Raw genomic sequence first — 86,123 nt, 5'->3', positions numbered from 1 at the left:
GGCATGCCACCCCGGAGCACGACGCCGGACGTTCAACCCACCCGGCAGCACCCCGGTGCGGCCCAACGCGGAGTTCTTACACTCCTCCATGACACCCCAGATGTGCAGCACCCCCGCCCGGACCTCCTCCTCCGGGCGCATCACGGTCTCATTGGCCATCATCACCTCAGAGACAGCCCGGCCGGTGCTGCGGCAGTGCTCCATGAGCTCGGCCGCCGTGGTGAAGGGGTGGGGGACCTCCGCCTCGGTGGACTCCACGGCATCACCCAGGGAGGCCTCCTCAGCCTCGGCGGCGGTGAGCACGAACCCGCCGCCGATGGAGAAATAGGTCTGCTCGGCCAAGACGCCGCCGTCGTCGTCGAGGGCTGTGATGGCCATTCCGTTGCTGTGCTGCGGCAGGAAGGTCAGGGGCCTCAGCACCAGGTCCTCGGTACGCAGCGTGATGTCACGACGTCGCCCCAGCTGCTCAGCCACACGGACCGTGCCTGTGGCCCGCATATCGGCTAACCGCTCCTCGACCTGCTCGGGAAGGATCTCCTCAGCATCCCAACCCTCCAGGCCCAGCAGCACGGCGTCGAACGTGCCGTGGCCCTGCCCCGTAGCGGCCAGAGATCCATAGAGATCCACCCGGACCTCCGCCAGAGGATCACCTTCCGCTGCCTCCAGGTGGTCGGTCAGCTCCTCGACCACGAAACGCCGCGCAGCCCGCATCGGCCCCACAGTATGGGAAGACGACGGACCGATCCCGACACTGAACAGATCAAAGACACTGATGGCCATGGCAGGTCACCTCTCCCTGCGGTAGAAGGGCAGCTGGACGACCTCGAAAGGCTGCCCCTTGCCGCGCACGTCGATGTCGAGCCGCGTGCCGGGCTCGCTGAACTCCACGTCCACATAGGCCATGGCGATCGGGTGGCCCAGGGTGGGGCTGGGCTGACCGGAGGTCACCTCGCCGACCGGCTGGCCGGCGCGATCTCCCGCGGTGGCGAGCACCGGGTGGCCGCCGCGTCCGGCCCGGCGGCCCAGGCCCGTCAGTCCGACGAGCCGCTGGCCGGTGGTCTTCCCGCGACCCTCCTCCTTGGCCTGCTCCAGAGCGGCGCGGCCCACGAAGTCCTCCTCCTTGGAGAGCGCGACCACCGGCAGCCCGGCCTCGAAGCTGGTCCGCTCGGTGGAGAGCTCGTTGCCGTAGAGCGGCATGCCGGCCTCCAGGCGCAGCGAGTCACGGCAGGCCAGCCCGCAGGGGGTCAGCCCGAAGTCCTCGCCGCCGCTGAGCAGGGCCCGCCACAGGGCACCGGCCTTGTCATCGCGCAGGAACATCTCGAAGCCGTCCTCACCGGTGTAGCCGGTGCGGGCCAGCAGGATCTCCTCCCCACCGATGGTGACGGTGTCCGCCGCGTAGTAGGGCAGGTTCTCCACGATCGTGGTCTCGTCCATGCGCACCAGGGAGGACACGATGTTCTGGGCCTGGGGCCCCTGGACGGCGATGAGGCTGATCGCCTCGGACTCATCCCAGACCTCGACGTCGAAGCCGGCGGCACGCTCCTCCATCGCAGCGAAGACCGTCTCCCGGTTCGAGGCGTTGGGGACGATGAGGTACTCGTCCTCGGTGATGCGGTAGCCGATCAGATCGTCGAGGATTCCGCCGTCCTCTCGGCAGATCAGCGAGTACTTGGCCTTGCCGATGCGGACCTTCGCGAAGTTCCCCACCAGGGCCGTGTTGAGGTAGGCGGCGGCGTCGGGGCCCGCCACCCTGATCTCGCCCATGTGGGAGAGGTCGAAGAGACCGGCGGACTGGCGCACCGCGTGGTGCTCGGTGAGTTCGGAGGTGTACTTCAGCGGCATGCGCCAGCCGCCGAAGTCGGTGAAGCTGGCGCCCAGTGCCTCGTGTTCGGCGGCCAGAGCCGTGTCGCGCAGGTCCGGGGCCGTCGACGTCGTCGTCTGGCCCGGCTGTGAGGTGGTCTCGGTCATGGGAGCTCTCCTGATCAGTTCATCGTCTCTTCCTTGCGGATCGCCGCTGGATGCAGAGACGATCCGCAACGAGAAGACGATCTGTGCGGGTACGGAGCGTGTACGGGGACGGGGACTGGGTGCTCAGCGGATCTCGAAGGCCTCCGGCGGCGGGCAGCTGCACACCAGGTTGCGGTCTCCGTGGGCGCCGTCGATGCGGCTCACCGGCGGGAAGTACTTGTCCTGCAGCACTCCGGAGACCGGGAAGGCGCCCTGTTGCCGGGAGTAGGCGCGGTCCCACTCATCCGAGGCGACGACGGCGGCCGGGTGGGGTGCGTGCCGCAACGGTGAGTCCGCAGCCTCCAGCTCGCCATCGATGACCTGCTGGATCTCGGCCCGCACGGCGATCATCGCCTCGACGAACCGGTCGATCTCAGCCAGATCCTCAGACTCGGTGGGCTCGACCATCAGGGTCCCGTTGACGGGGAAGGCCAGTGTCGGCGCGTGGAAGCCGTAGTCGATGAGCCGCTTGCAGACATCCTCAGCCGTGATGCCGGAGAGCTTGGTGAGCTCGCGCAGGTCCAGGATGCACTCATGGGCCACCAGCCCGCCCTCGCCCGTGTAGAGGGTGGGGAAATGCTCCGACAGTCGCCGAGCGATGTAGTTGGCGCCCAGCAGCGCGTGAGCGGTGGCGCTGGTCAGGCCCTCGGCCCCCATCATCGCCAGGTAGGCCCAGGAGATGGGCAGCACCCCGGCCGAGCCGTAGGGGGTGGACGTCACCGGAGCACCCCCACGGGAGACGGCGTCGGTGCCCGCGCCGTTCTCCCCCGCGCCGCCCACTGCGGTGCTGGGCAGGAAGGGCTTCAGGTGTTCGGCCACGGCCACCGGTCCGACGCCGGGGCCACCGCCCCCATGGGGGATGCAGAAGGTCTTGTGCAGGTTCAGGTGGCTGACGTCACCGCCGAACTCACCCGGCTGGGCCAGACCCACCAGCGCGTTGAGGTTGGCGCCGTCCACGTACACCTGGCCTCCCGCCTCATGGACGATGCGGCAGACCTCCCGGACCTCGGCCTCGTAGACGCCATGGGTGGAGGGGTAGGTGAGCATGATCGCGGCGATCCGGTCCGGATACTGGGCGGTCTTGGCCTGCAGGTCCGCCATCTCGATGGTGCCGTCCTCGGCAGTGGCGACCACAGCGACCTGCAGGCCGGCCAGCACGGCCGACGAGGCGTTGGTGCCGTGGGCGGAGGCCGGAATCAGACAGATGTCCCGGTCGGCGTCGCCATTGGCCAGGTGATACTGGTGGATGGCCAGCAGCCCGGCGTACTCCCCCTGGGAGCCGGCATTGGGCTGGATGGAGACGGCCGCATAGCCGGTCACCGCCGTCAGCTTCGCCTCGAGGTCCTCGATGAGCGCCCGCCAGCCGGCGGCCTGCTCGGCCGGCGCGTACGGGTGGATGCCGGCGAACTCCGGCCAGGAGATGGCCTCCATCTCCGTGGCGGCGTTGAGCTTCATGGTGCACGAGCCCAGCGGGATCATGGTGCGGTCCAGGGCCAGATCCCGATCGGCGAGCTTTCGCAGATACCGCATCATCTGGGTCTCGGAGCGGACCTCGTGGAAGATCGGATGGGTCATGAACTCGCTGGTGCGGCGCAGGGACTCGGGGAAGGCCGTGCGATCGTCCCCCGAGTCAGCCGCAGAGCCGGCCGGCGTGCCTTCCGAGGCTTCAATCGGGGCACCGAAGGCCCGCAGCACCGCGTCCACGTGCTCGGCGGTGGTGGTCTCGTCCACGCTGATGCCCACGGTGGTCTCGTCCACCCGGCGCAGGTTGATCCCGGCCTCCTCGGCGGCGAACAGGATGTGCTCGGCCTCGGCGTCGAGGTCCAGCCGCACCTGGACGGTGTCGAAGAAGGACTCGCTGACCAGTCGACGTCGGCCGGCCTTCAGCCCGGCGGCCAGGGCGCACGCGTGGCCGTGAACACGTTCAGCGATGCGCGTGAGGCCCTCCGGGCCGTGGTAGACGCCGTACATGGAGGCGGCCACGGCCAGCAGCGCCTGGGCGGTGCAGATGTTGGAGGTGGCCTTCTCGCGGCGGATGTGCTGCTCGCGGGTCTGCAGAGCGAGCCGGTAGGCGGGGCGGCCCTCGGCGTCATGGGAGACCCCCACCAGACGCCCGGGAAGCTGCCGCTGCAGCCCTGAGCGCACCGCCATGTAGGCGGCGTGCGGTCCGCCGAAGAACAGCGGCACCCCGAAGCGCTGGGAGCTGCCCACCGCGATGTCCGCACCCTGTTCCCCCGGCGGGGTGATCAGCGTCAGGGACAGCAGGTCGGCGGCGACGGTGACCATCGCTCCACGCTCTTTGGCCTCGCTGATCAGTGCCGAGTGGTCGACGACGGCGCCGGAGTCCCCCGGCTGCTGCAGCACCACGCCGCACAGCTCACCCTCCGGCAGACCCTCGGTGGCGAGGTCGACGAGCTGCACGTCGATCCCGACGGCCTTCGCGCGACCCGCGACGACCTGGCGGGTCTGCGGGAAGATGTCGGCATCGAGCACTACGGTGCCCTGGGCCTTCTTCTTGTTGGCGCGGCGCATGAGCAGGATCGCCTCGGCCACCGCAGAGGCCTCGTCCAGCAGTGAGGCGTTGGCGATGTCCAGTCCGGTGAGGTCGGCGACCATGGTCTGGAAGTTCAGCAGCGCCTCCAGCCGGCCCTGGGAGATCTCCGGCTGGTACGGCGTGTACGCGGTGTACCAGGCGGGGTTCTCGAGCACGTTGCGCAGGATCACCTGCGGGGTGTGCGTACCGGAGAAGCCCTGCCCGATCATCTGCGTCATCACGGTGTTGCGGCGGGCATAGCCGCGCAGCGCCTCCAGGGCCTCCGCCTCAGAGAGCGCGGCGGGCAGATCCAGGGGCGCGGACTGCCGGATGGAGCCGGGGACGGCGGCGTCGACCAGCTCGGCCAGCGAATCGTGACCCAGAGCTGCCAGCATGGTGGCCGCCGCCTCGGAGGTGGGGCCGATGTGCCGGGAGGCGAAGCCGGCGGGCACGGAGAAGGCGGGCTGGGCGTCGTCGTCGGTGGTGGGACCGAAGGTGCTGCTGGAGGTGCTGCTCGTCATCGGGGAGGGTTCCTTCCGGAGCGCAGAGGGGGTGGACGTGTTCGTGTCCCTCCCCGAGCTCTGTAGGGAACCTGAGAGTTTGACCCGGCATCAGGCGAGATGTCGCCGTCGAGGAGGCCGGGCTTGCACCGTGGGTGAGGACACCGACGTCACGGGCCACACATGCGGCCTGTCAGCGGGTCCTGCTTTCCAGAGTCGCCACCCCTGCACGGTACGGGTGCCTGAGAGATTCCTGGGGAGGATGTTGCTCCTTCGGCGCCGGTGCTCGCACCCGCCTCTCGGCGACGCGCTCCGGGCTCTCCCATGCAGGGGGCATGGCGTATTCAGTTGACCTGTGGCCCATCTTACCCGCCTCACGCCGAGTGAATCACTCTCCGCTGTCCTCAGCGACAGTGCCACCAGCACGCCGAGCAGGCCCCTTCCGGCCCCAGAGCGCCCAGAGCCCCCAGTCGAGGTGGGCGGAAGGTCGGGGAGGGCGTCCGCTCAGCTCAGACGCCCTGCCCCTGCCGCTCCTGCTTCGCGACCATCCGGGCATCCAGGATCACCAGCACCGTGACCACCGCGAACCCGGCCGCCGCCAGCCCGAGGATCGGCAGAAGGTCGCCGGAGGCCTCGAGCAGCCCGCGGTCCTCGTCCTGCCAAGGCCACAGGGTGCGCAGCGCCCCGAGCATCACTCCGGCCAGGACCACCATGGTGATCCTGTGGCGGTGCTCCAGCAGCCACTGCAGCAGCTTCACCAGGACGATCACCCCGAGCACCATCCCCGCGGCGAAGAGCGCAAGGTAGCCCAGGTCCCGCTCCTCCACCGCGCGCAGCGTCGGCTCGTAGAGCCCGAAGGTCAGCAGCAGGAAGGAGCCCGAGAGACCAGGCAGCAGCAGCGCGGAGACGGCGACGGCGGCGGCGGGGACGATGGTCGCCGGAGTCGCCTCCACGACGGTGGGCGGCACGGAGACCAGCCAGAAGGTGGCCCCTGCGGCCACCAGTCCGGCGGCCAGGTGACGCCAGCTCAGCGCACGCAGGCTCCAGGTGCGTCCCGATCCGGTCCCTGGGGCACCGGGGACGTGCAGGGCCATGCGCAGCGGCACGGCGATGGAGGCCAGCACCATGCCGAAGAACGCGGCACGAGTGGCCTCCGGGTGGTTCTCCACCGCGTCGGCCATGGGGCCGGCGATGGTGAACACGGCCAGCGCCATGCCGATCAGCACCGGGATCACCAGTTTCCAGCGCACTGCGGTGAGGTGATGGCGCATGCCGACCAGCCGCTCGGGCCCGGTGATCAGCCTGCGGCCCGCCGAGACGACATGCGAGGCGGAGTCGATCAACTGGGTGTAAATCCCGACGACGAGCGCGACGGTGCCGCCCGAGACTCCGGGAACGGTCTCCACCGTGCCGATGAGCGCGCCGCGCACGAGGTCTCCGACCACGGTGGTGCGGCGCTGCTCGGGGGTGCCGGCGACGTCGGAACCCTCGGCAGTGGGCTGACCTGCAGAGGTGTGCTCAGAGGACTCTCCGGCGGGAGATGAGATGGGCATAGCGAACTCGACTTTCACGCCTTACACTGTGGATCCCGGGCCTGTCAGACAGGTCACGCGATACGGATCACACCACCCTGAGGCGTTCCTGGCCAGAGAACTGCTGGCCTGGGGCTCCCTGGGATGCGCCGCGACAGCGGACTGCCCGTCACGCCCGGTGCGGACGGCGAGCCCAGTCTACGTCGTCGACCCGGCGTCTCCCTGCGAGGAAGACCACCTGCGCACCGACCCACGGCGGCGGTGCTAGAACCACCCGTGACACGGGAGGAAGAGGACACGACGATGAGTCCCCAGTCCATCGGGTTCGCGATCGTGCTGCTGGCGGCGATCATGCTGCTCGGCAAGTACCTTCGCGTGAAGGTCCCGTTCATCCAGAAGCTCCTGCTTCCCAGCTGCATCATCGCCGGGTTCCTCGGACTGATCCTCGGCCCGGAGGTCATCGGGAGGCTCGCGGAGCCGCTGGGCATCGAGTGGCTGGGCGATGGCGGGATGTTCACCGCGGACATCTTCGACGTCTGGGGCGAGATGCCCGGCCTGCTGATCTCGGTGGTCTTCGCCACACTCTTCCTCGGTTCCCGGATCCCCTCTCCCAAGCGCGTCGCCAAGCTTGCCGGCCCGCAGCTGTCGATCGGTGTGGCCTACGGCTCCGGCCAGTATGTGGTCGGGCTCCTCCTCGCCCTGTTGGTGCTCGCCCCGCTGTTCGGCATCGACCCGATGATGGGGGCGCTGATCGAGATCGCCTTCGAGGGCGGTCACGGCACCGCCGGCGGCATGCGGCCGGCGTTCGAGGACATGGGCATCCCGGAGGCCGCGGACCTCGCCCTGGCGATGGCCACCGTCGGCCTGGTCTCGGCGATCGTCATCGGCGTCGCAGTGGTGAACTGGGGTGTGCGCACGGGTCGCACCCGTGTGCTGAAGAAGGTCTCGGAGCAGTCCACCGCCGAGCTGCGCGGCCTCTACTCCGATGACGAGACCGTCTACGCCGGTCGCATGACGGCCCGCCCCGGCTCCATCGAGCCGCTGACCCTGCACGTCGCCGTCGTCGGCCTCGCCGTGATCATCGGCTGGCTGCTGCTGGAGGGGATCGTATGGATCGAGGACGCCCTGTGGGGCCAGCCCGACTCGCTGTGGACCGCTCCCGGGGAGGAGGGGACCACCCTGCTGGGCTACGTACCGCTGTTCCCGCTGGCCATGATCGGTGGAGTGATCATCCAGGTGGTGCTCGACCGCACCGGCAACACCAGCCTGCTGGACCACGAGATGATGAAGCGCATCCAGGGGCTCGCCCTGGACATCCTGATCGTCGCCGCGCTCGCCACGATCTCGCTGACGGTGATCGCCGAGTTCTGGCAGACCTTCTTGATCCTCTCCGTGGCAGGGGTCGCGTTCTGCACCTTCATGCTGCTCTACTTCACCCCGCGGATCGTCCCGGAGTTCTGGCTGGAGCGCGGCATCGCCGACTTCGGCCAGTCCATGGGCGTGACCGCCACCGGTCTGGCGCTGTTGCGGGTGGCCGATCCGGATGACGAGTCCCCCGCGCTGGAGGCCTTCGGCTACAAGCAGCTGGCCTTCGAGCCATTCTTCGGCGGAGGGCTGATCACGGCGATCTCCATCCCTGTCATGTATGCCACGGGCAGCGTCTACATCGTGCTGATCCCCATGGCGGTGCTGTTCATCGTGGCGATCTCCGCCGGCATGATCTACCACCGCGGCGTCCGGGCGGGACGGTGGACGGACCCCGCGGCCGAGATGGGTCCGGCGAAGAGCTGAACCGAGGCTGTCGGCGGTACCGCCAGACGTCGACACCGTTCCTCCGCACCGACTGCATGAACCCTTGACATCAGCTGACACAAGCTGAACAGTGATGACTTGGCACACATCGTGCCAAGTCATCACGTATTAGTCGTCCATTCCGGGCGACGCAAGCGCAAGGGAGATCCACACACGTCATGAGACGCGCAGTCATGATGATCCTGGCCGTCGCCGCTCTTCTCGGGCTGACCGCACCTGCCGCCCACGCCGACACGGGGTTCACCCGTGGACCCGACCCCACAGACTCCTCCATCGAACAGACCCGCAGCAGCTACAGCGTCGGGGAGCGCAGCATCTCACGGTTCAGCGCCGACGGCTTCCGCGGCGGCACGATGCACTACCCGACCGGCACTGACGAGACCTTCGGCGTCGTGGCCATCTCCCCCGGCTACACCGCCGGCGAATCCTCGATCTCCTGGCTGGGGCCCCGATTGGCCTCCTTCGGCTTCGTGGCAGTCACCTTCGACACCAACTCCCGCTATGACCAGCCGCGCCAGCGCGCCACCCAGCTTGAGGCTGACCCCGATTCCCGGACAGGTGGTTGGTTGGTCAGGCTGCCAGCGTGAGCTGGCGTCGTTCGTACTCTAGCGGGCTGAGGTAGCCGATGCTGGAGTGCCGACGGCGGGCGTTGTACCAGCCGTCGATCCAGGTGTAGGCGCCGCGGCGGGCGTCGTCGATGGTCGCGAAGACATGCCGGTGGTAGTACTCGTTCTTGAACGTCGACCAGAACGATTCCGCGGCCGCGTTGTCCCAGCAGACCCCGGTCCGGCCCATCGACCGGAGCACGCCGAGCTCGGTCGCGGCCTTTGCGAGCTGAGCGCTGGTGTACTGGGTGCCCCTGTCGGCGTGGAAGATGACCTTGCGGGGTCGGAGACCGCGCAGCGCGACGGCCTGCCGGAGCGCGTCCTCGACGAGATCGGTGTGCAGGCTGTCGCCGACCGTGCGCCCGAGGACCCGGCGGCTGTTGCCGTCCCTCACGACACACAGGTACGCCCATCCCTCACCGGTGCGCAGGTAGGTGATGTCGCTGAACCAGGCCACGTCTCGCTCGCCCTGGTCGAACTCCCGCTCCACGAGGTCGGGAACCGGGAACGGGTCCTCGCCGCGGACCGTGGTCGGCGGATGCCAGGTAGCCGGGCTGATCCCCGTGATTCCGTCCGCTTGCATGAGTTTCGCGACTGTCTTCCGGGACACGACCACCCCGGAATCCTTCAGATCAGCGTGGATCCTGGGCGCCCCGTAGGTGCCGTCGGACGCGGCGTGGAACGCGCGGATCTGCACGGTCAGCTCCGCCGCCCGCTGCTGCCGTGGCGACGGATCCGCGGCCACTCGCGCCCGCCACTCGAAGAACCGACGTCGGTCCACACCCAGCAGCTGGCACATCCGGACGATCGTCAACGTGTTCCCCGGATCCGCCTTCTCCGCCTCGATCACCGCGAACCGTTCCTCGGGTTCTGCTTCGAAGCGAAGAAGGCCGCCGCTTTTCCCAGGAACTCATTGTCCATCCGCAGCTCCTGGTTCTCGCGGCGCAGTCGCTCCAGCTCCGCCCGCTCGTCCAGCTCCAGCGGCGCGTCCGCGTCACCACCCGCGCGGTCGCGCTCTTGCTGCACCCACCGGCCCAGCAACTGCGCGCCGACACCGATCTCGTCTGCGACAGCAGCGATCGTGCGCCCTGTGTCGATGACCAGCCTCGCGGCCTCACGCCGATACTCCGGTGTATACGTCTTCCTCTTCCTCGTGCCCATCACGGACATCCTTCCCGACAGGCTCGCGAACACGCAGAACCCGCCTGGTCAGTGTCCGAGAATCGGGGGCAACCTCACCGGATCTACGCCTCCGAACAGACTCGCCGGAACGCGGTGGGCGTGTGGATCAATCATTACAACTACCATCGACCGCATACCGCCTGTGGTGAGATGCCGCCAGCCTCACTGGTCCCGGCCCGTGTCAACAACGTCACGCCCTCTTACAACTAGGACAGGGAGAGGAAGAGCTTCTCCAGCTCTTCGACTGTTAGTCCGTCCTCTGTTTCCGCTGCACGTTCTGGGTCGGTGATGCAGAACTCCATGGCTGAGGAGACCACACTGAAACCGGCGCGGTCCAGGGCGGTGGAGACTGCGGCAAGCTGGGTAACCACATCTCGGCACCCGCCTCCGGATTCGACCGCCCTAATCACTGAGTCCAGCTGACCGCGAGCTCGTTTGAGCCGGTTGACGATGCGCCGCTGGGTCTCTGGGTCGGCTTCTCGCATCATGGCCTCTCTGTCGCTAAGACTGTCTAGGGCTAAAGTTCTACACGCTGGCGCGGCTTAGAACCAGTGAGGGCCGGTCGCAGCGCGTGCGCTGTGCTGACGCTCACCGCTCTCTCCTTGCCCCCGGCGCAGGTCTCGTCGTCGCGCCCGGGCCTCTTCGACCGCGCTGGCAGAATTGTTTGCTCCAGTCTCTGGCGCGACATCAGGGTCGTTCGGAGGCGCGGTGCAGGGGTCTGTCTCCTCCGCTGCTGTGGCCCGACGTGTTGCTCTCTATCTGCGGACCATAAGGATCACCAGCAGCAGGGCTACCACTGTGGACACACCAATCCCGTAGGCCAGCGGCAGCTCTTGGAAGAACACAACGATTCCCATTGCCAGCACGAGGCACCCGAAGGCCTTCTTCAGTGCTCTATCCGGGATGTACTTCACCAACGCGGATCCGATTAGCGCTCCGGCCACGGTAATACCAGTGATGGTCAGCACTGGCACCCAGTCAATGCTCACCGACGTGAGATACCCGGCGAGACCTGTGAAGGACTTCATCGAGATGATCAGCAGGGAGGTGCCCACCGCGGCGGGCATCGAGAGCCCGCCCAGCAGCACCAGCGCCGGGACCACCAGGAATCCGCCGCCGGCGCCGACCATGCCGGTCACCAGCCCGACCAAGAGGCCTTCGAGGATGATTTTGCCCAGGGGCAGCTTCTTCTTCAGCCCACCAGCTTCCTTGGTGCGGCGGTCCAGGATCATTGCCAGCGCGGTAGCGACCATCATGACCCCGAACGCCACCATCAGGACGACACTCGGCAGTTGGCTGCCTAAGAGTCCGCCGCTGAAGGCACCGGCCATAGCGGAGGCGCCGAAGATGAACCCGGTGCGCCACTGCACGTTAGCCCGCTTGGCGTGAGGGATCACGCTGACCGCGGAGGTGATTCCGATGATGAACATCGACGCGGCAATGGCCTCATGCGCGGGGAAACCCGCCACGTAAGTCAGCAGCGGGACCGCGAGGATGGTGCCCCCGCCGCCAAGCAAACCCAGTGAGAGTCCGATCCCGACGGCGAGGATCATCGCCAGGATGAGCCCACTGCTCATCTCCGCGACCGCACCGCAGATGTCTGTGGTGCCTGAACCTGGGCGGAGCGCGGGATCTCGGCGAGTAGCTTCTCCACGGTTGGATCAGCCTCGACCTTGTTCCACGGCATCTTCTTCAGCGCCGCCGCCATCGCGCAGGAATCGGTCAGCGCGGAGAAGGTCAGCCCGGCCCCGATCGCCCCGGCCAGATAGCCGACCTTCGGGGAGATCAGCTTGCCACCCAGGAACCCGGCGAGCACTAGTGAACCGGCGACCATCCTGACCTGACGGTCCATGGCCCAGCGCTGCTGACCACGGTAGGTGTGCTGCCTGTGCTGGGCCTCCATGGCGACGACGCCGCCCTCGAGCACCCGCGCCGTCTCCACTCCTGCAGCGCACAAGTGCTGCAGGGCCTGGTTCGCGCGATTGCCGGTCTGGCAGATCAGCACGATCTCGCCGGTGAACTGCTCGGCCAGGGTCTCCTTGTTCTTCCGCAACAAGTCCAGCGGGGCGTTGTGCGATCCGGGGACTCGCAGGGATTCATGCTCCGCGGGGGTGCGCACATCAACCAGCAGCGGGGTGTCCTGTGAGCGGATCTTCTCGGCGAGCTCAGTGGGGCTCATTGGGCCAGAAGGTGCCGTAGTAGTGGTGCTCATCAGCGAGGGTGTCCTTTCAAAGACGTCGCAACGACCCCGTCTCGGGGTCGATATGGAGGGGCTCAGCCGGGGTTCTCAGCGGCAGGTCGTTCACACGCCCATCAGTGGATCAGTTGGACTGCTTCCACTCTTCCCAGCCGGCGTAGCTGCCGACGAGTTCGCGGATGTCGTGGCCTTCCCGACGCAGCGCGCTGGCGGCCACCGAGTTCCGGACCCCGGACTGGCAGTAGGTCACGATCGGGCCCGAGCTCGGAAGCTGGTCCTGGTGCCACAGCACCCGACCGGCGCTGAGCTGTTTGGATCCCGGAACGTGGCCCGCGGCGTGCTCGGACTTATTGCGCACATCCAACAGCAGCGCGGGCTCGAAGTCTTCAAGCTCCGCGGGGGTGATGGTGGCTGGTTGGGTCTGTGGCAGATCAGCCAGGCTGATCGTGTAGCCCTTGACCGAATCGATGCCGACTCGCATCAAATGGTTGCGCATGTCCTGGGCCTGGTCATGATCCGCGGCCAGCAGGATCAACGGCTTGGACTCGGTCTCTGGGTCATAGGCCCAGGCGCCGAAGCTGGCGAACTTGCCCCTTGCGGGGATGTTCAGCGCACTGACCACAGTGCCCTTCTTGACCTCGTCATTGGTGCGGGTGTCGACGAAGATTGCCCGGTCCTCCTCTAGAGAGCTGCGCACCTGATCCGAGGTCAACGCCTGAAGTGGGCTCAGCGGGCCCAACACGGCGGGGCCGTCCTTGTTCTCGCGCTTCATCCGACTGAAGTAGGCGTGGGCGTCGGGCTGAGCGTCGAGCAGCTCATCGATGAAGCCCTGCTCGTCGTCGGCGGCCAGGTGCTTGGACCACCACGCATTCGCCCGCTCATAGCCGACCGTGGTGGCCGGCAGCGCGCCCAGTGCCTTGCCGCAGGCGCTGCCCGCGCCGTGCCCGGGGTAGACCAGGATGTGATCAGGCAGAGTGAGGAACTCGTTCTTCAAGCTCGCGAAGAGCTGCTTGGCTCCTTCGAACCGGGTGTCCTCTCCCCCGGCGGCTTCATCGAGCAGGTCAGGACGGCCGAGGTCTCCTGCGAAGATGAAATCCCCGGAGATCATGTAGCCGGGATCGTCGCTAAAGGCACCGTCAGTGACCAGGAAGACCAGGTGCTCAGGGGTATGACCGGGGGCATGCCGGGCCTCCACACGGATGTTGCCGAGCGTGATCACGTCTCCATGCTGCAGCCGAATCGCCTCGAACCCGTACTGCCAGTCTTCGCCGCCTTCTCCGGAGATGAAAGCTTCAGCCTCTGCCGCAGCTGCGAGTTCGCGGGTGCCGGAGAGGTAGTCGGCGTGGATGTGAGTCTCGGCGACCTTGGTGATGCGCATGCCGTGGTTGGCAGCCAGGTCGAAATACTCCCCGACGTCACGGCGGGCGTCGATAACCATACCCTCCTTGGTGGCCTGGCAGCCGATGAAGTAGCTGGCCTGGGCGAGGTCCTCGTCGTAGATCCGCTCCAAAAGCATGCGATCGCTCCTCATTCTCGAAAAAGTTTCGGCGTACCCCTGCGGGTACTCACCCCATCATGCCAAATACCCCTGGGGGTATACAACCTTCATGAGGGATCTATGGCAGCGCCTCAGCTGGCGAGCACCGCACCAACCAGCCGGATGATCGCACCCCGGTCAGGGAAGATCCCGACCACATCAGTGCGCCGGCGGATCTCCTTGCTCAGCCACTCAAGGGGGTTGTTAGACCAGATCTTGGCCCACAGCCGCTTCGGGAACCCAGTGAAGGCCAGAGCCTCCTCCCGGGCGCCCCCGAGGAGACCAGGCGGACCCCGGTAAGTCCGCGAGCCACGAGATCGCGGAAGAATCCTAGCCAGGCAACCCCGCCCTCTGCCGAGGTCGCCTGGATACTGAGGCTTCCGTATACCACTCGGCCGGACGCTACTCGCCGAACCATGTGAGGCTGACCCCGATTCCCGGACAGGTGGTTGGTTGGTCAGGCTGCCAGCGTGAGCTGGCGTCGTTCGTACTCTAGCGGGCTGAGGTAGCCGATGCTGGAGTGCCGACGGCGGGCGTTGTACCAGCCGTCGATCCAGGTGTAGGCGCCGCGGCGGGCGTCGTCGATGGTCGCGAAGACATGCCGGTGGTAGTACTCGTTCTTGAACGTCGACCAGAACGATTCCGCGGCCGCGTTGTCCCAGCAGACCCCGGTCCGGCCCATCGACCGGAGCACGCCGAGCTCGGTCGCGGCCTTTGCGAGCTGAGCGCTGGTGTACTGGGTGCCCCTGTCGGCGTGGAAGATGACCTTGCGGGGTCGGAGACCGCGCAGCGCGACGGCCTGCCGGAGCGCGTCCTCGACGAGATCGGTGTGCAGGCTGTCGCCGACCGTGCGCCCGAGGACCCGGCGGCTGTTGCCGTCCCTCACGACACACAGGTACGCCCATCCCTCACCGGTGCGCAGGTAGGTGATGTCGCTGAACCAGGCCACGTCTCGCTCGCCCTGGTCGAACTCCCGCTCCACGAGGTCGGGAACCGGGAACGGGTCCTCGCCGCGGACCGTGGTCGGCGGATGCCAGGTAGCCGGGCTGATCCCCGTGATTCCGTCCGCTTGCATGAGTTTCGCGACTGTCTTCCGGGACACGACCACCCCGGAATCCTTCAGATCAGCGTGGATCCTGGGCGCCCCGTAGGTGCCGTCGGACGCGGCGTGGAACGCGCGGATCTGCACGGTCAGCTCCGCCGCCCGCTGCTGCCGTGGCGACGGATCCGCGGCCACTCGCGCCCGCCACTCGAAGAACCGACGTCGGTCCACACCCAGCAGCTGGCACATCCGGACGATCGTCAACGTGTTCCCCGGATCCGCCTTCTCCGCCTCGATCACCGCGAACCGTTCCTCGGGTTCTGCTTCGAAGCGAAGAAGGCCGCCGCTTTTCCCAGGAACTCATTGTCCATCCGCAGCTCCTGGTTCTCGCGGCGCAGTCGCTCCAGCTCCGCCCGCTCGTCCAGCTCCAGCGGCGCGTCCGCGTCACCACCCGCGCGGTCGCGCTCTTGCTGCACCCACCGGCCCAGCAACTGCGCGCCGACACCGATCTCGTCTGCGACAGCAGCGATCGTGCGCCCTGTGTCGATGACCAGCCTCGCGGCCTCACGCCGATACTCCGGTGTATACGTCTTCCTCTTCCTCGTGCCCATCACGGACATCCTTCCCGACAGGCTCGCGAACACGCAGAACCCGCCTGGTCAGTGTCCGAGAATCGGGGGAGGCAACCTCAGCTGTGAGCGCGCTGGACCACGCCATCGACGACGACGTCGTCGGCCCTCTCATCGATGAGCATCGCCAGGCCGTGATGGGGCATTCGATGGGCGGTGGCGGGGCCCTGCAGGCCGCCGAGGACAGGGACGAGATCCAGGCCGTGGTGCCGCTGACTCCGTGGAATGCGAAGAAGAACTGGGGCTCCGTGGACGCCCCCACCCTGATCATCGGCGCCGAGGACGACCGCACCGCCCCGGTGCGCAGCCACTCCATCCCGTTCTACGAGTCCCTGGCCAACGCCGAGCAGCGGGCCTACCTGGAGCTGCGCGGAGCCAGCCACTTCGCCCCGAACATTCCCAACACGACCATCGCGAAATACAGCATCGCCTGGCTGAAGCGACACCTGGACGACGACGTGCGCTACGAGCAGTTCCTGGACCCCGGCCCGGACACCGGATGGCGCACCGGCATCTCGGACTGGCGCATCAGCTGACACCGCCGGGCCCCGACCCGGCCACCTCACCGCCGTGAGGCAGACGACCCCTCCGTCTGGCGCCCACCCAGGCCGCCAGACTGAGGGGTCTCCTGCGTCCATACGAGGCCGAACCTCGACAGAATGTATCTGCAAGCGCTTCCATTAATCCTTGCGATCTGGATCACATTCACGCTATCTTCGATCAGGAGACGTCGACTCGACGCGGTCGCCGATGCTACGGCGACGACGCCTCTCATCCGATTCCCGGCGGACTGAGATGCCATCACCTTGGAGACAGCACTGATGACGACGACACAGAGTACGGCGGAGCCTGTGCCGCACTCACCTTGGAAGCGCTTGCGGAAACATGCGATGCGGACAGCAGGGGCTCTCGGACTGGCCGGTGCCATGCTGGCACCCGCTACCATGCCTGCGGCCACCGCCTTCGACGGCGGGCCCCCGGCCTCCGACAAGGCGGCCGATCACGCCGGCGCCCGCGGCGCGGAGAACGCCTCGCAGAACTCCGCCCACCACACCGACCGGCTCCCGGAGCTCCGCACCGCGGCGCAGAGCGCGGAGGGGACGAAGGACACCACCGCCGTGCTGTTCCAGTGGACCTGGAACAGCATCGCCCGCGAATGCCGCGAGACGCTCGGCCCGGCCGGTTACGGCTATGTGCAGACCTCACCGGCCCAGGAGCACATCCACGGTGAGCCGTGGTGGACCCACTATCAGCCGGTGAGCTACCAGATCGAATCTCGCCTGGGTACCCGCGACGAGTTCGCGGACATGGTCTCCACCTGCAACGACGCCGGCGTGAAGGTCATCGCCGACGTCGTCATCAACCACATGACGGGACAGGACGAGGGCGTGGGTTGGGCCGGCAGCGAGTTCACCCACACGAACTATCCCGGCACCTACTCCCCCGACGACTTCCACAACCACGGCTGCGAGGTGGAGGACTACACCGACCGCTGGCAGGTCCAGGAATGCGACCTGCTCGGACTGGCAGACCTGAAGACAAGCTCCGACTACGTCCAGTCGCGGATCGCCGAGCACCTCGAGGACCTCATCGACCTGGGCGTCGAGGGCTTCCGCATCGATGCGGTCAAGCACATCTCCGCCGACGACCTCACCGGCATCCTGGACCGCGTGGACCTGACCGACATCTACGTGGTGTCCGAGGTCATCCGCGGCGGCGGCGAACCCATCCAGCCCGAGGAGTACCAGCACCTGGGCGACGTCCACGAATTCACCTGGGGCCGGAAGCTCAAAGAGGCCTTCGACGGCGGCGACATCCACTGGCTGCTCTCCGGCGAGGGCATCGGTGAGACCTGGGAAGGCTTCATCGCCGACGAGCACGCCGGCACCTTCGTGGACAACCACGACACCGAACGCAACGGCGAGACCCTGAGCTACAAGGACGGGGACGCCTACCGCCTGGCCCAGGCCTTCACACTGGCCTGGCCGTACGGCATGCCCGCGGTGCACTCCGGCTACTCGTTCAGCGACTACGACGCCGGCCCCGTGCAGCATGAGGACGGTCGGATCCGCGACGCCGTCTGCGGCGAGGAGAACTGGACGTGCCTCCACGCCCAAACCGAGGTGGCCAACATGGTCGGGTTCCGCAACGCCGTCGGGGACGCCCCGGTGACCGACACGTGGACCAACGACTCCCACGCCCTGGCCTTCGGCCGTGGCGACCAGGGCTTCCTGGTGGCCAACCGCGGACCGAACAGTGTGCAGCACACCTGGCAGACCTCCCTGCCGGCCGGCGAATACTGCAACGTCTACACCGGCTCCGCCACGTCCGAGGGTTGCTCCGGGGAAACCGTGACCGTGGCGGCCGACGGCACCTTCAGCGCCCACGTGGGCCCGGACTCCGCCGTGGCTCTGCACGTGGGCGCCACCCCGGCCAGCGGCGACGGAGACGGCGACGGTGACGGATCGACGCCGCCGGAGGAGCGCGAGCTGTCCCTGTTCTACGCCACCGACTGGGAGACCCCGCACGTCCACTACCAGGTGGGCGACGGCGAGTGGACCGAGGCTCCGGGCGAGGCCCTGACGGAGGTCTGCGAAGGCTGGGCCCACACCGAGATCGACCTCGGCACGGCCCGGACCATCACCGCGGCATTCAACGACGGCGGCGACGCCTGGGACAACAACGCCGGTGAGAACTACACGATCGGCTCCGGCGTCATCCAGGTCTCGAACAGCCAGCTGGCCGAGGGCGACCCCTGCGAGGCCCAACCCGCCCCGGGCGAGGGCCCCGACCTGACCGTGTACTACGAGACCGGCTGGGAGAACCCGCGCATTCACTACCAGGAAGGCGACGGCGGCTGGACGGACGTTCCGGGTGTGGCAATGGCCGAGGCCTGTGTGGGCTGGTTCCGGGCGGACATCCAGCTCGACGACGCGGACGGCATCACCGCGGCCTTCAACGACGGCGCCGGCACCTGGGACAACAACGACCATCAGGACTACAGCATCGCCGCCGGCGAGCAGCAAGTGTCAGGAGGCGAGGTCACTGCAGGCAACCCCTGTTGAGAAACGGCCCGGTCTGAGCTGAGCCTCGGACCGGAGCACCAGACCTCACGCGTGCCGAGTCTTTCGGCCGCGTGAGCCGGGAGCGGGCGGCGTCGGGAGCCCCGGCGCCGCCCTGCCCATGCCTGGGGACCGGACCATCCAGTGGCCGACGGTGTCGACCTCCGGCTCCCCGGCACACTCTCGCTAGAGTGAACGCGTGACGCTTTTCGTGAACGCCCGAGTGATCTCCTCAGCCCGCATCGGTCAGGTCCGCGGCGACGCCGTGCTGGTCCGCGGCGAACGCGTGGCCGCCGTCGGACAGGCCACACGACTGCATCCCGATCTCGCCGCCGGCGAGGAGGTCATCGACCTGCAGGGCGCGGTGGTGCTGCCCGGATTCGTGGATGCCCACGTCCACACCGGCCTCTACGCACGAGGGCTGTTCTCAGCCGACCTGCGGGACTGCACCTCCCTGGAGACTGCCCTCCAGCGGGTCGCGACCCACCTGCGGGACCGGGTGGAGGCCGCCAAGGCCGAGGGCGCCTGGCCGCAACAGCCACAGTGGATCTTCGGACAGGCCTGGGACCACAACATCTGGGAGGTCCCCCTGGTGCCGAACCGCCGAGCGCTCGACGCCGTCACCGGCGCCTTCCCCACCGCTCTGCACTCCACCGATGCCCACACCTGGTGGGTCAACTCCGCCGCCCTGGAAACCCTGGGGCTGGACGCCTCCACGCCGGACCCGGTGGGCGGAAGCTTCGACCGCGACAGCACCGGGCAGCTCACCGGCATCCTGCGGGAGTCCGCGGGGCGAGCGGTCGACCAGATCCTGGCCTCAGGCGCCGCCGGCGACCTCACCGCTCAGCTGGAACACGCCCAGCGGCAGCTCTGGGCCCAGGGGCTGGTCGGTGTGCACGACTTCGACGGCGAGGACGTCCGCGCCGGATTCGCCGCCCTGCACGAGACGGGGCGGTTGAGGATGCGGGTCACCAAGGCGATCCTCGCCCCCGAGCTGGATGTGGCACTGGCCGAAGGACGCTTCACCGGCTCCGGCGACGCCTGGCTGCGCACCGGGCCGGTGAAAATCTTCTCCGACGGAGCCCTGGGATCCCACACGTGCCTGATGCATGAGCCGCTGGCAGGCTCCGGGCACGGGCACGGGGTTGCGGTGACCGAGGAGGCCGGACTGCGCGATCTCCTAGTCCGGTCCGCGAGCGCCGGACTGGCCGTGGCCACCCACGCGATCGGCGACCGCGCCAATGAGCTGGTCCTGGACGCCTACCAGTGGCTGGCGGACCAGGTGAGCTCCGGCGTCGTGCCGTCGTCTCCGCTGGTGCACCGAGTCGAGCACGCCCAGCATCTCGCCGTGGAGGACGTGCGACGTTTCGCGGCTCTGGGCGTGGTGCCGTCGATGCAGCCGCTGCATGCCACCGCGGACTTCGAGCTGGCCGAGCGCCTCATGGGTGATCGGCCGATGGCCTCCTACGCCTGGCGATCGCTGATCGACGCCGGGGCCACGCTCGCCTTCGGCTCGGACGCGCCGGTGGAGCCGCCGTCGCCGCTGGGCGGGATCCACGCGGCGGTCACCCGCCAACGGCCGGACGGCAGGCCCGACGGCGGCTGGCAGCCCCAGGAGCGCCTCAGCGTGGGTGAGGCGATCGTCGGCTTCACCACCGGAGCCGCACATGCCGCGGGAATGGGGCATCTGAGCGGGGAGATCCGCCCCGGAATGTTCGCCGACTTCACCGTGCTGCGGGAAGACCCGTACGCCGTCACACCCTCCGACCTCCCGAACATCCCGGTGGCCGGGGTGATCACCGGAGGCCGCGTGCGCCACTGGGTGTGAGGCCTCTCAGACGATGTTGCCTCCGCGGTTCGGGCCCTTCTGACGTCGGATCACGACTCAGAAGGGCTCAAACCGCGGAGACAACGCAGTATGGGCAGGGCTCAGTCCTGCTCCTCGGCGAACGTGCCGTCGTTCTCCCCGCGGAAGAAGTCCCGGCCGTAGATGACCAGGCACAGCAGGATCCCGACACCGAGACCCCAGGCCGCACCGAGCAGGGCCAGCGCCCCGGCCGTCACTCCGGCGATCCCCAGATCCCGCTGGCTCCGAGCCTCCATGATGCCGATCCGAACGCTGACGAATGCCTGGATGAGCAGCGTCAGAGCCATCGCGACACCGAGCACCGGCTCCACCAGAGTGACGATGGGCAGCAGGAGCAGGCCCGTATTGGTGCCCCAGCGGAAGGACCCCGCGCCCCCGTAGAGGGACTTCATGGCCTTCTTGCCCTCTTTGTACCGCTCGGTGATGACCACGAGCATCGCCGACCAGGAGGGCCCGCACATCGCCACGTCCGGGCCGATGACCCCCATGATCGCGTTGCGTGCCCCGAAGATCATGTGCGAACGGTTCGGGTTGTACGCCACGTTCTCATCGGGGCGAGCCTTGTTGGCCTGCTTGAGCACGGAGTTCGCCTGGAGGGTGTCGCCGAAGACCACGATGTAGGTGGCAAGGACCGTCGGAATCGCGGTCACGAACATCATCAGCGGCGGCAGGCCCAGCCCGAAGACCGTGTACTCGCGCCACAGGGTCACGAAGTCGGGCTGCACGATGCCCCACTCGATCTCGGACCAGCGGGCCTCCCCCGCCAACGGCGCGATGATGACCGCCACCAGGATGGCCGGCAGCACACCCAGCTTGCCGATCTGCATGGCGAGTCGACTGCGCTCCCGCCAGGCCGGGAACTGCCGCGAGAACAGCAGGAAGAACGCCAGCCCGATGGCGAGGGTGATGGTCACCGGGAACTGGTTGAACTGGCCCTCCTCGCCGAAGACGGTCTGCACCGCGGCGATGCCGGCGCCCATGAGCACACCGGCCTTGATGGCGGGCGGAATGGCGCGCACCACGCGTTTGGCCAGCCCCGTCACCCCAAGCAGGATCGAGAAGACGCCCAGCAGGATCTGGAAGGAGATCAGCGCGTGGACGCGTTCGGGTCCTTCAGGGAACGTCATGCAGTAGGCCATCACCAGAGGGATCGCCGGTGTGATCCACCCGGGGACCACAGGATCTCCGAGGAGGTGGTGGGTGAGGTAGAGGAAGCCGTTCAGCAGGATCACCGCGAGCGCCACTTCGAAGGGCATCCCCAGCAGAGTGATCATCATCGGGATGGCCGCCAGGTCCACGGCGCACATGAGCAGGCCCTGGGTGTAGTCGGGCCATTCGAGCCGGTAGTGGACGAAGGGCAGCCGGATTTCGAAGGGGCCGGCCTTCCAATGGGGCGAGGAGGGGGCGCCGTCGCCCGGCTCTCCCGGAGAGTCCCCGAGGTTCTGGATCGTCTGAGCCATGGTCATGCTTCCTGTCGGTGGAGGTGGGCGAGATGGTCAGGGCGTCAGGACGCCGTGAGGGGTCCGGCGTCGAACTCGATGATCTGCCGCACGTCGCGGCCGTCCTCGAGGTCGTCCATCGCCTGGTTGACGTCCTCGAGCCGGATGCGTGAGGTGATGAGCCTGTCCACCGGAAGCCGCCCCTCGCGCCAGAGCTGCTCATAGTGGGGGATGTCCCGACTCGGCACCGAGGAGCCCAGGTAGGAGCCGATCACCGTGCGAGCTTCCGCGGTGATGCGCAGCGGGGAGATCGTGGCGGTCGCGGTCGGTGCCGGCAGACCTGCGGTGACGGTGCGCCCGCCCGGGGCGGTGGCGGCGAAGGCGGCCTCGAAGGCCCGCGGGTTGCCGGCGCATTCAATGACGTGATGGGCGGTGATCCCCTGATCGGTGATCTGCTGCGGAGTCCAGGCCTCATGAGCGCCGAGGTCCGTGGCCATGGCCAGCTTGTCGTCGGCGGTGTCCACCCCGATGACGCGCGGGCAGCCCTCGGCCAATGCGGTGATCAGCGCGGCCATCCCGACGCCGCCGAGCCCGACGATCATCACGCTCTCCTGGGGCCCGGGGCGGGCGGCGTTGAGCAGAGCGCCGCCGCCGGTGAGCACGGCGCACCCGAGGACGGCGGCCACATGGGGCGGGACATCGTCGCCGACCGGGACCACGCTGGCCCGGTCGACCACCGCGTGAGTGGCGAAGCCGGAGACCCCGAGATGATGGTGCACGGTGCCACCCCCACGGTGCAGGCGGCGGTGGCCATGCAGCAGCTCTCCGGCGTTGTTGGCCGCGGAGCCGCGGGAGCAGGGCAGCCGGCCGCCGGCGGCGCAGTTCTCACACGCCTCACAGCGGGGCAGGAAGGTCATCACCACGCGCTGGCCGCAGGTGAGATCGTCGACGTCGGCTCCTACGGCCTCGACGATGCCGGCCGCCTCGTGGCCGAGCAGCATCGGGACCGGACGCTCCCGGTGACCATTGACCACGGAGAGGTCCGAATGGCAGACGCCGGCGGCCTCCATCCTGACCAGGATCTCGGTGGGGCCGGGATCCTCCAGGGTGAGCTCGCTGATCGTCAGCGGAGCAGTGGAGGCATAGGGGCGGGGGCGGCCGATCTCTTCGAGGACGGCACCTCTGATCTTCACAGGGCATCTCCAGGGGCGGTGCGGGCGGGTGCAGGTGGTGGTGGGCCGACGGTGCGGGGCCGGCGCTGGGCGTGTGCGCGGATGTGGCCTCCGCCACGTCGTCTTCTGAACGATCACATCAGCTGCACGACAGATCAGCCACAGCCATGGTGGAGGGTTCTGCACCTATAATGTGTCCATGACGGACACAGACGCGGCGCGGGAGCCTGCCCGCCGGAGCCCCACAGAGCACAGCTCTCCGCCGCACATCTCGCCGGGGCACGGGCGGGAGGCCCTGCTCCGTGCGCTGCTGGACACCGCCGCAGAGCTCTCCAGCCTGCAGGACGTGGAGTCGGTGCTGCAGTCCATCGTGCGGCGGACCCGGCACCTGCTGCGCTCCGACATGGCCTACATCAGTCTCAACGATCATCCCTCCGGGGAGACCTACATCCGGCAGTCCGACGGCGTCGCCACCACCGAGTACCGGACGCTGAGAATGCCCATCGGCTACGGGATCCTGGGCCGGGTGGCCACCGGCGTCGCTCCCTACCAGACCACCGACTATCTGCGCGACGAGTCGATCCCGCACCTGGACTCCATCGATGAGATCGTCGCCGGCGAGGGCGTGCTGACGATCATGGGGGTCCCGCTGCTGATCGGCGGGCGGGTCATCGGCGCCCTCATGGTGGCAGAGCGCGCCTCCCGGGTGTTCAGCCCCGAGGAGATCGACACCGCCGACTCGCTGGGCAAGCACGCCGCCGTCGCCCTGGACAACGCGGAACGCTACACCCGGGCACTGCGGGACGCGGAGCTGCTGAGCCGTCAGCACGAGCGGAGCCAGGAGGAGCTGGTCTCCCGCACCCAGGTCATGGAGTTCGACGCCGACCTCCTCGACGAGATCCTGCGCTCCCCCACCGACGACGGTGTCCTCACTCTGACTGCCCGGGCCCTCGGAGCTCCCGTGGCGCTGCTGTCCGCCTCCGGGGAGCAGATCGCCGTGGCTCCCGAGGACGCCGGCCCGCTGCTCCGCCGGCCGCCGCGTCTCGCCCGGCTGGAGGAGGCCGTCGGCACCCGACGCGCGCTGCACCAGGACGGTGAGGCCGACCGCCGTGACGGCGAGGACGAGGAGCTCGACGTCACCGTGGTGGCGGTGCGCTCCGGTGAGGAGGCGATGGGCTTCCTGGCCACGCGGGCGGCGGAGGACCCGGCCAGTCGGCAGCTGCTCGACCATGCCGCGCTCCACATGGCCCTGGCCCTGCAGTTCGTCCGCGCCCAGGAGGACGCGCAGCATCGGCAGCAGCTCGACGTCATCGAGGAGCTGCTCACCGCCCGGCCCATCTCCGAGCACCGGCTCGCGCAGCGGCTCCGGCGCTGGCAGCTGGGAGTCCACGACCCGGCGTGGGTCGCGGTGCTCGTCCCGGACAAGGACGCCGACGCCGTCCTGCGCCGGCTGATCCGTGGCCTGCCCGGCACCCGTCTGGCGGCGCCGCTCGGCGACCAGCTGTGCGTGATCTTCGACGAGCAGCGCTGGGTCGAGGCCGCGCTGAGCCGGATCTCCGAGCAGGGGCTGACGGTGCGCGGCACCTGGTCCGGGCCGATGTCCTCGGTGCGGGCGCTCCCGCGTCACCACAGGATCGCCCAGATGGCGCTGGCGGCGATGCGCCTGGGCGGCCGGGAGGGGCTGGTGGATGCCGACGCCGTCGGGCTCGTGGGCGCCGTCGTCCATGCCGCCGAGCAGTCCGACGCCCGGGGCGAACCGATCGACCTGACCGTGCCGATCTCCCCGCTGGTGGCCCATGACGCCCAGCGCGGGACCGAGCTGACCCGCACGGCGGCCACCTACTTCGAGACCGACCGACGCATCGATCGGACCGCCGAGGCTCTGTTCCTGCACCGCAGCACGGTCAAACAGCGGCTCCAGTCGATCCGCCGGGTGCTCGGGGAAGGCTGGGATCGTGCCCCGCGCCACCTGGACGTGCATCTGGCCCTGCGGGCCTGGAGCCTCGCCCACTCCCCAGAGGACTGACTGGACTGACTCCCCACCGAGACATCGCCTCCGGTGAGAGATTGAAAATCGGAGGCAACACCTCAGCGGCGTTCAGATCGCGCGGGAGTAGTCCTCCTTGAGCGTCTGCAGGTGGAACCAAGTCTCCATGCCCGTCACCCCGGCGAGACCCTTGAGGTCGTCGAGCCGGGCGAAGACATCGGCAGGCACGGAGGATGCCAGCGTCGCGATCAGGTCGAAGGGGCCCACGCTGAACGCGGCGAACTCCGTCTCCGGGTAGCCCATCAGACGCTGCGCCACCGACTGGTCATCGCCGCCCAGGTGGAGTCCGACGCCGACCTTCACCCGGCGCGCCTGGGCGCTGTGGGTGACCACGGCGCTGATCCGCAGGATGCGGTCCTCGAGCATCCGCCGCACCCGGCTGCGCACTGCCGTGGGCGAGAGCCGCACCTGCCGGGCGAGATCCCGGTAGCTGGTGCGGCCGTCGTGGCGCAGCAGCTCCACGAGCTCGCTGTCGATCTGGTCGATCCGTCCGCCCCCGCCATAGTCAGAGATGAAGGAGCCGCGCAGGACATCGGTGTAGACGGCAGTGCGCAGCCGCGCGACCTCGGGAAAGGCCCGCACGTGGGCCAGCACCTCGAAGAGCGCGGCATGGTCGGCGGCCCGCACCTCCACCACCAGGTCCTGCGAGCCGGAGATTGCCGAGACCAGAGGGATGTCATCACGGGCACGCAGCTCCTCGATCACCGCGCCGAGCTCACCGCTGCCGGTGATGGCCACATGGGCCAGGCAGCTCTCCCCCAGGAAGGCCGGATCCGCCGCGGCCACGATCCGCACCGCCCCGGAGTCCAGCAGCTCCCGCACCCGCGCCGACACCACAGCGCGCGGGGCCCCGAGCCGCTCAGCCAGGGCCTGATAGCTGGCCCGCCCGTCCTCCTGCAGCGCAGCGATGAGCTCATCGTCGATCGACGTCGCCATGCCGTCTCCCCTCCTGCGTTCCGGATCCCGCCCGAGAAACCATCCCCTGCCAGCGAAAGCTGACAGAAACAAAGCATATAGCCGCACTTGAGTCTCATACGGTGCACGCTGGCGACGATGAGTGGACAGAACTGAATCAGATGCAGCGTGAGACAATTCTTCCAGCCTTGCCCTGTGACGTCCATCTCAGTAGATTCACCTCACACTCCTCTGCCCCGCGCCGCCCACCCTCTGCGGGGTCAGACCCGCTCGATACCCTGATCACGGCCGCCCGTGAGGCTCACACCTGAACCTGCTCGAGACCAAGGATCCGCCCATGACGATGTCGACCCCGCTGCACGACGAGTCCTACGCCGCCGAACGTCCCGCCGACGCTCCGCCTCTGACGATGCTCAGCCCGGACTTCCCGTTCAGCTACGACCACTACCTGGCCAGCGCCGCCGGCCTCGGGCAGATCCCCCAGCAGGCCCACGGCACCGAGGTGGCCGTGGTGGGAGCCGGGCTGGCCGGCGTCGTCGCGGCGTATGAGCTGATGAAGATGGGCCTGAAGCCGGTGATCTATGAGGCTGCCGGGATCGGTGGCCGGCTGAAGTCCCAGTCCTTCGACGGCGCCCCCGACGTCGTTGTGGACCTCGGCGGGATGCGCTTCCCCACCACCGGCCGCGCCTTCTACCACTATGTGGACCTGCTGGACCTGGAGACCCGTGCCTTCCCGAACCCGCTCTCCCCCGTGACCCCCTCGACCGTCATCGATCTGGCCCACGAGCCCGAGCCGACCTACGCCGAGACCGAGGCCGAGCTGCCGCAGCTCTATCGCGACGTCGCCGAGGCCTGGAAGAAGGCCCTGCGCGACGAGGCCGAGCTCGACGCCGTCCAGGATGCCATCCGTCACCGTGACGCCGCCGAGCTCAAGCGCCTCTGGAACGAGCTGGTGTCCCGCTTCGACGATGAGTCCTTCTACGGCTTCGTCGCCGGCTCCGAGGCGTTCAAGGCGTTGAGCTGGAAGCACATCGAGACCTTCGGCCAAGTGGGCTTCGGCTCCGGCGGCTGGGACACCGACTTCCCCAACTCCGTGCTCGAGGTCCTGCGCGTCGTCTTCACCGACGCCGACGACGACCATCGCGGCATCGTCGGCGGGGCCCAGCGGCTCCCCGAATCGCTGTGGCGCCACGCACCGGAGGACATCGTCCACTGGCCGCAGGGCACGTCCCTGGAGTCGCTGCACAGCGGCGCGCCCCGCGGCGCGGTCATCGGCATCCACCGCGGCGAGGACGACTCCCTGCCCGCCGGCGGGGTCACCATCGCCGAGAAGTGGGGACGCACCGTCACCTACCCGGCCGCCGTGGTCACCTGCCAGTCCTGGCTGCTCTCGGCCCGTATCGACACCGATGAGGAGCTGTTCGACCCGGAGATGTGGAACGCCATCGAGAAGAGCCACTACATGCTCTCCTCGAAGACCTTCGTCATGGTCGACCGCCCGTTCTGGCGCGACATCGACCCCGAGACCGGTCGCCCGGTGATGTCCATGACGCTGACCGACCGCCTCCCCCGGGCCACCTACCTGCTGGACGAAGGGCCGGGCAGGCCTGCGGCGATCCTGCTTTCCTACACCTGGAACGACGACGCCCTGAAATGGCTGCCGCTGGACGCCGACGAGCGCACCCGGCTCATGCTGCACTCGCTGCACAAGATCTACCCGAACCTGGACATCGGATCCCACATCATCGGCCAGCCGATCACCGTCTCCTGGGAGGCGGACCCCAACTTCATGGGCGCCTTCAAGAACAACCTCCCGGGCCACTACCGGTACCAGGAGAGGCTCTTCAACCACTTCGTCCAGAAGGACCTGCCCGAGCACCAGCGCGGCGTCTTCCTCGCCGGCGACGACATCTCCTTCACCGCAGGCTGGGCGGATGGCGCCGTCACCACCGCGCTCAACGCCGTCTGGGGCGTGATGGACCATCTGGGCGGAACCACCGCGGCCCAGAACCCCGGCCCGGGAGACGTCTGGGACGAGCTCAAGCCCATCTCTCTGGACTGAACCCTCCCCACCACCCTCCTGCCTGCACCGGGCAGCCTGCTCCTCCTGCCTCCCCCGCCCGAAAGGACACCATGACACCTCAGGACTCCACCAAGAACACCCCTGTCGGCCCCCGTGACAGTTCCAAGACCCCGCGCTATGCGGGACGCGCCACCTACGCCCTGCTGCCTGAGCTCCACGAAGTGGGCCACGCCGACATCGCCGTGGCCGGGGTACCCTTCGACACCGGTGTCAGCTACCGGCCCGGCGCCCGATTCGGCCCCTCCCACGTCCGCGAGGCCTCGCGGCTGCTGCGCCCGTACAACCCGGCTCAGGACATCTCCCCGTTCGAGGTCCAGCAGGTCGCCGACGCCGGTGACCTGGTCGCCAACCCGTTCAACCTGGACGAGGCCGTCCAGCAGGTCGCCGACGGTGCCCGCGATCTGCTCACCCGCGCAGACCGGCTGGTCGTCATCGGCGGCGACCACACCATCGCCTACCCGCTGCTGCGCACGATGGCGGAGAAGCACGGCCCGGTAGCCGTGCTCCACGCCGATGCCCACCTGGACACCTGGGACACCTACTTCGGTGCCCCGGTCACCCACGGCACTCCCTTCCGCCGCGCGTCCGAGGACGGCTACATCGACCTGACCGCCAGCGCCCACCTGGGCATCCGCGGCCCGCTCTACGGCAAGAAGGACCTCGACGACGACGCCCGCCTGGGCTTCGAGATCACCACCACCGACTTCATCGAGGAGCACGGGGTGCCCGCCGCCGTCGAGCGGCTGCGTGCCCGGCTCGGCGACCGCCCGGTGTACATCTCCATCGACATCGACGTCCTCGACCCGGCCCATGCCCCCGGCACCGGCACCCCGGAGGCCGGCGGCATGACCTCCCGCGAGCTGCTGCGGATCATCCGCGCGCTCTCGGACCTGAACATCGTCGGCGCCGACGTCGTCGAAGTGGCCCCCGCCTATGACCACGCCCAGCTGACCGCGGTCGCGGCCAGCCACGTGGTCTACGAGCTGATCTCCGCGATGGGCCGGTCCAAGAACCTCCAGCTCGAGAACACCCAGCTCGAGAACACCCAGCGAGACTGATCCCATGAACCTCTACCGCCGCCTGGACCAGCACCTCGAGACGCACTCCGAGACCGGCCACCCGGTCACCGGTCACCTCTCCGGCCGCCGGATCTTCATGATCTGGCTGGCCGCCAACCTGGTGGTCACCACCATGCTGACCGGCACCCTGTTCGTGCCGGGCATCGGCTACGGGGCGGCGGTCACCGCGATCCTGATCGGCACGCTGGTCGGCGCGGCGGTGCTGACCGCCGTCGGCGCCATCGGCACCCGCACCGGACTGGCCACCATGGCGCTGACCCGGGGGCCGTTCGGGCTGCGCGGATCCATGCTGACGGTGGCCGCCAACGTCGTGGTGCTCATGGGATGGAGCTGGGTGCAGGCCATGCTGGCCGGCATCACGGTGGACCATCTGGTCTCAGGCTTCACCGGCTGGTCCAACCCGGTGCTGTGGTCGGTGGTCTGCGAGATCATCGTGGTCTCCCTGGCGATCTTCGGGCATTCCGGGATCGCCAAGGTGGAGCCGTGGCTCGCGGTCTTCATCCTGGCCGTGATGGGCTACGTCTTCTACCTCGCGCTCTCTGCCTACTCGGTGACGGACTTCCAGTCGCTGCCCGAGGACCCCGGGGCCGAGATGACCTCGATCACCGCCCTGGACATCGTCATCGCCACGGCGATCTCCTGGACGGTGCTCTCGGCGGACTTCAACCGCTTCGCCCGCACTCCGCGGGCCGGCGTCGTCGGCTCCGGTCTGGGCTACACCACCTCCACCGTGCTGGCGATGCTGCTGGGGCTCACCGGGATCTCCTACCTGATCGCCTCCGGCAGCTCGCCGGAGGCCTTCGATCCAGTGGCCTTCGTGGAGGGCTTCGGCACACCGGTGGCCGTCGTGATCTTCTTCTCCGTGATGGCCACCAACACCATGGCCGTCTACGGCATGACCACCTCGGCGGTGGGCTTCCGCGCCGGGCGTCGGTTCCGTTTCCTGCCCACGGCACTGGTGCTGGGCGGCATCTCGGTGCTGGGGTCGACCTGGCTCGCCCTGCTGGACCAGTTCACCGACTTCCTGGTGATGATCAGCGCGTTCTTCATCCCGGTCTTCGCCATCCTGCTGATCGACTACTATGTGCTGCGCCGTGCCCGCTACACCCGGGACATCCTGGAGGCTTCCGGCGGTGACTACTGGTACCGCCACGGAGCGAACTGGCGCGCGTTCGTCGTCTGGGTCGCCGGTGCGGCGTCCATCTACTGCTGGACCTACGTCTGGCCGCTGGCCGTCGGAGCGAGCATCCCGGCGTTCCTGCTCAGCGCCGCCGCATATCTGGCGCTCTCCTGGCACACTCGGACACCGCCCCTGCCCACCTCAGACTCCCCCGCTCTGCTGTCCACCACAAGGTGAGGACCCGACCATGACCCAGACATCCACTCAGCGCGCCGTCCCCTGGTTCCTGATCCCCTCTCTGCTGGGGCTCATGATCTTCGTCGTGCCCGTCCCGGACGGCGAGGGCTCGATCACCATCCCGGTGGCCTTCCTCGCCGGCGCCGCGCAGGACGGACTGGCCGGGGCTCTCCCCTGGCTGACAGTGGGTCTGATGGCGGTCTCAGTCGTCGGGACCCTCGCCTACCGGACCTTCCCGGAGACGTGGAAGGAGCGCCACCTCGTGCGGGCGCTGTTCTCGACCACCCCGGTCTGGTTCGGCCTGCGTGTGCTCGGCCTGGTGTTCGGACTGATGACGGTGCTCCAGCTCGGCCCGGAGTGGCTCTGGGGCGAGGACACCGGGGACCTGATCTTCGGCCTCGCCGCCGTCATGGTCACCGTGTTCTTCTTCGCCGGGTTCCTGCTGCCGCTGCTGCTGAACTTCGGCCTGCTGGAGTTCGCCGGGGTGCTGCTCAACAAGGTGATGCGCCCGCTGTTCACCGTCCCCGGACGCTCCTCGATCGACAGCCTCGCCTCCTGGCTGGGTGACGCCACCATCGGTGTGCTGATGACCAACCAGCAGTATGTGCAGGGCTACTACACCAAGCGTGAGGCGGCGGTGCTGGGCACCACGTTCAACGTGGTCTCGCTGACGTTCACGATCGTGATCATGGGCTACCTGAGCCTGCAGCACATGTTCGCGCCCTTCTACGCCACCATTGTGGTCGCCGGGCTCGCGGCGGCGATGATTATGCCGCGCATCCCGCCGCTCTCCCGGTTCAGCGACAGCTACGCCGACTGGGTCCCGGCCCAGGGCACCGAGGCGCAGGACCACGCCGCGCACGACGCCGACGCCGCCGGAGCCGGAGCTGCCGTCGGCGGGCGGGCCCATGTCCTGCGCCGGGCATGGGACAGCGCCCTGGAGCGCTCATCCACGGCGCGGATCGGCGACATCGGCCGCCGTGGTGCCTCCAACGTGCTGGAGATGTGGGTCGGCATCATCCCCATCATCATGGCCGTGGGCACGGTGGCGGTCCTGATCGCCGAGCACACCCCGCTGTTCTCCTGGCTGGGCGCGCCCTTCGTGCCGGTCCTGGAGCTGCTGGGCGTCCCGGAGGCCGCCGCCGCCTCGGAGACGCTGTTCATCGGCTTCGCCGACATGCTGCTGCCGGCGGTGATCGGTGCGGGCATCGAGGCGGAGATGACCCGGTTCATCATCGGCTGCCTCTCCGTCACCCAGCTGATCTTCATGTCCGAGGTGGGCGGGCTGCTGCTGGCCTCGAAGATCCCGGTCCGTCTCCACCACCTGGTGATGATCTTCCTGCTGCGCACGCTCATCACCCTGCCGATCATCATCGGCCTGGCGCACCTGTTCTACTGATCGTCCCGGCTGCCGAGCCAGAGCCCCGACGACGCCCCGGCCGCCTGCAGCGGCTGGGGCGTAGTCGCCCGCACCGTCCGAGATCCGCACCGCCCCACTGGGGACCATCCGACCAGTGAGAACCAGCCGCCCAGTGAGAACAAGCCACCCCCAAGAAGAACGAGGCCCCATGAACCGTCCGCCGAGCCTGCACGACGTCGTCACCGCCCACCGCCGCCTGCGCGGCCGGGTGCGCACCACGGCGGTGGAGTCCTCCCCCACGCTCTCCGCGGAGTCCGGCGCCGAGGTGCTCCTCAAATGGGAGAACCAGCAGGTCACCGGCTCATTCAAGGCCCGCGGGGCGCTGAACACCGTGGACTCGCTGACAGCGGCCGAACGCTCCCGCGGCGTCGTCACCGCGTCCTCGGGCAATCATGCCCAGGGGCTGAGCTGGGCGGCCGCCGCCCAGGGGGTCCCGGCCACGATCGTGGTGCCGGAGACAACCCCGGAGACCAAGAAGGCGGGCGCGCGGACGCTCGGAGCGGAGCTGATCGTCCACGGCTCCTCCTACGACGACGCCGAGGCGCACGCCTGGGCGCTCGCGGAGGAGTGCGGTGCGGTCTACGTGCATTCCTATGACGATCCGCGCATCATCGCCGGGCAGGGCACGGTGGCGCTGGAGGCGCTGCTGGAGCACCCGGACCTGGAGGCGATCGTGGTGCCCGTCGGAGGCGGCGGGCTGATCTCCGGGATCGCTGTGGCGGCCAAGGCCATCAGCCCGGGGATCCGGATCATCGGAGTCCAACCCGAGGTCTCAGCGAAGTTCGGGGCCAGCTTCGCCGCCGGGCACCGCGTGGACGTCCCCTATCGATCCTCCTGGGCGGACGGGCTGCCGGGAGACATCGGAGAGCTGAATCTGCAGGTCGTGCTGGAGCACGTGGACGACTTCGTGGCGGTCTCGGAGAACAGCATCGCTGAGGCCGTCGCCTGGCTCGCCCAGCACCACCGGCAGATGATCGAGGGATCCGGGGCGGTCGGCGTCGCCGCCTTCCAAGAGGGTCTGCTGGAGGATCTGCGCGGGAAGAAGGTCCTGACCGTCGCCACCGGAGGCAACATCGACGCCGACCGGTTCGCGGCGTTCCTGCAGGGCTGACCCCTGCGCTCCTGAGGCACTGCCCCTGCGCTGAGTTGGTCTGGAGTTGTGGGTACTCGAGTCGATCGAATCGAGTACCCACAACTCCAGACCAACTCACCACACCCTCAGGGTATCCAGGCGCCCACGCGGACCGTGCAGTCAGGGCGGACCTCCGACGAACCTCCAGGACCCGCAGGCTCGGCCGGCAGGTTCAGGGGGTGTCCCCCGACGGTGCTGCGGTCGTGCCGGACGGCACCGCCCCCGGAGGTGCCCCCAGCCCGGCGGCGGCTTCGCGCATCGCCTTCTCCGCCATCTCCACGGTGATGAGGCTGTTCCCGGCTACGATGTGAAGACCATAGGCATCCTCCAGCGCCACGAGATTCATGGCCAGGGTCTCGATGCTTGTCCGTGGCGCGAAGTCCCCGGACGCTGCCCCTCGCTGAAGGATCGAGGTATAGGTGGCGAGCTGGCGCCGGTACAGCGCCTCCACGAGCTCATCGTGCACCTGTGAGGTGCCCGCCAGGACGTCGAATTCGTAGAGCAGCCGCATCAGCGCGTCTTCAGGCCCATCCGGCAGCCCGGTGCGGATCGCGACGGCCAGCTGCTCCGCCGACGAGTCCACACCCCGGACGAGTGTGTCTCGCCGCTCCCCAAGTCGCTCGATCCCTGCCCGGTGCGCTTCGACGAGCAGAGACTCCAGGTCTTCGTAGTAATAGAGCACAGCGCCCCTGGTCAGCCCCGCCTGCTCCGCGACATCGGTCATCGACAGGGCCCGCAGTCCTTTGCGTCCGACGGTGTCGATCGTCGCGGCGATGAGGTCCTGTCTGCGCTGCGTCTGGTTTCTGGGACGGGCCATTCATTGACAGTACCGCATGACGCATGTCACTCTTCATCCAATTATTTGACGCCACCGTCAAAGAATTGGATCGCCACCTGAAGGGACCACCATGCTCGACCTGCTGTTGACCGACGCGCGAGTCCGCACTTTCGCCCAAGACCTTCCCTGGGCTCAGGCGGTGGGCATCACCGGGGACCGCATCACCTACATCGGGAACTCGCAGGATGCCCCCGCCGCCCACCACGTGCACCGCGCCGACGGGGCCCTGATCACCCCTGGCCTCATCGACAGCCACAATCACCTGCTGCTCGGCTTCGACCCGGACGCCGTCAGCCTGGAAGGGGCGGAGACCCTCGACGAGGTACGGCGCCGGATCCACGGGCTGGCAGTCTCACGGCCGGACCTGGACTGGATCTGCGCCGAGAACGCGGTGTACTCGGTGGTCGCCGGCCGACGTCCCCGTGCGGACGACTTGGCAGGCCTCACCGACCGCCCCGTCTTCGTCACCACCTACGATCAACATTCGGTCTGGCTCAATGACGTCGCGCTGCGCGCACTCGGCATCGACGACGGCGCGGAGCTCGCCTGGGGCGTGCCCGAACGTGACACCGACGGTGCACCCACGGGTTGGATCACCGACTTCTACACCAGTGCGATGACCACCGCCGGGCTCGCAGCCCTGCAGCGTGACATCCCGATGTACTCCCCCGAGCGCCGCTATCGCAAGCTCCTGGGCAGCCTGGAGATGGCCACTCGGTCCGGCATCACCACTGTGGTGGAGCCCCAGGTGCCGTTGGCAGAGCAGGCACTGCTGCTGCGCGCCGAGTCCGAAGGGCGTCTGTCCTCTCGAGTCATCGGCGCGCTGTTCCATCCGATCGACGCCGACGCCGCATTCCGCCGAGAGCTGCGGGAGGCCGCCGACGTCGTCCCGGCCTCAGACAGGTTGCGCTTCGGCCCGGTGAAACTCTACGCCGATGACGTCATCGAACCGCACACCGCATGGATGCTGGAGGACTACGCGAACCGTCCCGGTCATCGAGGGCATCCCTCGGCCCCGTTGGGCGAGCTGACCCGGATCATCACCGAACTGGACAGGCTCGGATTCCAGACCCACACCCACGCGACCGGTGACGGCGGCGTACGTCTGGCTCTGGATGCGATCGAACAGGCCCAGCGGACCAACGGAACCGTCGACCGTCGCCACGGGATCGTGCACGTCGAATGCCTCGCCCCTGCTGACCTTCCGCGCTTCTCCGCCCTGGGAGTCACTGCGGCCATGCAGCCACGGCACACCTCCCCGGACCTGATCCGCGGGACATGGATGGACAACGTGGGCGAAGAGCGCTGGGGCCGGGCGTGGCGGATCCGATCGCTCATGGAGTCTGGAGCGCATGTGGCCTTGTCCAGCGACTGGCAGGTCGGCGAGATGGATCCGCTGGTCGGGATCTACTCAGCCCTGACTCGGGCCAGCCTGGACGGTGCGGACACCTGGACTCCGGTCGAACGGATCGGCCTCGACGCGGCCCTGCAGGGGTACACCGCCGAAGGGGCGTGGGCCTGGCATGCCGAAGAGCAGCTGGGAGTCCTTCGACTCGGGGCCCGAGCTGACCTCGTCGTCTGGTCGGACGACCTCTACCGGCACACCGAAGAGCCTGCGGCGCTGCTGGAGCAGCACGCCGCCCTGACCATCGTGGGAGGTGAGATCGTCCACGACGCCGCCGCGACCAGCGCAACGCCTGCGGACCCCGCCCCGATGGGTGCTTGCTCAGCCCATTGATCCCTGCCATGACTCGCACCCCACACCTTCACCCGAGGGAGACACCACGTCATGCCGCACGACCCCACCCCGGAACCACCGGCAACCACCTCCGAACCACTCGAGCCGGGCACCGGACCGCCGACGCTGACCACCCCGGCGTCCGTTGCTGAGGATGCCCGAGTCCACCAAGCAACCCCACCGCTGCGCAGAACGCTGCGCCTGCGGCATATCGTGTTCGTCGGCCTCGCCTACATGGCCCCCATGGCTGTCTTCGACATGTTCGGCATCGTGGCCTTCGCAACCGACGGTCGCGTACCCCTGGCGTACCTCATCACGATGGCGGCGATGCTGATCACCGCCCTGAGCTATGCGCGCATGTGCCGACTCCACCCCAGCGCCGGATCGGCCTATACCTACGCCCGACGCACTCTGAACCCTTCCGTAGGCTTCCTGGTCGGCTGGTCCGCGACACTGGGATACCTGCTGCTTCCCATGCTGAATGCGCTGCTGGCGGCGATCTACATGTCTGCGGTCCTTCCGAGGGTGCCCTCCTGGATCTGGGTGCTGTCCACCATCGCGGTGTGCACACTGTTCAACCTCCTGGGAGTGCACCTGGCGGCCCGGGCCAACCTGCTGCTCGTCCTGGTGCAGATCGTGGCGGCCGGAGCCTTCATCGTGTTCGCCGTGCGGAACATCGTCACAGCGGGCAGTGGAAACGAACTGTCCATGACACCGTTCTCACCCAGTGACGTGCCAACCGCCGCCCTGATCAGCGGAGCCTCGCTGCTGGCACTCTCCTTCCTCGGCTTTGATGCCGTCACCACCATGTCTGAAGAGGCGGTCCACCCGCGACGAGACATCCCTCGGGCCATCCTCATCATTGTCATCGGCGCGGGGATCTTCTTCATCGTCACGACGTACCTGATGCAGGTGATCTTCCCCGACGTCTCGCAGGTCGACGACATCGTCAGCGCCTCTCCGGAGATCGCCCGACACATCGGCGGTGCGGCGTTCCAGGCGCTCTTCGTGGCCGGCTACATGTTCGCCGTCCTCGGCTGTGGTCTGACACAGCAGATGACGGCAGCCCGTCTGCTGTTCGCGATGGGCCGGGACGGCATGATTCCGCGGGGCATGTTCGGTCGCCTCTCGCCCACCACTCAGGTTCCGGTGATGAACATCCTCTTCATCGCGATTCTGGCCTGCTCTGCGCTGTTACTCGATCTGGAGGCCGCTGCCTCGCTGATCAACTTCGGTGCATTCATCGCCTTCGCCGCCGTGAACGCCTCGGTCATCGCGGCCTATCTCCGGATCGTCCGGCCCACCGGCAACGGCAGCGCCTTCGGCTGGGTCGCGCTGCCGAGCATAGGGCTGCTCATCAACGTCGCCCTGTGGTTCAGCCTCGAACCCAGCGCCAAGATCGTCGGGGGTATCTGGGTGGCCGTCGGATTCGCCTATCTGCTCTGGACTACGCGGATGTTCCGCCGGGATCCCATCGAACTCGCCGACCCCGACATGACGTGACGCGAGTCGCGCAGGACCCGTCGGCTACTGGTCTGCGACTCGACCGCGGGCGGCGTCGCCAACGTCACGAGTGTCCGTAGCTCTCCAGACCAACTCGCCACACCGTCAGAATATCCAGGCGCCCACTCAGACGTCGGCCCCGTGGCTCTCCGACACGAGGAGAGCCACGGGGCCGACGTCTCACGCCCTGGCGCAGGGTCAGGATGCGTCCGCCCGCACCGTAGTGCCGACGTCGATCTGGGCCCGCTCCGCCGCGAGCTGGTCCAGGGCCTCCTGTTCGGAGACCTGGGACCGGGGAGTGATCAGACTGACCAGCACGCAGGCCGCCGTGGCCACGGCGAGGGAGGGGAACACCGGGCTGCCCCAGAACTCGCTCCAGGTGGCGTTGGCCTGCACGATGAGGGACGTGGCGGAGCCGGCCACGATCGCCGCCATTCCACCCTGCCAGGTGGAACGGGACCAGAACCGCCCCAGCACGGAGGCCACGAAGAGTCCGGCGAGGATCGTCGAGATCATCGTGGTGATGTACCCGATGACCGTGTCGGCGATCAACGCTCCGGCCAGCGCCAGGACCAGGACACAGACCAGGGAGACCCGTGAGTACAGGACCATCTTCTCCTTCTTCGGCATCCGACCGGTGACCATCTGGACGACGTCGCGCAGCAGGATCGTCACAGCCGTCACCGCATCGGAGTCCCCGGAGGACATGGTCGCCGAGAGCCCCGCCACCAGCAGGAACGCTCCCACCGCCAGGGGGAAGACCTCCGTGGCGAGGTAGGGGAACGCCATGTCAGGTGATGCCAGATCCGGGTTCAGGCTGTAGGCAGCCATGCCGACGAGCGCGGGCATCACAGCGAAGGCCGCGAACAGCCCCGCCACCCAGAGGAAGCTGCGTCGCACCACCTGGGTGTTCCTCGCCGAGTAGATGCGTTGCCGGAAGGAGGGAGTGGCGAGCACGCCCACGGCGATGACGGCCGCGAAGGACACAGCCGGCAGCGTTCCCATGGCCTCCTCGCCAGAGGCGGCGTCCAGGCCGGAGAATCCGCCCAACGTCACGACGGCCAGCACCGCCAGTCCGGTGAAGCCCAGAAAGAGCAGGGTCCCCTGGATGGCGTCGGTGATCACCACGGCGAGGTAACCTCCGACCACGGTGTAGATCCCGAAGCCGAGGGCCACAATGACCTTGGCCAGGTCGATGTCGATTCCCGTGAGGTAGGTCAGGTAGATGGATCCGCCCATGATGTGAGCACCCAGCCACCCCACGCTGGCCAGCAGGAGGACCACGGCGACGAGGCCCTTCACCTTCCGGTCCGCCCCGTAGTAGAAGCTGACCTCCTCGGAGTAGGTCATGAAGCCGTGCTTCCGAACCCCGGCGAAGAGCAGCATCAGGAGTAGCACGCCGGTGGCTCCGCCGATGCCGTAGAGGGCCCCGGCCCACCCGTTCTCATAGCCAAAGCCGACGGCGCCCAGACTGGAGCCGGTCCCCACCAAGGTGGCCAGCGTGGTCGCCAGCAGCAGCGGCGTGGTCAGGTTCCGCCCGGCCAGCAGGAAGTCCTCACCCGTCTTGGTCCTCCGGGCTATCAGGATCCCGACGACCAGCATGAGGATGACGAATCCGATGAAGACACCCAGATAGACAGGGTGTGGTGTGACGTCCACTGCCGGTCACCCCCCGGAGCCTGAGAGGGGCGAATACAGCACCGCATCCACCTCGATCTCGAATCCGGGAAGATCCGCCTGCAGCGTGGTGCGGGCCACCTGCCCCTCCCCGAAGTACTGCGGGAATAGCTCGTTCATGCCGGCGAAGTTGCCCAGATCCAGCAGGTAGACACCCACACGGACGGCCTGATCGAGACTGGCGTCAGCGGAGGCGGCGATGGCGGCCAGGTGGTCGAAGGTGACCTTGGCCTGGGTGGCGAAGCCGCCGTCGACCAGGGTTCCGTCGGGCCGGTGCGGTGTGGCCCCGGAGAGGAACACGAAGTCGCCGGCGCGCACGGCATGCGCATACGGGCCTCCCGGACGGCAGGCCTCAGGGGTCATGATCGGCTTCTTGGTCATAATGTCGTCCTTTCAGTGGTGACGGTGAACATGCTCTGGTGAGTCTTCGGGTGGGATGTGGGTGTTCAGAAGTGGGTCCGGGCGGAGGCGTCCCAACGCAGCCGACCCGGCTCCACGGCGGTGACGAGCGGCAGCTCCCTCCATTTGTCGGCGATCGTGCAGGGGTGGGACTGCCCGAATTCGATGACGTCTCCGATCTCGAGTTCCTGGTCGGCGTGTTCGAGGTAGCCGTGCTGGTCGTTGGTGTCCACGAGCTCCGCCTGGGTGAACTCTTCGATGCGCCCGTCGGCCCGGTGGATCCGCTGCGGTCGGGGCAGGGAGATGTCATAGGCCAGGTCCCGTTTGCCGGCGTCGAGGATCGCGAGTCCCTGTTCCGGCGTGGAGAGCACCCGTGCCCAGAGGGTGGCTGCCGGACGCAGCTGCGGCCCGGAGCCGCGCAGTCGAGCCGGAGTCAGCCGACCGTAGTGCCCATGGTCATGGAGCAGGTATGAGCCAGGACGGAGGATCACCCGTCCCCCATCGACGGAGTCTGCGGCCGGTCTGAGCAGCTCGGCCACCAGGTCGAAGTAGAGTCCGCCGCCGGCGGTGAGCACGGGGTGATCCACCTCGATCCTGTCCTCATGCTCCTCGAACAGACGAGCCATGCGTCGGAGGTAGGACCGGACCTCCTCGATACGCTCCGGAGGCAGCACTCCTTCGAAGCCGGAGAACCCGGCGAAGGCCAGCGCCTCAGCACCAGTGAGCGCCTCCACGATCTCGCCGACGTCGCCGTCCTGGCGGACACCGGCCCGCTTTCCCTCGATGCCGACCTCCACGCACACCTGGACGCGGCGGCGAGTACGCCCCAGAGCGCTCTGCATCCGCTCGACAGCCCGCACTGAGTCTGCCCAGCACATGATCTCGGGCCCGTCCTCCGCCAGGACCCCCCGAAGCCAGGACAGCCCGGGCGGGGTGAGGAACTCGTTGGCGATCACCACCAGGGGCGCACCCGCCTCCACGGCCACACGTGCCTGCGAGAAATTCGCCACGGTGATGCCCACGGCGCCAGCGGCCAGCTGTGCTCGCCAGAGGGCCGGCGTCATCGTCGTCTTGCCGTGAGGTGCCAGCTGCACGCCCTGCTCGGCCGTCCATTCAGCCATCTGTTCGATGTTGGAGACGACCGTCTCGGTGTCCACGGTGAGCATCGGCGTCGGGAGCTCGTCTCTGATGTTCAGGGCCTGGCCGGGGCCGATGCCGCCCAGGGAGGATTTGGAGAGCGGGCCCGGCGCCTCGCGTTCCGCCAGGACGGCGGCTCGTATCGGGTGGGTGTCGTGCTGGTTCATCGTGTGTCTCCTCACGTGTGGCGGCCTACTGGCCTGTGGTGCGCCCTGACGGCAGCGACGTGGCCACAGGACCGGTCCGATGCAGCTGCCCCGAGCCGGAGCCTGGAGCGTCCGGCGTTCCCGGTGGCCGCGGCCAGACCGGCCGACCTCCGAGCAGCACCGCATCGAGTCCGTGCGTCTCCCGGCGGGGGTTCTGGTAGTCGGCCCGGTCCGTGTAGGTGCTCGGGTCGATGATCTGCAGGTCCGCCGGTGCCCCGGGGACGATCGACCCGCCGGGCACGCCGAACCGCGCCCGCGGGGCGGAGCTCATCCTCCTCACGACCTCTTCGGCGGGCAGCAGCCCGTCCTGCCACGCATACGTGCTCAGCGCGCGGGGGAAGGTGCCGAAGAGCCGCGGGTGCACGTAGCCCTCCTCTCGGGGAAGACCATCGGATCCGAGGAAGGCGTGGGGCCAGCAGAGCACCTCCCGCATCCCCTGCGGGTCGGAATGGTGGACGATGATGGTGAGCACTCCGTCCTGCGAGAGCACGAGATCGGCCAGTGCCTCGGCGGGGTCCTGACCGCGTTCAGCTGCGATGTCCACCAACGCACGACCATCGAACGCACGGGTTTCGGGATGGCTGAACCCGGCGAGCAGGATCGCATCCGGCCCCACCGAGGTGAACTGATTCTCCAACGGGCCGTCCCACGGCCTGCGCACCTCGTCCAGCGCCCGGGCTCGGGCGTCCGGATCGGTCAAGACCTGAAGAAGCGAGTCTGTGCCGCGTCGGGTCGTCCAGCTGGGGAACAGCGTGGAGGCGGTGGTGCTGCCGGCGGTGTAGGGGTAGACGTCTGCGGTGACATCGATCCCCTCCGCGCGGGCGGCCTCGAGACGGTCGATGATCTGAGGCATCGTGCCGAAATTGGCGGCACCGGTGACCTTGAGGTGGCTCACGTGCAGGGCACATCCGGCGTCTCGGCCCAGGGCCAGGAACTCGTCCAAGGAGCTCTCCAACCGGCCACCTTCGTTCCTGATGTGAGCGACGAGGACCTTGTCCCGGCGGGCCACCACCTGAGCGAGTGCAAGGAGCTCCTCACGTTCCGCCGCGCTCCCTGGGGCATACATCAGCCCCAATGACAGGCCCACCGCGCCGGCGCTGAGCGCCTCGTCGAGATGGGCGGCCATCTCGCGGAGCTGGGCCGCATCAGCCGGCTTCTGCTCCATGCCCATCACGCCGGCCCGCAGCGGAGCGTGCGGGACCAGCGCGATGACGTCGAGTGCCGGGGCGGAACGTTCCACCGCGTCGAGGTAGTCGGTGAAGCGGGGAAACACCTCCTCCGGGAAAGGGCCCAACACAGGGGTGGCGTAGTCCTCCAGGCCTCCCCCGGCGACGGAGGGCGCGCATCCGTGGCCGCAGTTGCCCACGATGGTGGTCGTCACACCTTGGGAGAGCTTCGGGTCGAGCGCCCGGGGGCGGAAGAGGGCGGCGTCGTCATGGGAGTGGACGTCCACGAACCCGGGGAGCAGGAGGCGGCCCGCAGCGTCGAGCAGCGTCTCGCCTTCCACGGAGGACAGGTCGGCGCCGACTTCTTCCACGCGTCCGCCGACGATACGGACATCGGCGCGACGGCGGCGGCGCCCGGTGCCGTCGAGAAGATCCCCGCCCCGGATGAGCTGTCGGTCGTGCATCATCGCCTCCCGTGCTGTCGTCGGCCGCCCATGTGTCCTGGGCAACACTCTGCCGGGATCGACCATAACCCATGGTTTACCGAGAATCTATACACTTGATGTAACTTTTACATGTGAACGCGAGGTCGCGACTCTGACCACGGGGTACCCTACGGAACACACACCCCTGCGGCAGCGCACAACCGGGAGGAAGACTGTGAGTGATGTGACGGCAGATTCGCCGCGGTTCGAGAGCATCCAGGAGCTCCATGCGGTGCTGGCCCCGGTGATGAAGGCCGTCGCCGTCACCATCGGGGAGCACTGCGAGGTGGTCCTTCATGATCTGAGTCGCCGCGATATGGACCAGACCATCCACGCCATCGAGAACGGCCACGTCAGCGGCAGGCCAGTCGGCGGCCCCTCCACGGACCGCGGCCTGACGCTCCTCAAGGATGAGAAGGCCGACCATGATGCCTTCGGCTACCGCGGCCGCACGGCCGACGGCCGCGAACTGCACTGCTCCTCGGTGTACTACCGGAATCGCGTCGGCTCAGTGATCGGGGCTCTGTGCATCAATGTGGACCTCACCGCATTGGAGAACGTCCGCTCGATCATCTCCTCCCTCCTGCCCGCTCAGAAGGATGAGCCCGAGGAGATCGTCGGCCCCAGCATCGACGCCGTCCTCGACGGGATGCTGGAGTCGGCCATCGCCGAGATCGGCAAGCCCCCGCCGGTCATGGTCAAGGAGGACCGGATCGCCGTGCTGCGCAGGCTTGAAGCGCGCGGAGCATTCCATATCAAACGCGCCGTGGACCGGGTCTCCCAACGTCTGGGCATCTCCAAGGTCACGGCCTACAGCTACCTGGACACCATCCGCAACTCCTGAGTCGCCTGGCAGACTCCACGGCGGCCACATCGGCCCCGGACGCCTCTGACCGGAAGAAGGCACGACATGACGACGACACCCTCTCCTGTGCTGTGCGTCGGCGAGACGATGGCTCTTGTCACCCCCAGCAGCACCGGACGGCTGCGGACGGCCGCCGCGTTCACCCTCGACGTCGGCGGGGCCGAGTCCAATGTGGCCGCCCACCTCGCTGCGCTCGGACGACGCAGCGTCTGGTTCAGCCGACTCGGAGACGACGAGCTCGGTCGGCGGGTCTCGGATACGCTCACCTCTCGCGGCGTGGATCTCACCCCGGTGATCTACGACCCGGAGGCCCCCACCGGCGTCTACTTCAAAGACCCAGGCCACGGCGTCCTCTACCACCGCAGAGGATCTGCCGCGTCCCGGCTCTCCACCGCCGACGCCGACGCCCTGGACCTGAGCGCATACGGGCTGGTGCATCTCTCAGGGATCACACCCGCACTGTCCGCGGCAGCGGCGGCCTTCATCGACCGGCTGATGGCGCGCGCCCGGGAGGCCCACCTCCCCGTCAGCTTCGATGTGAACTTCCGTGCCCCGCTCTGGCCGCGCGAGGAGGCCGCTCCGGCCCTCCTGGCTCTGGCTCGGCGGGCCGACGTCGTCTTCGTGGGCCGCGACGAGGCGGAGCTGCTCTGGGGAACGAGCACGGCCGAAGCCGTCCGTGACCTCCTGGACGGCACGCCCACCCTGGTGATCAAGGACGGTGACGTCGGCGCCACCGAATTCACCGGCGCTCAGCACATCTTCGAGCCTGCCATCCCGACCGAGGTCGTCGAAGTGGTGGGAGCAGGTGATGCCTTCGCCGCCGGGTATCTCGCGGCGTTGCTCGACGGCGGCGACTCCTCCGGCCGGCTCACGGCCGGACACCACCGCGCCGCGCTGACACTGCAGACGACCACTGACTTCATGGACGAAGGAGCATCCGCATGACCTCGAAATCCCCCGTGGTGGAGAACACCTGGTTCGACCACGCCTTCGGCTCCGCCCCCGTCATGGCCATCCTCCGCGGCATGGGGGTGGAGCGCTCGATGGAGCTCGCCACCACGGCCTGGGACCTCGGCATCGACTCCGTGGAGCTGCCCCTCCAGACCGACGAGGACCTTCTGGCCTTGCGCGAGGTCTCCCGTCTGGCCGCTCAACGGGGCAGGTCTGTGGGCGCCGGCACCATCGTGCGCGAGGAACAGATCCCCGCCGCCAAGGAGGCCGGTGCGGAGTATCTGGTCTCCCCCGGCTATGACGCACGGCTCGTCCGCGTCGCAGCGCAGGAGTCGTTGCCCTTCCTCCCGGGCATCACCACTCCCACCGAGCTGCAGGCCGCGACCACACTCGGGCTGACCTGGGTGAAGGCCTTCCCCGCGCAGTGGCTGGGGACCTCCTGGTTCACTATGATGCGCGGCCCCTTCCCGCACGTGAACTTCGTGGCCACGGGCGGGATGAACGCCCACAACGCCCAAGAGTTCCTCGATGCCGGTGTGAGCGTCGTGGCCGTAGGATCAGCGCTCGAGGATCCGGAGCAGCTCACATTGCTGGCGGCGCAGGCCGGTCTCCGGCACTGAGCCCCTGAGCAGCTCCCCGCCAGGCCACCACGCGCGCTGGAGCGCCGTCGACGTCAGCCAGCGGCAGCGGGAAGATCCCCACGTGGTGCTCCCCCGCCGGCAGATCGCGCAGTCCGGTCAGATTCTCCACGATCAGCCCGTCGCGGCCGAGCACCAGCTCGTGGACGGGGAACCCTGCGGCCGGGGCGGTCGAGGCTGGGTCGGTCAGGACCGAGTCGGGCGGGGCGGCTCCAGTGAGGTCAGGGCTCAGCGCATCGGTGCCGAGGATCCGCATCCCCCGCGACCACAGCAGCTCGGCCGCCTCCACGCTCAGCCCCGGGTGCTGCAGCGCCTGCTCGGTGCCGAAGAACCGGTCCCAGCCGAAGGCCAGGAACACCCGGCGGGGCAGTCGGTCCCCGTCTCCGAGGCCCAGATCCTGCGGTGCCACCAGGTGCCCCGGGCCAGCCTCCAGGTGGATCACCCGGGCCGGGCCGATGAGCTCCTCAAGCCGGATCTGTGAGGTCGTCCGCCCGCCGGGCACCGTGTGGCTCGGGGCATCCAGGTGGGTGCCCGTGTGTGAGCCGCAGGTCAGACGCGCGACGGCGACGCCGTCGCCCTCAAGCGTGAGCCCGGGCCCCAGCCTGACGGCGGGATCACCCGGATAGACCATCATCGCGTCGTGGATGGGTCGGCTCAGGTCATGGGGCACGGAGGCCTCCGGAGACGTCATCGGGCTCGCCCCTCTCGACATGTCGCACCTTCACCGGCACCCTGCGGGGTGTCTCAGCCCTCGCGCCCCGCGATCTCCGGGTCGACGATGTTCAGCAGGCGCTTGTTGACGAACTCGTCCATCCCCAGCGGCCCCAGCTCTCGGCCGAACCCGGAGCGCTTCACTCCGCCGAAGGGCATGTCCGCGGCCTCGGAGCCGCCGACGTTGACATTGGACATGCCGACCTCGAGCTGCTGGGCCACGCGCAGTGCCTGAGCCCGGTCCTGCGAGAAGACCGCGCCGCCGAGACCGTAGGGCGAGTCGTTGGCCAGGCGTACCGCCTCCTCCTCATCACGGACCCGGTAGATCGTCACGACCGGTCCGAAGAGCTCCTGACGGTAGGCGTCCGTGTGCTCGCTGACATCGGTGAGCACGGCCGGCCGCAGCCAAGCTCCCGGACGATCCGGCCGGTCGCCGCCCACTCGCAGCCGCGCCCCCTGCTCGACGGCGCGCCGCAGCTGACCGTGCAGACCCTCGGCGGCCTGCTCGGAGGAGAGGGGATAGTAGCGCCCCGGCCGAGGCTCCAGCGGGTCACCTGGCTCCAGGGCGCCGATCTCCTCGACCACCGCGTCCACGAACTCCTCGTAGAGGTCCTCAAGCACGATCAGCCGCTTGTTCGAGGTGCAGGCCTGACCCATGGTGTCCAGACGGAACTCCACCGCCTCGCGGGCGGCCTGGGCGACGTCCTCCGCCGACAGGTAGATGTGCGGGTCCGAGCCGCCCAGCTCGAGCACCACCTTCTTCAGGTGCCGCCCCGCGAGGGAGGCGACTGCCGAGCCGGCCCGCTCGGAGCCGGTGAGCGAGACTCCCTGGACCCGGTCATCGGCGATGATCTGCTCGACCTGGTCATGGGTGACGAAGACGTTCTGGTAGACGCCCGCCGGCAGCCCGGCGTCGTCGAGGAGCCGCTGCAGGGCCAGCGCCGAGCGCGGGCACGACTCCGTGTGCTTGAGCAGGAGCGTGTTGCCCAGCAGCAGGTTCGGCGCCGCGAACCGGGCCACCTGGTAGAACGGGAAGTTCCACGGCATGATGCCCAGCAGCATCCCCAGCGGACGCTTCTGGATCACGGCCCGGCGTCCGTCGATCTCCTTGATGACCTCGTCAGCGCCCAGGTGCGGGCCGTTGACGGCGTAGTAGCGGAAGATGTCGATGCACTCCTGCACCTCGCCGTCCGCCTGGTCCAGCGCCTTGCCCATCTCCGTGGAGGCGATGACGGCCAGGTCCGTGCGTCGCTCCTCGAACAGGTCAGCGATGCGGTGGGCGAACACCGCACGGTCCTCGATGTCCAGGGTCCGCCAGTCCTGGAAGGCCTGGTGGCCGACCTCCAGCACCTCCTCCAGCTGCGCCGGCTCCAGGACGTCGAAGGTCTCCAGCACGGTGTTGGTGCGCGGATCCCGGGTGCGGTACTCCAGACGGGTGGTCTCAGAGCTCGTGGTCTCGGAACTGGTGGTCTCGGAACTGGTGGTCTCGGAACTGGTGGTCTCGGTCATCGTCTCGGCTCCCTCGTGGACGTGCGGTCAGTTCGGCGGGTCAGTCCGGCGGATCGGACCAGCAGGTCAGACCGTGGACCAGTCGACGCTCAGGTACTGCGGTTCGGTGAACTCCTCGATGCCGAAGCTGCCGCCCTCACGGCCGATGCCGGCCTGCTTGACGCCGCCGAAGGGTGCGCTCGGGTCGGAGACGATGCCGCGGTTGATCCCGACCATCCCCGCCTCCAGCCTCTCACCGATCTGCATGGCACGCTGCAGGTTCCCGGCGAAGACGTAGGAGGACAGGCCCACCTCGGAGTCGTTGGCGCGGGCGATCATCTCGTCCTGGTCGGTGTAGACCACCACCGGAGCCACCGGGCCGAAGATCTCCTCTCTGAGGATGTCCGCGTCGGCCGGGACGTCTGCCAGCAGGGTGGGAGCAACGAAGGCCTCCTGGTCCAGGCCTGCGGCGCCCTCACCTGCGGGCAGCGCCGCATGATGCGCGATGCGTGCCCCGGCGGCCACGGCGCCGTCGATCAGATCACGGATCGCGGCGGCCGCCTTCGCGTGGATCACCGGGCCGATGGCCGCCCCGGCCGCCGGGTCGCCGACCGTCAGCTGCTCGATGCGCCGTCCGAAGGCGGCGATGAACTCCTCCGCGACGTCGGCGTGGACGTAGAAGCGGTTCGCCGCGGTGCAGGCCTGCCCGGAGTTGCGGAACTTCGCGACCATCGCACCGTCGACGGCGGCCTCGAGGTCGGCGTCGGCGGTGACGATGAACGGCGCGTTGCCGCCCAGCTCCATGGAGGTGTTGACCACGCGCTCGGCACACTGGGCCAGCAGCCGCCGACCGATCCCGGTGGAACCGGTGAACGACAGCTTGCGGACGCGCTCGTCGGCCAGCCAGGCGGAGACCACACTGGACGCCGAGGAGGTGGCGGCCACCTGCACCGCACCCTCGGGCACTCCGGCCTGGGTGAGGATCTCGGCGATCGCCAGGGCGGTCAGCGGCGTCTCGGAGGCCGGCTTCAGCAGCACGGTGCAGCCTGCCGCCAGCGCCGGAGCGATCTTCCGGGTAGCCATGGCGGCGGGGAAGTTCCAGGGGGTGATCAGCACGGCCACTCCCACCGGGTGGCGGGTGACCACGTTGCGCACGCCCCCGGCCGGAGCCGGCGCGTAGTCGCCGGGGGTGCGCACGGCCTCCTCGGCGTACCAGCGGAAGAACTCGGCCGCGTAGGTGACCTCGGCGGCCGCGTCCGCCTGGGACTTGCCGTTCTCGGCGACGATGATGTCGCGCAGCCGCTCGGCGTCATCCAGCATGGCCCGGTGGGCGGCCATGAGCACCTCGGCGCGCCTGCGTGGGGCGACGGCGCGCCAGTCCTCGAAGGCGGCCTGGGCGGCGTCGACCTGGGCTGCCGCCTCGGCGGCGGTGTGGTCGTGGACGGTGTCGATCACGGCGGCGGTGGCGGGGTTGCGCACCTGGAAGTCGGTCATGGGGTCCTCCAAAGGGATGGGGTCAGACGGGGTCAGACGGTGGGGTCAGCGCGGGGCTCAGCGTCCGTGCGGACTGCTCAGGCGGCGGCGAGGGCGTCGAGGATGACCTCGAGGCCCTCGGAGAGCAGGTCCTCGCCGATGGTCAGCGGCGGCAGCAGTCGGATGACGTTGCCGTAGGTGCCGCAGGTCAGGGTGATGACGCCGGCGGCACGGGCGGCCGAGGCCACCGCGCCGGTCAGCGCCGCATCGGGCGCACCGGTCTGCGGGTCCACCAGCTCGACGGCGAGCATCGCCCCGCGGCCGCGGATCTCCCCGATGCGCGGGTCCTTCGCCTGGACCTCCTGGAAGCGGGCCTTGACGAACTCCTCGATCCTGCGGGCCTTGGCCACCAGATCTTCGGCCTCGATCGTCTCGATCGCGCCCAGCGCGGCGGCGCAGGCCACCGGGTTGCCTCCGTAGGTGCCGCCGAGGCCGCCCGGGTGGGCGGCGTCCATGATCTCCGCGCGGCCGGTCACTGCGGAGAGCGGCAGGCCTCCGGCGATGCCCTTGGCCGTGGTGATGATGTCCGGGGTGATGCCCTCGTCCTCGCAGGCGAACCACTGGCCGGTGCGGGCGAAGCCTGTCTGGATCTCGTCGGCGATGAACACGATGCCGTGGGCGCGGCACCAGTCGACGATGGCCGGCAGGAAGCCCTCGGCGGGGGTGATGAATCCGCCCTCGCCCTGGATCGGCTCGATGATCACGGCGGCCAGGTTCTCGGCGCCGACCTGCTTCTCCAGCTGGTCGATGGCGCGCGCGGCCGCTGCGGCGCCGTCGAGCCCGTCACGGAGCGGGTAGGAGCCGGAGGCCCGGTAGACCTCCGGGGCGAAAGGGCCGAAGCTGTGCTTGTACGGCATGTTCTTCGAGGTCAGCGCCATGGTCAGCGTGGTGCGCCCGTGGTAGGCGTGGTCGAAGGCGGCCACGGCCTGGCGGCCGGTGTAGGCACGGGCGATCTTCACGGCGTTCTCCACGGCCTCGGCGCCGGAGTTGAACAGCGCGGTGCGGGCCTCCCCCTCCACCGGCGTCAGCTCGGCGAGCTTCTCCGCGACCCGGACGTAGCCCTCGTAGGGGGTGACCATGAAGCAGGTGTGGGTGAACTGCGCGACCTGCTCCTGCACACCGGCGACCACACGCTCGGCCGAGGCGCCGACGCTGGTCACCGCGATGCCGGAGCCGAGGTCGATCAGTCGGTTGCCGTCGACGTCTTCGATGATGCCGCCGTCGGCGCGCGCTGCGAAGGTCGGCATCACCGAGGCCACTCCGGCAGGCACGGAGGCGCGCTGACGCTCGAGCAGCTCGGCGGCGCGCGGGCCGGGGATCTCGGTGGCCAGGTGGCGGGACTGGGGCACTGCGGTCATGGGGTCCTCCTGGAGGGACGGCGGCCGGCGACGACGTCGTGGGGGCCGGGCGGGCAGATCTTCTCCCTGTGATCGTGTCGCAGATTGCTCATGCCGTCCAATGCCTGCCCTTGATGAAGGGTATGCTCTACAGGCATGGACTCTCGTCTGCTCCGATACTTCGTGGCCGTGGCCGAGGAGGGCAGCGTCTCCGCCGCCGCTGACGCCCTGCACATCACCCAGCCCGCGCTCTCCCGGCAGATCCGCAGCCTGGAGCACGGACTGGGGCTCACCCTCTTCGACCGCGGCGAGCTGCGGCTCCGACTGACCCCGGAGGGCCGCGAGTTCCTGGGCACCGCACGCACGGTGCTGCAGGCCCACGCCCACGCCCAGGACTTCGCTGACCGGCTCGCGTCGGGGAGGCTCCGCAAAGTCTCACTGGCCGCACCCCGGACCACGCTGATCGACGTCGTCGCACCCTTCGTGGCCACTTTCACCACGGAGGATCCGGTGCCTTCGGTGGTGGAGATCGGCGGTGACGAGCAGCCGCACCGCCTGGTGGCCGACCATGACCTGGTGATCGCTCCGCAGTCACCGGGTGAGGACGTCGACACCCGCCTCATCGCAGAGCTGCCGGTCTGGGCCTATGTGCCGGCCTCCCATCGCTGGGCAGGCCGGCAGGAGGTCACCCTGGAGGAGCTGACCGAGGAGCAGCTGGTGGTCACCACGGCGGACTTCAAGGCCCGTCGCCTTCTCGACGCCGCGCTCGACCTGGCCGACCTGACCCCGCGCAGCGTGCTGGAGGTCCGCCACGGGAGGGTCGCCCAGGCGCTGGCCGCGGCGGGGCGAGGAGCCGGTGTGGTCACCGACGACCCGCATTTCGACCTGGTGCCGGTGCGGATCCGCACCGGCCCCGAGAACAGCCACCGGCCGCTGCACATCCGACTGCATGCCTCCTGGCGGCGCGGCCATCACGCCGCAGAGTCGCTGGAGGGCCTGGTCGAGCGCCTGCGCGCCTTCAGCCTCGAACGCTACGGGCGGACCATCGAGTGAGCGTCAGCGGCGGGCCCAGCTCGGGGCATGCTCCGGGCGCACCCCGACCCCGATGACCCAGGGCATCACGCCACTGAGCTGTGGGGCCCGACGCAGCGCCCAGGCCACCGGAGCCGGCACCCGAGGCGGGGAATGCTGGGCGAACATCGACTCCAGGCCCCGGTGCACCTGAGCCTGCACAGCCTGGGTCAGACGGGTGGGCGGCATCCGGCGACGCTGGACGGCGGCCACGTCGCGATCGCTGATCGTCCCCTCCTGCAGCGGGTGTGCCAGCCTGGTCGCGGCGGCCACTCCGTCCTGGACCGCCAGGTTCACCCCCACACCCCCGACCGGGGACATCGCATGGGCGGCGTCACCGAGGCAGAGCAGCCCGCTGCGCCACCACCGGGGCAGCCGATCCATCTGCACCTCCAGGAGCTTGACGTCCTCCAGCTGCAGCCTCGCGGCGGCGTCGGCGAGCGCGGGCAGTCCGGCGGAGATCTGCTCACGCAGCACCTCGATCCCTCGGGCGCGCAGCGCCGCGTCGGAGCCCTTCGGGATGAGCATCGCCGTCTGGATGTAGTCCCCGCGTGGAATGGGCAGCAGCGGATGCTCGGTGTCGAAGCTGGGGAGGATGGTCCCGGCCGCGCTCTGGGCGGCGCCGTCGGCCTGCAGCCGGAACCACCAGACGTCCATCGGCACGGGGAAGGAGATCGCGGGCAGCCCGGCCTGCTGCCGGATGTGGGACCAGCGGCCGTCGGCCGCGAGGGTGAGCAGGGCCGGGATCTCCTCCTCACCGGCAGGCCCGCGCACTCGGACCCCCGTGATGCGGGCCTGCGGCGGAGGGGCACCGCCCTGCGTCGGCGGAGCCGTGGCGCCGTCGTCGCCTGCATCCTCGCTGAGCAGCCCGATGACCTCGGTGCCCATGCGCAGCTCGAAGCCGGGCTCCTCGGCCGCGGCCTCGGCCAGCAGGTCCAGAAAGTCCCACTGGGGAGCCATGGCGATGTACGGATAGGGGTGCCTGAGCCGACTGAAGTCCACCAAGGTCACCCGGCCCCCGGCGGCCGCGGGGAGCCGTGCCGACTCCACACGCTGGTGGGGGATCCGGGAGAAGCGGGGCATGAGTCCGAGCTCATCCAGCAGCAGCATGGTGCTGGGGTGGATGGTGTCACCACGGAAGTCGCGCAGGAAGTCATGGTGCTTCTCCAGGACGAGGACGTCGACCCCGGCCCGAGCGAGCAGCAGCCCGGCGATCATGCCGGCCGGGCCTCCCCCGGCGATGACACAGGTTCGGGGCTCGGACATGCGACCATCCTGACGGCGTCGATGACGGGCGGCAAGGGTTGCCGCGCCCGGGCTGAAGGGCCGCACAGTGTGAGAACCGGCGACCTTCACCTACAAATTGTTGGACAATCTCTTGCCAGGATTGTTGAACAACCACTAGCCTGTGGGAAGTCGCACAGTTGATCTGTGTCACATCCGTGCAGTCGGCTCCTCGAGCCCACCGCCTCGCCGATGTCCGCATCGCGCTCGACGTCCAGCACCCGCACCACTCTGGGGAGTGAACCCATGGCACAGACGGCACCCGCATCCGCGGAGTCCATCAAGAAGCTCGCCCGCACCCGACGCACCGCCCTGCTGGGGGCGATGTTCCTCATGGCCACCAGCGCAGTGGGCCCCGGGTTCATCACCCAGACGGCGACATTCACCCATCAGATCGGCGCCGCCTTCGCCTTCGCGATCCTGATCTCGGTGCTCATCGACATCGCCGTGCAGCTCAACGTGTGGCGGGTGATCGGCGTCTCCGGCCTCTACGCCCAGCAGCTGGGCAACAGGATCCTCCCCGGAGTCGGGTGGGCACTGGCCGTGCTGATCTTCTTCGGCGGCATCGTCTTCAACATCGGCAACATCGCCGGTGCGGGCATGGGGCTCAACGCTCTGGCAGGCCTCGACGCCCGCGTCGGCGGCGCGATCTCCGTGGCGATCGCCCTGCTGATCTTCCTCTCCAAGAAGGCAGGCATCGCTCTGGACCGAGTCGTGGTGGCCTGCGGAGCGGTGCTGATCCTGCTCATGGTCTACATGGCCATCACCACCGCCCCTCCCGTGGGTGAGGCCCTGCGCCAGACCGTGCTGCCCGAGCAGGTGGACTTCTTCATCATCACGACCCTGGTCGGCGGCACCGTGGGCGGATACATCACCTACGCCGGCGCGCACCGGCTCATCGCCTCCGGCAACTCCGGGCCGGAGAACGTCAAGGCCATCAGCCGCACCTCGGTGATGGGCATCATGGTGGCCAGCATCATCCGCTTCCTCCTCTTCCTGGCCATCCTGGGCGTCGTCGCCACCGGGGTGAGCCTCACCGAGGACAACGTCGCCGCCGAAGCCTTCGGTGCGGCGCTGGGTGAGATCGGGCTGCGCGTCTTCGGCCTGGTGTTCTGGGTCGCCGCCATCACCTCCATCCTCGGGGCGACCTTCACCACCGTCTCCTTCCTGACCACCAAGAACACCACCGACCGGACGAGGACGATCTACTTCGCCGCGTTCCTCGCGCTGACCTGCGGAGTGTTCCTGACCCTGGGCCAGGCCCCACAGACCCTGCTGATCATGGCCGGCGCCTTCAACGGGGTGGTGCTGCCGCTGGGCTTCACCGTGGTGCTCTACGTGGCCTGGCGCCGTCGTGACCTCCTGCAGGGCTACGTGTACCCGAAGTGGCTGCTGATCATCGGGCTGCTGGCCTGGGGGCTCACCCTCTACATGGGCGCGAACTCGCTGACGGGCCTGGCCGAACTGTGGATGACCGGCTGAGCGCCTACCCGCCCGAACCCGCCCCGAGACGCCCAGCGCAGGAGATCCCATGACGCCGCCCCCGGAGAGCCTCTCCCCCACCCAGGCCCGCGAGGCGTTCAGGACAGGACTGCGCGCCCCCACCAGCGGATACGCCCCCGGCTTCGCCCAGGCCAACGTCCTGGCGCTGCCGAAGGATCTGGCCTTCGACATGCTGCTCTTCGCCCAGCGCAACCCCAAGCCCTGTCCGGTGCTGGGCGTGCTGGAACCGGGGCAGGTCACCTCGGGGCTGCTCGCCGGAGGTGACATCCGCACCGATGTGCCGGCCTACCGGGTCTACCGCGACGGTGAGCTGGTCGCTGAACCGGACGACGTGCTCGGGCACTGGCGCGATGACCTGGTGACGTTCCTGCTGGGATGCAGCTTCACCTTCGAGACTCCGCTTCGCCGCGCCGGCGTCCCCGTCCGGCACCTGGATCTCGGGGTCAACGTGCCGATGTACCGCACCGCGCGGCGCTGCGCCCCGGCCGGCTCGCTGTCCGGGCCGCTGGTGGTCTCCATGCGGCCGATCCCAGCCCACCAGGTGGCCGACGCCGTGCGCATCACCTCCCGTTATCCCGGCGTCCACGGAGCCCCGATGCACGTGGGGAACCCCGCCGCGCTGGGGATCGAGGACCTGGACAGCCCGGACTTCGGCGACGCCGTCGACGTCCCCACCGGATGGATCCCGGTGTTCTGGGCCTGCGGGGTGACACCTCAGGCCGCAGTGATGGAGTCGAAGCCCGAGCTGGCCATCAGCCACTCCCCCGGGCACATGCTCGTCACCGATCTGCCCGACGCCGAGCTCCAGGTGCCCTGAGCAGGTCCGCTGCCGACGTTGCCTCTGCGCTTTGGACCCTTTTCCGACGCTGTGAGGCGTCATAAGGGCCCAAAGCGCAGAGGCAACCTCCGGGGGAGAGCATCGAAGCGCCTGTCAGTCCCGCAGCCGCAGCCCGTGCAGACCGTCCGCTCCCCGGTAGGCGGCACGCTGCGAGGGCTCCCAGCCGGCCAGAGCCTCGTCGTCGAGGGCGTAGACCTTCACCCCCAGCGGGTGGCAGTGCTGAAGCTGCTCCTCCGTGGACGCCGCCTCGGGCCCCCACATGTGCACCGACAGATCCCCTCCCGGGCAGGTGGACAGGGCACAGAGCAGGTCCGTCTCGGCGAAGAACTCGAAGAAGTCATCCTGCTGTGCGGGGCAGGCGTCCATGAAGTACCGGCGCTCGTGGTTCAGCCCGGCCAGCTGGAAGACGTTGAGCACGTCGTGGACGTCGTATTCGGTGAGCCCGTGCGGCAGCACCGCCCGGGTGAGGTTGGAATGGCAGTGCCGGTCGAAGTCCACCCCGGCGAGCATGCGGTTCACATAGGGGTCACAGCGCGTGCCCAGCAGGTCATGGATGACCTCGGCGTCGGGATGCCCGGCCAGGGAGTCGGCGACGACGGTCGCCAGCGGCCGCAGGTGCGGCAGAGTGGACCAGAACCGGTCATAGGTGGTCATCGAGGACCGCTGCAGCTGCCGGGTCCGCGCGGCCCAGAACCTCTCCCGCGGGTCATGCAGACTCCACAGATTCAGGTCCCCCACCTGCGGCCCGTCCACCTGGTGCAGGCGCACGATGTGCCCGGCGGGAACCTCCCAGGCCCGCCCGGAACGCACAGGGACCTCGAACTCCTGCACGAGCCGTCGGTCTGCGGCGGCGATCTGCTCATAGAGGTCATGGTCGACGTCGAGCGCGCCACCGGGCAACGACCGGTAGGCGGCCTCACGGGTGTAGGTGCGGGGGCGGGCATAGGTCCTCCTGCTGTCTTTGAACGGACACGGCGTCGCTCTCGGGCTCAGTCTCATTCTGTCGCATCTCCTGAGCGTCTCGTCCGGCCGTGCTTGACTGGAACACGGATGTCCGGACAATCCTGCAGGAGGTCATCACGGAGACGCCGCCCCAGTCCCCTCGCTCGAGGCTGTTCGGCTTCGCCGCGGCCTCCGGCTCACTGGTGCTGGTGTTCATCGCCGCAGGCACTCCGATCCCGCTGTACACCACCTACCGTCTCGAGGACGGACTGACCCATGGCGACCTCGCCGCCGCGGCCGCCGTCTACCTCATTGCAGCGGCCTTCGCCCTGCTGGTGCTCGGACGACTCTCCGACCACCTGGGACGCCGACCCGTCGCCGTCGTCGCCCTGGTCCTGGCCGCCGCCGGTATGGGGGTGCTGCTCACCGTGGACAGCGCCGCCCCGCTGCTGCTGGGCCGCACGATGCAGGGGCTGGCCACCGGGATCGCCACCAGCACGCTGGGCGCCTACGCCATCGACACGGCCCCGACCAGGCCGCACTGGCTGGCCGCTGTCACCACCTCCGCGGCCCCGATGCTGGGCATCCCCTCGGGCGCCCTGCTCGCCGGGGCGCTGGTGGACCACGGTCCAGACCCTCGACACCTGACGTTCAGCATCCTGCTCGGCGCCCTGCTGCTGGCCGCCGTGGCAGTGTCCTTCGGGCCGGAGACGGCCTCGCCGGCCCCCTGGCGCGAGGCGCTCGACCGGGCCGCGGCATCCCTGCGGCCTCGAATCCTGGTGCCCCAGGGTGCAGGGCGGCCGCTCGTGGCGATGGCCGGGGTCATCCTGGCGACCTGGTCGGTCGGCGGCTTCTACCAGGCCTTCGGCCCCTCGATCACCGCAGTGGAGCTGGGGTCCTCGGCCGCACTCACCGCGGCGGCCGTCTTCGCGTCGTTCACCGTGCTGAACATGCTGGGCGGCCCGCTGACCTCCAGCTGGCGTCCCGTCACCGGGCTGCGGGTGGGAGCGGTGGTCTACCTGCTCCTGCTGGCCGGGATCCTCACCTCGCTGGCGGCCGGGGCGATCCTGCCCTTCCTGCTGTTCAGCCTCGCCGCGGGCGTCGCGCAGGGGGTCGCCCAGACCGGCGGCATGCGTTCCCTGCTGCCCCTGACCGCCCCGCAGGAACGTGCTGGGCTGGTCTCCACGGTCTACCTGCTGAACTACTCCTCTGCCGCGATCCCCAGCCTCATCGCCGGGCAGGTCTCCGACACCGTGAGCCTGGTGCAGATCGCCTGCAGCTACGGGGTCCTGGCCCTGCTCGGGGTGACGATGACGCTCGTCGTCGCCCGCAGCGGACGCTGACCACGCGGTTGAGAGGGTGAGATTCCGCCCGAACTCCCGCTCTGAAGGCCTCATTCCGGCGGAAACGCACCCTCTCAACAAGGTGGGGGCGCCTCGGACGGGAAGGAGGTCACCCGAGGTTCTCGAGCAGCTGCTCCTCGGCGACGTCGAAGTAGCCCGCCAGGTGCTCCTCTGCGGCCGCACCGTCGCGGGTCTGCAGCAGCTCCACGAGCCTGGCGTTGCGCTCCACATAGTCGATGTGGAACGTGGGGTCACCCCGCATCGTGTGGAAGACCAGCCGCATCCGGGCAAGGATCTGCTCCATGAAGGCGCTGAGCTGCTCACTGCCCACCTGGGCGATGATCAGCCGATGGAGCTGCTGATTCGCCTGCGCGACGGCGGGGAGGTCCCCGGCCGCGCTCGCCCGACGCGCGACGTCGATGACCGCCTCCAGCTCGGCCAGCGCGGCGTCGTCGAAGTCGGCCTGACGCACCGCGCCGAGTTCCACCACCCGACGCACACGATAGGTCTCGCGGATGTCCTCGGTGGTGGGCGCGTGCACGAAGACACCACGGTTGGGCCGCCGCTCCAGGAGCCCTTCGGCGGCCAGCGACTGGAACGCGGCGCGCAGCGTGTGCCGGGAGACCCCGAGCAGCTGGGTGGTCCGCACCTCAGGCACCTTCGTGCCGGGCAGGATCTCTCCGGAGCTGATGAGTCGACGCAGGATCTCGGCCACCCGGTCCGGTACGTGGGCATGATCGGTCAGGCCCTGCCGGACCTCCGCATCAGCGAGCAGCTCCTCCAGAGCCATCTCCTCCGGGGATCGGCCCGGGCCCGCCGTGGTCTCCTGGACATCCTGCTGTGCACCGTGCATGAGACCAACCTATCGGGCGTCAGCGCCGGGCACCTCAGCCGAGCCGGGCGAGCACCTGACCCGCATTCAGCGAGGCGCCGGGGGCGAGGTCCTCACGGTGCAGAGTCCCGGCGCGCGGAGCGCGCACGGTGGACTCCATCTTCATGGCCTCCACGACGACGACCGGCGCGCCCTCCTCGACGTCGTCGCCGTCCTCCGCGGCCCAGCTGACCAGCGTCCCGGCCACCGGAGAGGTGACTGCTCCGCCGTCCTCGGACCGGCCGGGGTCGCCCGCACCGCGTGGGTCGGCCTCCTGTGAGGCCGCACCGAGCAGACCCAGCAGCCCGGCGGGGAGCCCGAGGCTGACCGCTCGTCCGTCGATCTCCACGGTAGTCCGACGCATGCCCTGCTCTCGGTGCCGCACCGCGGCGGCCAGGTGCTCGGACTCTGCCAGCTCCGCCTCGAACTCAGTCTCGATCCAGCGGGTGTGCACTCGGAAGCTCTCGGCACCGTCGGCGGCGAGGAAGTCGTCTGCCTCCAGCACGGCGCGGTGAAAGGGCAGCACCGTGGGGACCCCCTCGACCCGCATCTCGGCCAGCGCGACACGAGCCCGACGCAGGGCCGTGGCCCGGTCCGGGCCGGTGACGATGAGCTTGGCGATCAGCGAGTCGAAGGCACCGGAGACCTCGTCGCCGCTGCGCACCCCGGTGTCCACGCGGATGCCCGGGCCGGTGGGCGGCTGCAGCAGCTCCACGGGTCCCGGGGTCGGCAGGAAGCCGTGGGCCGGCTCTTCGGCGTTGATACGGAACTCGATCGCATGCCCGCCGTCGAGCACACCGGTCTCACGCAGTTCGGCGGCGGCGCGGCGGGCGGCGGTGCTGAGGGGCTTTCCGGCAGCGATGCGCAGCTGCTCGGCGACCAGATCCACCCGTGCCGTCTCCTCGGTGACCGGGTGCTCCACCTGCAGTCGGGTGTTGACCTCCAGGAAGCTGAGCACTCCGTCCGGGCTGAGCAGGTACTCCACCGTGCCGGCGCCCACATAGCCGGCCGCTGCGCAGATGTCCCGCGCGGAGTCCAGCACGGCGAGGCGATGCTCCGTGGAGAGGAACGGCGCCGGGGCCTCCTCCACGAGCTTCTGGTTCCGGCGCTGCAGGGAGCAGTCACGGATCCCGACGACGGCGACCTCGCCATGGGCATCCGCCACCACTTGGGCCTCCACATGGCGGGGACGGTCCAGGAACCGTTCCACGAAGCACTCCCCCCGGCCGAAGGCTCCTTCAGCCTCCCGGACGGCCGAGGCGTGGGCGTCGTCGATGTCCTCGGAGGCACGGACCACCCGCATGCCGCGGCCGCCTCCACCATGGGCGGCCTTGATGACCACGGGCAGCCCATGCTCCTCGGCGAAGGCACGGACCTCCTGGGCCCCGCTGACCGGGCCGTCGGTGCCCGGTGCCAAGGGGGCACCGACCCGGACGGCGAGGGCCCGGGCGGCGACCTTGTCCCCGAGACGCTCGATGGTGTCCGGGGAGGGCCCGATCCAGGTCATTCCGGCGTCGATCACGGCTCGGGCGAAGTCGGCGTTCTCGGAGAGGAAGCCGTAGCCGGGATGGATCGCTTCGGCGCCAGCCTGCTCGGCGGCGGCGAGGATCTTGGCCTGATCCAGGTAAGTCTGAGCGGCCGTGGCACCGGGCAGCGCCACGGCGACGTCGGCGAGCTCGACATGCAGCGCGGCGGCATCCTGGTCCGCATAGACGGCGACGGTGCGGTGGCCGCGCTCGGCGGCGGCACGGATGACGCGGACGGCGATCTCGCCGCGGTTGGCGATGAGGATGGTGGTCATACGGGGTCCTCGGAGGTCGTGGTGGAGGTCGTGGTGGAGGAGGTGCGGGGCATGAAGGCGGACGGATCGACCGCGCACAGCCGCACAGGATCGACCGCGCACAGCCGCACAGGGTCGACCGCGCACAGCCGCACGACGTCCCCCGGGGCGAGCTGGGCGGCGGCCGAGAGATCCTCCTCGATGACGACGCCGATGACCGGATAGCCGCCGGTCACCGGGTGATCGTTGAGGAAGAGCACCGGCAGCCCGGCCGGCGGCATCTGCAGGGACCCACGGGGCACTCCCTCGCTGGGCAGCTCCCCGTCGCGGGCCCGCTTCAGAGGGCGGGCGGAGGCGGAGTCCCCGTCGGAAAGTCCTAACCGGATCCCGATCCGGTTCGACTCCTGGGTGACCTCCCAACGCTGGGTCTGGAGCCGGGTGACCTCCTGCTCGGAGAACCAGTCATCGCGCGGACCGCGGGTGAAGCGCAGGGTCACGGCGCCGTCGTGCTCGGGCACAGGCAGCGTGCTGGGTTCCGGGGCGCCCACAGGGGCCACCGCGCAGTCTCCCAGCGCGATCCGGTCGCCGGCCCGCAGCGAGGCCGGGCCGAGTCCGGACATCGTGTCGGCAGAGGCGCTGCCGAGCACCGGACGCGCGGCGATTCCGCCACGCACCGCCAGCACGGCACGCAGCCCCCGATGAGGAGCCCCCACAGTGAGGCTCTCCCCGGCGGCGAGCAGGAAAGGAGCTCGGACGTCTGCGGACCGGGAGCCGCCGTCGGGATGGCCGATGTGCAGCGGCCCCTCGGCACCGGCCACGGCCATCACCAGGTTCCGATCGGTGCGCAGACTCAGACCGCCGTGCAGCGCCTCGAGCACCGGGGCTCCAGGAGAGTTGCCCACCAGCCGGTTGGCCTGGCGCATGGCGGGTTCATCGGCGACCCCGGCCCGGGAGACGCCGAGATCGCTGAGCCCCTCGCGCCCGAAGTCCTGGATGAGTGTCAGCAGGCCCGGGGCGAGAACCTCCAGTGCCGCGTCCTCCGCCGGGACGGTGGAGCCGACGATGCCGGCGGCCTGCTGTGTCGTGGTCGTCCCCGGCCTGCGACTCGCCCCCTCAGCAGTGAGCACTGCGGCCTCACGCACCGCCCGGTACCGCACGGTGTCACCCGGGCGCACCAGAGCAGGCGAGACGCCGGCGTCGTCGGGCACTCGGCCCGGTTCGGCCGCACCGTCGGCGGTACGCTCCAGGTCCCACATGCGGGCGGCGGTGCGGCCGATCAGCTGCCACCCGCCAGGCGAGACGCGGGGGTAGACCGCGGAGAACTCACCGGCGAGCGCGACTGATCCGGGGGGCAGCGCGGTGCGCGGGGTCGTGCGGCGGGGCACATCCAGGGCGCGGTCGGCCGCGGTCGGCACACAGTAGGTGAAACCGGGGGCGAATCCGCCGAAGGCTCCGGTCCAGTCCCCTGCCGTGTGCCAGTCGATCAGCGCCTCCACGCTCATCCCGACAAGCGCGGCGACCTCAGCCAGGTCCTCTCCGTCGTAGACGACCTCGAGCTCCACCACAGCGGTGTCCTGAGTGGTGGACGCGTCCACGCGCAACTCGGCGATCTCCTTCCGTGCACGGCGGGCGGCACGCGGAGCCTCAAAGCGCAGCAGGATGGTGCGGGCCGCGGCGACAGCCTCCCGCTGGCCTGGCAGCGGATGCCGGGTCAGATGCTGGTGGTGGGCCAGGACCTGTTCGAGGTCGGCGAACTCCAGCAGGAGGGCGCGCGGACCGGCTTCCCGGATGCCGATGAGCTGGCCGCTCATGCGACGAAGCTGCGGATCTCGACGCCGGCTTCCTCCAGAGCGGTGCGCACGGCATGGGCCATCTCCACGGCGCCGGCGGTGTCGCCGTGGACGCAGATGGACTCGGCCTCCACCGGGACGCGGGTCCCGTCGCGGGCGATGATCTGGCGGTCCTGGGCCAGGCGCAGCATGTTCTCCACCACCTGGCCGGTCTCGTGGAGCACCGCGTCGGGCTCACGCCGAGAAACCAGAGTGCCGTCCGGGTTGTAGTTCCGGTCGGCGAAGGCCTCGGCGACGCCGCGGAGTCCCGCCTCGGCGGCGTGGTCCAGGGCGATGGAGCCCGGGAGCAGCAGCACCGGGAGCTCGGGGTCGAAGGAGGCGATGGTGTCGATGACGGCCCGCGAGTGGACCTCGTGGCCGATCATCGAGTGGTACAGCGCGCCATGGGGTTTCACATAGCGGATCCGGGCGCCGGCTGCGCCGGCCATGGCCTGCAGGGCGCCGAGCTGATACCGCACGTCGGCGGCGAGCTCGGCGTAGGAGCACTCCAGATGACGGCGGCCGAAGCCGGCGAGGTCCCGGTAGCCGATGTGGGCGCCGATGGCGACGTCGTTCTCCGCGGCGGTGCGGGCGGTGGCCTGGATGGTCAGCGGATCTCCGGCGTGGAAGCCGCAGGCGATGTTGGCGCTGGAGACCGTCCCCAGGATGGCGGTGTCATCACCGATCCGCCAATTGCCGAAGGACTCCCCGACGTCGGAGTTCAGGTCGATGCGCGGTGCACTGTTCCGTCCGGCGGCGGTTCCTGCTGCCATGGCTGCTCCTCCCCTGCCCGCACCGGGAGGGGCGGGCTCCGTCGCGATCACTATCGCCGAGATCACGTGTGTGATCTCCAGCATGCCTCACGCTCATGGATTGTTCAACAATCTGCGATCAGAAGTCTGCATCCCGGGCATTCCGGCGGCGCCGGCAGCGCACCCACGCCTCAGCGGAGTTTGTTGCACCGTGGAATAATGCACTGGTGCAACAGGACAGCCCAGGACACCACGGAGGAGACGCCACGGAACGCCCGACGCCCCGGCAGCCCGACCAGCCTGCTGACAGGCCGGCCGACCAGTCCGCCGAGCAGCCCCTCCCCGAAGACACCCAGGGGCCCGCCGCGGCACCCCCGGACGACGAGGCCGCAGCCGGAGCGCCGGCGATGGAACAGCCCCGCCTGTTCACCAAGGACTTCTTGCTGGCGATCGTCGTCAACGTCATCCTCGCCTTGGTCTTCTACATGCTGATCACCGGCATGGCGGTGTACGCGGTGGAGGAATTCCATGCCGGGCAGACCGCGGCGGGCTTCGCCGCCTCGGCCTTCGTGATCGGTGCCCTGGCCTCCCGCTTCGCCGCCGGGAAGTACGTGGACTTCCTGGGCCGACGGCGCACCATCCTGGTCTGCCTGTTCGTCTACGTCCTGGCCGGCCTGGCCTACCTGTGGGTGGACAGCTACGAGGCGCTGATCGCGCTGCGCGTGATCCACGGCATCTCCTTCGGCTTCGGGCAGACCGCGCTCAATGCCGCCGTCTTCGCCCTGATCCCGGCCGGTCGCCGTGGCGAGGGCGCCGGCTACTACATGCTCGCCGTCGCCCTGCCCCCGGCCATCGGACCGATGCTGACGCTGCAGCTGACCCAGCATCTGGGCTTCTGGGCGATGTTCGTGTGCACGTCAGTGATCTCCGTCATCGGCCTGGTGGCCGCGCTAGTGATCCGCCTGCCCGCGCCGGAGAACGTCCCGCGCCGCTGGCGGGACCGGCTGCGCCTGCGTCCGGCCGACATCATCGAACCGCGGGCCTTCGCTTTGGCGTCGATCGCCATGCTGCTGGGCTTCAGCTTCGCCTCGATCATGACTTTCCTCAACGGCTTCGCCCGCAGCGAGGGGATGATCACCGCCGCCTCGATGTTCTTCGTCATCTACGCGGTGGCAGTGCTGGTGACGCGTCTCTTCGCCGGCAAGATCCAGGACCGGTTCGGAGACAACGTGGTGGTCTATCCCACGATCGTGCTCTACGCCGTCGCCCTGGGCCTGCTGGCCTGGTCACCGAACCAGGCCACGATCCTGATCGCCGGGGTGCTGGCGGGACTGGGCTTCGGTGCGCTGCTGCCGGCGTTCCAGGCCACCATCGCCTCGATGCTGCCCACCACCCGGACCAGCATCGGCATCTCGACGTTCTTCATCCTGCTCGACACCGGCTTCGGCCTCTCCCCGCTCGTGCTCGGGCCGCTGGTGGAGCACGGCAGCTACCGCATCATGTTCGGCGCCTGCGCAGTGATCGTCGCGCTGACCCTGGTGCTCTACTGGATGCTGCACGGTCGATTCAGCGTCAAGCAGGGCGAATCCCGGAGACCTCGCCGCAGCTGAGCCCGTCTCAGTCCCGCGCCTCGTGGCGGGCCAGGAACTCGTAGACCTCGGTGGTGTCCACCCCGGGGAACGCCCCCTGCGGCATGGCGGCCAGCAGATGGGTGTTGGCGCGGGCCGCCGGCCATGCCTTCCCCTCCCAGACCTCGGCGAGCTCTCGCGGGGGCTGGCGGCAGCACGTCGGGTCGTCCGGGCACCGCGAGGTGCAGCGCTCGGTGGTGTCACGTCCGCGGAACCATTTCACATGCTCGAATGGCACCCCGATGCTCAGCGAGTACATGCCCGAGGAATGGCCCTCGGTGCGTGCCGTGCACCAGAACGTCCCCACCGAGGTGTCCGTGTACTGGTTGAAGGAGCGAAACTTGTCCTCGACGTCGAAGACCACCCGTGAGGTCCAGTTCCGGCAGACGGTCTGCCCCTCGATGGCCCCGGAGTGATCGGCCGGGAAGTTCACGCCGTCGTTCTCGTAGGCCTTGTGGATGATCCCCGACTCATGGACCTTCTGGAAGTGGCAGGTGATGCCCAGGTGCTCCGTGGCGAGATTGGTGAAGCGATGAGCAGCGGACTCGTAGGAGACCGCGAAGGCGTCGCGCAGGTCCTCGATGGCCAGCTCCTTGCGCGCCTTGGCCTCCTTGAGGAACGCGACCGTGCTGCGCTCAGGCATCAGCAGCGAGGCGGCGAAGTAGTTGGTGTAGACCCGCTGGCGCAGGAAGTCCGAGTAGTCCTCCGGTTCGGTGTGGCCCAGCACATGATGTCCCAGCGCCTGCAGCAGCACCGAGCGGGCGTCCCAGTCCCGGGAGCGCCCCTGGGTCATGTAGATGATCCGGTTGCGCTGGTCGGTGACCGAGCGGGTGGAATCAGGCAGATTGGGCACGAACCGCAGCGAGAAGCCCAGGTGCTCAGCGATGTCGGCGGCCACATGGTGGGACAGCGGACCGGAACCATGCCCGACGGCGTCGAGCAGCTCCTGCGCGGCGGCCTCGATCTCCGGGTAATAGTTGTTCCTGTCGCGCATCTCCTCGCGCAGCTCGGTGTTGGCCCGGCGCGCCTCCTCCGGGGTGGCCGCCTGCTCCTCGAGACGACGACGCAGCTCGCGCTGCAGCCCCACCAGGGATTCCAGCACGTCCATGGGCAGTCGGCTGCTGATCCGCACCGTGGGCAGATTCAGCGCAGCATAGAGCGGGCCGCGCTGGGCCTTCTCCAGCTCGATCTCCAGGGCGGCGCGGCGCGACGGCGGCTCGGCGCCGAAGAGGTCGTCGAGAGTGACGCCGAAGGCACCGGCGAGCTGGCTGAGCTGAGAGATCTTCGGCTCCCGCTTGCCGTTCTCCAGCAGTGAGAGCTGGCTCGGAGCGGTGCCCAGCTGTTCTGCGAGGACGTCGAGGGTCATTCCGGACTGCTTGCGCAGGTGCCGCACCCGGCGCCCCAGCGCGATGAGGTCGAGGCCCGGCTCGCCGTCGGCGCCGGGGTCCACCGAGCGCAGGTGCGCCCGACCGGCGGGAACCCTGCCCCCTGAACCGGTCGGAGACGTCGTCGTCGTCCGCGCTGAGCGCGGCGTGTCGGGCACGGGCCGCATGGCGCTCATTCTACAGAGCAGACGTGCACATCTGTGATGCAGCGGTTAGGGTGTGATCCGGCTCGCAGGCCGGTCGGACGGGTCCGGGGCGTCCCGGCTCTCCTCACACCCTGGAGGAGGAGCCCTGCTGACAGCACGGAGGACCTCCGTGCGTGGCGGTCGGCGCGCACCTGCCTGCCGAGCCTGCCCCTCGACACTGACAGAACTTCGCAAGGATTACAGCTGCTCATGGACGAGCCTTCAACTCTCTTGACCGTCGGCGGACTCGGCATCATCGCCGTGACAGTCGGCCTGCTGATGTGGAACAAGGTCTCCCCCGTGGTGGCCATGGTGGTGACTCCGATCCTCGGGGCGCTCCTGGTCGGCTTCGGGGTCGGTGACATCGTCGAGTTCTTCGACTCCGGAGTCAACCAGGTGATGAGCGTCGTGGTGATGTTCATCTTCGCGATCCTGTTCTTCGGCATCCTCTCGGACGCGGGGCTCTTCGATCCGATCGTCCGGTCCCTGATCCTGCTGACCCGGGGTCGAGTCGTGCTGGTCGCCATCGGCACCGCGCTGATCGGCATCGTGGCCCACGTCGACGGCGCCGGGGCGACGACGTTCCTGCTGACCGTCCCCGCCCTGCTGCCGCTGTATCAGGCGCTGCACATGAGCCGATACCTCCTGCTGCTGCTCCTGGCGCTCTCGGCCGGCATCGTGAACATGATCCCCTGGGGCGGGCCGCTGGGCCGTGCCGCGTCCGTGACCGGGATCGACCCGATCGAGCTGTATCGTCCGCTGATCCCGCTGCAGATCATCGCCGTGGTCCTGGTGCTGGTCATCGCCTGGCTGCTGGGCCTGCGTGAGGTGCGGCGGATCAGGCGCCGGGTGATGGCCACCGAGGGCGGCTCTCCGGAGGCAGTGGACGTGCGACAGATCGCCGACGAGTTCACCGAGCGCCAGCACTACGCACGCGCCGAGATCGTGGAGCGCATGAACTCCCACCCGGCGATCTTCTGGGCCAATGCCGTGCTCGCGCTGGGCGTCATCGGGCTGATGCTCGCCGACATCCTGCCCCCGCCGCTGGCGTTCATGCTGGGTGTGGCGCTCGCGCTGCCGCTGAACTTCAAGGGCTCCAACCTGCAGATGGAGCGCATCCGCGCCCACGCGCCGAACGCGCTCATGATGGGCGCGGTGATCCTGGGCGCCGCGGTGTTCCTGGGAGTGCTCAACGAGTCCGAGATGCTCGAGTCCGTGGCGCTGTCCACCCTGGCGGTCATCCCGGAGGGCGCCGGGGCGAACCTGCACATCATCATGGGCGTCCTGGGTGTGCCGATGGACCTGCTGACCTCCACCGACGCATACTACTTCTCCGTGCTGCCCCTGGTGGACGCCACCTCGGCGCAGTTCGGGATCGGTTCCATGGAGGTCGCCCACGCGATGATGGCCGGCAACGTGATCGGCACCTTCGTCAGCCCGTTCTCGCCCGCGCTGTGGCTGGCGCTGGGCCTCTCGGGGGCGAACCTGGGGCAGCACCTGCGGTACTCCTTCTTCATCATCTGGGGCTTCTCGATCCTCGTCATGCTCGGAGCCCTGACGCTGGGCCTGTTCAGCTTCCACTGAGCAGCGACACGACGCCGCTCTCTCATACGGCCGACCGCCGGCTGAGTCGACCTCGAAGGCTCAGACGGCGGTCGGCCGGGCCGGCCAGGGCCCCGCACCAGACCTCATGATGCGGCGCCCTGGCCGTGCCGGCCCCACGGAGCGTGCTGCAGGTCCCTAGGCTGCTGCTCCGGTGAGCCGCCGGCCCCCAGTGGTGCCGGCCGTCCGGGCGGACCGCGCCTCAGCGGCGGCCCGCGGATTCAGGTGGATGGCACGGATGGTGCCGTCCGGGATCTCCAGCAGCTGCTCGGCACGGCTGAAGATCTCCTGCCACAGCGCGACCTCCTCCTCCTGCTCGAAGGACGGCAGCTCGACGAACGGAGCTCGCCCCTCGGCCAGCAGACGCCGGGCGCTGTGGTGGACGTGGATCCCGAAGTCCACCAGTCCTGCAGAGAGCGCCTCTCCCCGGTAGAACATCCGACCCTCCCGGCGTCCCAGGCAGCGGGGACGGACGATGGAGCTGGCCGGCTCGGCGAGCTGCTTGGTGATCAGCGCTCGCCAGGAGGCTTCGATGATCAGGTCGGCGCCGGCGCCGTCCTCCCGCACTCCCAGAGCCGTGGCCCGTGCACCGAACTCCTCGTGGAGCCTGGCCAGGAAGCTGAGGGCCTCGGCCGTGAGGACCTCCTTCTGCCGCGGCACCCGCGGGGCCGACAGGGCGATGCCGTTGATCGTGATCGAGAGTTCAGGGGTGTTCATGGCTGTCTCCTCAAGAGGTGCTGCGGCGGGAGCGGCGACGGCCTCCCCGTTGAGGCCGTCACCGCGCTCCGTCTCGGGTCAGTGGAACTGTCCTTCTTCGGTGGAGCCCTTCAGCGCGACGGTCGAGGACTCCGGGTTCAGCGTGGTGGAGATGGCGTCGAAGTAGCCGGTGCCGACCTCGCGCTGGTGCTTGGTGGCGGTGTAGCCCTCGCCCTCAGCGGCGAACTCCTTCTCCTGCAGCTCCACGTAGGCCTTCATCTGTTCGGCCTTGTAGCCCTTGGCCAGCTCGAACATCGAGTAGTTCAGGGCGTGGAAGCCGGCCAGGGTGATGAACTGGAAGGTAAAGCCCATCGCGCCGAGCTCACGCTGGAACTTCGCGATGGTGGCGTCGTCGAGGTGCTTCCTCCAGTTGAAGGACGGCGAGCAGTTGTAGGCCAACATCTGGTCCGGGTACTCGGCCTTCACCGCTTCGGCGAACTGCTTGGCATGCTCCAGGTCCGGGGTGCCGGTCTCCATCCAGATCAGGTCCGAGTAAGGGGCGTAGGCCTTGGCGCGGGCGATGCAGGGCTCGATGCCGTTGCGCACCTTGTAGAAGCCCTCCGCGGTGCGCTCTCCGGTGAGGAACTCGGCGTCGCGCTCGTCCACGTCGGAGGTGATCAGGCTGGCGGCCTCAGCATCGGTGCGAGCGATGATCACCGAAGGGGTGCCGGCGACGTCGGCGGCGAGCCGGGCGGCCTGCAGGGTGCGGATGTGCTGTCCGGTGGGGACCAGAACCTTTCCCCCGAGGTGGCCGCACTTCTTCTCCGAGGCGAGCTGGTCCTCCCAGTGCACGCCGGAGGCCCCCGCACCGATCATGGACTTCATCAGCTCGTAGGCGTTGAGCGGTCCCCCGAAGCCGGCCTCGGCGTCGGCGATGATCGGCACCAGCCAGTCCTCCACGGTCCGGATGCCCTCGAGGTACTCGATCTGATCGGCGCGCTGCAGGGCGTTGTTGATGCGGCGGACCACGTGCGGCACGGAGTTGGCCGGGTAGAGCGACTGGTCCGGATAGGTGTTGCCGGAGAGGTTGGCGTCACCGGCGACCTGCCAGCCGGAGAGGTAGATGGCGCGCAGCCCGGCCTTGACCTGCTGGACGGCCATATTGCCGGTCAGGGCGCCCAGCGAATTCGTGTAGGTGCCCTCGGCGTGCTCGGAGGTGAGCTGCTCCCAGAGCTTCTGCGACCCGCGCTTGGCCAGAGTCTGCTCCTCCTGGACAGAGCCCTGGAGCTTGACCACCTCGTCCGCGGTGTAGTCACGGCGCACGTTCTCCCAACGGGGGTTGGAGGCCCAGTCCTGCTCGATGCGCTCGACGCGCTCCTCAAAGTCTCCGCGGATGTCGGTGGGTGCGTTGACGGTGGCAGTCACGGTGTTCTCCTTCGAATCGGTGACCAGTGGTTGGTACTTCTCCAGTTTTGACCCCTCTTGCACCTGCCGACCACAGATATCCAGGAAAAGATCTGCACTTCTTCGCAGAATCGCAAGATCCACCGGAATCAGCGACGGATCGGAGGCGCCGCGGCCACTGGGGAGGGACAAAGCGCTTCAGCTGCGCGAAGAAGCGCGGGAGGGACTCCGGAGGGACCTCACCATGGAGGCATGCAGCCAGCCGCCGGACGAATTCAGGCAGGCGAATGGGCACGCCATGCACACGGCCGTAGTCTGGTGGCACGGACACCTTCCGGCCGAGGAGAGGACTCATCGATGGATCTGACCAGCGCCAGCGCGATCGTCACCGGCGGAGCCTCAGGACTGGGCCGTGCGACCGCCCAGACACTGCACGATGCCGGTGCCGCCGTCGTCGTCGTGGACCTCCCTGACACTGACGAGAGCACCGCTGAGGGCGGGGCGCGCGCCGACTCTGTGGCCGCCATCGGTGGACGCGCGCATTTCTGCCCCGGTGATGTCACCGACCCGGAGACGGCGGCACGCGCCGTGGCGACGGCCCAGGAGCACGCTCCGCTGAGGATTCTGGTCAACTGCGCCGGCGTCGCGACGCCCGGCAGACTGGTGGGCCGCGGCGGCCCTCTTCCGGTGGAGACCTTCATGAAGGTGCTCGCCATCAACGTCGGCGGCACCATGAACTTCATGGCCCAGGCGGCGGCAGCGATGCGGGAGAACGAGCTCGACGGCGAGGACCGCGGCGTGCTGATCAACACCGCCTCGGTCGCCGCCTTCGACGGGCAGATCGGGCAGGTGGCCTATGCCGCCTCGAAGGGAGCCGTGGCGTCGATGACGCTGCCGGTGGCCCGAGAGCTCGCCTCCTCACAGGTCCGCACCGTCACCATCGCCCCGGGGCTCTTCGAGACCCCCATGATGGCGGGCCTTCCGGAAGCGGCCCGGGAGGCACTGGCCACGAAGACCCCTCATCCTGCACGGCTGGGCCGACCCGAGGACTACGCCCTGCTGGTGCGGCAGATCCTGGAGAATCCGATGCTCAACGGCGAGGTGATCCGCCTTGACGGGGCAGTGAGGCTCGAGCCCCGGTGATGCCGCGGGATGCGGCGTGCCCAGCCCTGGGGACACGCCGGCGGCCTGCCCACACTCTGGACGCCGACAGGAGGACGATCACAGGAGAGAGAGGATGCCGCCTGCGGATGGGGAGAGCTGAACGATGAGCCCAACGCCGCCGGACGAGCGAACGCCGGCTGCAGGTCCTGCGTCGCCCGAGGAGCCCGCCTCACCGGAGGAGCCTGCCTCACCGGAGCAGCCCGCGTCACCGGAGGAGCCTGCCGACGCCCGCTCCCGACCTTCCCACCCCGCACCTGCCTCCTCACCCGCCGCTGACATCAGCTTCGTCTCCCAGTACCGATGGGGCCTGCTCCTCATCGGCTACTGGGCCCTGGTGCTGGTGGTCCTCGTCGTCGCACTCGCCACCGTCCACGGCTCCGGCGTGTCCCCCTCGCCGCAGGACACTACTGCCCACGAGCAGGCACGCAGCGGCGACGCCCACGCCGAGGAGCCTGGCGGCGGCGCCCGGCTCCGCAAGGAGGCCCTGGAAAATCCGCTGCCGGGAGGCGGGGCCCCCTTCTCCGACGGTGAGGGCCTGATCGTCGGCGAGGACATCACTCCCGGGGCCTACCGCCAGGCCCCGGGCTCCGGCTCCGAGGATGCGACGTGCTTCTATGTGATCTATGCCGACCGCTCCGACCCCACTGTGGTCCGCACCGGCGCCAAGGAGCGCGGCATCGCGGTCCTCGAGGAGGGCACCGTCTTCGACTCCGTCGACTGCGGCGACTGGCTCCCGCTGGAGGAGACCTACCCGGATTCTGCGGCCACCGAGTTCGGCACCGGCATGTACGTGGTCGGCGGGCACATCGAGCCCGGCGACTACGAGCTGACCTGGGACCTGGAGACGTCGTTCTGCTGGTGGGACATCTTCGGAGACATCCGAAGCGGCGTGGAACCGACGGAGTCCGACGTCGTGCCCCAGGAGGATCCGGCGTTCGGAGAGCCCCTGCAGATCACCCTCGACGCGCGCGAGCATCTGGTCTTCAACACCGAGACCTGCGGAACCTGGACCAAGGTCGGCTGACCTCTCCACATCCCGCCTCCCCCGCCTGCTGGCTCCCGCTCACCCTGGAGATTCCGGACTGATCAGGACTTCTCCTGGAGCGTGGGCCTACTACACTGTGTAGAAGAACGTTCGGCCGGGCCTCCGCCCGGAGGGATCCTTCAGGCGTTCCGGCCGACCCTCGATGGAGGACAGCACGTCCTCCCGACCTGACACCAAGGAGCCTCATGCCCCGCATCACCGTCGGGCTGGGCGGGATCCTCATCCTGCTCGGCATCATCGCCTACGCCGCCACGTCCTTCGCCAGTGTGACCGCTCTGATCCCGGCCTTCCTGGGCCTGGTGCTGCTGGTGAGCGGCCTGATCAGCTTCAAGAACGCGAAGATCGGCATCCACATCGCCCTGGTGGTGGCGCTGTTGGGCGCCATCGGCACCTCCATGAACGTGATGCAGCTGGGCGCGCTGTTCGCCGGCGACGCCGAGCGGCCTGCCGCGGTCATCGTCAGCACCGTCACCTTCGTGCTGCTGATCGTCTACATCGTCGTCGGAGTGCGCTCCTTCATCCGTGCCCGGCGATGGAAGAACACCGAAGCCTGAGCCTCATCCTGCAGCGCGCAACGCGTCCAGCGCCGCCGCAGCGGGCCGCTCCGAGAACCTCGGGGCGGCCCGCTGGCGTCTCGGCGGACGTCGTCGAGGTCCCGGTTCAGCCGGCACTGCCGGAGCAGTCGAGACGCCCGGGCTCCATCTCGATCTCCTCGGAGTCCGTCAGCCCGGCGAACTCCGAGCCCAGCACGAGGTCGACGCTGTAGCCGTCACGATCATCGAGGTCGACCAGCGCCCCCGGAAGGTGCTGCTGCAGCGTGTAGGCCTGCCGCAGACCCCGTTCGCCGGCGCGGAGGATGGCCTGGAAGCCGGTGTCCGCGAAGTAGTCGTTGTCCACGGAGGCCACCCGGAACTCGCGGTCGGCAAGCTCCTCGGCGACGTCGCCGGCGAGTCCGGGCTCATTGGTGGAGTTGAGCACGATCACCGGCACCCGCTCGGGCACCACCGGGGACAATGTGCCGGTGGGGCAGTCCTCGCCGGCCGGGATCGAACCGCCGCCGATGAGGTCCACGTCGATGGTGCCGTCGATCATCAGCCAGCTGCCAGCGGTGATCGCACCCAGGACTCCGATGGTGCCTGTCGCGACGGCGATCTTCTGCCGCCGGGTCGCCGGCGCCGGGGAGCTGCTCATGGGTCCATCCTATTTCGGGAGGGCCTCTGCCCGCGTCAGGGCAGCGCCGGTTCGCAGTCCAGGTCCGCGGCGAAGAGCCCGACGCCGTCCGCCTCCGCCTGCTCCCAGGCCAGCTCCACCGCGGCGAGGAACCGATCATTGGGCGGATAGTGCACCGGCGCGCCGTAGCCGGCTCGTGCCATCTGCACGTTGAGCAGCACCTCATCCGCCCACACTCCGGCCAGCATCCGATCGTAGCGATCGGTACGCTCCTGGTCGTACTCCAGGAAGACCTCGTCCCCCGGCGACACCAGGGTCTCCATGTGGGCGGAGGACTCCGGTCCCAGGCACTCGACCGGCTCCGTGGGGTGGACGGACTCAGGTGTGTCGATGTTGAGCAGCCGGATCCGCTCGTCCTGGCCGTCGAGCTCCACGATGAGGGTGTCGCCGTCGACCACGCGCACCAGGGTGCCCGCCTCGGCACCCTCCGGGCGCTCCTGCGGCTCCTCCGCTCCGAGCCCCTGGAGCCAGCTGATCACGGCGCCGATGAGGATGACCCCGAGCACGGCCAGCAGCCACCACAGGAGGCCCTGACTCCCTCCGCCACGACGCCCGCCGCGGCGACGCCCTCCGCCACGTCGCGCGCCGCGGGGAGCTGTGCGCAGCGACCGGCGCACGGTCTTGCGTGCGTTGCGGCGCATCGCATTCTTCAGATACCGATCGGGCATGCGCTCCACCTTATCCGGCGCCGCTGACGCGACGGAGGGCTGGCCGCAGATCGCCCTGAGCAGCGGCGAGCAGAGCCTCGCCGCCCCTGCTCCACCTGCGCGCGGGGGTTGCCGCGTCGCCACCTCATCCGCGAGTGCTCAATATGTTCATATATCGTCATTGTTCCCGTCGCAGGTTTCCGACCCGGCGTCCCCGTGCTAACGTCACAGGCACAGATGGATCACGAGAACCGGTCACAACAGCTCTGGCTTGGCCGGTCGGCAACCCTTTCCCGCGTGACGGGGTGCCCCAGATGACGATCCGGCCGCACCGGCCATCTTCACTGAGATGGCTTTATCTTCAGCGGCAAGCACGGCGCAGGGGAAGCCTCCCTGTGGCGCCTCATGAACGATGATGAACGCCAACACGGAGGACTCTCCATGCCTGTCTCGACGCCTTCTCCGGGCGCCGTCCGTCCGACGCCGCCTGCGACGTCGGACCCTTCCCACACCACATCCGTCCTGGTCCAGCGCACTCGGCGGAGATCGCTGATCTCCTTCGAGGTCTTCCCGCCACGCCCCGCCACCGCGGGCCGGGATCCCTGGCGCAGCATCGAGCTGATGGCCGAGGCCGCCCCGGACTACTTCTCCGTCACCCACGGGCACAACCAGCCCGAGGGCGCGAACGTGGAGGTCATCCGCCACCTGCTGCGCACCACGCCCTCACCGGTGATGGCGCATCTGATCTGCGCGGGCAGCACCTCCTCCCAGCTCCGCGGCTCCATCACCGAGCTGCTGGACCTGGGGGTCCGGGACATCCTCGCGCTGCGCGGCGACCCACCCGACGGCGGCAAGGAATGGATCCACCAGCCCGGAGGCCTGAACCGTGCCGCCGAGGTCGTTGGGCTGGTCCGCGAGGTCGAGCAGGAGCGGCTGTCCCCGCCTGAGGGGCCCGGAGCTCGGCCGGTCTCGGTCTCGGTGGCCGCGTATCCACCCTCCGGCACGGACCGGGATCATGCCGCCGACCTCCACGCCCTCTGGGAGAAGCAGGAGGCCGGCGCAGACTACGCCGTCACCCAGGTCTTCTACGATCCGGAGGACTACGCGCAGCTGGTGGACTCGGCCCGCTCCCAGGGCATCCACCTGCCGATCGTCGCCGGCATCGCTCCGCTGACCAGCCCTAGGCGCCTGCGCCGGCTGGAGGAGATCACCGGGGTTCCGGTCCCCCGGCACCTGGTGGACTACCTGGACGTCGAGGACGCGGCCGAACGTCGCCGTCGCGGGGTCGCCGCCACGCTGAACCTGATCGACACGGTGCTGGAGCTCGGCTGCCCGGGGCTGCACCTGTTCACTTTCAACCAGCACCCCCCGGCGCTGGCGATCCTGGACCATCTCAGGATCCGCGACGCGGCCCGCCGACAGCGCAACGGCTTCGACGCAAGCTGAGCGAGGCACCGCAGCACCTCCGGCCGGAGAAGACCCGGCCGCACCCGGGCTCCGCGACGCCGGGGCCACGCTCCCCCAGCCGGCACAGTGCTGCCCAGCCACCCCGCCAGGCGTCCGTCCTGACATCCCCTCCTCACATCCCGCCCAGGCACGACCTGCCCTGACACATCGACAAGGAGTCACCATGACCACCGCACCGCCCACCCACGCACTGCCCCCCACCGTGCTCGGCTATCCGCGCATCGGTCCCGACCGTGAGATCAAGAAGGCCCTGGAGGCCCACTGGGGCGGCGGAGACGTCGCCGCACTGATCGAGGCGATCACCTCCCACCGCCGCCGCACCCTGGACCACCTGGTGGGTCTGGGCCTGGAGGAGGAGTCCGCGGTCCCCGCCGACGGCGCCGTCATCGACCAGGTCCTCGACGCCTCGGTCCTGCTGGGCCTGGTCCCCCGCCGCTTCCGCGACGCCGGATTCGCCGCCGTCGCCCCTGACGCCCCGGAGGGCCTGACGCTGATCTCGGCGCTGGCCCGCGGGACCTCCGAGGTGGAGCCGCTGGAGCTGACCAAGTGGTTCGACACCAACTACCACTACTACGTCCCGGAGATCGAGGCCGACGTCGCGTTCGCCCCGCAGGCCGCGGCCCTCACCGACCGGTTCCGGGCGTTCCGCGAGCTCGCCGAGCAGTCGGACCGCACTGTGGGCGCGGCACCCCTGCCCCGCCCCACTCTGCTCGGCCCGGTCAGCTTCCTGGTGCTGGCCAAGTCCGTCGGCGCCGCCGCTGAGACCTCCCAGGCCGCTCGCTTCGACCGGCTCGAGGAGCTGGTCGGCGCCTACGCGGCCCTGCTGGGCGCCCTGCACGAGGCCGGAGCCGCCTGGATCCAGCTGGAGGAGCCGGTGCTGTCCTCCGACGGCTGGGACATCCCCCGGGAGCAGGTCATCGCCGGGATCAGCAGTGCCTACGAGCAGCTGGGGAGGCTGACCGAGCGGCCCGCGCTGTTCGTGCCGGTCAGCTACGGCACCGCCGACGACGACGCCCTGGCCGCCCTGGGCGGAACTGCCGTGGAGGCTGTCGGCATCGATCTGGAGCGCGGCGCACTCCCCTCCGCAGAGGCGCTGCGGCCGCTGGCCGGCACGACCCTCGCGGCCGGCGTCGTCGGTGGCCTCAACGTCTGGCGCACGGATGTCTCCCGCGCCGCCGCGCTGCTGGACACCCTGGGGGAACGTCACCAGGGTCCGCTCACGGTCAGCAGCTCCACCTCCCTGCAGCACGTGCCCCACGACGCCGCCCGAGAGACCCAGCTGGACCCGCAGGTGGCCGGCTGGCTGGCCTTCGCAGACCAGAAGGTCGGCGAGGTGCTGGCCCTGGCAGGTCACCTCACCGGAGGCGCCGACGCGTTGGAGGGCCTGCGCGCCGACGACGCCGCTCGGCGCCGTCTGCAGGAGCAGCACCCCCAGGTGCGCGTGGAGTCCGTCCGCAGCCGCCTGACCGCTGTGGAGCCTCAGGACCGGCGTCGCGCCGAGGCGGAGCATCGGCGGGCCGCCCAGGAGACCGGACTGGGCCTGCCGCCGCTGCCGACCACCACCATCGGGTCCTTTCCGCAGACCGGCGAGATCCGGCGGATCCGTGCCGCGCACCGCCGCGGCTCGCTGGACCAGCAGGGCTACGAGGAGGCCATCCGCGAGCAGATCGCCGACTGCGTCCGCCGGCAGGAGGACCTCGGGCTGGACGTGCTGGTCCACGGCGAGGCCGAACGCAACGACATGGTCCAGTACTTCGCGGAGAACCTGGAGGGGTTCATCACCACCACCCACGGCTGGGTGCAGTCCTATGGCTCCCGGTGCCTGCGTCCTCCGATCCTCTTCGGTGACGTGCACCGTCCGGCGCCGATCACCGTGGACTGGATCCGGTATGCGGCTTCGCTGACGAAGAAGCCCGTCAAGGGCATGCTCACCGGCCCGGTGACGATCCTGGCCTGGTCCTTCGTGCGTGATGACCAGCCGCTGGCCGACACCGCCGATCAGATCGCCCTGGCGCTGCGTGATGAGGTGCAGGATCTGCAGGCCGCCGGGGTGAAGATCATCCAGGTGGACGAGCCCGCGCTGCGCGAGCTGCTCCCCCTGCAGGTGGCCGAGCGTCCGGACTACCTCCGCTGGTCCGTGGATTCCTTCCGGCTCTCCACCTCCGGGGCCAACGCCGCCACTCAGCTGCACACCCACCTGTGCTACTCGGAGTTCGAGACCGTCATCGACGCAATCGACGCCCTGGACGCCGACGTCACCACCCTGGAGGCCTCACGCTCCGGCTTCGAGGTGGTCTCCGCGCTCTCCGAGCACGGCTTCTCCCGCGGGATCGGCCCCGGGGTGTGGGACATCCACTCCCCCCGGGTGCCCGGCGTCGACGAGCTGATCGAGCGGCTGCGGCTGGCGGCCGAGGTGCTCGGGACCCAGCGCGTGTGGTCCAACCCGGACTGCGGGCTGAAGACCCGCGGCTGGAAGGAGACCGAGGCCTCGCTGCGTCATCTGGTCAACGCCACCGCCGTGGTGCGCGCTGAGCTGGCGGCGAAGGTCCCGGCCGGGGTCTGAGCACTCTCTGAGCAGCGTCTGAAGTCCTCCTCCTGGGGAGGCGTGGAGGCCCGGGGCCTGCGGCACAGCGCCGCGGGGCCCGGGCCTTCGCCGCCTCCGGCCCCGGGTCAGTCGGGGACGCTGACGCCGGCCGACCCCTCGGGGAGCTCGTCACCGACGATGACGGTGATGTCGCCCGATTCGCTGGTCAGGGACAGTCGGCAGTCTGCCTCGCCCCGTCCCCCGGCGTCCTCCCCTGGGAGGTCGACGACGACGGCGCCGTCGGTCTCGGCATCGACGTGGCAGTCCGCTGCCCCGGTGCCTTCGGGCAGGACGATGGTGATGTCTCCGTCCCGGGACTGGGCGTCAAGCCGGATCGGCAGCTCACTGTGGTGGAGGCTCACCCCACCGATCGTGGTCCGCGCCGAGACCTGATCCCCGCTGAGAGATCGCCCGAAGATCTCGGCACGGACGGTGCGGACCTCCACATCTCCGGTGAGACCGCCGAGGTCCACGATTCCTCCGGCGATCCACGCGTCGACGTCCCCGTCGACGCCGAGGATCTCATAGGCCCCGCCCTCGGCGGAGACCACGCGGAGATCGCTGCCCTGCGGCATGGCGAGCTCCTGGGACTGGAGAGTCGCACACTGCCCCGCACAGCTGGTCTCCACCGCCAGGGCACCATGCTGGGCCTGTGTCCGTGTCATCGGTTCACGCGGCACATGCAGAAAGTCCTCACGGATCTGCAGATCGTCCCGGTCCGTGCCGTGGATCCTGACCTGGCGGACGTCTCCGGCATACCAGATCTCGTCCATCGACCCCTCGATGAGCTGTTCCACCTGCTCGGGAGCACTGCGGGAGAGCCAGGTCATCTGAAGGATCCCCTGGAGGGAGGGCGGCATGGCGAGGGCGAGCAGCACCGCCGTCAGCACCGCGCCGACGCCGAACCACGCCCGACGGCGCCAGGGCTGCCCCGGCGCTGACCTCGCCGGCCGCGCACGGGCCTGATCTCTGGTCTCCCTGGCGCTCATCGCGCGTCCTTCCTGATGGCGCCCGCCGAGAGGTGCCGCAGCACGGCGAGCACGCGCCGGTTGTCGGTGCTTGCCGGAGGGATGTCCAGCGTGGTGAAGATGGCGTTGATGTGCTTGGACACCGCCGAGTCGCTCAGGTGCAGCGCGGCGGCGATCCCGGCGTTGGATCGGCCTTCGGCCATGAGCCCGAGCACCTCTCGTTCCCTGATGGTCAGCTGCTCGACGCCGTCGCGACCGGCCTGACGGGTCAGTAGCTGGGAGACAACCTCCGGGTCCAGCACGGTGCCTCCGGCTGCGACGGCCTGCACGGTGTCGAGGAACTCGTCGACGTCGGCGACCCGGTCCTTCAGCAGATAGGCCACTCCCCGCGTCTCCCCGGTGAGCAGGTCCACCGCGTACCGCTCTTCCACGTACTGGGAGAGCACGATGATGGCGATCCCGGGGTGCTCCTGGCGCAGCTGCAGAGCCGCCCGGATGCCTTCGTCGGTGTGGGTGGGCGGCATGCGCACGTCCACGATCACCAGGTCGGGGCGTTCCCGTTCAACGGCGGCAAGGAGGACCTGGGCGTCACCCACCGCGGCGGCGACGTCGACACCGGCGTGGTGGAGCAGACGCACCAGCCCTTCGCGCAGGAGCACGGAGTCCTCGGCGATGATCACTCGCATGGCAGCACCGCCTCAATACGTGTCCCCGCACCGGCGGGGCTGTCCACCGCGAGGCTGCCCTCGACGGCGTTGACCCGCCGTCCGAGCCCCAGAAGCCCGGTGCCCGCGGCCGGATCCGCTCCGCCGCCGCCGTCGTCGGTGACCTGCACGGTCAGGAGGTCCTGACCACGGTGGACCTGCACCTCGGCGTGCTGCGCTCCCGCGTGGACGATCGCGTTGTTCAGCGCCTCGGCGACGACGAAATAGGCCACCGCCTCGATCCGGACCGCCGGGCGGGGGTCGACGTCGACGGCGACCGTCACCGGGAAGGGCGCCCGGTCTGCGAGCGCGGAGACGGCGGCGTCCAGTCCCCGGTCCTCCAGCACGGCGGGGTGCAGACCACGGACCAGATCACGGATCTCCTGCAGGGCAGCGGTCACCTCCGACTGGGCGCGGGTCAGGGTCTCACGCAGCCGCACCGCATCGTCGGGGTGGGCTCGCCGCGCGAGTCCCAGGTCCACTGCGAGCGCGGTGAGCCGCTGCTGGGCGCCGTCATGGAGGTCGCGTTCGATGCGTCGACGCTCGGCGTCGGCGGTGTCCACGGCGTCGCTGCGGGCCTGGTCCACCTGCCGGATGCGGGCCTGCAGTGTGGCGGTCTCGTCCGTGCCGTAGAAGGTGCGCAGCAGGCGCCGATCGAGCCCGCTCAGGCCGTGGATGATCCAGGGTGAGGCGATCAGCGCCGCCACGGCGGGCACTGTCAGGAGTAGCCGCGTGCTGCTGTCGAAGAGTGTGGAGTTCCGGAAGGCGGCGTCGCTGGTCAGGAGCAGCATCAGCAGCACTGCCGCGGTGACGGTGCACAGTACCGCTCCCGCGGCGAGCAGACTGGAGACCAGGGCGCCGCCCAGGGACCGGCCGAGCATGCCCGGCTTGGTCCGGTCCTTGGCGAGGACCAGACAGCGCCACCAGGGCTTCCCCTCCGGGGTGGGCGGCGGGTTCAGCGTCTCTCCCAGCAGGTGGGTTGCCCGCGAGAACTGCAGCTGGTCTGCGATCCGAGCGGCGGCGGGGAGGACCACCACCGTCGCGACGCAGACGGCCGCCAGGCGCAGGGTGAGCGAAAGGGGGAACGAATCACCCGCCACACCGTCGAACACCGGCCAGCTGAAGGAAGAGAAGAGCCAACCCAGCAGGACGAACGCCGCCATCGGCAGCATCCAGACCAGCCACCCGGTGATCAGGGAGATCAGCTCCGTGACCATGCGCTCCAGCCGCGCCCGCACTGTGAGCCGGACGCCGTCGTCGGGCACTGTGCTGGCCTGGAGCTGGGGTGTCGTGGTCATCGCTTTCGAGCCTATGCCGCCTGGAATGAGTCCGCGAGCCATCCAACTGCCCGACCTAGGTGCAGAAAACTGCACCCGGACCGGGCATCACAGCAGGCCAGAGTCAGCGCTTCAACGCGTTGGCCACGTCCTCCAGCAGCTGGGGGATGTCGTCGCGGTGGGTCACAGCCTCGATGAACACCAGCTTCTCGCGGTTCTCCATGGCGTCCTGGCAGGCCTGCAGCAGCTCGGCCTCAGTGGTCGCCCGGCGGAACAGGTGCCCCTCCTCCGTGGCGCCGAAGAGCTGCGGCACCAGCTCCCACCGCCAGGGGGCGATGTCGTTGTAGATCTCGTCCGGGCCGTGGATCGCGCGCTCCACGGTGTAGCCATCGTTGTTGACCAGCACGATGACGGCGGGCAGCTTCTCGCGGATGATCACGCCCATCTCCTGGATGGTCAGCTGGGCGGAGCCGTCGCCGATCAAGAGCATGGGCCGGCGGCTGCGGTCGGCCAGGCCTGCCCCGAGGATGGCCGGCAGCGTGTAGCCGATGGAGCCCCACATGGGCTGGCCGATGAAGGTGGATCGGGCCGGAAACCGGTGGGTGGCCATGCCGAAATAGCTGGTGCCCTGGTCGGCGGCCACGATGTTCTCCGACTCCAGCTGGGAGGCCAGGATCTCCCACATTCCGTTCTGGGTGAGCGGGCCCTCGGCCGGGTGGCGTGGAGCCTCCGGCTCGGGCGCCTGAGCGGCAGGCATGGGGACGACGTCGTCGAGGTCGACCACCACCCGGTGCACCACAGCGAGCGCCCGCTCCAGGGAGATCGGGGTGAAGACCTCGTCGCCGATACGTGCTCCGAAGCGGGAGACGTCGATGAGCCGAGCGGGGTCCAGATCCATGGAGAATCCGGCGGTGGTGTTGTCCGTGTACTCGACTCCGAGAGTGATCAGTGCGTCCGCACCTTCGATGACGTCCCTGACTCGCTGCTGCGAGGCCGCCCCGGAGTAGATGCCGACGAAGTTCTCATCGGACTCGTCCACCAGGGTCTTGCCCCAGGCCAGAGTCGCGAAGGGCAGGTTCGAGTCGGCGAGGAAGGAGGCGAGCTCCTCGGTGGCACCGAGCCGGTGGACCAGCAGATCCGCCAGCACGGCGATGCGCCGGCCGGGCAGGAAGCGGCGCAGCGCCTCCTCGAAGGCGGCCTCCGCACCGGGGGTGGTCACCGGCAGGTCGGTGGTCAGCGACTCCGACGGAGGGAAGGCGGGGACCGCGGCGACGTCGGCGGCCAGCATCAGATAGCCGGGGCGACGACGGAAGACGACGTCGCGCAGGACTCGGTCGATCTCCCAGGTGGCGGTGGCAGCATCGAGATCGGCGTGGGCGCAAGTGACCTCCTCGGCCATGCGCAGGAAATGCTTGAAGTCGCCGTCGCCCAGCGAGTGATGGATCTTGCGTCCGGACGCCTGCGTCTCCTTCGGTGGGGCGCCGACGATCTGCACCACTGGCACTGACTCGGCGTAGGAGCCGGCCAGGGCGTTGATCGCGGAGAGCTCACCGACGCCATAGGTGGTCAGGAAGGCACCGATCCCGCGGATGCGCGCGTAACCGTCGGCGGTGTAGCCGGCATTGAGCTCATTGGCGGAGCCGACCCATCGGATGTCCCGGTGGGCGACCACGTGGTCCAGGAAATGCAGGTTGAAGTCACCGGGGACGCCGAAGAGCTCGGTCAGGCCCAGCTCGGCGAGCCGGTCGAGCAAGTAGTCGCCGATCGTGTAGCCCGGCGTGCTCGGGCTCGGAGACGAAGCCGGAGCCTCAGGGGTGGAGTTCTCGGACACGTGGTCAGCCTTCCGGTCATGGCGGTCCGCCTTGTGGGCGTCCGCCGCATTGAAGAGGTCGGTGCGTCCCGGATCACAGGATGCGCCTGCCCCATTGTCCAGGAAGTCCGGAGGTCCCGCGCGCGTCAGCCGGGGGTGCCCTGCCCGCCCGCCTGTCGGCGCTCCATCTCAGCGATCCTCCAGGTGGCGACACCTCCGGCCACTGCCAGCACCACCCGCGGTGCGGGGACACGGAGCCGGCGCAGCCCTGACTCCAGTGCCGTGTCTGCCCAGAGGCCCGTGCGCATCACGCCATAGACGGCACCTCCGAAGAATCCGGCGGCAGCCAGGCGGACGGCCAGCGGGGCCTCGACCTCCGCCTCGATTCGAGAGGGCTCGGCTCGCTCGTCGCTCTCCAGCCCAGTCTTCCGGGCGATCCGCTGCGCCTGCTCGGGACAGAGAAACATCCCCGCCATCGTGATCGAGGGGGCCCAGACGATGGTCTCTCGCAGCCAGCGCGGGTAGCGACGGACGGGGATGAGGGCGACGGCGCCGCTCGCCAGGCCCTGGCCGATGGGACCCCGGCAGATCTGGAGCAGCGGAGACGGTGTGCGTCGAGGCGTGGGATCAGTCATGTGCTCCACGCTAAGGAGGAGGCACGGCGTCGTCATCATCCCGGAGGGGGAGTTCGTGATTCCGCCCGGAGGCATGAGGAGGCCCCACGTGCACCTGCCAGAGCCCGCCTACCCTTGCTACCTTCCGGTCCTGGGGGAGTTCAGCAGGATGACACCACACGTGGGGCCGGCAACCATGGTAGCCCGCAGGGCTCCGCACGCGCCAGCTGAGCTCCCGCCGAAACCCTGATCCGGGCACGATGTGCATTTTCCTGCCGTTCTCCGCTAGCATGGAGTCTGCTCTCGCGACGCCGGGTGTTCGCACCCGCAGATCGAGCGCTGAAGGAGGATTCGCCTAGCGGCCTATGGCGCACGCTTGGAACGCGTGTTGGGTTCACGCCCTCGGGGGTTCAAATCCCCCATCCTCCGCCCACAGCACGAGGCCCCCGCTCATCTGAGCGGGGGCCTCGTCGCGTCTGCGGTGCTGTCTCCTCTCCCGGCGTCAGCGCTTCTCCGCACCCCACACCTCTCGAGTGGCCACGTCTGACGGCATCTGCCTGGGGCACGCCGACGAGCACCTCCAGATGCCGTGATTCGCGGCCGCTGGATGCACCCAGGACACGTGACGCGCACACCCGACGCGCACACCCGACGCGCTCCCGTCCTCCCAGGTCACGCGTCATATGCCGACGTCCGCGCCGTGCAGTGGGCTACGCTCGACGAGTCCACACGGGTGCCCCTGCAGGGGCTGAGATCAGGCGATGCACGCCTGGACCGTCGAACCTGACCGGGTCATGCCGGCGTAGGAAGTGAGGGCTCATCATGAGCGATTTCTCTCAGCACACCTCTGTCTCCACCTCCCCCACCATGGAGGTCCACCCTGCCCACGAACGAGCGAGCGTCAGCGACAGCGAGGGCCTGGAGGTCCCCGTGACCCGGGTTCACCTCCATGATGCCCCGGACGGTTCCGTCCACGAGCCTGTGGACGTCTACCGGACCGCAGGTCCCGGGGGCGACCCCCTCGAGGGCCTGCCGCCGTTCCGTGACCCATGGATCACGGCGCGCGGTGACACCGCCACGTACGAAGGCCGGGGCCGCCGCCTCAGCGACGACGGCCGCTCAGCCGTCCGCCGCGGGGCCTCCACGGAGGAGTGGAGGGGACGACGTCCCGCCCCGCGGAGAGCCGCCGAGGGGCGCAGGGTCACGCAAATGCACTATGCCCGCCGCGGCATCATCACCGAGGAGATGCGCTTCGCCGCGCTGCGCGAGGGCTGCGAGCCGGAGATGGTCCGCCGCGAGGTGGCCGCCGGTCGGGCCATCATCCCAGCCAACATCAACCACCCCGAGTCCGAGCCGATGGTCATCGGCCGGGAGTTCCTGGTGAAGATCAACGCCAACATCGGCAACTCGGCGGTCACCAGCTCGATCTCCGAGGAGGTGGACAAGCTGCGGTGGGCCACCCGCTGGGGCGCCGACACCGTCATGGATCTCTCCACCGGTGATGACATCCACACCACCCGGGAGTGGATCCTGCGGAACGCTCCGGTGCCGATCGGCACGGTGCCCATCTATCAGGCCCTGGAGAAGGTCCACGGCGACGCCTCCGCCCTGAGCTGGGAGGTCTTCCGGGACACGGTGATCGAGCAGTGCGAGCAGGGTGTGGACTACATGACCGTCCACGCCGGCGTGCTGCTGCGTCATGTGCCGCTGACCGCGGAGCGCGTCACCGGGATGGTCTCCCGGGGCGGCTCGATCATGGCCGGCTGGTGCCTGGCCCATCACCAGGAGAACTTCCTCTACACCCACTACGACGAGCTCTGCGAGATCTTCGCCGCCTACGACGTCGCCTTCTCTCTGGGCGACGGGCTGCGCCCCGGGTCCATCGCCGACGCGAACGACGAGGCACAGTTCGCCGAGCTGGACACCCTGGCGGAGCTGACCCGGCGCGCCTGGGGTCACGATGTGCAGGTGATGGTCGAGGGTCCGGGCCACATCCCGCTGCATCTGGTGCGCGAGAACGTGGAGCGTCAGCAGGAGCTCTGCCACGGAGCCCCGTTCTACACGCTGGGACCGCTGGTCACCGACATCGCACCAGGCTATGACCACATCACCAGCGCGATCGGCGCCACGGAGATCGCCCGCTACGGCACGGCGATGCTCTGCTATGTCACACCCAAAGAGCATCTGGGCCTACCGAATCGCGAGGACGTCCGGGCCGGAGTGATCACCTATAAGATCGCCGCCCATGCCGCCGACCTCGCGAAGGGCCACCCGGCGGCCCAGAGCCGTGATGATGCGCTCTCGAAGGCCCGGTTCGAGTTCCGCTGGAAGGATCAGTTCGCCCTCTCCCTGGATCCCGAGACCGCGCAGGCCTTCCATGACGAGACCCTGCCCGCCGAGCCGGCGAAGACTGCGCACTTCTGCTCGATGTGCGGGCCGAAGTTCTGCTCCATGCGGATCTCCCAGGACATCCGTGACGAGTTCGGCTCGGCGGAGGATCAGCGACGCATCGTCGCCGAGGGCATGGCTGCCAAGAGCCGGGAGTTCACGGCCTCCGGCGGCAGCGTGTACCTGCAGCCAGACATCCCGGTGGCACCGCCGGTGCCGGAGTCCTGACCCTCAGCCTCGGGTGACCACCGCCAGGCTGAACCCGTCCCAGCTCTTCGCCCCGACGGTCTGCACGGCCGTGGCCTCGAGCCGCGGATGCTCGCCCTGCATGGTGAGGAATCGCCGGATGCCCTGGATGTCTGGATCGTCGGAGTCCGCCTCGAGCACCCCGCCGTCGCGGACCACATTGTCCCCGATGATCACGGTGCCCGGCCGGACCATCTCCATCACCAGCTCCAGGTAGCGCGGGTTGCCGGCCTTGTCGGCGTCGAGGAACACCAGGTCGAAGGGCTCGCGCGCCCCAGTGCGGACCTCCTCCACCAGGGACTGCAGGGTCTGCTCCGCGGAGCCCAGGCGGATGTCCACCTTCTCCCCCACGCCGGCCGCGTCCAGGTTCGACCGGGCGACGGCGGCGTGGTGGGACTCGACCTCACAGGTGACGATGCCGCCGTCGTCGTCGAGGGCACGGGCCATCCACAGCGTGGAGAAGCCGGCCAGCGTGCCGACCTCAAGCACCTGCCGGGCCCCGGAGATCCGCACCATCAGCTCCAGATGCTTGCCCTGGGCAGCGGAGACCTCGATGGCCGGCAGCCCGCCCTCCTCCGCCCGGCGCTGGACTGCGGCGAACTCGGGCCCAGGGCGGACCACGGCCTGCTCCACATAGGCGTCGACGGCGGCGGCCTCTGGGGCCCCGACGTCGGGCCCGGGGCGGGCCAGCGATGAGCTCGGCGTCTCGGCGGCGGATGAGTGGTCGGCGGGGAGGCGCTCTGCGTCAGAAGTGTCCATGACCGCCACCCTAGAGCGGGCCGCTGACGCGCGGAAGACCCGACCTGCGCGGACGGGCCCAGAGACCTGATCTGGTGTCACCGTCTGCAGTCCACTTCGTCGGGTACCGGATCAGATCGCTCGACGGCGCACCGGATAGCGCAGATGAAGCACCCCGTCGCCCTGAACCACCACCTCAGGATCCTCCAGCAGGTGCTGTGCGTCCACGGGCCCGAAGTAGCGCTTGCCGGACCCGAACACGACAGGTGCGACGTCCATGCGCACCTCGTCGACCAGACCTGCGGCG

68 protein-coding genes, 1 tRNA gene, 1 other RNA gene, 2 pseudogenes and 3 riboswitches (1 of these 75 cut by a window edge) are annotated in these 86,123 nt (G+C 69.1%); of the genes and pseudogenes, 30 read left to right on the top strand and 42 right to left on the bottom strand.

All coding sequences use genetic code 11. The features are described from left to right. From ODE13_RS09520 to ODE13_RS09505, 4 genes are all read right to left on the bottom strand, one after another. Positions 1-780: serine dehydratase beta chain (locus tag ODE13_RS09520; protein ID WP_322479055.1), on the bottom strand; the 780-nt coding region annotated here is incomplete at its 3' end. A gap of 6 nt (positions 781-786) precedes the next feature. Next, positions 787-1,968, bottom strand: coding sequence for a glycine cleavage system aminomethyltransferase GcvT (gcvT, locus tag ODE13_RS09515; protein ID WP_322479054.1), 1,182 nt, complete (start codon positions 1,966-1,968; stop codon positions 787-789). Between the two features lie 123 nt (positions 1,969-2,091). Further along, positions 2,092-5,061 (bottom strand): aminomethyl-transferring glycine dehydrogenase, encoded by a 2,970-nt coding sequence (gcvP, locus tag ODE13_RS09510; protein ID WP_322479053.1) that lies wholly within the window; start codon positions 5,059-5,061, stop codon positions 2,092-2,094. Between the two features lie 199 nt (positions 5,062-5,260). After that, positions 5,261-5,375, bottom strand: a riboswitch (glycine riboswitch). Positions 5,376-5,549: 174 nt separating this feature from the next. After that, positions 5,550-6,593 carry a DUF368 domain-containing protein gene (locus ODE13_RS09505; RefSeq protein WP_322479052.1) on the bottom strand — a complete coding sequence of 348 codons (1,044 nt, stop codon included), beginning with the start codon at positions 6,591-6,593 and terminating at the stop codon, positions 5,550-5,552. 282 nt (positions 6,594-6,875) lie between these two features. Between ODE13_RS09505 and ODE13_RS09500 the strand changes: the two genes are divergently transcribed. Continuing rightward, on the top strand, positions 6,876-8,363 hold the full coding sequence (locus tag ODE13_RS09500; RefSeq protein ID WP_322479051.1) for a sodium/glutamate symporter: 1,488 nt from the start codon (positions 6,876-6,878) through the stop codon (positions 8,361-8,363). A gap of 179 nt (positions 8,364-8,542) precedes the next feature. Beyond that, positions 8,543-8,971, top strand: a complete 429-nt coding sequence (locus tag ODE13_RS09495; RefSeq protein WP_322479050.1) for a hypothetical protein — start codon at positions 8,543-8,545, stop codon at positions 8,969-8,971. Here ODE13_RS09495 and ODE13_RS09490 read toward each other — a convergent pair. Continuing rightward, a protein-coding gene (locus tag ODE13_RS09490) for an IS3 family transposase (RefSeq protein WP_416210636.1) occupies positions 8,955-10,150 on the bottom strand; the annotation gives its coding sequence in 2 pieces (ribosomal slippage) (positions 8,955-9,880 and positions 9,880-10,150; 1,197 coding nt in all). The two genes, ODE13_RS09495 and ODE13_RS09490, sit on opposite strands and share 17 nt — an antisense overlap. 78 nt (positions 10,151-10,228) lie before the next feature. Here ODE13_RS09490 and ODE13_RS09480 point away from each other — a divergent pair. Continuing rightward, positions 10,229-10,381: pseudogene (locus ODE13_RS09480) on the top strand (integrase core domain-containing protein); the annotation flags it as partial. Here ODE13_RS09480 and ODE13_RS09475 read toward each other — a convergent pair. From ODE13_RS09475 to ODE13_RS09450, 6 genes and pseudogenes are all read right to left on the bottom strand, one after another. Next, positions 10,378-10,656 carry a metal-sensitive transcriptional regulator gene (locus ODE13_RS09475; RefSeq protein WP_322479064.1) on the bottom strand — a complete coding sequence of 93 codons (279 nt, stop codon included), beginning with the start codon at positions 10,654-10,656 and terminating at the stop codon, positions 10,378-10,380. The pseudogene ODE13_RS09480 and the gene ODE13_RS09475 sit on opposite strands and share 4 nt — an antisense overlap. Positions 10,657-10,926: 270 nt before the next feature. Next, entirely contained in the window at positions 10,927-11,748 is an 822-nt protein-coding gene (locus ODE13_RS09470) for a sulfite exporter TauE/SafE family protein (RefSeq protein ID WP_322479049.1), read from the bottom strand. Continuing rightward, positions 11,745-12,350, bottom strand: coding sequence for a rhodanese-like domain-containing protein (locus tag ODE13_RS09465; protein WP_322479048.1), 606 nt, complete (start codon positions 12,348-12,350; stop codon positions 11,745-11,747). The genes ODE13_RS09470 and ODE13_RS09465 overlap by 4 nt, the downstream gene beginning before the upstream one ends. 142 nt (positions 12,351-12,492) lie before the next feature. Continuing rightward, positions 12,493-13,884 (bottom strand): MBL fold metallo-hydrolase, encoded by a 1,392-nt coding sequence (locus tag ODE13_RS09460; RefSeq protein ID WP_322479047.1) that lies wholly within the window; start codon positions 13,882-13,884, stop codon positions 12,493-12,495. Between the two features lie 119 nt (positions 13,885-14,003). Then, a pseudogene (locus ODE13_RS16930) lies at positions 14,004-14,183 on the bottom strand (transposase); the annotation flags it as partial. Between the two features lie 179 nt (positions 14,184-14,362). Next, positions 14,363-15,558 (bottom strand): IS3 family transposase gene (locus ODE13_RS09450; RefSeq protein ID WP_416210636.1). Its coding sequence is split into 2 segments (ribosomal slippage): positions 14,363-15,288 and positions 15,288-15,558, totalling 1,197 coding nucleotides; the frame shifts between segments, so codons are not numbered across the junction. Here ODE13_RS09450 and ODE13_RS09440 point away from each other — a divergent pair. The 3 genes from ODE13_RS09440 (at position 15,528) to ODE13_RS09430 (ending at position 20,466) form a co-directional block, all read left to right on the top strand. Continuing rightward, positions 15,528-16,112, top strand: coding sequence for an alpha/beta hydrolase family protein (locus ODE13_RS09440; RefSeq protein WP_416210634.1), 585 nt, complete (start codon positions 15,528-15,530; stop codon positions 16,110-16,112). The genes ODE13_RS09450 and ODE13_RS09440 overlap by 31 nt on opposite strands. A gap of 390 nt (positions 16,113-16,502) precedes the next feature. Then, the gene (locus ODE13_RS09435; protein ID WP_322479043.1) at positions 16,503-18,641 is read left to right on the top strand and encodes a carbohydrate binding domain-containing protein; all 2,139 of its coding nucleotides are present in this window, start codon (positions 16,503-16,505) and stop codon (positions 18,639-18,641) included. A gap of 196 nt (positions 18,642-18,837) precedes the next feature. Continuing rightward, positions 18,838-20,466: an amidohydrolase gene (locus ODE13_RS09430; protein ID WP_322479042.1), complete on the top strand. Its 1,629-nt coding sequence runs from the start codon at positions 18,838-18,840 to the stop codon at positions 20,464-20,466. 101 nt (positions 20,467-20,567) lie between these two features. On the opposite strand, the gene ODE13_RS09425 is transcribed toward ODE13_RS09430, so the two are convergent. Continuing rightward, positions 20,568-21,965, bottom strand: coding sequence for a solute carrier family 23 protein (locus ODE13_RS09425; RefSeq protein WP_179542056.1), 1,398 nt, complete (start codon positions 21,963-21,965; stop codon positions 20,568-20,570). Between the two features lie 44 nt (positions 21,966-22,009). Beyond that, the gene (locus ODE13_RS09420) at positions 22,010-23,137 is read right to left on the bottom strand and encodes an alcohol dehydrogenase catalytic domain-containing protein (RefSeq protein WP_322479041.1); all 1,128 of its coding nucleotides are present in this window, start codon (positions 23,135-23,137) and stop codon (positions 22,010-22,012) included. Between the two features lie 178 nt (positions 23,138-23,315). Here ODE13_RS09420 and ODE13_RS09415 point away from each other — a divergent pair, with 178 nt between their 5' ends. Further along, positions 23,316-25,142, top strand: a complete 1,827-nt coding sequence (locus ODE13_RS09415) for a helix-turn-helix domain-containing protein (RefSeq protein ID WP_322479040.1) — start codon at positions 23,316-23,318, stop codon at positions 25,140-25,142. Between the two features lie 72 nt (positions 25,143-25,214). Here the strand turns inward: ODE13_RS09415 and ODE13_RS09410 are convergent, their stop codons facing one another. After that, positions 25,215-26,099: an Lrp/AsnC family transcriptional regulator gene (locus ODE13_RS09410; RefSeq protein ID WP_322479039.1), complete on the bottom strand. Its 885-nt coding sequence runs from the start codon at positions 26,097-26,099 to the stop codon at positions 25,215-25,217. 316 nt (positions 26,100-26,415) lie between these two features. Here ODE13_RS09410 and ODE13_RS09405 point away from each other — a divergent pair, with 316 nt between their 5' ends. From ODE13_RS09405 to ODE13_RS09385, 5 genes are all read left to right on the top strand, one after another. Beyond that, positions 26,416-28,140, top strand: coding sequence for a flavin monoamine oxidase family protein (locus ODE13_RS09405; RefSeq protein ID WP_322479038.1), 1,725 nt, complete (start codon positions 26,416-26,418; stop codon positions 28,138-28,140). Between the two features lie 71 nt (positions 28,141-28,211). Beyond that, the gene (gene speB / locus ODE13_RS09400; protein ID WP_322479037.1) at positions 28,212-29,219 is read left to right on the top strand and encodes an agmatinase; all 1,008 of its coding nucleotides are present in this window, start codon (positions 28,212-28,214) and stop codon (positions 29,217-29,219) included. 4 nt (positions 29,220-29,223) lie between these two features. Beyond that, positions 29,224-30,597, top strand: coding sequence for a purine-cytosine permease family protein (locus ODE13_RS09395; RefSeq protein WP_322479036.1), 1,374 nt, complete (start codon positions 29,224-29,226; stop codon positions 30,595-30,597). Between the two features lie 10 nt (positions 30,598-30,607). Further along, a complete protein-coding gene (locus tag ODE13_RS09390) occupies positions 30,608-31,996 on the top strand; it encodes a YjiH family protein (RefSeq protein ID WP_322479035.1) in 1,389 nt (462 codons plus the stop codon). Between the two features lie 169 nt (positions 31,997-32,165). Then, positions 32,166-33,128 (top strand): threonine/serine dehydratase, encoded by a 963-nt coding sequence (locus tag ODE13_RS09385; RefSeq protein ID WP_322479034.1) that lies wholly within the window; start codon positions 32,166-32,168, stop codon positions 33,126-33,128. A 193-nt stretch (positions 33,129-33,321) separates the two neighbouring features. Here ODE13_RS09385 and ODE13_RS09380 read toward each other — a convergent pair whose 3' ends face one another. Then, positions 33,322-33,966, bottom strand: a complete 645-nt coding sequence (locus ODE13_RS09380; protein ID WP_322479033.1) for a TetR/AcrR family transcriptional regulator — start codon at positions 33,964-33,966, stop codon at positions 33,322-33,324. 91 nt (positions 33,967-34,057) lie between these two features. Here ODE13_RS09380 and ODE13_RS09375 point away from each other — a divergent pair, with 91 nt between their 5' ends. Together ODE13_RS09375 and ODE13_RS09370 are read left to right on the top strand one after the other, a co-directional pair. Next, positions 34,058-35,725 (top strand): amidohydrolase, encoded by a 1,668-nt coding sequence (locus ODE13_RS09375; RefSeq protein ID WP_322479032.1) that lies wholly within the window; start codon positions 34,058-34,060, stop codon positions 35,723-35,725. A gap of 51 nt (positions 35,726-35,776) precedes the next feature. After that, on the top strand, positions 35,777-37,228 hold the full coding sequence (locus ODE13_RS09370) for an APC family permease (protein ID WP_322479031.1): 1,452 nt from the start codon (positions 35,777-35,779) through the stop codon (positions 37,226-37,228). A 198-nt stretch (positions 37,229-37,426) separates the two neighbouring features. On the opposite strand, the gene ODE13_RS09365 is transcribed toward ODE13_RS09370, so the two are convergent. The 4 genes from ODE13_RS09365 to ODE13_RS09350 all read right to left on the bottom strand — a co-directional run bounded on the left by ODE13_RS09365 (position 37,427) and on the right by ODE13_RS09350 (position 42,280). After that, positions 37,427-38,887, bottom strand: a complete 1,461-nt coding sequence (locus ODE13_RS09365; RefSeq protein ID WP_322479030.1) for a sodium:solute symporter family protein — start codon at positions 38,885-38,887, stop codon at positions 37,427-37,429. Between the two features lie 6 nt (positions 38,888-38,893). After that, positions 38,894-39,286, bottom strand: a complete 393-nt coding sequence (locus ODE13_RS09360; RefSeq protein ID WP_179542047.1) for a RidA family protein — start codon at positions 39,284-39,286, stop codon at positions 38,894-38,896. A 65-nt stretch (positions 39,287-39,351) separates the two neighbouring features. Then, entirely contained in the window at positions 39,352-40,608 is a 1,257-nt protein-coding gene (locus ODE13_RS09355; protein WP_179542046.1) for an alanine racemase, read from the bottom strand. A gap of 25 nt (positions 40,609-40,633) precedes the next feature. Next, positions 40,634-42,280 carry an N-acyl-D-amino-acid deacylase family protein gene (locus ODE13_RS09350; RefSeq protein ID WP_322479029.1) on the bottom strand — a complete coding sequence of 549 codons (1,647 nt, stop codon included), beginning with the start codon at positions 42,278-42,280 and terminating at the stop codon, positions 40,634-40,636. Positions 42,281-42,473: 193 nt separating this feature from the next. Between ODE13_RS09350 and ODE13_RS09345 the strand changes: the two genes are divergently transcribed. From ODE13_RS09345 to ODE13_RS09335, 3 genes are all read left to right on the top strand, one after another. After that, positions 42,474-43,142, top strand: a complete 669-nt coding sequence (locus ODE13_RS09345; protein ID WP_322479028.1) for a helix-turn-helix transcriptional regulator — start codon at positions 42,474-42,476, stop codon at positions 43,140-43,142. Between the two features lie 66 nt (positions 43,143-43,208). Then, the gene (locus ODE13_RS09340) at positions 43,209-44,108 is read left to right on the top strand and encodes a sugar kinase (RefSeq protein ID WP_322479027.1); all 900 of its coding nucleotides are present in this window, start codon (positions 43,209-43,211) and stop codon (positions 44,106-44,108) included. Next, positions 44,105-44,734, top strand: coding sequence for a bifunctional 4-hydroxy-2-oxoglutarate aldolase/2-dehydro-3-deoxy-phosphogluconate aldolase (locus ODE13_RS09335; protein WP_322479026.1), 630 nt, complete (start codon positions 44,105-44,107; stop codon positions 44,732-44,734). Before ODE13_RS09340 ends, ODE13_RS09335 begins: the two co-directional genes overlap by 4 nt. Here ODE13_RS09335 and ODE13_RS09330 read toward each other — a convergent pair. The 4 genes from ODE13_RS09330 to gabT all read right to left on the bottom strand — a co-directional run bounded on the left by ODE13_RS09330 (position 44,697) and on the right by gabT (position 49,842). Further along, positions 44,697-45,443, bottom strand: coding sequence for a cyclase family protein (locus ODE13_RS09330; RefSeq protein WP_322479025.1), 747 nt, complete (start codon positions 45,441-45,443; stop codon positions 44,697-44,699). The genes ODE13_RS09335 and ODE13_RS09330 overlap by 38 nt on opposite strands. A 53-nt stretch (positions 45,444-45,496) precedes the next feature. Then, a complete protein-coding gene (locus ODE13_RS09325) occupies positions 45,497-46,972 on the bottom strand; it encodes an NAD-dependent succinate-semialdehyde dehydrogenase (protein WP_322479024.1) in 1,476 nt (491 codons plus the stop codon). Positions 46,973-47,038: 66 nt separating this feature from the next. Further along, positions 47,039-48,445: an NAD-dependent succinate-semialdehyde dehydrogenase gene (locus ODE13_RS09320; protein ID WP_322479023.1), complete on the bottom strand. Its 1,407-nt coding sequence runs from the start codon at positions 48,443-48,445 to the stop codon at positions 47,039-47,041. Positions 48,446-48,522: 77 nt separating this feature from the next. After that, positions 48,523-49,842, bottom strand: a complete 1,320-nt coding sequence (gene gabT / locus ODE13_RS09315; RefSeq protein WP_416210632.1) for a 4-aminobutyrate--2-oxoglutarate transaminase — start codon at positions 49,840-49,842, stop codon at positions 48,523-48,525. Between the two features lie 135 nt (positions 49,843-49,977). Between gabT and ODE13_RS09310 the strand changes: the two genes are divergently transcribed. After that, a complete protein-coding gene (locus ODE13_RS09310) occupies positions 49,978-50,874 on the top strand; it encodes a LysR family transcriptional regulator (protein WP_322479022.1) in 897 nt (298 codons plus the stop codon). A 3-nt stretch (positions 50,875-50,877) separates the two neighbouring features. On the opposite strand, the gene ODE13_RS09305 is transcribed toward ODE13_RS09310, so the two are convergent. After that, positions 50,878-52,158 carry an FAD-dependent oxidoreductase gene (locus ODE13_RS09305; protein ID WP_322479021.1) on the bottom strand — a complete coding sequence of 427 codons (1,281 nt, stop codon included), beginning with the start codon at positions 52,156-52,158 and terminating at the stop codon, positions 50,878-50,880. 264 nt (positions 52,159-52,422) lie between these two features. Between ODE13_RS09305 and ODE13_RS09300 the strand changes: the two genes are divergently transcribed. Beyond that, positions 52,423-53,658: an NRAMP family divalent metal transporter gene (locus tag ODE13_RS09300; protein WP_322479020.1), complete on the top strand. Its 1,236-nt coding sequence runs from the start codon at positions 52,423-52,425 to the stop codon at positions 53,656-53,658. 49 nt (positions 53,659-53,707) lie between these two features. Further along, positions 53,708-54,496: a putative hydro-lyase gene (locus ODE13_RS09295; protein ID WP_322479019.1), complete on the top strand. Its 789-nt coding sequence runs from the start codon at positions 53,708-53,710 to the stop codon at positions 54,494-54,496. A 114-nt stretch (positions 54,497-54,610) separates the two neighbouring features. On the opposite strand, the gene ODE13_RS09290 is transcribed toward ODE13_RS09295, so the two are convergent. Next, positions 54,611-55,516 carry an urea carboxylase-associated family protein gene (locus tag ODE13_RS09290; protein WP_322479018.1) on the bottom strand — a complete coding sequence of 302 codons (906 nt, stop codon included), beginning with the start codon at positions 55,514-55,516 and terminating at the stop codon, positions 54,611-54,613. Positions 55,517-55,548: 32 nt separating this feature from the next. On the opposite strand from ODE13_RS09290, the gene ODE13_RS09285 reads away from it, so the two are divergent. Continuing rightward, on the top strand, positions 55,549-56,802 hold the full coding sequence (locus ODE13_RS09285; protein ID WP_322479017.1) for an MFS transporter: 1,254 nt from the start codon (positions 55,549-55,551) through the stop codon (positions 56,800-56,802). Between the two features lie 109 nt (positions 56,803-56,911). Here ODE13_RS09285 and ODE13_RS09280 read toward each other — a convergent pair whose 3' ends face one another. From ODE13_RS09280 to ODE13_RS09265, 4 genes are read right to left on the bottom strand one after another with little or no spacing between them, the layout of a single operon-like run. Further along, positions 56,912-57,655: a GntR family transcriptional regulator gene (locus tag ODE13_RS09280; protein WP_322479016.1), complete on the bottom strand. Its 744-nt coding sequence runs from the start codon at positions 57,653-57,655 to the stop codon at positions 56,912-56,914. Positions 57,656-57,689: 34 nt separating this feature from the next. After that, positions 57,690-59,474, bottom strand: coding sequence for an acetyl/propionyl/methylcrotonyl-CoA carboxylase subunit alpha (locus ODE13_RS09275; RefSeq protein ID WP_322479015.1), 1,785 nt, complete (start codon positions 59,472-59,474; stop codon positions 57,690-57,692). After that, positions 59,471-61,264, bottom strand: coding sequence for a carboxyltransferase domain-containing protein (locus ODE13_RS09270; RefSeq protein ID WP_322479014.1), 1,794 nt, complete (start codon positions 61,262-61,264; stop codon positions 59,471-59,473). The genes ODE13_RS09275 and ODE13_RS09270 overlap by 4 nt, the downstream gene beginning before the upstream one ends. Then, the gene (locus ODE13_RS09265; protein WP_322479013.1) at positions 61,261-62,055 is read right to left on the bottom strand and encodes a 5-oxoprolinase subunit PxpA; all 795 of its coding nucleotides are present in this window, start codon (positions 62,053-62,055) and stop codon (positions 61,261-61,263) included. The genes ODE13_RS09270 and ODE13_RS09265 overlap by 4 nt, the downstream gene beginning before the upstream one ends. A gap of 206 nt (positions 62,056-62,261) precedes the next feature. On the opposite strand from ODE13_RS09265, the gene ODE13_RS09260 reads away from it, so the two are divergent. Beyond that, on the top strand, positions 62,262-63,644 hold the full coding sequence (locus ODE13_RS09260) for an MFS transporter (RefSeq protein ID WP_322479012.1): 1,383 nt from the start codon (positions 62,262-62,264) through the stop codon (positions 63,642-63,644). A gap of 7 nt (positions 63,645-63,651) precedes the next feature. On the opposite strand, the gene ODE13_RS09255 is transcribed toward ODE13_RS09260, so the two are convergent. Beyond that, positions 63,652-65,214: a helix-turn-helix domain-containing protein gene (locus tag ODE13_RS09255; RefSeq protein ID WP_322479011.1), complete on the bottom strand. Its 1,563-nt coding sequence runs from the start codon at positions 65,212-65,214 to the stop codon at positions 63,652-63,654. Between the two features lie 228 nt (positions 65,215-65,442). Here ODE13_RS09255 and ODE13_RS09250 point away from each other — a divergent pair, with 228 nt between their 5' ends. Continuing rightward, complete coding sequence (locus ODE13_RS09250; RefSeq protein WP_322479010.1) at positions 65,443-66,816, top strand: citrate:proton symporter; 1,374 nt, start codon at positions 65,443-65,445, stop codon at positions 66,814-66,816. Between the two features lie 156 nt (positions 66,817-66,972). Here ODE13_RS09250 and ODE13_RS09245 read toward each other — a convergent pair whose 3' ends face one another. Next, positions 66,973-67,551: a hypothetical protein gene (locus ODE13_RS09245; RefSeq protein WP_322479009.1), complete on the bottom strand. Its 579-nt coding sequence runs from the start codon at positions 67,549-67,551 to the stop codon at positions 66,973-66,975. Positions 67,552-67,629: 78 nt separating this feature from the next. Next, positions 67,630-68,925: an isocitrate lyase gene (gene aceA, locus ODE13_RS09240; protein WP_322479063.1), complete on the bottom strand. Its 1,296-nt coding sequence runs from the start codon at positions 68,923-68,925 to the stop codon at positions 67,630-67,632. A 366-nt stretch (positions 68,926-69,291) separates the two neighbouring features. Between aceA and ODE13_RS09235 the strand changes: the two genes are divergently transcribed. From ODE13_RS09235 to ODE13_RS09225, 3 genes are all read left to right on the top strand, one after another. Continuing rightward, on the top strand, positions 69,292-70,077 hold the full coding sequence (locus tag ODE13_RS09235) for an SDR family NAD(P)-dependent oxidoreductase (RefSeq protein WP_322479008.1): 786 nt from the start codon (positions 69,292-69,294) through the stop codon (positions 70,075-70,077). Positions 70,078-70,201: 124 nt separating this feature from the next. Next, entirely contained in the window at positions 70,202-71,122 is a 921-nt protein-coding gene (locus ODE13_RS09230) for a hypothetical protein (protein WP_322479007.1), read from the top strand. A gap of 206 nt (positions 71,123-71,328) precedes the next feature. Next, the gene (locus ODE13_RS09225) at positions 71,329-71,697 is read left to right on the top strand and encodes a hypothetical protein (RefSeq protein ID WP_322479006.1); all 369 of its coding nucleotides are present in this window, start codon (positions 71,329-71,331) and stop codon (positions 71,695-71,697) included. A gap of 106 nt (positions 71,698-71,803) precedes the next feature. Here ODE13_RS09225 and ODE13_RS09220 read toward each other — a convergent pair whose 3' ends face one another. After that, positions 71,804-72,334, bottom strand: coding sequence for a LytR C-terminal domain-containing protein (locus ODE13_RS09220; RefSeq protein ID WP_322479005.1), 531 nt, complete (start codon positions 72,332-72,334; stop codon positions 71,804-71,806). Between the two features lie 35 nt (positions 72,335-72,369). After that, positions 72,370-73,041 carry a thermonuclease family protein gene (locus ODE13_RS09215; protein ID WP_322479004.1) on the bottom strand — a complete coding sequence of 224 codons (672 nt, stop codon included), beginning with the start codon at positions 73,039-73,041 and terminating at the stop codon, positions 72,370-72,372. Between the two features lie 219 nt (positions 73,042-73,260). Continuing rightward, positions 73,261-73,400: riboswitch (SAM riboswitch) on the top strand. A 61-nt stretch (positions 73,401-73,461) separates the two neighbouring features. Here ODE13_RS09215 and ODE13_RS09210 point away from each other — a divergent pair. Together ODE13_RS09210 and metE are read left to right on the top strand one after the other, a co-directional pair. Further along, on the top strand, positions 73,462-74,466 hold the full coding sequence (locus ODE13_RS09210; protein ID WP_322479003.1) for a methylenetetrahydrofolate reductase: 1,005 nt from the start codon (positions 73,462-73,464) through the stop codon (positions 74,464-74,466). Positions 74,467-74,650: 184 nt separating this feature from the next. Next, positions 74,651-77,050, top strand: a complete 2,400-nt coding sequence (gene metE / locus ODE13_RS09205) for a 5-methyltetrahydropteroyltriglutamate--homocysteine S-methyltransferase (protein ID WP_322479002.1) — start codon at positions 74,651-74,653, stop codon at positions 77,048-77,050. 107 nt (positions 77,051-77,157) lie between these two features. Here the strand turns inward: metE and ODE13_RS09200 are convergent, their stop codons facing one another. From ODE13_RS09200 to ffs, 6 genes are all read right to left on the bottom strand, one after another. Further along, complete coding sequence (locus ODE13_RS09200; RefSeq protein ID WP_322479001.1) at positions 77,158-78,060, bottom strand: DUF4097 family beta strand repeat-containing protein; 903 nt, start codon at positions 78,058-78,060, stop codon at positions 77,158-77,160. Then, the gene (locus ODE13_RS09195; protein ID WP_322479000.1) at positions 78,057-78,725 is read right to left on the bottom strand and encodes a response regulator transcription factor; all 669 of its coding nucleotides are present in this window, start codon (positions 78,723-78,725) and stop codon (positions 78,057-78,059) included. Before ODE13_RS09195 ends, ODE13_RS09200 begins: the two co-directional genes overlap by 4 nt. Beyond that, positions 78,716-80,041 (bottom strand): sensor histidine kinase, encoded by a 1,326-nt coding sequence (locus ODE13_RS09190; RefSeq protein ID WP_322478999.1) that lies wholly within the window; start codon positions 80,039-80,041, stop codon positions 78,716-78,718. The genes ODE13_RS09195 and ODE13_RS09190 overlap by 10 nt, the downstream gene beginning before the upstream one ends. Positions 80,042-80,144: 103 nt before the next feature. Continuing rightward, the gene (locus tag ODE13_RS09185; RefSeq protein ID WP_322478998.1) at positions 80,145-81,851 is read right to left on the bottom strand and encodes an alpha-keto acid decarboxylase family protein; all 1,707 of its coding nucleotides are present in this window, start codon (positions 81,849-81,851) and stop codon (positions 80,145-80,147) included. 125 nt (positions 81,852-81,976) lie between these two features. Next, positions 81,977-82,465, bottom strand: a complete 489-nt coding sequence (locus ODE13_RS09180; RefSeq protein WP_322478997.1) for a hypothetical protein — start codon at positions 82,463-82,465, stop codon at positions 81,977-81,979. A 74-nt stretch (positions 82,466-82,539) separates the two neighbouring features. Then, positions 82,540-82,636: signal recognition particle sRNA small type (gene ffs / locus ODE13_RS09175), an RNA gene on the bottom strand. A gap of 152 nt (positions 82,637-82,788) precedes the next feature. Between ffs and ODE13_RS09170 the strand changes: the two genes are divergently transcribed. Further along, a tRNA-Ser gene (locus tag ODE13_RS09170) sits at positions 82,789-82,873 on the top strand. 290 nt (positions 82,874-83,163) lie between these two features. Beyond that, positions 83,164-83,270: riboswitch (TPP riboswitch) on the top strand. A gap of 41 nt (positions 83,271-83,311) precedes the next feature. Then, complete coding sequence (thiC, locus tag ODE13_RS09165; protein ID WP_322479062.1) at positions 83,312-85,060, top strand: phosphomethylpyrimidine synthase ThiC; 1,749 nt, start codon at positions 83,312-83,314, stop codon at positions 85,058-85,060. A 3-nt stretch (positions 85,061-85,063) separates the two neighbouring features. Here thiC and ODE13_RS09160 read toward each other — a convergent pair whose 3' ends face one another. Both ODE13_RS09160 and ODE13_RS09155 read right to left on the bottom strand, forming a co-directional pair. Next, entirely contained in the window at positions 85,064-85,837 is a 774-nt protein-coding gene (locus ODE13_RS09160) for an O-methyltransferase (protein WP_322478996.1), read from the bottom strand. Positions 85,838-85,948: 111 nt separating this feature from the next. Continuing rightward, positions 85,949-86,123 carry the 3' end of a dihydrofolate reductase family protein gene (locus ODE13_RS09155; RefSeq protein ID WP_322478995.1) on the bottom strand. It continues 413 nt past the right edge of the window, so 175 of the gene's 588 nt are visible here — the last part of the coding sequence; its start codon lies off the right edge, out of view; it ends in the stop codon at positions 85,949-85,951.

Origin of the sequence: Nesterenkonia sp. HG001 (genome assembly GCF_034438835.1) — a bacterium.
Classification (GTDB): Bacteria; Actinomycetota; Actinomycetes; order Actinomycetales; family Micrococcaceae; genus Nesterenkonia; species Nesterenkonia xinjiangensis.
The sequence above is the reverse complement of the archived record's forward strand: the minus strand, read 5'-3'. Positions and strand labels throughout refer to the sequence as shown.

Bases quoted from the DNA above. Each gene is read 5' to 3' on its own strand.
- gcvT (WP_322479054.1), bottom strand. From the start codon at position 1,968: ATGACCGAGACCACCTCACAGCCGGGCCAGACGACGACGTCGACGGCC.
- gcvP (WP_322479053.1), bottom strand. From the start codon at position 5,061: ATGACGAGCAGCACCTCCAGCAGCACCTTCGGTCCCACCACCGACGAC.
- ODE13_RS09505 (WP_322479052.1), bottom strand. From the start codon at position 6,593: ATGCCCATCTCATCTCCCGCCGGAGAGTCCTCTGAGCACACCTCTGCA.
- ODE13_RS09500 (WP_322479051.1), top strand. From the start codon at position 6,876: ATGAGTCCCCAGTCCATCGGGTTCGCGATCGTGCTGCTGGCGGCGATC.
- ODE13_RS09495 (WP_322479050.1), top strand. From the start codon at position 8,543: ATGAGACGCGCAGTCATGATGATCCTGGCCGTCGCCGCTCTTCTCGGG.
- ODE13_RS09475 (WP_322479064.1), bottom strand. From the start codon at position 10,656: ATGCGAGAAGCCGACCCAGAGACCCAGCGGCGCATCGTCAACCGGCTC.
- ODE13_RS09470 (WP_322479049.1), bottom strand. From the start codon at position 11,748: ATGAGCAGTGGGCTCATCCTGGCGATGATCCTCGCCGTCGGGATCGGA.
- ODE13_RS09465 (WP_322479048.1), bottom strand. From the start codon at position 12,350: ATGAGCCCCACTGAGCTCGCCGAGAAGATCCGCTCACAGGACACCCCG.
- ODE13_RS09460 (WP_322479047.1), bottom strand. From the start codon at position 13,884: ATGCTTTTGGAGCGGATCTACGACGAGGACCTCGCCCAGGCCAGCTAC.
- ODE13_RS09435 (WP_322479043.1), top strand. From the start codon at position 16,503: ATGCTGGCACCCGCTACCATGCCTGCGGCCACCGCCTTCGACGGCGGG.
- ODE13_RS09425 (WP_179542056.1), bottom strand. From the start codon at position 21,965: ATGGCTCAGACGATCCAGAACCTCGGGGACTCTCCGGGAGAGCCGGGC.
- ODE13_RS09415 (WP_322479040.1), top strand. From the start codon at position 23,316: ATGACGGACACAGACGCGGCGCGGGAGCCTGCCCGCCGGAGCCCCACA.
- ODE13_RS09410 (WP_322479039.1), bottom strand. From the start codon at position 26,099: ATGGCGACGTCGATCGACGATGAGCTCATCGCTGCGCTGCAGGAGGAC.
- ODE13_RS09405 (WP_322479038.1), top strand. From the start codon at position 26,416: ATGACGATGTCGACCCCGCTGCACGACGAGTCCTACGCCGCCGAACGT.
- speB (WP_322479037.1), top strand. From the start codon at position 28,212: ATGACACCTCAGGACTCCACCAAGAACACCCCTGTCGGCCCCCGTGAC.
- ODE13_RS09395 (WP_322479036.1), top strand. From the start codon at position 29,224: ATGAACCTCTACCGCCGCCTGGACCAGCACCTCGAGACGCACTCCGAG.
- ODE13_RS09390 (WP_322479035.1), top strand. From the start codon at position 30,608: ATGACCCAGACATCCACTCAGCGCGCCGTCCCCTGGTTCCTGATCCCC.
- ODE13_RS09385 (WP_322479034.1), top strand. From the start codon at position 32,166: ATGAACCGTCCGCCGAGCCTGCACGACGTCGTCACCGCCCACCGCCGC.
- ODE13_RS09380 (WP_322479033.1), bottom strand. From the start codon at position 33,966: ATGGCCCGTCCCAGAAACCAGACGCAGCGCAGACAGGACCTCATCGCC.
- ODE13_RS09375 (WP_322479032.1), top strand. From the start codon at position 34,058: ATGCTCGACCTGCTGTTGACCGACGCGCGAGTCCGCACTTTCGCCCAA.
- ODE13_RS09370 (WP_322479031.1), top strand. From the start codon at position 35,777: ATGCCGCACGACCCCACCCCGGAACCACCGGCAACCACCTCCGAACCA.
- ODE13_RS09360 (WP_179542047.1), bottom strand. From the start codon at position 39,286: ATGACCAAGAAGCCGATCATGACCCCTGAGGCCTGCCGTCCGGGAGGC.
- ODE13_RS09355 (WP_179542046.1), bottom strand. From the start codon at position 40,608: ATGAACCAGCACGACACCCACCCGATACGAGCCGCCGTCCTGGCGGAA.
- ODE13_RS09350 (WP_322479029.1), bottom strand. From the start codon at position 42,280: ATGATGCACGACCGACAGCTCATCCGGGGCGGGGATCTTCTCGACGGC.
- ODE13_RS09340 (WP_322479027.1), top strand. From the start codon at position 43,209: ATGACGACGACACCCTCTCCTGTGCTGTGCGTCGGCGAGACGATGGCT.
- ODE13_RS09335 (WP_322479026.1), top strand. From the start codon at position 44,105: ATGACCTCGAAATCCCCCGTGGTGGAGAACACCTGGTTCGACCACGCC.
- ODE13_RS09330 (WP_322479025.1), bottom strand. From the start codon at position 45,443: ATGACGTCTCCGGAGGCCTCCGTGCCCCATGACCTGAGCCGACCCATC.
- ODE13_RS09325 (WP_322479024.1), bottom strand. From the start codon at position 46,972: ATGACCGAGACCACCAGTTCCGAGACCACCAGTTCCGAGACCACCAGT.
- ODE13_RS09320 (WP_322479023.1), bottom strand. From the start codon at position 48,445: ATGACCGACTTCCAGGTGCGCAACCCCGCCACCGCCGCCGTGATCGAC.
- gabT (WP_416210632.1), bottom strand. From the start codon at position 49,842: ATGACCGCAGTGCCCCAGTCCCGCCACCTGGCCACCGAGATCCCCGGC.
- ODE13_RS09310 (WP_322479022.1), top strand. From the start codon at position 49,978: ATGGACTCTCGTCTGCTCCGATACTTCGTGGCCGTGGCCGAGGAGGGC.
- ODE13_RS09305 (WP_322479021.1), bottom strand. From the start codon at position 52,158: ATGTCCGAGCCCCGAACCTGTGTCATCGCCGGGGGAGGCCCGGCCGGC.
- ODE13_RS09300 (WP_322479020.1), top strand. From the start codon at position 52,423: ATGGCACAGACGGCACCCGCATCCGCGGAGTCCATCAAGAAGCTCGCC.
- ODE13_RS09295 (WP_322479019.1), top strand. From the start codon at position 53,708: ATGACGCCGCCCCCGGAGAGCCTCTCCCCCACCCAGGCCCGCGAGGCG.
- ODE13_RS09290 (WP_322479018.1), bottom strand. From the start codon at position 55,516: ATGAGACTGAGCCCGAGAGCGACGCCGTGTCCGTTCAAAGACAGCAGG.
- ODE13_RS09280 (WP_322479016.1), bottom strand. From the start codon at position 57,655: ATGCACGGTGCACAGCAGGATGTCCAGGAGACCACGGCGGGCCCGGGC.
- ODE13_RS09275 (WP_322479015.1), bottom strand. From the start codon at position 59,474: ATGACCACCATCCTCATCGCCAACCGCGGCGAGATCGCCGTCCGCGTC.
- ODE13_RS09270 (WP_322479014.1), bottom strand. From the start codon at position 61,264: ATGAGCGGCCAGCTCATCGGCATCCGGGAAGCCGGTCCGCGCGCCCTC.
- ODE13_RS09265 (WP_322479013.1), bottom strand. From the start codon at position 62,055: ATGGCAGCAGGAACCGCCGCCGGACGGAACAGTGCACCGCGCATCGAC.
- ODE13_RS09255 (WP_322479011.1), bottom strand. From the start codon at position 65,214: ATGCGGCCCGTGCCCGACACGCCGCGCTCAGCGCGGACGACGACGACG.
- ODE13_RS09250 (WP_322479010.1), top strand. From the start codon at position 65,443: ATGGACGAGCCTTCAACTCTCTTGACCGTCGGCGGACTCGGCATCATC.
- ODE13_RS09245 (WP_322479009.1), bottom strand. From the start codon at position 67,551: ATGAACACCCCTGAACTCTCGATCACGATCAACGGCATCGCCCTGTCG.
- ODE13_RS09235 (WP_322479008.1), top strand. From the start codon at position 69,292: ATGGATCTGACCAGCGCCAGCGCGATCGTCACCGGCGGAGCCTCAGGA.
- ODE13_RS09230 (WP_322479007.1), top strand. From the start codon at position 70,202: ATGAGCCCAACGCCGCCGGACGAGCGAACGCCGGCTGCAGGTCCTGCG.
- ODE13_RS09225 (WP_322479006.1), top strand. From the start codon at position 71,329: ATGCCCCGCATCACCGTCGGGCTGGGCGGGATCCTCATCCTGCTCGGC.
- ODE13_RS09220 (WP_322479005.1), bottom strand. From the start codon at position 72,334: ATGAGCAGCTCCCCGGCGCCGGCGACCCGGCGGCAGAAGATCGCCGTC.
- ODE13_RS09215 (WP_322479004.1), bottom strand. From the start codon at position 73,041: ATGCCCGATCGGTATCTGAAGAATGCGATGCGCCGCAACGCACGCAAG.
- ODE13_RS09210 (WP_322479003.1), top strand. From the start codon at position 73,462: ATGCCTGTCTCGACGCCTTCTCCGGGCGCCGTCCGTCCGACGCCGCCT.
- metE (WP_322479002.1), top strand. From the start codon at position 74,651: ATGACCACCGCACCGCCCACCCACGCACTGCCCCCCACCGTGCTCGGC.
- ODE13_RS09200 (WP_322479001.1), bottom strand. From the start codon at position 78,060: ATGAGCGCCAGGGAGACCAGAGATCAGGCCCGTGCGCGGCCGGCGAGG.
- ODE13_RS09195 (WP_322479000.1), bottom strand. From the start codon at position 78,725: ATGCGAGTGATCATCGCCGAGGACTCCGTGCTCCTGCGCGAAGGGCTG.
- ODE13_RS09190 (WP_322478999.1), bottom strand. From the start codon at position 80,041: ATGACCACGACACCCCAGCTCCAGGCCAGCACAGTGCCCGACGACGGC.
- ODE13_RS09180 (WP_322478997.1), bottom strand. From the start codon at position 82,465: ATGACTGATCCCACGCCTCGACGCACACCGTCTCCGCTGCTCCAGATC.
- thiC (WP_322479062.1), top strand. From the start codon at position 83,312: ATGGAGGTCCACCCTGCCCACGAACGAGCGAGCGTCAGCGACAGCGAG.
- ODE13_RS09160 (WP_322478996.1), bottom strand. From the start codon at position 85,837: ATGGACACTTCTGACGCAGAGCGCCTCCCCGCCGACCACTCATCCGCC.